Below are 115,343 nucleotides of genomic sequence, written 5' to 3' on the forward strand. Positions count from 1 at the left end.
ATTTATCATTAAACTTTAATTTCTTTTCTTTTTTTAATTCAAAAATAACATTTGAAGCTTCATACTCATCAATGATTGAAAATCCATTATTAATCTCAGGAATGTAGCTGGCATAAGGTTTGAGTATCCATTCCAAAGCAAAGGAATGAATAGTACCCGCCCATAAAGATTCTTCACCATTCGTGAGTAACTGGTCAATCCTTTTCTCTATCTCATCTGCAGCTCTATTAGTATACGTTAAAGCCAAAATTTTTTTTATAGGATGATTTTGACTAATTGTTGCAATGATCTTTGCAGTAAGTGCTCGTGTTTTACCACTTCCAGGGCATGCCGATACATATACATTTCCCGGATAGGATACTGCGGTCAACTGCTCATCACTCAGTTTCATGAGTTATATCCATCGAAATATTTAATAAGTTTACTGACATCATCGTCAGGAAGGGTGTTGATATAATAGTCTATGTAACTATTGTCATCAGTCTTAGTTTTGAAAAAATCTTTTGCTTTTCTTTGCTCCTGTTTATAGAAAGTATCGTTATTCAACCTGTAAACGCACATTTTTTTTAGCACAGAATCAGATAAGTCAGGATCAAGAGAATATGAAATTGCTTTAAGTATGTAATCTGGAATAAGTGTTAGAGCACTAACTTCCTCAGCTACAAGAATCGCTAACCATCCTTTCCCCTCTTTTTTTGCTAATCTTAATACTTCAACTGCAGCATTTTCATTTTCGTAGTCATCTAACAATACACTGCTTTTTTCTATGTCAGAAGACCGTTTGTAAATTTTATCTAGTGTATTTTTATATTCGTGAGCATTATTATTTTTCAAAAAATCGACTTCAAAAGTATGTTCTGCATAATGGGCAGAAATAAATTCATTATGGAGTATAGCTTCATCGAGGATTTGCTTTCGTTGAGCACCGGCAACCTCTGAGTTCCGGTATCCTTTCATTACATCATCGTCTTCAGTGCCGTCTACTGGTAATTGAACAAAAGACTTATCCAGATCAGTTATGATTGCGCACCGTTTACGAATCCTTAGTGCATGGAAAAGCTTGGAGATATGGTCAAAAAAAGCGCTATCCATGCTAATTAGACTAAGCCCCAATTCATCTAAAGACAAACCAAAAACTTTCTTAACCATCGCTGGAATTAGTATCAGTTCTGCATCGCCTTCAACCAGTATGACACCTTTTGCGAAAAGGAGTGTTGACCTTGTGGCGTTAAGGTACCGCTCAATACGATTGCACTCGTGTGGTTCTAATCCTTCATTCGGCTGGAAAACATCAGCGATACCCCTACGAAGTGATAAAATGTTCATATTCGATATTTTTGATACTGACGATATTTGTGCTGAATGTGTTGTCAAGAAAACCTGCGTTTTATCATCTGAATATTTTTCAAAAAGTGTTTTCTGGATATGTGTATGTATGTGCGCTTCTGGTTCTTCAATTAAAAGTATTTGAGCTGCTTTATCATAACTTTGCTTCACTTCATATTCATAAAGTTTTAATGCCATATAAATTAGATTAGCGCCACCTAAGCTCAGTTCATTGATGTCTCCTTTATAACCACCATTATAAGTATCTCCAACAACTAGAGATAGCTTTTGAACCAGTTCTTCAATATCCTCAGGTAGAGAAGATTCAATATCAATCAATGGAGAGAATGTGTAACCTATTGTTTTATTTAAAGTATTTTGAACACCGTTAGAGACGCGCTTTACCTCATCCAGTCCAGAAATTAAATTATTAAGCTCTGTCACTTTATTTACTATTTTATCCGAATCTTCAGAAGGCAGTTTTTCCCCTAAGTCTTTCAATAGCGCTAGCAGGGGACTAATTCTGTAGTTTTTAAGATCTGATACCACATCACGTAATGCTTTAATGAAAGTAAAGGAAATTTCATCATGAATTGGGTAGACTTTAGTCCCAAATGAATCATAATTTTCTTCATCGGGATCAGGAAATATATTTTCTTTAAAGTTTCCTACCAGATTCGAGTAAGTTTCATCTTCTAAAAAATCCGCCCTTGCTCTTCCAGTTAGAATTGTCTCATAATCTTCAATGGTTATCCTGCTTAGAACTTCTGATATAGCATTGGAATCACCGCTTTTGTCATATAATGCTTTTCTGAATTTATAGCTTGGTCTGAAAAATAAGCTCAACGTGCCTTCATTTTCCTCACTCATATGTCCGGTAAGATGTTTGAGTGTTCTAATACTTTCATGTGAGGATAAATCATTTAATTCAATCGAAATTATGATCCAATGGCCTTTCCATTTCGCTAGCTTTCGACAGAAATCACTATCTTTCAGTTTTGTTGAGTTTCTTGAAAGAGAATCATCCAACAAAAGCCTTAAGGCATGAAAAGCATTTGTCTTACCAGCCCCATTCTCACCAAGTAGCGTATTAACACCTTTATTAAAAATAAACTGTGACCTGTGAAAATTTCTAAAATTAGTAATACTCATTCGACTTATATACATCAGGATTCCTTTGCTTTAATAGTGGCGGCTTTAAACATGAAACTGACCAAGGTGTAAAAACGAGTCTCTTACTTATTGTATAAGCTGCTTTTTTATGCTAACGCATACCTTTTGTCAATTCAAATCACTCGCTATGCCTTTAAGATCACTTATATTATGTTTGTCTGAAACGGTTTCAGGCGACCATATGCTCTGTCAATGGAAACTGGTTACAGCCTCCACTCAAACCCTCCCAACCAACGCTAATCGTAGATTTTTTCTCGCTGGGCATTGAGAGAAGATCATCGCGAGCCAATCTGTCCCTTATTTTTGAAAACCATACGAGATGAGATTTCCAAGTTGACGAACGATTCCTCAGACTTATACGTCTTAGGTTAAGGGAAGTGGAAGGTGAAAAGGCGCCGGCAGGAAATGCGCTGCGTCTGGCAAAAACCTAACCTTGTGATCGAAGTCAATGCTCACGGAGTTTTCTTTGCTGGCTTCCCCTTTACAGCACGACTGATTCGGGTGCATTTCTGCAACTAATCCACCAAATCCATCGGACAATCAGCGGCGCTTACGACTCTAATAATTGCACTGAAGTCACCCAGACACGTAACCCTTCGGTCTTTATCGTCAGTGGTGACATCGCTTATCTTCCCCTTTTCGCTTACAAGAGGCTTTTCCCCTTACAAAAGCTAATCTGGATTTTTTCATACACGCCAGCCGATTGATTAGAAGCTCCGCTTCTCACGATAAGACCAAGCTAACCAACTAGTTGCCCAGCCGAACCAGTTTGCCGGCGAGTCGAAAATGGCTGATGTTTTGATGTATTTGTCAGATAATGACTTCGATGTATAGGTGAAACAGTGCTGGTTGCACCTGAGTTAGTATGGAAAAATCAATAACTAAAATTTATCTGAACCAAGGAAAGGATACTTATGTCGGATTTTCATAACTGGCTGCTTGAGAAAGCAGAATTAAACAATTTCATTTACGTAAAAAGGCTATCGGCCAATGACACAGGCGCAACTCGCAGCCATCAGGTCGGACTTTATATGCCCAGATCTATAATCGACAAGCTTTTTCCTTCAATTAATCATATAGATAAATCTAATCCTTCATTACTTTTCACCGCCCATGTTTCGTCGCATGACTGCCCGGATAGTCAGGTTCGTGTAACGTATTACAATAACCGCGCTACTGGTGGTACCCGTAATGAAAAAAGGATCACGCGCTGGGGGGGGAAAGCGAGCCCGCTACAGAATCCTGATAATACTGGGGCGTTGGCAATTCTTGCCTTTAGTTTCAAAGACCAGGCAGAAGACTGTTCAAACGTAGATATTTGGGTATGTGTTAACCCTGATGAAGAGGAAGTTATTGAGTCGGCAATGGGAGAAATCCTGCCTGGTACCTACTTATTCGGTCCGGCAAGTGAAATTGTGGGCGGCCTTTCGCTGCAGCATGAGTCGGTCCGTGGTAAATACACGCTGCCTGATGCCTGGAAGCAACAATTCCCGTCAGGTAGCGATATTATCCGGTATGCAACTGACCATTTTACAAAAGATTCTGACGACCCTGATGAGCAGCTTATAGACCGCCGCCGAGTAGAATACGATATTTTTCTGCTGGTTGAAGAGATGCACGTACTGGATGTTATTCTGAAAGGCTTTGGCTCTGTCGATGACTTTGTCGCGCTGGCCAACTCCGTCAGTAATCGCAGAAAATCAAGGGCGGGCAAGTCACTTGAGCTTCACCTCGAACATCTTTTTATTGAACATGGGCTGAGGCATTTCGCCACCCAGGCAGTGACTGAAGGAAATAAAAAACCTGACTTCCTGTTTCCGTCATCTGAAGCGTATCATAACGCCGCATATCCAGAGGAAAAACTGCGAATGCTAGCGGTCAAAACGACCTGTAAAGACCGCTGGCGCCAGATCCTGAACGAGGCTGATAAAATCAGGCAGGTTCACCTATTTACCCTTCAGGAAGGAGTCTCAGTAGCTCAGTACAAAGAAATGCAGGAGGCGGGTGTAAAACTGGTGGTGCCTTCGTCTTTACATAAAAAATACCCAGAGCCAGTGAGGAATGATCTAATGACACTAGGTGCATTTATTGCAGAAGTTACTGGCCTTTACGTAGATCTTCCGTGAAAGCCTCCCGGCTTAAATCTCTAGAGAAAACAGCCTTACGGATATATGGCTCCAGAAGTTTCGCCACTGCTTCAAAGACCGGAACGACGACAGAGTTACCAAATTGGCGGTAAGACTGCGTATCAGAAACCGGAATGCGGAATGGTTTTTCGCCTGGCTTTTCAAAGCCCATCAGGCGCGCGCATTCGCGTGGCGTAAGCCTTCTAGGGCGAAGAACCTGATTAGCCTCATCCGAAAAATCAGTTTCACCCGTGTCCATGTTCCATCCGCGATCTATGAGAATTTCCGATCCGTCTTTGTGATAACGAGCCGAAAGCGTTCGGGCTACGCTATCAGGATTTGTCGGATCAACTAAGCCAAAGCCAAAACCATTTCCTTTCGCAGCATGCTTTTTGGCGTAATTGTAGAGGTATTCCCAGAGCTTAGGCGTCAAAATATATTTGCTGTCCACTACGGGTTCCAGCAAATCGCCAAACGCAGGACGTCGCTCCGGATACAAACGGCTGATGTCACGCAGGGTGAAACCATGATGGATATTCAGGTCACGCCGAAACCCTACCAAAACGATACGCTCACGATGCTGAGGGAGGAAATTCTTTCCATCGATAACTTTAGGATCCCCCTTCCCCATATCTTCGGCATCGGCCACTTCATAACCCAGTTCATCAAGTGTCTCCATGATGACTTTGAAGGTCTTTCCTTTATCATGGCTTTTCAGGTTCTTGACGTTTTCGAGCACAAAAATGGCGGGCTTCTTGGCCTTGATAATACGGGCAACGTCAAAGAAAAGCGTGCCTTGCGCCTCACACTCGAAACCATGCGCACGACCCAGAGAGTTTTTTTTGCTTACGCCTGCAAGACTGAATGGCTGACAGGGGAAACCGGCCAGTAGCACGTCATGATCCGGCACATTATCATCAATATGCGCGTAAGCATCGCTCTCGGATACATCAGATTTGTCACTAAGGGTGACCTCCCGGATATCAAGATTGAACGTATGTGCCTTTTCGTCGTTATACCAGTTCGCTTTATACGTGCGTACAGCCTCTTTGTTCCATTCGCTGGTAAAGACGCACTGGCCGCCGATCCCTTCAAAGCCTTTACGAATACCGCCGATTCCCGCAAACAGATCGATAAAGCGGAACGCATAATTTGGGTGATGCGCAGATGGTTCTGGCAGCATTCTCTTGAGAAGAGAATCCTCTGAAGAGGTCAGTGACTTTGGTGCACATTTGCCATTTATCCAGCGGTTAAGCGTTTCCCTGCTCCATTCGTTTTTACCTACTTTTCTGAGCAGCTCAGCAACGTACTTCTGGTCATAAATTTCCAGAACCCGTTCAATCAGAACCTTGTCATTTTCCTGTTGCTGTTTTTCTTCTATCTCTGCTTTTTCCAGCAAGTCTTGCGCCAGCAATTCAAATTCAGACATAATGCCTCCTTGGGTCTTATTGGTGAAACCTTATCACTCATTTGACCCGGAGTGAACTCTTTTATCTGGATATTTAACCAGTGTAATTATCAAGCAATCAGTATTGAAAGTTAACTTCTGATAAATCCCATGGTATACAGGCAACAGACCAACATCATATTGAGCAGAATGTTCCCACCTTTTTCCCCGCTGTACTTATGTACTTACCGGAGATATAGCACCACTTAATCTGGGGAAGATTATGCCTTGGGGGAGGGGTTTTCATGTCACTCCGTATTGAACTTGTTCTTCTGGCTTCTCAGCCAGATGCCAACATCATGGCGCTTTGTCTGCGTTATAGTGTCGACTCTAATACGGCCCTATAGGAAAAAGGTCGTTTAGGCTCCTTGCTGTACACTCTCGTTGGCCTCACATCAGCAACATTACCTACAACTGGCGGTTACGCAGGTAAAGGCGATTATTGACCGACGATGGTATCTGACAGCATCAAGGTGATCACAATACGGCCAGCCAAAAAAAAGAAAAATTCTCCGATGCCTCAACGGCCTGCAGTTGTTTTCCGGATTACGTCATTTCAATGCTGTTGCAAGAACATTCACTCTCGATAATACTGTGTTTATATACAGCTTTATTGGAGCGATTTATGTATCTTGAACTATCACCATTAATGCCATTGCTGTTTCACGTCCAGGCCCCCCTAGTATGAAAAAACTTCCATACACTCAGGGGATTACGCTGTTATGGCCACCTATGTTTACGCCACAGGTCAGAATTCCGCTCTTTGCGGAATCCTGCGCTGCCGGTTTCCCTTCCCCTGCTCAGGACTACGTGGAGAAAGAACTTGACCTGAATGAGCTATGTATCCGCAGACGTGCCTCGACGTTCTTTGTGCGCGCCAGCGGCAGTAGTATGGAGGAACTCGGCCTTTTTGACGGGGATGTTATGGTTGTTGATCGCGCTGAGGAAGCTGCACATGGCGATATTGTCATCGCGGAAGTCGGCGGCGAATTCACAGTCAAGCGCCTGCAATTGCATCCTCGCGTCGCTCTACTGCCTATGAACGCGGCATACTCTGTGATTTATCCCGATGAACTGCAGCTACTTGGCGTCGTTACATGGTTTTTTAACAGTACCCGTGCACGTCGGAGGTGATCATGCCCATGTTTGGCTTGGCTGACGTCAACTCATTTTACGCGAGCTGTGAAGCACTTTTCCGCCCTGATCTGCGCGGTAAACCTATAGTGGTTCTCAGCAATAATGATGGCTGCGTCATCGCCCGTTCAGCTGGAGCTAAGGCGCTGGGTATTAAAATGGGTGTCCCTTGGTTTCAGGTCAAGATTCAGGACTATCCGGAAAAGGTATACGTGTTCAGTTCAAATTATGCTCTTTATCATAGCCTTAGCCAAAGAGTAATGTCTGCACTTGAGGAAATGACGCCAAAAGTTGAGCCATATTCAATTGACGAGATGTTTCTGGATCTCACTGGTATCGATGGGTGTGAGGACTTTGAGCACTTTGGCCGACGCCTGCGATCCCACGTGCTGGCCACAACAGGATTAATTGTGGGATGTGGCCTGGGCCCTACTAAAACCCTATCAAAATCAGCACAATGGGCAAGTAAAGAGTGGAAGCAATTCCACGGTGTACTCGCACTAACTCCACAAAATCCGAAGCGTACAGAAACTCTTTTGGCTAGTCAGCCCGTAGAAGAGATATGGGGTGTAGGTCGGCGCATTGGCAAGCGGCTGAATCTGATGGGCATCGAAACTGCTCTGCAACTGGCGCGCGTCAACCCTGCACTTATCCGTAAAAACTTCAGTGTTGTTCTTGAGCGAACTGTGCGCGAGTTGAACGGAGAATCGTGTATTCCACTTGAGGAGATGCCGCCAGCAAAACAACAGATCGTCTGCTCTCGTTCTTTTGGCGAGCGCATTACTTCAAAGGTGTCTATGCAACAAGCGCTGTGCCAGTACGCCACGCGTGCCGCAGAAAAACTCCGCGGAGAGAATCAGAACTGTCGCCATATTGGTGTCTTCATCAGGACTTCTCCGCACGCTCAGGGCGAGGTGTTTTACGGCAACAGCGCCGGTGAGAAACTTGCTATTCCCACCCAAGACACCCGAGACATCATTGAGGCCGCTATGCGATTACTTGACTGCATCTGGCTGGAAGGCCGCCGGTATATGAAAGCAGGTATCACGCTTGATGATTTCACTCCGAATGGCGTCAACCAGCTTAACCTTTTTGACGAGCGTCAACCCAGAAGAAATAGTGCGCAGTTGATGAAAATACTTGATGATATCAACCATTCAGGGCTGGGAAATGTATGGTTTGCGGGACAGGGTATCAATACAGAGTGGAAAATGAAACGTGATATGCTTTCTCCAGGGTGGACAACATGCTGGGCAGATATTCCTAAGGCACGTGTTCTCTGACGTAAATTGTGAACGGTGAAAATGTATCACTAGCTATGCCAACATGTGCAAGGCCAATTATACCTACACAGGATGCGCGCTATCATTCGTACGCAACGGAAGCGTTGGATCACATCTGGTTGGACGGTTAGTTAGAGCGATTAGCTGGCTCAGGCAAAAGCAACGAAAGTATTTTCTCCCGCAGATTACTGTTCTGCGTTTCACTAGTTTTTAGTTCGCGCTCAAGTAATACAATGGTCGTAATGAGAATTGTTTTACTTTTGCCAGCAAGCAGATAAGCCCGCCGTAGTTCTGACGCCGTTGGATCATCAAGCACAGCGCTCAAGGCGGAACGCTTTTTTTGATTATCTTTTTTCGGTACAGAACTTTTTTTGTATAGCCCATAGCATTGCTTATTCCGCAGTATGGTGGAGGCTGACACACCTTTCCCCGCAGGATCTATTTTCCTTGATGCCTGAACAATCGTTGTCAGGCTGACCCTCAGCTTTCCTACTAAGAGTTCATCAATAGCACGCTTGACTAGCGATACGCTATTTTCAACGCGCTTTCGTTGCCAAGTATAAATACCGCTCATGTTTTTCTTTGTCATACCGTCAACCTCTCGTGAGTCAGGATGAGGACTGCAGGTTACGCTTAATGATATCGACCTGCTCAATCAAATCCATTTCTTCCAGCATGTCGTCACAGCTGCCAATAATTTCGTGAGCTTTTCTCTTTTCTGCTGGCAAATTCTGCTGTCCGGCAAGCTCAGCCATCTTTACCCAAGCATCTCTGTACACTAGGACGTCACCGCGTCTTGCGGGATCGGGGGCATTCCCCGCACAACCAATACAGGCAAACTTGGCCGGGCACGCATTCGCAATTGTGCAACATCCACCCGTAACGGGTATCAGCGCTCCCACCTTACCGACAGCCTCTGTCAGTTGCTGGGCTATATCGACTTTCGTGCGGATATGATGTTTGGAAAAGTCATGCCGCTGAGTGAAAATTTGCTGCTGCAGCTCGACCAGTTGAGAGGGTGTATGCCTGGCATAATACTCCGTAACTTTGACATCTTTTTGCTTCATCAACAGAGCCAGCACATCTAGTGGTGTATTAAGCGTACGCATCTCTGTTGCAAAACTATGCCTGAGCAGATGGCTGGTGACTTTTACAGGCTGACCGGCAGGCGTTTTTAGGGAAAGTCCATGGAGCATAACGGAAAGTGCACCGTTGATGTCTTTCTGTGTAAAATGTTTTTCATCATTTTGCCAGAGGTAGCTTGCAGACTTTAATTTTGGTCCTAGGCATGCTGCTGCTTTAATTACGGGGAAAGTCTGCGATCTGCTTCTCTGATAACTCCACCATTCATAAAGACTTTCCATGCACTTATTATCAATATAAAAAGGTTCCTCTTTTAATCTCCCTTTGGGAACAGCGTTAAATAGGATGCACTCTTTATTTTCCGCCAGATTTATCCGGTAAAGATGTTCCGGAGTTAACCTTATCTGCAAAAATTCATGTGCCCGAGCCCCTGTCTTTGACATGATCTGTACAACAGAGTGCGCCAGCAGGGCATCGACCATCAAAATTTCAACAGGAATAAATATCAGCCCTAAATCTTTACTTAATAAGTGTTGCCACCGGCTGGTCGTATATCCGTGGGGCGTGGTAATAGGGCCCTGAAAAGTCGCTTTTGATATCCCGTATCGGGCAGTTATTTTATCCGAAGGAGAGCCCGTTAGCGCGGCAAGCGTGATCAGTTCAGTGAACCACAGTCCTTCAACGGGCTGGAGATGTTTATCGTAGCTTCCCTCATAAGTAGTGAATTTTGCATCAGTGTCGTGAATAGTGTGATGCGAATTAATATCACGGTAGCGATAAGTTCTTGCTTCAGCAACATGTTCATGTGCCTGCCTCAATAACCTCGCATCCCAGACTTTGAACCTGTGTGTATATGCCTGCTCGCCTCTGTTTTCCATGACAACAGATTCTGTATACTCAAAAATCAGCGGCGTCTTTTTTCCTGATTTTTCAAAGCGCTTAAACGCCTTTTGTATCTCCTGATGTAGCCTGTTAATCTGCAACTTTCTTCTTTCGACAAAATCGCGAAGAAAATAAAATTTCTGATGAAGGACAGCTGTTTTAGACTTTCTTTTATTTTTTTGATCCTGAGAGACTTCTCTGTGCAGGGTGGATTTTTTCCAAAATAAATCGTCGGACACGCGCGACAGCGCAAAGGGAGCAAATTTCTCTCGCTGGTCTGTGTTAAGTTTGCTGAAATAATCCCCTTGTTTGACGAGCAACCGAAAATATGTCTGAATTATTCTGGCTCGCTGACCTATGTTATCTTCCGGGATTAGATCGCCCTGATGGTACGCTTTGAAAAAGGTCTCACAGTCAAACTGATTTATGTCATCCAGGCCGATTGCGTTAAGAAATCGCGGCATGTAATAAAAAAAAGTAATGTCATTACTTCTGTTAGTGTAACAGGTCGCCATAATAAAAAAGGCCGTGTTCCTCAGTCCAGGTTGTTTAATCTCGTAAATCATACGTATCTGTGCATCGGTCATTGGTTTACCTGTTGCAGGCGAGTCCAGAAACGTCAGCGGTATAGTACGCAGAGCCGGGTCGAGTGTGGCGATCAACTCATCCAGCGAGATTGTCTTCCATGCATCTTTCTTTACCAATTTGGTATCCGTGCGTTTTTCCCATTGATCCACCGCTCTTTTAACCAATCGATGATCAAGGCAGACCAGAGTGGTTATTTCTGAATATGTCACTTCTCGTTTGTTCCTGCTTAAATATTCAATAGCAAGAGCCGCTTTTTTCTCACCGACTTCTTTTGCCCTTGCTGTATTTTGCAGTGAGTGCTTGAAGGTCGTTGCCGTTCTGTTCCATTCAAAGTAGGCCAAATCATCAGAAACATCTTCGTCAATGAGAAGAACAGCGAGTTCGCTAACGTAACTACACCCATACTTTGATATAATATGTAAATCTATACCGAAGCGCTCTGATATTTCTGAGGTTTTAAAAGGTTCAGCCAGCGTTTTATAAAAGTCGTAGAATTTATAGATGACATTTTTACGCTCATCCGACTGCAGGCGTAAAATGGAGCCAGAGAATACGCCAGGTTCAACAACAGGTTCCTTTAGTTTAATACTTTCAGCAAGTCTGGAAATATCTTTATCTGCAGCACAACACTGCTGTCTTATCTTTAGTATATAATTTTCACTGTTGTTTCTAAGTCCATCCTCAATGCAGTAAATGATGTATCGGTATTTAATCTCCAGTCCATATCTGCTGCATCGGATGAAAAAATCAAATGTCAGATATTGACGCTCCCATGCGAGAAACATCTGATTAGACACGGGTGTGGTACCCAGCAGTTGAGCCATAACATTATCGATGTAAGGCATCAACGCTCTTTTCAGTGCAGGCCGCCCGACGCGGGTAACCGGTAAGTCTTCAACCCTAAACCAATTTCCTCGTTCTTCGCGCTGAGTGAGTTCACAAAATAATGTATGACGCAGCCGTATAACCTGTTGAGTATCAGCGCTCATAGTTTCCACCAAACATTTCTTTTAGCATCAGCGAGCCCTGACTTTCCTCGGAATCTGGCACATCAGAAGCTGCCTGAGCCTCCAACTGCTTGTCTTCGATGTACGTGTGTATCGCACTCGCTAGCAAAGGCAAATCATGACGCTGTCGGGCTTGATCATAAGCTGGCAACATATTGGATCTCCATCCCATTAAAACCTGCAGGGCGGTGCGTTTCTGCAGAAGATCAGCCTCTGAAACGGCGTTACGGTGGATCTCGTTAAGTGCCATCGTGACAAACCAGTGTCGAACCTGGTGAGTGCGTATCTTAAGCCCGACTGCGGCCAGGACAGGCGTCCACCGGTAACGCCTAAAGTTGTCCGGTGTCAGTGGATGACCTCTTTTTGTACAAAAAAGAGGTAGCCGGTGAACATTTTCGGGAGGCAAAGCGCTGCGCCCGTTGAGATATGGCAGCAGTTCAGGCCTGTCATTTCTGATATAGCGCAGCAGCACCTTCAATGTTTTATCCGTGATGATGATATTCTTGACCCGCTTCCCACGACTGCCTTTACTCATAGACAAGAACATGTTGCGAAAACCGCTGACCTTCCAGTCATGCATGGTCAGCGCGCAGGCTTCGTGTATTCTGCAACCCGTATCGAAAAGTATTCTCACGAGCGCTATATCCTGTAGGTTCCAGCCGGCCTGTTCGCCCGAGGCCAGCACATGCCCCATCAGTTTCGGATCATCCAGATACTCAGGTATCCATTGATTATCTTTAATTCTGTAATACGAAGAGGTCAGCCTGAGAGGACGCCAGTGGTCAATGCCACTGTCTGATGGCATCGGCGGACGCTGATTTATTCTCACAAAGTCATCAAGATGCTGCAGCCGGATTTCGGCAATCATATTTTTGGCTTGGGGTAAATCAAGAGGGTGAAGATGGGAATACAGCTGCATTGAGATGAGCAACTGATAAAAAGATCGCAGCGCTGCTAACAGATGATTTATCCGGTGGGCTTTTCCCCAAGTAACCTGCACCTTGCGGATATCTTCTCCTGACAGATCGCGTGCGAAAAACAGGGTACAGTGCAGCTGGGTTGTCAGGAAATGTTCGAGCACAGCACGGACCTGACTACTGTTGCCCAGCAAATCCCAATGCTGGCGTTTGACTGTTTCATCCTGTCCAGCCCAGGAAAAAAATGCCAGAAGATGCCTGAGATAAGCTTTAACTGTGGCTGGTGAAAGGTACCTGTCGGCTCGGCACGCATAAACCGTCAACGGTAAATGTGGCAACCCCTGAGAATCTGTTACATGAAAGAGAAAATCACCGCTACCGCGACGTAACCGAAACATATATACCTCTCCTCTAATGCTGGCAGCATATGGCAGATGTACTGATGTAACTGGATTTTTAATTGAGTGTAGAACAGCAGTGTTACATAGCAAAACTAGCGAATTTTGCCGCCAAAAAGTGGACTAAAGCAGAGGGCGTGATAGACCTTTCACTGCCTGAGCGGCAACGCGGCCTGATGGCGCGGGTTGGAGTTGAAGAGGTGTGGGGCGTCGGGAGAAGGATCTCTAAAAAGTTGAACGCAATGGGGATAAAAACGGCGCTGGATCTCGCCGATGCTCCAACCAGCCTGATCCGCCAACATTTCAGCGTGGTACTCGAAAGAACCGTGCGTGAACTGCGCGGCGAACCTTGTCTTGAAATGGAGGACATTGCACCGACCAAACAGCAAATTGTCTGTTCGCGTTCATTTGGCGATCGTGTCACCCACTATGCGCTGATGCGAGAAGCGATTTGCAGCCATGCGTCTCGCGCCGCCGAAAAGCTCAGGAAAGAGGAGCAGTACTGCCGCCATATCTCCGCTTTTATCAAGACCAGCCCGTTCGCGCCGGGCGAGATTTACTACGGTAAGATAGCGTCCACGCGCATCGACATCCCGACGCAGGACACGCGCGACATTATCGCTGCCGCAACCCAATGCCTTGATTCAGTTTGGCAGGAGGGTCATCGTTTCCAAAAATGCGGCGTAATGCTCGGTGACTTTTATAACCAAGGCGTTGCCCAACTTGGCCTGTTTGACCAACACCCTCCGCGAGCCAACAGCACGCAGTTAATGGCGGCGCTGGACCATATCCACGAGAAAGGGACAGGCCGCGTCTGGTTTGCTGGCCAGGGTATGACCAAAAGCTGGGAGATGAAGCGCGACATGTTATCGCCCGCCTATACCACGCGATTTAGCGATTTGATGCGGGTGAAAATGTGCTAAACAAAAGCGCTAGATATCGCGCCCTGCATTACAGGGCGCGGAGTGGGGTTATTGCGGTTTTTGCGCTGAATAGTGTTTTACACCGTCCAAATCCATCGGTTTAGAGGTCACATCGGGTGCGCGAAGCTGTGCTCTGATCTTTTTCACCTCAGAGGCGCTGACCGCCGCTTGACTGTTGCCCCAACCGCTGCGGATGAAGGTCGCTAGGTCGGCAACTTGAGCATCCGTCAAACGCCATCCGAAATCAGGCATTGCCAGCTGCGTAGGTGCCTTTGGCGTAGTCGGCAAGCGAGAACCGTTGAGGATAATAGAAACCAATCCTGTGGGATTTTCAGCGCTGGCCAATGCATTTCCCGCCAACGGTGGGAATACACCCGAGGCCCCTTTGCCGGTCACAAAGTGGCACGCGGCGCAGTTATCCAGATAAACACGTTGCCCAGCAGTAAGGTCCGTGGCCTGAGTTAACTGATTTTCGGTTTTCGTACGCGCATCCTCAGAGAATGATTTACTTTCATTGGCTGAATACTTCTGCGGCAGAGTCTTCAAATATTCTGCGATAGCCTTAACGTCTGCATCGGTCATGTGGCTGGTGCTGTGCTGAATAACCGCCGTCATTTCCCCCCCTACTGCGGCGTGCTGATTACGACCTGTTTGCAGATAATCAACAATTTCCTGCACACTCCAACCGTCAATACCTTTACTTCCGTCACCTCCGGCACGCAGGCTTGGCACATTCCAACCGTTCAACTCGGTGCCTGCCAGAAACTGGTCGCTGCCATCGTCGTAAGCTTTTTCCTGCATGGAAATAGCGCGCGGCGTGTGGCAACTGCCGCAGTGCCCCGCAGCCTGCACTAAATAGGCTCCGCGATTAATTTCATCACTGCGGTTTGCGGTTGGCGTAAACGCGCCATCGCGGGTGAATAATTTATCCCAAAACATAATGCCCCAACGCTGATTGAAGGGAAAACTCAGGTCGGTTTGCTTAGGTTGCTCTGCTGCCGGTTGTACGCCGTGCATAAAATAAACATACAGAGCATGAATGTCTTGATCGGTCATTTTGGCGTAAGACGGGTATGGCATAGCGGGATAAAGATAAGAGCCGTCTTTGCGCACACCTTTGCGCACCGCGTCCGCAAACTGCTGCTCGGTATAATTACCGATGCCAAATTTAGGATCCGGTGAAATATTGGTAGAGTAAATAATCCCAAACGGACTCTTAATTCCGAGGCCGCCGCTGTAAGGTTTTGCATTACCCACGGTGTGGCACGCCATACAGTCACCTGTTCTGGCAACGTATTCACCTTGTTTAATTAACGCGCTGTTATTGCCAGTGTCAGCGAAAGCGGCATAACTCAAGACACTGGACGCCAGGGCGAAAAAGAGTGGAGCTGTGATTTTCTTCATGGCGTCTTCTCAAACTAATTCTACGAGCGGAGCATGGGATTTTAGGTATTGCTCACGAATCGCTTTTGCAGAATAAAGCGTGAGTGCACCTACAAGACCGGTTGGGTTGTACTGAATATTTTGCGGGAAGGCGCTGGCGCCAATGACAAAAAGGTTAGGCACGTCCCAGCTTTGCATATATTTATTGACGACGCTGTTAGACGGATGATCACCCATTACCGCGCCCCCGACCACGTGAGTAGTTTGATAGGGCCTGACGTCAAACTGCTCACCGACTTTCTTAAAGGAGGTTGTGACGCTGGAGGCATTCATTTTTCCGGCAATTTCTTCGACGCGTGCCTTCATGAAAGCCAGCATTTTCATATCGTTATCATGCCAATTAAAATTCATGCGCAATAACGCATTGCCATAGCGGTCTTTATACGTGGGATCGAGGTCAAGATAATTGTCTTTATAGGACATGTTGCTGCCGTGTACTTCAACGCTCATGGTGTGGCCATAATTATCCTTGACCGCCTTCTTCCAGGCCGAGCCCCATTTTGGCGTGCCTGCAGGAACCGGAGTGCCTTTAATCGGGCCACTCCCGCTTTGTGAGGACTTGATGATAGCTCCGCCAATAAATCCTTCTTTTTTGAAATCTATCTGGCTGGTGGCAAAGTCATCAATGCCGACCGAGTTAGCGCCAGCGCCGATGAAAGTATTGAAGTCTTTATCCGGGAAAGTCAGGGTTGCCGAGCCGGTACTCTGGTACGCAAAGTTACGCCCTACTACACCGCTCTTTTTGGCTGGATTATAAGGTTCCCCAATACCCGACAGGAGCAATAATCTGACATTGCTGAACGGGAATGCACCCAGGATAACCAAATCGGCGGGTTGTTCTACTTCATTGCCCTGCGTATCGATGTAAGTGACGCCAGTCGCTTTTTTACCGGTGCTGTCCAGGTTGACACGCGTCACCTCACAGCCGGTTTTATAATTAAAGTTTTTATGGCGCTTAAGCGCGTCCAGCACGCAGGTTTGCGGTGAAGCCTTGGAATAGTTTAAGCAGCCATAATGGTCGCAGAAACCGCAAAAATTACAGGGGCCGAGTTGCATGCCATAAGGGTTGGTATAGGCCTCGGAGGCAATGCCCGCAGGCGTTGGGTACGGATGATAACCCATTGAGCGAGCAGTCTGCTCAAACATGCTGACATTGTAGGTTTTCTTTAACGGTGGTAGCGGTAAAGGCGCCGAACGGTATCCTTCAAACGGATTACCACCGGCCAATTTCTGCCCATTCAGGTTTCCAGCCTGACCAGATACTCCCACTATCTGCTCAAAGCGGGTGAGATAGGGTTCGATTTCATCATAACCAACCGGAAAATCCTGAATGGTCATATCAGCAGGGATCGTCTCTTCGCCAAACGTCTCTTTAACGTAACTGCGCAACCTCAATTCTGCCGGCAGCGGGCGAAAGGTATAGGCTCCCCAGTGAATACCCGAACCGCCAACGCCGGTACCCGGCAGAAAAGCGCCCATTGACCGATAAGGCAGCGCAGTTTCTTGTTCGTTACGCCGCACGGTCACCGTGCCGCTGGAAAGATTCTGCATCAGTTTCAGACGAACCGCATAGCTCAACTCATCGGCCATCTTGGGGTAGGCGAAATCAGGTACGGTATCGCGATCCTCGCCGCGTTCTAACGCCAGCATCTCAAGTCCGGTTGAGGCTAATTCCATTGCCATGACTGAGCTGGTCCAGCCCAGGCCAACAAGAACGACGTCCACTTTTTTATGCGTTATTTTTGACATTAGCGTTCAGCCCCTTTCAGACTAACCGGTCCAACCGGATAGTGGACATTATATTTATCCACCCATTCGAGGTAGGAAGCTCGGGCACCCGGATAACCGATCATTTTCCAGGACTGCATATCTTTATTGCCACCGTGAATAGGATCGGCGAAATACCCCTCTTTCGTATTGTCTAACAAGAAAGAAAAGAAGATATCCAAAGGCAAACGGGAGGAGGTGATGTCATGTTTTTCCAGCCCTGCCAATACTGCGCATTTTTGTTCGGTACTCAACTCTGCAAATATTTTTTTATAGGTGTTCAGACAATAATGATTGGTTTCCTCAATCCCCAGTCGATAAAGCTGCTGGGGGGTGAGAGGTAGCTGGTAGCCACGGTCCGGCGCTGCAGAGGGGTCAAAAGGACCTTCCATATACCAGCTGGCAGCGTGGCCAAAGTAACCAAACATTTGTCGATCGATAAATATGGGGACGTCTGTTTCCAGAGCACCAGGTCCATTATCATCGTGAGGGATCAGACAATCGACGGCTGCCGAGATAAATAGCCACTCCTCTTTCTTAAAGTAAAGTGGCGTGTAGTTATCCGGGGTTGATAACTGCGTTGACGTAGCTTGTGACGCCACGGCATAGGGTGTTTGACTACCGAAAAGCGCGATAGCCGGGGCTGCAACAAAGACATTTTTTATAAAGTCGCGCCTGTTATTTACACTATTTTTAGACATGCTCTTGCGGTCCTGAATGAAAAAAAACAAATAACATACTAGATAAAGAGTCCAATGAATTTTATATGACACCGTTCATTACGAACCTTTTGATTCAATATTCCTACCAGGTTTAATTCATCATAATTTTTTGTTTCCCGGGTAAATAAAAAGTTAAGTAATGGCATTATTGAATGCTCAAATGCTCATTACTTATTTTTTTCATTAGGTTACAGTTTGTATTTATTATCAATCCTTAACATGACAATATTGGCAAAGACTCAGCAATATCTGACGTTAGTCAAATTAACCACGTCATCTCTTTTTTCCGCTATGTATTTAATTATACATTGGCTATGTTCTTCACCATGATCCCCATATATTTAACATCGCCGGACTTATATCGTTTAGTTAAAGTTGGGTCAAGTACCCAAAGTGTTAAACATATTTACGGATAATGTTTTGTTTTTATCCCGGCCCGGTGAGAGCAATAACCGTGGACTATTACGCTGGAAATTTAAGTAACGAATATTCCAACTTTACATTTAATTTCAGACATTAGCGCAAAATCTGCCAATATCATTACATTCTCAAGCAGGCATCTTTAAGGTGTGTCTCGTCCGCCAACCGCACAAAACATTCACAATAAATTTGTACAACGGCAAAATGTTGTATAACTTTAAAGGTAAGATGGAGAGAGGCGTATTAGCGCATCTCCCGGTGACAGCTTAAGTTAGCTTGAACTTACTGCGACAGGTCTGTAAACCTGCTACGACGGAACTTTTAATCTATTACGACGGAACAATGGAGACCGATAAAATGTTTGAAATTTCTTCTACCCAATTGAAGCTGGCAGACCACATACACGCCGTCGATCCTGAACTTCTGTCGGATAATGACGTTATCGCGTCTATTTGCCATGAACTCAAACAACATCAGGACGCAGTGAGCCATAAAGATATTCTGCTGTGCCTAATCAGGAAAATCGAAGCTGAGCAGGATATAGACCAACAGGATACTTACCTGCAAGCGCTGGAATATGCGGTATACAACGCATCTGACGATGAAGCATAAGATTAAACCGCGTTAACATCCTCGATGCGTTTGTACGTCATCGAGGAGTGTTTGCAATCCCGAGCGGCTAAACATCTGATCAAACGCGCGATTACACTGCACCGAGATGCGGCTTGAACGTTCGAGCATGGCTTCTTCAAAAGCGCGAACCGCCTTTCGCCAATCTGCCCCCTGCACCAGTGCTTCCGCAAGCTCTGCTGCATCAAGCATCGCAAGATTTACTCCTACTCCGAGCGGCGGCATAACGTGTGCTGCATCGCCAATCAGCGTTATGCCATCACGCTGATGCCAATTCTGAATCACAGGTAAAGTCACAATGGCTCGCACGGCGATTATTTTCTCTGCCGTTGTAATCAGAGACAAAAGTGAGGGTGCCCATCCTGAAAAACGCGAGAGTAGCTGCTGTTGAGTGATACTCGACAGCGTTTTATCAGGCCTGTTTGTTTCTGCAGCCAGTGTACGAAAAGCCGCATAAACCCGGATCGTGGCATTTCCATTGCGTTGGGCGATTATCCCCATTCCATCATGTAACGAAAATAGCGAACCATGCCCCACCAGCTCGGCCTGAACCGGGTATTGCCTGTCAACGTCATTCAGAAGCAATTCAACAAAGGTCACACCGGTATAGTCAGGGCGCACCTCAGTTAATGCCGCTCGCACTTTCGACCACGCGCCATCGGCCCCAATTACCAGATTGAAAACTCCTGCCGAACCGAGTTTAGTCACCAGCTCAACCCTGCCATCGGCGGTCAATTCAACTCTTTCTATAGGCGTGTTCCAGTGAATTGCGCTTTCACCTAAAGGCTGGAGCAGAAGGCGACGCAGGAGATATCGGTCAATCTCAGGCCTTTCGCCCATTCCCACCTCAGGGACCTCTTTGTAAACCAGATTTCCACTCGCATAGTCGACGATCCGCTGCTCCTGATCCTCATGGCGAGCAGCGGCAAGAAACGCATCGAGCAGCCCGGCTTTTTTCAGCCCCAACTGCCCTTCATTAGGATGGAGGTCCAGCGAACCTCCCTGCTCGCGTGAGGTGGCAGAAGCATCGGCTTCAAAGAGGCTACAGGCCCAACCGTGGCGGTGAAAAATATTGGCAGCGGTCAACCCTGCCGGGCCTGCTCCAACGATAGCAATAGAAGGTTGTTGCGGCATGACGCATGCTCCTTTATCTTGATGGACATAGATATATTAATAGGTACCTATATTTTATACATAGGCACCTATTTAAATGCAAACCCATCGGTTAAATGAAGCAAAGAGGGATCATGAATTCAGCTTCCGACTGGCACCCGCACAAAATGCCGACCCTGCTCATCAACAGAATTGCCCGCATCATGTCAAAACAGGTTGATGATGAACTTAAGATTTTGGGCATCACCGCGTCTCAGCTTCCGGTTTTGGTAGCCCTTAAGGACGGGGGGCAATTGACGCAAAAAGAGCTCGCTGAAGCCGCAAGCGTGGTGCAGCCCAGCATGGCTCAGCTGTTATCACGCATGGAGCGCGACGGGTTGATTAAGCGAGAACCCTCGCCAGTCGACAAACGCAGTAGCCTGATTTCACTAACCGAGCATGCACTGGGGTTGCTTGCACCAGGCCGCGCTATTCTTCGTCGAATGGATGATGAAACTTGTTCTGTATTGAGTGAGAGTGAACGCGAGACGTTGGTCAGCTTACTGTACAAAATCATGCTGGTGCTGCCGGAAGAAGGCACAGACTGACAATGTGTTAAGCGTAATATCGACACAAGGTGGGACTAAACGGCGAGCCGTGTTTGCGTGGCATAAAAAAGCCCTGCTCACCTAAGTGGCAGGGCTGAGTATCAAACTGATTAATCGAGGGATTAACGGTTGATCATCTGGTCACGCTCAGGACCGACAGAAACCATGCTGACGCGAACGCCCATCAGGTCTTCGATGCGCTCAACGTAACGCTGAGCGGCCACCGGCAGGCTTTCGAAAGTACGGCAGCCGGTGATGTCCTCTTCCCAAGACGCCATCTGCTCGTAAACCGGGGCCAATGCAGCAGTTTGCGGCCAGATTGGGTTTTCGGTGTGCTCACCGGCATAGGCGACGCAAATTTTCAGGTCAGCCAGGCCAGACAGGCAGTCAATTTTGGTCAGTGCGATTTCGGTAGCAGCCTGTAACTCAACGCCGTTGCGCGTTGCTACAGCATCGAAGTAACCCATGTCGCGCGGACGACCGGTGGTCGCACCAAATTCGTTGGCGTTTTCACGGAAGTTATCCTGCTCTTCCATCGCAGTCACCAGCGTACCCGTGCCAACAGAAGAACTGAACGCTTTCGCGACGGCAATCACGCGCTCAGGGCGCAGAGCCGGTAAACCACTGCCGATACCGGCGTAAGCGGCGGTCACGTTTGAAGACGTGGTCCACGGATATTCGCCATAAACCAGGTCACGACCAGCACCAAGCTGTGCTTCAAACAGCAGGTTAGCATCTTTTTTCTGCAATGCTTTTAGCGGCTCGGTTACGTTACAGATGAATTCGCGCCACGGTGCAGTCACCTCCAGCAGCCATGCGGTCATTTCTTCCGCGGTTTGGGTGAAGTCGAAGCTTGGATACAGCGCTTTTAGCTGTGGCAGTTTCCAGTCGAGCATGAACTGAATACGTTCCAGCAACACTTCAGGCTGGTTCAACCAACCGATCAGGATGCCTTTTTTCATTACGCGGTCGCCATAAGCGGGCGCAATACCCTGACGAGTAGAACCGTATGCAGCATCGCCAAGGCGTTGTTCTTCAAGAGTATCTTCAAGTGCATGCAGCGGCAAGCAAAGGGTTGCGCGGTCTGAGATGTGCAGTTTCACATCAACACCGGCGGCCTGAACTTCCGCAATTTCCTGAGTCAAAGCCGCAGGGCTGATAACCATGCCCGGACCGAGAACCGCAACGCAGTCTTTGTTGAAAATGCCGCTCGGTAATTGGTGCAGTTTGAAGGTACCGAAGTCGTTAACAACGGTGTGACCCGCGTTGTTACCGCCCTGAAAACGGACGCTTGCTGCGGCATCTGCTGCCAGTAAATCTACGATGCGGCCTTTGCCTTCATCGCCCCAGTTTGCACCTACAACCACAATCGACGGCATACTCAACTCTCCTCATTGATTAAGGCGCTATGCTATGCCTGTGAATTGAATATGAGAAATTAATTATAATTATCATCTCAATAAGAATCTCATATAATAGAGGCGAAATTTACCGAATTCGTCTGCGCAAGGTCAACAACATGCTAGATATCAACTGGTTAAATACCTTCGTCACGCTGGCAGAGCTGAAACATTTTGGCAAGGCCGCCGCCGCTTTACACATGACTCAGCCCAACGTCAGCTTGCATATCAAGCAGTTAGAGCAAAATACGCGGGTCAAACTGATAGAGCGAAATCCCTTCAGGCTAACCCAGGCGGGATTTCGTCTGCTGGATACCAGCAAGAGGACGCTGATGGAGTTGCAGGTTTGTCAGGCCGATCTTAATGCCATTAACGATCAGAGTCGTGGAACCCTGACCATTGCCGCCAGCGATATTATTTCGCGCCTTCTATTGATCAAGCCATTTCAGCTGTTTAAGAAAGCGTTCCCAGGCATTGACTTCACGCTGCTTAACACCACCTCGTCGCAGGCATCAGAGCTGGTCAAAAATGCTAAAGCAGATTTAGGTTTCGTTATCGAGCAGAAAGAGAGTCAACCGCTCTATTTCACCGAGCTGCAGCAAATAAAATGGTGCGCGTTGGGCAATAACCTTCAGGCCTGGCAGCAGGAACAGCAACCAGAAAATACAACGCACGCCAACCAGCCCACACTTATTCTGCTCGGCCACGATACTCGCACCCGTGACCTGCTCGATCAGGCACTGCCGTTACTTAAATTACCGCGCTACCGCGTGATGGAAGTGGGCAGCGTGGATGCACAAATCGACTGGGCTGAGGCCGGATTTGGCGTGGCGATTGTTCCTGAATTTTCACTGCGTACCAAAGCCAATCTCACGACCCAAGTCACGCCGCTGCCACAGTTCCCCGCCACCCGTCTTGGCTATATTTTGCGTCAGAATCAAGTCCTCTCCAAAGCAGTGAAACAGCTGCTTCAGTGGGTGGATCAGGAAATTGTCGACTTACAGCATTAAGTGACGCGGTAACTAATTAGCCACAACCCGTTTAGCACATAATGAACATGCCACCCCTCAAATCTTACTTGCAAGTAAGTTTACTAGTAAGTAAGATTTTAATTAGCACAGAAACCTATCCCGGTTTCACCACTATACGCGCTTCTCTACACACCATGATTATTACAAACTAACCAAAATTTTGAGGGTTGAAATTATGTCGTCCAAATGGCCACTGTTGGCGTTGGCACTGAGTGCTTTTGGGATCGGTACCACCGAGTTCGCGCCCATGGGTTTGCTGCCTACTATTGCCCAAGGCGTCGATGTTTCAATCCCGACGGCCGGTTTGCTGATTAGCGCCTATGCAATTGGCGTTATGGTCGGCGCACCGTTGATGACGCTGGTGCTGGGTCGTTTTCGCCGTAAGTCCTGTCTCCTGATGCTGATGGGCATCTTTATTGTCGGCAACCTTCTCTCTGCCGCCGCGCCAGATTATACGCTGCTGTTGCTTTCTCGTCTGGTAACCAGCATGGCACACGGCGCCTTCTTCGGATTTGGTGCGCTGGTCGCCATGAGTCTGGTGCCTGCCGATAAGCGCGGAAGCGCGGTCTCGCTGATGTTTATGGGGCTGACCATCGCAAATATTGGCGGCGTCCCGGTCGCGACTTGGATTGGTCAAACTATCGGCTGGCGCACCACGTTTGCGGCTACCGCCGTACTGGGGGTTATTGCCCTGTTTGCCTTGGCCAAAACATTGCCTAAAGGTGAAATCGGCAAAATGCCAGAAGTAAAAAAAGAGCTGTCGGTGCTGGTGCGTCCGGTCGTACTGCGCTCGCTGGCGACTACCGTATTGGGTGCAGGTTCAATGTTCACCCTTTATACCTACATTACGCCGATTTTAGAGCAACTCACCCACGCCTCCGGTGAATTTGTTACCGCGATGCTGATGCTGATTGGTGTCGGTTTCACTCTGGGTAACTACATCAGCGGCAAGCTGGTAGACCGCTCGGTTGACGGTACATTAGTCCTGTTTTTCAGCCTGTTGGCGATTTCGATGTTTGTCTTTTCGTTCTCTGCGACAAGTCACATCGGCGCGGCAATCTCTCTGGTACTGTGGGGAATGATGGCGTTCGGATTAATTTCACCACTGCAAATGCGCGTGATGGACGCGGCACACGAGGCCCCTGGCATGGCGTCATCGGTAAATATCGGTGCCTTTAATCTCGGCAATGCGTTGGGTGCAGCACTCGGTGGCGGTGTGATAAGCTCTGGACTGACCTATGCGTGGATCCCCCCTGCCGGTGCCGTATTGGCTCTGCTGGGCCTGGTTCTGGTGGTCGCCAGCCGCGCGGCAAACCGTGAATTAGCGACCGAAAACGCATAAATCTCCGCTCAAGGATCTATGAAAGTCGTGATGCAGAATAAATCGTCTTCTCTTTCTAAAGGTACTGTCCTTTCTAAAGGAGAAAGAACCCACGCCAATCTTCGCCGCCACGCGGCGGCGGAGTTTGCAAGGCTGGGTTTTCACAACACTAAAGTTAGCGATATCGTCAAAGCCACCGGTGTATCACAGCCCACCTTCTACTGCTATTTCGAAAGCAAAGAGATGGCCTATGATGACCTGATGACCGAATTTCGTTCGCGTCTTGAAGCACTGACGCTCACGTTTTTGATTGAAGGCGAAGCGCATGCCGATCAGGTATTTGAGCGTGTGGCGCTGAGTTTTCGCATGCTGCTCGACTTTTTGGCCGAAGACCCGGATTTGACCCAAATTGGCTTCTTCCAACCACCGGGCTGCACCGCAACCAAAGCGGGACTGGCCAGCTGGATCACTCAAAACATTGCCAAAGAGCAGAAAAACGGTCTTTACCGTCAAGATATTAGCGCCACGCAGGTTGGGCAATGTTTTGTCGGTATGCTCGACCAGATGGCGCGCATACCTGGCGATGCGCAAAAACGTGAAGAGCTCAGTTTGGGCTGTGCCAGATTGTTGTGTGAAGACATTCGCCAGGGCTGCGTTAAACGCTGAGTGCGCAGCCAGTTTTATTTATTCTGCCAAGCATCGCGGTCAATCTATCAGGCCGCGCCCTTTAGGCAACTGCTCGAAGAATTGCGCATAATTCGCGCCCTGCACCTCATTTAATACCTCCTGCATCGCCTCAAGTGGCCTGTCTGCCCAGTCAATACGCAGGTCGATGTCCGCATAGTCCCTGTCGTGCCACACCTTTAACGCCGCTGATTTCAGTCCGCGTCTGTCTCCGCCCTGCTCGGCGGCTGCCTGCATCGCGACCAACAAGCGCTGGGGAAAAGCCAGCGTTTTATTCTTAATATAAGACGAAATCAGACTGTCTAGGGTTTCTGGGCCGCCGAGAAAATTACCCGCCACCGCCGCATGATCTACCCCTCTGCTGCCGACCCATTCGTGACACTCACTGCCGCTGGCATGGGCTGTACTTCCTGATTTATCTACTATAATCAATTGCCTCCGCTGTCTTTCCGGGTCGTCTGCCAACAGCAGATCCAGCGTTTTCTGGGCGCTGTATCCGCGTTTAAGCAGCGCCAGCCCCTTGATACCGTACAGCGGATTGGTCATAGCCTGGGTAGCAATCGCCCCAACTTGGCTATGACCGTGAATAACTAATGCCCCAACGGCCGGTCCCGCAGTGGCCGTTATTGCCCCCAGCATGCCGGTTTCAGGGTCTCGAGCGATGAGAGAAAAGGTCATCATGGCGCTCCATTTATTAATTTGGAAATTGAAAAAATTCACTCAAAAGTTATTTATACGCATAAATTATTGCAATCTGATTAATTTATACCCATAAATATAAAAGAACAACTTTTGCCCAACGCTAACGCCACCTAATGAGGTTGAGATGAAATACGCGCTGCACAAATGGTTTGCCTTACTCTGGATGTGTGCCTGTTGTATGATGGTTACACCTCGTGTTCTTGCTGCTTCGCCGGCCAACGTCCTGCTGATTGGTCAGGTTGCCGAGCCGCAATCCCTCGACCCTCAGGTCGCCACCGCGGCCAACGACTCGCGAATTCTGGTCAATATTTATGACGGATTAGTGCGCAACGGTGCCGGGAAGCTTGATATTGAACCCTCGTTGGCCGAGCGTTGGGAAATTAGCACGGATGGTTTGACCTACACCTTCCACCTGCGCCCCAACGTGAAGTTTCAAGACGGCAGCCCGGTGAACGCCGAAGCAGTTAAATTCACCTTTGAACGCATGTTGGACAAGCAAAATCCCTATTACAATACCGGCCCTTTCCCGCTGTCTTTCTTCTTTTCAACGATTGACCATATCAGCACCCCAGACGCGTCAACAATTGTCTTTAGTCTTAAAGAGCCGTTTGCGCCCTTTCTCTCCAACCTTGCCACGCCGACCGGTTTAATCGTTTCCCCCGAGGCGGTGAAAAAATATGCTAAGGAGTTTGGACGCCATCCAGTGGGCAGCGGCGCGTTTAGCTTTAGCGAATGGCAGTCCAATCAGCGCGTAGTGCTGAATGCCAATGCCCACTACTGGGACGGCAAGCCTGAGCTGCAAACGCTGGTCTTTCGCCCAATAACCGACGGCAACACTCGCGTCGCCGAGATGCTTTCCGGCGGTATTGATACGCTGGTTGAAGTGCCGCCGGACAGCGTAAAACTGTTCGCCAATAATCCGAAGTTTGAGCTGCATCAGGCCGTGGGTCCGCACGTATGGTACGTGATGCTAAACACCCAGGTAGCGCCCTTTAACGACGTACGCGTCAGGCAGGCGGTGAACTACGCCATCAATAAGCAGTCGATGGTCGACAATATCTTGCAAGGTTCCGCTGCCGTGGCCGATGGCCCTATTCCTTCCGCCTTTGGCTGGGCACACAATAACGACGTGAAGCCCTATCCTTATGACCCGCAGAAGGCCCGCGAACTGCTTAAAGCCGCCGGTGCAGAAGGGGCGAAATTGACCTTTTATGTGACAGAAGGCGGCTCCGGCATGCTCGACCCCATTCCTATGGCGACCGCAATTCAGGCTGATTTGAAGGCGGTAGGGCTTGATGTGTCAATTCAGACTTACGAATGGAACACCTACCTGTCGAAGGTGAACGCGGGTTTAAACAAACAAACCAACATGGCGGAAATGGCGTGGATGACCAACGATCCCGATACTCTGCCTTTCTTGACGCTACGCACTCAGGCCTGGCCTGACAAAGGCGGCTTTAACTCCGGTTATTACAGCAATCCTGAGGTAGATACCCTGCTTGAAAAAGCCCGCACCAGCACCTCACAGGAGGAGCGCGGCAAACTTTATCAGCAGGTGCAGGCTCTGGTATATCAGGATGCGCCGTGGATTTTTGTCGCCAATTGGCAGCAAAACGCCGTGACCTCCTCGCGGGTGAAAAATTTTGCTCTGCAGCCGAACTTTACCCTGCTGCTCAATCACGTCAGCAAACAATAAGCGGGCGCAGTCTGCGCGCCAATGACGGAGAAACCTTATGTGGAGCTACGTAATCAAACGCCTGTTGGCGACGGTGCCAATATTTATCGGCCTGTCGCTGATTGTGTTCTTTATTATGTCAATGATCCCCGGCGACCCGGCACAGGCGCTGCTCGGAGCATGGGCGACGCCGGAAAACGTGGCGCGAATCAATCAGGAATTGGGCCTCAATAAGCCCGTTTGGCAACAGTACCTGATTTGGGTCAACAACATGCTGCACGGCGATTTCGGCCGTTCCTACGTGCTCAATCGTCCGGTGATAGACGAGGTCACACAGCGTTTTTCCGCCACCCTGCTCCTCGGCGGCACCGCGCTGTTGCTCAGCACAGTGCTGGGCCTGTTAGCCGGTATTTTCTCCGCAGTCCGACAGTTTGGATGGGGTGACCGACTGATTACGTTGTTGGTACTCATCGGTATTTCACTGCCTTCGTTCTGGATTGGCCTGCTGATGATTATGCTCTTTGCGGTTCAACTACCGTGGTTTCCGGCATCCGGCATGATCGAGGCTTGGGGCGGCGGCGGCTTTACTGACATAGCTCATCATCTGGTGATGCCCGCCGTCACCTTGTCGATTGTGGCAACCGGCGTTATTGCCCGCCTGACGCGCACCGCAATGCTTGAGGTGCTGCGCCAAGATTTTATTCGCACCGCCCGCGCCAAAGGATTAAGCGAGCGCAAAGTGATTTATCGCCACGCTTTTCGCATGGCGCTGGTCTCGGTTATTCCGGTGGTCGGTATTCAGGCCGGATTTGTGCTTGGCGGCGCCGTGTATATCGAAACCGTTTTTCAGTGGCCCGGTCTGGGCGCGATGCTGGTTAAAGCGGTCTCCACGCGCGATCTGCTGCTGGTGCAGGGCGGTGTGTTGGTAGCCGCCGCGGCCTATGTGTTGATCAATCTGTTCACCGATGTTCTACAGGCGCTCCTAGACCCGAGGTTAAAATCATGACTGACACTCTGGCCACCGCCGCGCACGCTGCTCGCCACCGCCCTTCTTCCTGGTCGCTGCTGCTGCACAACCGACTGGCTGCCTGCGGATTAGGCGTGCTGCTGATTATTGTATTGGCCGCGCTGCTGGCTCCGCTGCTGCCGATAGCTGACCCAGACGCGACCAATTTGCTCAATCGCCTCCAGCCTCCCCTGTCTAACGGGCACCCGCTGGGAACCGACGCACTGGGCCGCGATATGCTGTCGCGCCTGCTGTGGGGAACGCGCGTATCGCTGGTGGTCGGCATTAGCGCAACGCTTTTGGCGGCATTTTTGGGCACGCTGATTGGCCTTTTAGCCGGGTATGCCGGGGGCCGCACCGACAGTTTGTTGATGCGCTTTATCGACATGCTGATGGCGTTCCCCTATATCTTGCTGGCGTTGGCTATCGTCGCGGTGCTTGGCCCTGGGCTACTCAATGCGCTGTACGCCATCGCCATCGTCAATATTCCCTTCTTTGCGCGTAATATTCGCGGGCTGACACTGGGTCTGCGTCAGCGTGATTTTATTCAGGCAGCGCGGCTGTCGGGGAAAAATCACTGGCAGGTGCTGTTTAGCGAAGTATTGCCCAACGTGATGCCGATTGTTGTGGTCACGATGTCGACCACGCTGGGCTGGATGATCCTCGAGACGGCAGGTTTGTCATTTCTCGGGCTAGGCACCCAGCCACCGAATGCCGATCTGGGGTCGATGCTGGGTCAGGGCCGTGAACAAATGTTCAGCGCTCCCTTCGTGACGCTGGTGCCGGGCGTGATGATTTTCTTGCTGGTGATGAGCGTTAACCTGCTGGGTGACGGCGTGCGTGACGTGCTCGACCCGCGGCTGAAGTCTGGCGTGTTGCAGCGCGCCAAGGCCATCACCGACGTGCAGCGCAGCGTAATACCCGCACAAAACAAGCCAGACGCACTGCTAGAAGTGGTTGATTTAAAAGTTAACTTTGGCTCCGGCCAGCGGGCCACGACGGCGGTCAAAGGGGTGAGTTTTCAGGTAGCAAAAGGCGAATGTCTGGGGCTTATCGGCGAAAGTGGTTCAGGAAAAAGCGTGACGGCGCTTTCCATTATGGGGTTGGTGGCTTCTCCACCTGGCGTTATCACCGGCGGCGCAATCTATGTCGCGGGTGAAGAGATGCTTTCGCTGCCGCCACAGCGACTTCAACAGCAGCGCGGCGCTCGAGTGGCCTACATTTTTCAGGATCCGCTGACGACCCTGCATCCCCAGTTCAGCATTGGTTATCAGTTAGCGGAAGCCATTGTTGCCCACCAGCCGTTAAATAAACAGCAGGCAAAAATGCAGGCCGTTGCCCTGCTCGACCGCGTAGGTATTCAGGATGCTGAACAGCGCTACGCCGCCTTTCCCCACCAGCTTTCCGGCGGCCAGCGCCAGCGCGTGGGCATTGCCATGGCGCTGGCCAATGACCCTGACATAATCATCGCCGACGAGCCTACCACTGCGCTCGATGTCACCGTTCAAGCTCGCATACTGGAGCTGTTGCAGCAGTTACGCCGTGAACGCGGACTCACGCTGCTGTTTATCACCCATGATTTTGGCGTCGTCAGCCAGATTTGTGACCGCGTGGCGGTGATGCAGCGGGGAGAAATTGTTGAAACCGGTGAAACGCGGCAAGTGCTTAATCATCCGCAGCATCCTTACACCCAACGCCTGATTGCCAGCGTGCCGCATCTGGGGCAAGGCCGACAGTTTCTGCAGCGAGTCAGGCGACTTTACGCTTCAGCCGAGGAGAAAGCATGAAAACGGTGATTGAGGTACGTAATCTGGTTAAAACCTTTGGCGGCAGGAAAAGCTGGTTTTCGAGCGCCGAGCATCAGGTTAATGCGGTGAAAAATGTTTCTTTCGATCTCAACGCCGGTGAAACGTTGGCAATTGTGGGTGAAAGCGGATCGGGGAAAAGCACGCTGGCGAGAATGCTGGTCGGTCTGGATCATCCCACTTCCGGTACGATGATGCTGATGGGCCAGGATGCGGCCCAGTGGCGACAGCGTGGCGCAAAAGCCTTTGGCAAAACGGTGCAATATGTTTTTCAGGATCCGGTGGCTTCACTAAACCCGCGTAAAACCATTGCCGAGACCCTGAGAGTGCCGCTGACCCATCTTTGCGACTATGCCGAGGTGCAGCAAAAACAAAAAATGCAGCAGCTTATGCAGGCGGTCAATATGCCCCACGATGCCCTCGAGTGTTATCCGCACGAGTTCTCTGGTGGCCAAGCTCAGCGCCTCGCGATTGCCCGTGCGTTGGCGGCGGAAGCTAAAATTTTGGTGCTCGATGAACCGGTCAGTGCGCTGGATGTTTCGGTGCAGGCGCAAGTTTTATTACTTTTGGAACAACTAAAACAACAATTTAACCTATCCTACATATTCATCAGTCACGATTTGGCTGTGGTAGAGTCTATCGCTGACCGCGTGGCGGTGATGTATTTGGGAGAATGGGTTGAGTGTGAAGATAATAACACTCTGTTCTCTCGACCTGCCCACTCTTATACCCAAAGTCTGTTGGCAAGTGCACCGAGGCTGATTGCCGATACGCACTGAGGGTTACTGGCAACATTTTGATTACGGTAAGGAATTTATGACACATTATCCTACACCTAAAGAAAGCCTTCCTGTCGCGGATCCGGCTCGCCGAAAGCGCACCGATGAGATTGTCGATGAGATAAAAAGGACCATTATCAGTGACAATCTGGTTCCCGGCGATCGACTGCCCCAAGAGAAAGACCTGACCACGCGTTTTGCAGCCGGTAAAGGCACCGTACGTGAGGCGCTAAAATCACTTGAAGTTCAGGGGCTTATTCGCACTCGCACTGGTCCTGGCGGGGGTGCATTTATCGAGTCGATGAGCGAAACCCGCGCCATGAGCCTGCTGTCGAACTATCTGTTTACCCGCCAAATTTCAATCAGTGACATTTATGCCCTGCGAAAAGCGCTGGAACCTATTGTGGCGGTCAGCGCCATCAACAATATGGATCAAGCCGGTTTCGACAAGCTTCACGAACTGATTGGCGTTTACGACCATGAGCCTGCGGACGAGCAGGAACGCTGGGATCAGCGCATGGCCGAACTTGATTTCCACGGCGTGGTTGCCAGCTATTCCGATAACGTGCTGCTGGCGTTTATCTGCCATTTCCTACAGCGTTTATTGAAAGATTTGGCCGTGTGCAAGGATATTTATCAGCGCCCCGAGCCGGTTCAGCGCGGCGCCGGCATTGAATTTCAGTACAGCCTGATTGAGGCCATGCGCCGCAAGGACGCACTAAAGGTGGAACAGATCATGACCGAGCATATGGCACACGCCGAGAAGGCAATGGTGGCGCTTCAGGCCACGCTGGATGAACGTTTTTTAACTGATTAATCGCTTTTTAGATAATTAATGGCGAAACAACCGGCCAGTTTAATAAAACAGGCCGGTGACTGGAGGGGATTATTTAAACAGATTATCCAACCGGTCGTCGTCGATACCCGCCGGTTCAAGGTGCGCAGTCACGTCCGCCGCGCCAAACAGTAGCCTTACGGCGGCCTCTGCCGCATCGCCAATGTCATGACCCACGTCGACTGAAAGCTTACCGTCGACTTCAAGGTGAAATTCAACAAACACCCGGTCGCCGCCGTTGCGGGTGCGAATATCGTGCACGCCTTTTACCCCGTCACAGCTCATTACCGCCGCCCTGACCCGCTTACGATCTTCAACGTCAAGTTCACGATCCAGTAGCTGTTTCAGGGCATCTGCTGCCATGCCTTTGGCATTCCAGATCATATATAAGGAGATAAGCAGCGCGCCCACCGAGTCAGAGCGGGTCCAGCCGAGATAATGCTCCAGCACCAGCGCCAGTAGCACGGCAACGTTTACTGCCACGTCGGTGACATAGTGCGCGCGGTCAGCGGCAATGGCGGTTGAGCCGGTACGCTTAACCACGTAGTTCTGCATCAGGACCAGACCGACCGCCGCAATCGAACTGCCAATAATGACCCAGATGCCCAGCCCCAACGCCGCCAATGGCTGAGGATTAAGCAGGCGACCCAGCGATTCTCCACCGAGTACCAGACCTGCCGCGCCGAGCAACAGCGCCTGAACAAACGCCGCCACGGCTTCGGCTTTGCCATGCCCATAGCGATGACCTTTGTCGGCCGGACGCCCGGCATAGCGCACGCCGATTAGCGTGACCAGCGACGCAAGCACGTCAACCAGCCCGTCGGCCGCCGAAGTGAGTAATGACATGGAGCCGGTAGTCGCCCACGCCCAAACTTTTACGCTGACGAGAATTAACGCCACTATCAGGGAAACCATCGATGCAAATCGAGTGAGGCCTTTATAAGGTCCATCATGACTTGCAGGGGAAGTCGTTGAATCTGTCATACGGTTGTCCTGAAATGTACACGGTCTAAATAGAATGAAATGAAATTACTGTGCTGCAGAGGCGGGTACTTTGCCACTTTTCGAATCCGCTATAAAGAATTATCGACCGTTACTGTACAAAGGCCGACCGAACAGCCATAAGGTAAAGGCACTGACTTAAATTTACTTGCATTTACAACAATATCTTCTAGGGTAAAACGAGCTTCTTTTAAATCCTCGTCATGGCATCCCACATGCCGACTCTTCGATGAGCAACACAACCAGCGATCATAACAACATGACAGATAACAAAAAAGAGATGGAATCACGCGGCGCTGATGCACCAGAAGGCACCCAGTCAGAAATCAATTCAACTCAGGTTAAAGCGGGAGAAGGCCATACCCGCCCTGACGATAGCACGGACGGTCAAAAGGATAATGGCGATAAAAATGACGCCGAGAAGCGTAAAGGTCCGGGTAAAAAACCGCTGATCATTCTAGGCATTGTGGTGCTGGTTGTGGTGATAGCCGCGGCTATTTTTTGGTTTTTAAACCGTAATCTCGAAACCACCGATGACGCCTTTACTGAGGGCAACACGGTGACTGTTGCGCCCAAAATTGCCGGTTATGTGGTTAATTTGGCGGTTAAAGACAACGAATTTGTCAAAAAAGGCCAGTTGGTGGTGCAGATTGACCCACGCGACGCCACGGCGCAGCGCGATCAGGCTAATGCGCAGCTAGGTTTGGCGGTGTCACAGCTGCATCAGGCCCAAGTACAGTTTGATTTGGCTAAAGTGCAGTATCCCGCGCAGCTGGCTCAGGCCAAGGCGCAGGAAGCGCGTGCCGAAGCCAACTTGCTCAATGCAACCGCTGATTATCGCCGTCAGCGCGGCGTAGACCCCCGCGCAACCTCACAGCAAAACATAGATACCGCCAGCGCTCAGCTGCGTTCGGCCAATGCCGACTTGGCCAATGCCAAGGCGCAGGTTGACGTTGCAGCACAGGTTCAACTGCAAATCCGCAACGCCGAAACTAACGTAGAGGCGCGTCAGCAGCAGGTTGAACAGGCCAAGGCCCAGTTGGAAACGGCTAACCTCAACCTTTCCTATGCCGACGTTCGCGCGCCGTTTGATGGCTTCGTGACGATGCGTAATGTGCAGTTGGGTACGCTGGTGCAGGCGGGCTCTTCACTGTTCTCACTGGTTTCACCAGACATCTGGATAACCGCCAACTTTAAAGAGTCACAGCTTGAACGCATGAAACCGGGCGACAAAGTTGATGTCAAAATTGACGCCTATCCAAACATTAAACTGCACGGCCATGTAGACAGTATTCAGCAGGGTACCGGTTCGCGCTTCTCGGCCTTCCCGGCGGAAAACGCCACCGGTAACTATGTGAAAATCGTTCAACGCGTTCCGGTTAAAATTGTTATCGAAAGTGGACTCGACCCTAAAAAACCGTTGCCATTGGGACTGTCTGTTGACCCTACGGTAACCGTTGAATGAGTGCCGAACACAGCAGTTGGGTTCCCAAAAGTAATCCGTGGGCGGTGGCTATTGTGGTCACCATCGCGGTATTTATGGAAATTCTGGATACCACCATCGTCAACGTGGCGCTGCCGCACATCGCGGGGTCACTCTCCTCAAGCTACGATGAATCCACCTGGGTACTGACCTCATATCTGGTGGCCAACGGCATCGTGCTGCCGGTCTCGGCGTTCCTCAGTCGAACGTTTGGCCGCAAAAATTATTTCATGATTTGTATCCTGATGTTCACCGTCTGCTCCTTCCTGTGCGGTATTGCCACCGAACTGTGGCAGATGATCCTCTTCCGCCTGCTGCAAGGGTTCTTTGGCGGCGGTTTGCAACCGGTGCAACAGTCAGTGCTGCTGGACTATTTCAAAAAAGAAGACCGCGGCAAAGCGTTTGGCCTTTCTTCCATTGCGATTATCGTCGCGCCTATTCTTGGCCCTACACTTGGCGGTTTAATCACCGACAGCTACAGCTGGCGTTGGGTGTTTTTGATCAACATCCCTATCGGCGTCATTGCACTGATTGCCATTTATCAGTTGCTTGAAGATCCGCCGTGGGAGAAAAAATCGAAAGACAAGCTGAGCATCGACTACATCGGTATTGGCCTGATAACGCTGGGGCTCGGTTGCCTGCAAGTGATGATGGACCGCGGCGAAGACGAAGACTGGTTCCAATCCGGCTTTATCGTGACCTTTGCGGTGTTGGCGATTGTGGGCATTGTGGGGGCCGTTTACTGGCTGCTGTATGCCAAAAAGCCGGTCGTCGACTTACGCTGCCTGAAAGACCGCAACTTTGCCGTCTCGTGCCTGTTGATGGGCGGCATGGCGATGATCCTTTACGGCAGCTCAGTGGTTATTCCGCAGTTGGCTCAGCAGCAGTTGGGCTATACCGCCACCCTCTCCGGTCTGGTGATGTCGCCCGGGGCGCTACTTATCGTATTCAGCATTCCGCTGGTGCTTAAACTCATGCCCATGGTGCAAACGCGCTACCTGATTGCCTTTGGTTTCACCGTGATGATGCTGTCGTTTATCTATTCTATGACGCTGGTGCCAAATATCGATTTTGAAACGCTGGTGATGTTCCGCAGTGCGCAATCGCTGGGGCTAGGCTTCCTGTTTGTGCCGCTGACCACCATTGCCTTTGTGACGCTGCCGCAGCGCATGAACGCCGACGGCGCAGCGCTGTTTACCATGTTCCGCAACGTCGCGGGGTCGATTGGTATTTCGCTCTCCACGGCGGGGGTAACCGAACGTTCGCAGGCCAACAGTGCGCATATGGTGCACAACATGACGCCTTTGAATGAGCAATTTAATTTGGCGGTGCAGAAAGGTGCGGCGGCCATTCGCGACTTTACCAGCCTCACGGGCGATCCCACCGCGCTGGCGACCAGTCGAATGTATCAGGAGATGGTTTCCCAATCGCGGATCCTCGCCTATATCGACGTGTTCAGTTACTGCGCGATTGTTGCCTGTATTTTGATCCCATTTTGTTTCCTGCTTTCGCCAGTTAAGAGCGAAGGCAATGCCGGAGCCCATTAATATGTCGGCCTATGTATCACGCTTTACCCTTTCTGCTCTGGCACTGGCGCTGGTTGGCTGCTCGGTGGGGCCAGATTATCAGGCGCCGCAGGCGAAAACGCCCAGTGCTTACAATGATGTGAATCATCCGAAGAAAAATCCGGCCGACTCTATCGCCCTGTCGTCCCAGCCGAGTCCGCTGTGGTGGAAGTCGTTTAAAGACCCGCAGCTAGATAGCCTGATTGACCGCGCGATTGCCGGCAATATTTCACTCCAGCAGGCGGTGCTACGCATCGCTGGGGCGCGTGAACAGGTAACACAGGCCAAAGGAGCCTGGATGCCGTCCGTCAACGCCAGCGCCAAGGCCACGCGCCAACAGTTGGGCCTGCGAGGCGAGCTGGAATCAACCGGTGCACAGGGTAAGATTGACGCCCTGAGTCCCGAAGCGGCGAGCGCTATCGACACGGCAACCGACCCTATCAATATTTATCAGGGCAGCTTTGATGCCAGCTGGGAGCTTGACCTGTTTGGGGGCACCCGACGTTCGGTAGAGATGGCAAATGCGCAGACGCAATCTTCAGTCGAGAGCCGCAACGATGCGCTGGTTTCTCTTCAGGCCGAAGTGGCGCGCACCTATCTGCAACTTCGCGGCGCACAAACTGTCTTGGCCGCGATTCAGACCCAGATAGACGTCGCACAGCAAACGCTGGAACTGACACAGAGTCAGGCCCAGCACGGACTGGCACCGCAGCTCGACGTAGAAAACTCGCGCGCGCAGCTCGGGTCTTTACGCGCCCAGCTGCCGCAATATGAGTCCCAGCAGCGTCAGGCAATGAACGGCCTGGCGGTGTTGCTGGGGCAAATTCCTGGCGCACTGGACGGCGAGCTGACGCAGTTTAAACCGCTGCCGACTATTCCGGCCGTTGTGGCCGTGGGTGTGCCGTCGGAACTGGCACGCCGTCGTCCTGACGTGCGCAAGGCCGAGGCAGACCTTCACGCCGCCACCGCCAATATCGGCGTTTCGGTCGCTCAGCTGTTCCCGAGTATTTCGCTCACCGGACAGTTTGGGATGCGTAACAGCGACTCGGGTTATCTCACCGACTGGAGCAGCCATTTCTATTCGTTCGGGCCACAGGTTTCTATCCCTATTTTCCAGGGAGGACGTCTGGTCTCCAGCGTAAGACTTTCGCGCGCACAGCAGGCCAACGCCGTACTCAGCTACCGTCAAACGGTGCTCACGGCGCTGCAAGATGTCGATAATGCGCTGGTGAACTATCGCACCGATCAGGACCGAGTCAACGGTCTCGAAGAGTCGGCTAACGCGCTGCAAACCAGCTTTGAACTGGCCACCGATGGCTATAAAAAAGGGTTATCTTCATTTATAAATGTGCTTGATGCGCAGCGCCAGTTGGCCCAGGCGCGCCAACAGAGTGCCGAAGCCAAAGTCCAGACCAGCACCGATTTGGTCACCTTGTATAAATCGCTTGGCGGAGGCTGGGAGCCGTATCAGAACTATAAACTGCCGAGTTACAGCGTGTTTGGACCGGCAGAAACCGTTAAACCGTAATTATGCAGTCAGGAAGGCCGGAAATCTCCCGGCCTTTTCTTCTCCATTGACCTTCTCACAAACGGGTTACTCCGATGAACACCTCCACCAACGAAAAAAAATCGCAACCCGATTCCGTGATTTCCAGCGTTGCCTATCGCAATGGAAAAGTGATGCAACAGGTGACGATTGAAGACATCAGCGAAGTCATAAAAGAACCTGACACCTTTGTCTGGCTAGGCCTGGTGCAGCCAGACAATGACTACATGCGGCAAATTCAGGAAGAGTTTAGCCTGCATGATTTGGCCATTGAAGACGCGCTTACCGCCCATCAGCGGCCTAAAATCGAGCAGTACGGTGAGTCACTTTTTATCGTGGCTAAAACGGCGCAGCTGGTCGGTGACGTGATTAAATACGGCGAAACGCACCTGTTTGTGGGTAAGAATTTTTTAATTACCGTACGACACGGCGCGTCTTCCAGCTATGCGCAGGTACGAAAACACGCCGAGGAGTGCCCGGACCTGCTGGCTAAAGGCCCCGGCTATGCGCTCTACGCCGTGCTGGACGTAATTGTTGATAATTATCTCACCATTCTTCACGAATACACCCAGCAGTTTCAGCAGATTGAGTCGCGGATGTTCCAATCGGATTTCGACCAGAATGCGGTGCATGAAGTTTACCGCCTGCGTCGTGAATTGCTTTCTCTGCACAACGCCGCCTTGCCGATGGGCGATATTTGTAATCAGCTGATTCAACATCACGAAACACTGGTGCCAAAATCGCTGCGCGCCTATTTGCGGGACGTGCAGGACCATACACGCCAAGTGGTGACCACCACCGACGACATGCGCGAGATGCTGGCCAACGCGATGCACGTTAACCTGGCGCTGGTTTCAGTGCATCAAAACGAAGTGGTGCAGCGTCTGGCTGGCTGGGGGGCGATTCTGGCTATTCCGACGGTGATTTTCAGCCTTTACGGCATGAACTTCAAAGACATGCCAGAGCTCAATGACAGCTGGGGATATCCGCTTACGCTAGGGGTGACGATAGTCGGGTGCGTGGCGTTATATGTGAAATTGAAAAAGTCTGGATGGTTGTAGCTAGACTTGAACTAAAGCAGGGTTGAACTCCAACCCTGCTCTATTAGCCGCTTACTCCTCGGTTGGTGCAGTCAGCTTATCGGGATTAGCCAAAATCATCGTCTGCGTGCGGCCCAACGATACGCCTGCTTCACGCAGCTTCTTGAGGATTTCGTACAGCAGATCACTTTTAGTTCTGCTCACTACCCGCGGACTGCTGACGTAGCCGGTCACACTCAGCACGATACCGTCGGGCCCGAGCTGGCTAAAGGTGACCGACGGCTCTGGCGTGTCCTGAATTGACTCGTGCGCCTGATAGGCTTCAATCAGCATATTTCGCACCGCTTCTGGGTCAATATCCAACGGGAAGGTCAAGGCAATCGTCGCCACACCTTGCGCATTACCCATTGTGGCGTTGCGCACGTTTTGAGAAATGAACTGCGAATTGGGCACAATCACCGTTGAGCGATCGCTGAGTTGCAGCTCAGTAGCACGCACATTGATACGGCGAATATCCCCCTCTACCCCGCCAATACTCACTAAATCACCCACTTTAACCGGACGTTCGGTCAGCAAAATCAGGCCGGAGATAAAGTTTTTAACGATTTCCTGTAAGCCAAAACCGATACCTACCGACAGCGCACTGACAATCCACGCCAGCCTGTTCCACTCGATCCCCAGCACAGACAGCGTGATCAGAATAACCAGCACCAGTCCGATGTTAGAAAATAGCGTAACCAAAGAGGCCCGCATGCCGCGATCCATCTTGGTTTTAGGCAGGAAATCATTATCGAGCCAGCGTTTTGCGGAGCGCAAGACGTACCAACCCACAATCAGGAAGATGATCGCATTGACCGCGTGGGCAGGAATAATATTAAGGTGCTCAAGTCCCTTGCCGCCCCAAACGTCCACCACTTTGCTGAACAACTCCAGCGGCGTCGTGGTGCCAAAGTTACCGCCTAGCAACAGGGTAACCGCAATCAGCAACAGCATAGTTTTCGCCACCGCTGACAGCAGCGTAGCGGCGAGCGAAAGGTGACGATCGTCGAGGCTCAAGGAGTGTTTCAGCAATCTGCCGCTGGCCGTCGAGGGAGAAAACAGGCTTTCACTGAAGTCGATAGCCATGTGCATCAAAATATACAGACAGGCAATAACGGTGCCGACCCACAGCAGTTCGTAGGTCAGGAAGCGCGCCAGCGGAATATAGCCAATCAGCAGCGCAACAAAGATGGCAAACGCAATGACGCTGGTACCCAAGTGCAGCAGGCCGGCCAGCGTGGATCGCGCTTCGGGCTGCTCACCCTGCGCCAGCATTTTTCGGCGCTGGCGGTTAACGCGCATCGGGGCAAACGCGGCGCTTACCGCCACCAGCAGCGCCGACATGCCGTTGCCGAACAGCGTTACCGCCACGCTGGTTCCCACCAGGTTGTTAATGCCTTCAATCAGGCCAAAAATAAGAATAAAGGCCGACAGCATTTTGGGGAAGCTGTCGAGGGTTTTGGCCACCGGATCAGCAATACCCGGCAAACGCCAGGACGGGTGAGCAATAGAAAGCAGTGACCGCCCTAACCCGACAATCAGTGCCGAGAAAATAGAAAGCTTGAAGATTAAGTCACCGGTTTCCTGCACCCAGTCGCTCACGTCAGGCATGCGGGTGAAGGCCAGCGAAAACAGCTCTGCCGCACCGCCCAGAGTCATGATAGTGATCATCGCCGTGGCAAAGGCGAAGAAACTGCGACGCAGACGGCCCACGGGCAACCAGCGCGGCGTGAGCCAGGCCAGCGGAATATCCAGCACTCGACCGCCAAATATGCCAATCAACAGTGCCGCAATTAACAGCAGCCCGCTGCCAATACGCCATTCAGGCTGAAACGCGAGATGCCAGGCATCTTTCATCTGTTGGCGGTATTCACCAAAGCGCTCAGCGTCATCACTCGATGGTGAGGTTAGCGCCGACCAGAAATTACCGCCCAATATACTGCCGGTATTTAAGGCCAACTGCGTTTTAAGCGCGTCGCGACGCAGCCCGGCAATTTGTGCAGAAAGGTTATTGGCGCCGGTTTTTATCGCCCCAGCCTGCTCAATCTGATTATCCAACGCCGTTTTACTGGCATTAAGGTCTTTACGTTGCTTAATGACTTGGGGCGTTTCGGGTAACGCACCGGCCGCAGGCGCGGGTCCTAATACGTCCACTTTGGCCTGAACCTGCTGACGCAACGGCTGCAACGCCGTGCCTAAGGTATCGGCGTCCCCTGCCAGTTTGAGTGCCTCATCGCTAAGACCACTCAGCGATTTGTCATTTTTAGCGCTGGAAACTGCCTGTTTAATATTATCCAGTCGTTTCTGTAAAGCAGACAGCGCGGCAGGCGCATCAATCGGCTTAACCACGGGTGTATCGGTGCTAGATTGCTGTTGGTCGTTGGCATCGTCAGTCGCCGCGCTGGCCAGCAGAGGAGAAAACGTTAACGCTAATAACAGGGCGACGAGGAACGGTGCCCGGAAAAGCTTTTGCATGAGGTGAATTACCCAAAGTTTTATGTGTCGAAAACGAATTCAGATTTTCAGGAAAGAGAACTAATAGTTTGAGTAATTTTAAACTGTTCAGCGAAGGTATGCTATGTAAGCCAACTCTTAAAAATATAAAACGAAGAAAAAGAGATTAACGACAGCAGAAAGTGTGGGGACCGAAGCCCCCGCACCGGCAGAAAGCTAGTTTATAGCCGCAACGGCATCGCGCGATGCCTCGTCACGTTGGCTGCCCATCAGCTCGTGCAGCCGCCCCTGACGCATTTCGAGTAACCGGTCGGCGTGCGGGAAGTAGCGATCGTCATGACTGATGGCCAACACGGTTTTGCCCATTGCCGTAAGCTGTGGCAACAGATCGCGGTAAAAGACGCTGCGAAACTGTGGATCCTGATCTGCTGCCCATTCGTCAAGCAGAAGAAAATCTCGCCCTTCCGCCGCCGCCAGCAGCAGAGCAACGCGCTTACGCTGCCCTTGAGAAAGCTGAAGGTTGGCAATTTTATTGTTCTCGATCTCTAGCTTGGCGGTCATTTTTAACTGGTTCAGCCAGTTTTCGACAATTTTCGGGTCCGGCGGCTGGCCGTTTGGCCCCATCATTTGACCAAAAAGGTGGAAATCGGTAAATACCGCCGAGAAAAGCTGGCGATAGTCTCCGATATTTTTTGCCTCAATCACGACGTCATCGAGCAGAATCTGGCCCGACTGCGGGGTATAAAGCCCCGTCAGCAGCATGGCCAACGTCGATTTTCCACTGCCATTACCGCCAATCAAAAACACCATTTCACCGCGTTTGATCGTGAGGTTTAACGGACCCACGGCAAAACCCTGACCTTGATAAGTAAAGGTTAAATCACGCAGTTCGAGCCGCTGCCATTGTCTGTTTGGCAGCGCTTGGGCAAACGTCGGTTGATATTCGGCCAGACGCAGAGTTTTAAGCTTATTGAAGGCCACCTGAGCGGAGAGCAAAGTCGGCAACGCCCCCACAGCTTGCAGCAGTGGCGTGCGTAAAAACAGCAGCGTCAGTGAAAAAGTGGCAGCAACGGCATTGTCTGACCAACCCAGCGAGTTCGCCATGTAAAACACCATGCCGATAGCGCCGAGCATCATGATATTTGACCAGTTAACTGCACTCAGGTGGAAAGTGTCTGCGCCAATAACATGTTTGCGGTAGGTAGCCGCATCTTGCTGATATTCTTCCTGATAAATCTGCTGGGCGCGCTGACGATTAAGCGCCAACTCTTTGCGCCCCTGAATCACCGTTTCATAGTCTTTCTGTAAACGGTCTTCTGCCTCACGCACGTGGCCGAGGTGGCTATACACTTTCGCCACCAGTTTAAAACTGACCCAAATCGTTACCACCAACCAAACCACGGTCACTGCCAGCATTTTAGGCGATAGCCAAGCCAAGTAGGCAGCGCAACCAAGGGTAAGAATAATACCCTGCAGCAGCTCGGGAAGGCGTACAAACGCCAGCGTAATATTACGAATATCGCTGCTCAGGCTGGCGAGCAGCTGCGCACTGCCAATCTGCTCGATGCGTTCAATGTCGGTATCCATTATGCGTTTGATAAACTGACCGCGCAGCTTATAGACAAAATGGTGCCCGAGGGCGGTAAGTGCCAGCTGAGAGCCTAGCGTAATCACCATCAGCAGCAGTAACAGTGCCAAAAACTGCGGCAACACGGCCACAGAGGTGTGTGAGGTTTCAATAAGCTTGATATTAATGAAGGCAATGAGTCCGACTCCCAACGCCGCACTGGCCAGGCTTAACGCAATTACGCCGATGAACGGCCAGCGATATTGTTTAAAAACGACGCGCAAAAGCTCCATCTCTATTTAATCTCTATTAATTTTTTAACTGGACGCAGTGTAAAGGCCCGCGCAATGAGATCAAGACTAATTCTCATTTTCTCTCATACGCTTAAAGTCTGAAAGCGTGCGTAAAAAAGCTGACATACGGTGTCACATCGTCCTAAACTTCTGTAATGGACAAAGAAAATGAACTCAGAAGAAGTAAACGTAACGCGCTGCTGCTGCTGTTAACTGCCGCAGGGCTGTTTGCGATCACCCTTTTTTTACCGCCGAATTTTTGGGTCTCAGGCTTAAAAGCCATCAGCGAAGCAGCTATGGTGGGCGCCCTCGCCGATTGGTTTGCGGTGGTAGCACTGTTTAAACGCGTACCCATCCCTTTTATTGCCTCACATACCGCAATCATTCCTAAAAACAAACATAAGATTGCCGATAATTTGGCGATTTTCGTGCAGGAAAAATTCCTCGACCCTGGCTCGCTCGTACGATTGATTCGCCAGCATGATCCGGCGCAGGCCGTCGGCAACTGGCTGACGTCTGAGGAAAACGCCCGTCAATTTGGCGGATATCTGGTCAGCATTATCCGCAACTTTCTGGATATTACCGACGATCGGCGCATTCAGCAGCTGGTAAAAGACGCACTGTATGCGGCAATTGACAAGGTTGACCTGTCGAAGTCGGTCGCCACGCTTTTGGAAAGCCTGACCAAAGAGGGTCGCCATCAGGCGCTGCTGGACCAGGCGATGCAAAAACTTATTGCTCTGCTTGAGCAACCGGCCAGCCGAGAATTTATTGCCGCGCAGATAGTGCGCTGGGTAAAACGTGAACACCCGCTCAAGTCAAAAATGTTGCCAACGGAGTGGCTGGGTGAAAACGGTGCTTCGATGGTGTCAAATGCGATCAATTCGCTACTTGATGATATCGGTAACGATCGCGGCCACGCCCTGCGCCAGAGCTTTGACCATGTGGTGGGAAAATTTATTGTCCGTCTGCAAAACGACCCAAAAATGGCGGCTAAAGCGGAAGAAATTAAAGATTATCTGAAGAACGATCCGAAACTGAATCACTATGTTATTGGACTTTGGGGCGACCTGCGTCAGTGGATTAAGGACGATCTCGACCACCCGAACTCAATGCTGCATGCGCGGGTTACCGAATCAGGGCTGTGGCTTGGAAAGATGCTGAGTCGTGATCCTGCTCTGCGTGAATCGATGAATAAACAAATGGAAATATTGGCCGCAAAAATGGCGCCGGATTTCGCCCAGTTTCTGACACGCCATATTAGCGATACGGTTAAAAGTTGGGACGAGAAAGACATGTCCCGGCAGATTGAACTAAATATTGGTAAAGATCTGCAGTTTATTCGTATCAACGGCACGCTGGTCGGCGCAGGGATCGGACTGATACTTTACCTTATCTCACAACTTCCTCAGGTTGTTCCGATAGTATGGCAATACGTTCGTTAGCACGTTACTAACTGATAATAAAAAGTATATTTGCAAGCCGCCTGAGTAAAATATGAGTTTTCTCTGAGGCGGCTTGAGCATGGCACGTCCTGTTATTTCACCGTTTTACTAAAGGCGTCTACCGCTAGAATGGCGTTGGCGACGTCCTCCGGAGAAAGATTCGGATTAAGATTGCCCAGCGTATCTCCTTCGCCACCGGCCAATGCCCCCACCTTAACCAGATTTTCATAGCTCTCCTGGTCGAGGTGCATCTCTTTCAAGGTTGTTGGCATATTGATAGAACGGTAGAAACGCACGTATTTTGCTATCTCGTCATCGGGACGTTGTTCAAGCACCATCTGCGTCAGGGTGCCGTAGGCGACCTTTTCACCGTGCGTGAGATGATGCACGTCACCTTTAATGGCGGTAAAACCGTTGTGAATGGCATGCGCACCGGCAAGACCGGCATTTTCAAATCCCAAACCGGAAAGCAGCGTGTTTGCTTCAACCACCGCATCAACGGCTGGCGTGACCAGATTTTGTTCAACGGCGGTGTAGGCGCTGAAACCGTAAGTCAGCAGCGTTTTCTCGCAGGCTTCTGCAATCGCCATACCTGCGATAGTGGGCGCGCCCCCCACCATTGAAGAGGAGTGCGAGCGAAGCACTGCCTGAGCTTCAACGTAGGTTGCCAGACCATCGGCAATACCCGAGGCAAAGAGCCTCACCGGTGCCTGAGCGCAGACTTGAGTATCAATCAGCACCAGATCAGGATTCTTATTGTAAAAGCGGTAGGTATCAAACACGCCTTCATCGGTATAGATAACCGAGAGTGCGCTACAGGGTGCATCGGTTGACGCGACGGTGGGCACGATAGCGACACACTGCTGTAATTCGTCGGCAATCGCCTTTACGGTATCAAGCGTTTTACCGCCGCCAAGGCCCACTACAACGTTAGTGCCCTGCTTGCGCGCCAGGTTCACCAGTCGGGTTATCTCATTGCTTGAGGCTTCACCGTTAAACGGTTCATAGTGAAATTCAACATTGGATTTTTCCAGAGAGCACTTCACGCGCTCACCCACAATACTCCATACCATTTCGTCCGCGATCAGAAAGGATTTTCCACCTAGCGCGGGGAGGTATTCGCCGAGTTCGTCAATTACGCCACGACCTTGAACGTATTTCCGTGGGGAAGAAAAGATAAATTTACTCATAATTCACACCTCTGTATTGGAAGTTTTTATGATGGGTTTTCTGTGGTTGGTTTTTATGATTAGTCATGAGGCCTTACTGAATGTATTACGTTCAGCTTAGTCTCCAACACACCAAAACTCATTACCGATGGGTGAAATAATCGCTATTAAATAACTAAAATGTGACATTGAATCAATAAGTTAAAATAATTTTACTCAATATGTCATCTTCATGCCTCTCACAAAACAAATTTATAACATTTAGCTAACCTAATAATAATATTGAGTCAAAATGTTATTGATTTGATGCTATTCCTTAAAAACCACTTAGCTTTTGCTCAATTTTAACTATCAAATCTATCTATAAAAACGGTTTTACCTTACAGAGGCGATCCGCGAAAATATAACCATTAAGAGAGAGAGTAAGTTGCTAAAGCCAGGATGTTGTTGGCTATCGATTTTATTATTAATGATGATTAACAGGAATTTTATGTACAACTTTCAACGTTATCAGGCCAAAGAGTTAGCATTAGCTTACATGAGCAGCAAAGCGCACGATTTATCGCCTGAGGAGTTTTTGGAACAGCTGAAAAAAACGGAAGGGTCTTTTGATAATCTGCTTAAGCACGGCCACGATGTCAAAAGCGGTTTATTGGTGAAGGCTTTCTAATTCGTTCAGTCACAAAGTGAGTCTCACAAGCAAGAATTAAAGCGAACGCCGTTGAAAATACGGCATTCGCTTGCACTTCCTCTACCCACTATCTGAAATCAAAAACTCTTACGTTTAAGACATCTGTCGATCGTCTACGTACTTACGCTTGTCCGCTGCCGGTGGGAAATACTGATACAACCACGTTTCACTCAGCGCATGATCGTGGGAGCGCAGGAACATACGCAGCTCAACCGGCTCAGCCGAGTCGCTGGTCGGAGTCCAGTCGAACAGGATGCGATATCCGTCAAACGGCTGAACGTACAGAATCTCAATGCTGCTTATTTTGCCCGATGACACCGTGATGACAGGCTCGATACCCTTGTCGGCGTAGGCTTTGAGCTCTCCACCAATGAAGTCCACGCCAAAGCGACGTGCCCACACTGTTGGATAGTGCTCGCCCGGCGCCCAGCCTTCCGGGAATCCGCCCATGCCAGTACGGGTTGCCAATACTTTGGCCATTGGGCTGCGCACCGGGGGTTCGCCGCTCCAGTAAAGGCGATAGCTAAAGTCTACAGAGTCTCCCGCTTTAATCGGCTTTTCAGGCTGCCAGAAGCACACTACGTTATCGAGGGTTTCACCGGTAGTCGGGATCTCCATCAGATTAATCGACCCTTTGCCCCAGTTGCCTTTTGGCTCAACCCACAGGCTAGGTCGCTTGTTGTACCAGCCGATCACATCCTGATAATCATTGAAATCGTGATCCAGCTGCAGCAAACCAAAACCTTTTGGATTCTCATCTTCATAGGCGTTGAACTGAAGTTTCTGCGGATTGTTCAGCGGACGACAAACCCATTCGCCGTTCCCACGCCACATTGCCAAACGATCGGAGTCGTGGATCTGCGGATGAATAGTGTCACAGCGCATACGCTCGTTGGTGCCACAGCTGAACATGCTGGTCATCGGTGAAATGCCCAACTGCTTCACGTCTTTGCGGGCATGCACATGCTTGTCGATCTCCATGACTACGCGTGTTGGCTCGCAGTGAATGGTAAAGCGATAGGCACCGGTAACGCTTGGGCCATCAAGCAGCGCGTAAACGACAAAAGTGGTGGAATCAGCTTTTGGGGTTTCAAACCAGAACGACACAAAATCTGGGAACTCTTCAGGCTGATCCGTGAAGGTATCTATCGATACACCACGTGCAGACAAACCGTATTGATAGGTATCGTCAACGGCACGGAAATAGCTGGCGCCCAGGAAGGAGACCACGTCGCGCTGTGTCAGCTCAGGTGCCTTGTTCACTTTAAAACCGGCAAATCCAAGATTCGATTTACCTTCAAGCTGCTTGGTATCAACACCCGCATCGTGATAGTTAAACAACTCTGGGCGGAAGTGGATTTCACGCGCCTGATTCTTGTCACCGTCGAGTGCAAACATTTTCACTCTGCGTTTGAAGCCCATGCCGACGTGGAATAACTCAACGTCCAGCTGGCGGTTTGGAATATCGTGCCACAGTGAATGGGCGTGATCGTACTGAATGCTGTTGTAGGCCTGTGGGGTAAGGTTCGCCAGCGTATCTGGCAGTGCCTCAGGTGCGCCGCCATAGGGTTGTTTCGCTAAAGAAGCGGCCATTTTCTGCAAAACGGAGAAATCAAAGGCGGTCGCGCCGCCGTCGGCGACATTACCCTGCGCCGCTTCGGCAGAACCGGTGAACAGTGAGGCCATCGCAGGCACACCACAATAGGCAGCAAACGCCATTGAAGCTTTAATAAATGCTCTTCGTTCCATGCCGGAAAGGTTTCCTTTGGCTTAGCAAATGTATGATCCCGACAGCACTTTCTGGGATGTGAGCAAACTCAAACATCGTTAAACAGCGGTGCCATCGAGGTTAAAAATTACGACCCCAAGGCTAACTTAAAATTCACATCACGAGTACCATAAATTGAACTCATTCAGCTAATAAAGTGCTTGCAACATAATGCAGTTCCGGCGTGTCAAGGCTAGAGTATATGCGGGCTGAGCGTAAAATATGCATCACCTGTAAAACCGTTCATCTCTGCCATTACTGCCCACTTATACAATGATTTTTAAGACCATTCTGTTACACGCTGCAAACAAAAAACGCCCAATACTGTTATTGGTGGAGGCAATCACTAACCTTTCATGCTCCTCATTTTTACTGAATTCAACATGAAAATAAGTCGTTATTCAGCATCGAGTAAATAGGCTAGCGTAGATTTCATCACCGCTTTTCCTATTTTATTGCGACTTCAACAGGACGTTATTTATGCATACTCTTTTGCAACACGACTTGGACCACCTGCCCGAGATTCTAAAACAGGCCTGCGATACAGCGCTAGCACACCTTAGCGCTCTCCCTGAACGCCCCGTTTGTGCCCCCGAAGAACATCAACACTTAAAGCTCGGCGACGATCGGCTGCCGGAAACCGGCGTAGGGGCGCAGCTGGCAATTGCGCAATTCTGGCAAGATTATGCCCAAGGTTTCTCTGCCAGCGCGGGTCCTCGCTACTTCGCGTTTGTCACCGGGGGGGCAACGCCGGCAGCGCTGGCCGCAGATTGGCTAGTGAGCGCGATTGACCAGAATACTCAGCTGCATTTTGACTCTGTGGCGTCGGCTATCGAACTGGCAACCATTAGCCAGTTGAAACAGCTGCTGGGCCTACCAGAGAGCCAGTGTGGCTCTTTTGTCAGCGGTGCCACCATGGCTAACTTTGTTAGCATGGCGATTGCGCGGCAATGGCTGGGACAACAACGCGGCGTAGACGTAGCTCAACAGGGCCTGCACGCACTCGGTCCCATTCGAGTGATTTCCGCGGCTGCGCACTCAAGCAGCGTTAAGGCGTTAAGCATGCTCGGAATTGGCCGCGATGCGCTGGTCAACGTGGCGACACTGCCCAACAGTGAAGCCATTGATCCGCAAGCACTGGAACAGGCACTCATCGAAAGTGACGGCCTGCCAACCCTGGTTCTGGCCAGTGCTGGGACAGTAAACACTGTGGCCTTCGACAACCTGCCCGCCCTGCTGGCCCTGCGCGAACGTTTTGGCTTTTGGTTGCACGTTGACGCGGCGTTTGGCGGCGTGGCTGCTGCATCTTCGCTCTATGCGCCGCTGCTTGAAGGCTGGCAGCAGGCGGACTCCATTACCGTTGACGCTCATAAATGGTTGAATGTGCCGTATGACAGCGCGGTACAGTTTACCGCCGGGCAGCATCTCGCTCTGCAGGTTCAGGTATTTCAAAATCACTCTGCCTATCTCGAGCCGCCGAGTGTCAGGCCAGACAACTACCTGCACCTTACGCCCGAAAACTCGCGTCGCTTTCGCGCTTTGCCCGTTTGGATGGCGCTAAAGGCCTACGGTCGTGACGGCATCGCCGAGATTATCGATAGAAACGTCACGTTGGCTAAAAAATTGGCGAGTCAATTAGAACACACGCCGGGATTTAAGCTTTTGGCACCGGTTTTACTGAATGTGGTCTGTTTTGCCCTCGATTCCGCCGATGGCACGCCGGGTGAAGTCGCCAAACGTAATCAGTTTCTCAAACTTTTAGACAAAGCGGGCGTGGTTCGCTGCACGGCAACTACGCTAGCCGATAAACCCGGTATTCGCGCGGCGTTGGTAAACTGGATGACGGAAGAGGTTGATATCGATTTGGCACTTCAGTCTATGATTGAATGCAGAAATGCGGTGTGACGGGTTAATCTTTTAGTGACTCGAACGGGAGAGTTCGCCCACCTGCAAAGAGAATCGGACGCAGGTGGGAGATTCAAAATCAGCAATATGGGGGGCTAATGCACGTCACGCGGCTCAACGAAAGTTCCGTCTTTACTTTGTGTTTCGTTGAAGAACCAAATGCCTGCCGGATATTCATCTAGCGAGACTAAGTACATCACCCCTTCATAAAACGTTTCAACCGCTAGAACTTTACCCTCGCGACGCGGACCACCGTCAGTTTTTACCGTCACCAGATCGTTAACCTTCATTAGAGTGCCTCGTGAAATTGATTTGAGCCGCGATGGCGAGAAGTATGGATGTCTTCATCGTCAGTTTATTCTAGTACATTGCGCGAAGGAAATGACAAAGCGCAAGAAAAAGGTGAGGAGATACAGAGATTAAGAGGTTGGAGTCTGAACAGAAAATGATTCTTGGGGCCAAAAAATGGCAATAAAAAACCCGCATCAGCGGGTTTTTGTAATCTACTTTATGCGCTGTAAAACAGCGAATAAGCGAGATTAGATAGCGGTAACGTTAGCCGCTGACGGACCTTTAGCACCGTTCTCGATAGAGAACTGTACGTTCTGGCCTTCAGCCAGGGTCTTGAAACCTTGATCCTGGATTGCAGAGAAATGTACGAATACATCTTTGCTGCCGTCTGCAGGAGTGATGAAGCCAAAGCCTTTAGACTCGTTGAACCACTTAACTTGACCTTTCATCAAATTTGACATGCGAATTACCTTTTAAATATAAATTTTGCCGCCATGGGCATGTTATAGCCGGATTTCAGTCGTTACTTATGGAGGCACTAAGAAGGAAATTCGTCAGATCAGTGTTATCAAAGATAACTCATTAAATTGGAACAACTTTACTCAGGATGTCGTGCATAAATAGGTCTGTACCACAGGCCGAGAGCTATTTACTCATGACTGCCGATCAATAGCAACTCTTTTTAACACTTACTGTGAGTAATCACCCTAAACTGTCTGATTTACGCGCATAGCGATGGTTTAATCATCGTTTATGCTGCTGTTTTTAAATAAGTTGCTGTTAAAAAGGATGTGAGAGAAAGCGAAATAAAAAAACGCTGAAGGTTTTTACCCGAAATTGATGTCGGGAAAAACATTCAGCGTCAATGATTTGTGTTGAATGTGAAGACGTTACTCCATCATTTCTGACACGGCGTGGCGCACATAGGCCGTAATTTGCGCCAAATCCTCAGCTTTCGCACTGTCTCCGCCAATCGAACGCACTCGGTTCTCGAGGTGGCCGATGTCCTGCTCGACTTTATGAGCAATCTGTACTTTAACGATGGTATCAACAGAAGAAATAAAGGCCCGCATTACTGCTTTCAGCGCAAAAATTTCAGAGAACGAGTCGTAGGCCAGCTTTTCGGCAGGCGCACTCTGCGGGCTCGGTTTGTTGCGCGGTGGCAGGTTCTTCAGGTTGTCTACGTGTTCAATAATCAGATCTATATCTCTGATTAACTCATCAAAATTCTTAGCCACTGATTTTCCTTCGCTCGGCGAAAGCAGAAGAATACCACTGCGGCAACAGCGGGAGAAGTCGGCAGGGAAAGGAAAGGTGAAATTTAAACAAGAAGCGCCTGTCCACGGCAGTGAACAGGCGCCAGAAAGGTCTAAATAACTAAAAAGCGCGGTTAATTAGGCGTTTTTTAGTGAGTCCATGTCGATAACGAAGCGATATTTCACGTCGCTGTTCAACATGCGGGTATAGGCTTCGTTGATCTCATCCATTTTGATCATCTCAACGTCGCAGCCGATGTTGTGCTCAGCACAGAAATCCAGCATTTCCTGGGTTTCAGCAATACCGCCAATCAGTGAGCCAACCAGACTTTTACGGCCCATGATCAGTTTACCGGCGTGAACGGCAGGCTCTACTGGCTCAATCAGACCGACTAGAATATGTACACCATCACGTTTTAGCGTGTCGAGATACGGGTTCAGGTCGTGTTGGTGAGGCACGGTGTCAAGAATGAAGTCAAAGTGGCCTTTCACTTCCGCCATCTGTTTTTCATCGGTGGACAATACGACGTGGTTCGCGCCCAGGCGGCGAGCTTCCTGCTCTTTACCAGCCGAACGGGTGAACAGTGTCACGTCTGCGCCCATCGCGTGAGCAAATTTCAGGCCCATGTGACCCAAACCGCCCAGACCGACGATCGCGACTTTATGGCCCGCTTTCACGCCCCAGTGTTTCAACGGGGAGTAAGTGGTGATACCGGCACACAGCAGTGGTGCAGCCGCCTTAAAGTCGAGAGCTTCTGGTACACGCAGAACAAACTTCTCGGAAACCACGATCTGCTCAGAATAGCCGCCGTAGGTCATCATGTTGTCATGACGGTCAGGCGTGTTGTAAGTCATGGTCGCACCTTCGAGACAGTACTGCTCGAGGTCTGCTTCGCAATTCTCGCAGTGCTGACAGGAGTCAACCATGCAGCCAACGCCGACGGAATCGCCGACTTTAAACTGAGTGACTTTTGAGCCAACGTGCGTCACGTGACCAATGATTTCATGACCTGGAACCAGCGGATAAACGCTCTGGTGCCATTCGTTACGCGCCTGATGGATGTCGGAGTGACAAACGCCGCAGTATTTGATGTCGATAACCACATCGGTATCACGTGGGTCGCGGCGGATAAAGTTGTGGGGTGCCAGCTCGGTCTCTGCGGACTGCGCGGCAAAACCTCGGACGTTAAGAGTCATCTGTTTTCTCCTGAGGGATAACGAAAGAATTCAGGCGACGACCAGAGGGTCGCCGCCGGTATGGATTATGAAGACTTTAAAAGGAACATCGTTATAACGATCCTCTCTAGTACTTGCCTAAATCTGTTTTTTTCAAGATTTTTGGTTAAGCGCTGCACAGCGTACAGGCTTAACCAATATTTGATACGTCTTGCAGGGACGCAGGAGTAAGGGGGTTAAATCAGTCGTGCGGTTTTCAGCTCACTCTTGAGATAAGCATAGTAGATAGGTGCCGCAACGACACCCGGCAGGCCAAAGGCTGATTCAAATATCAGCATCGCCAGCAGTACTTCCCAGGATTTTGCATTGATGCGCGTACCTACGATCCTGGCGTTCAGGAAGTACTCAACCTTATGAATAATAATCAAATAGCCCAACACTATTGCGCCGACCCACAGTGAAATCGACAGACCCACAATGCAGATAACCGTATTGGAGATTAAATTACCCACCACCGGCAGCAGTCCGCAGACGAAGGTAAACACCACCAGCGTTTTCGACAGCGGAAGATGTATGCCAAACATCGGCAAAATGCCGAACAGGAACACGCCAGACAAAACGGTATTGATCAGTGAAATCTGAAATTGTGCAAAAACGACATTACGAAAGGACTGACTCAGCAAACGCATACGCTGCATCAGGTCATTCTTTAATGGCGCATGCTGTTCTTCGCCTACGCCCCTTTGCAGCGAAATAATCGCCCCCAGGATCATCCCCACCAACATGGTCACAAAGGTGTGCGCCGCGTTTTTACCTGCGGCTTGCAGCATCACAACGTGCTCACGCATCCACTGAATAAACTCGCGCTGAAGCTCTTCCAGGTTAGCCGGCAAATAGTGCAGCATCACCGGTGAAAGTCGACTTTGCGCATCGCTTAGCAGGTGACTTACCTTGTCATTAAAGGCCGCAGGATTGCGTACATCGTGCAGCAGGAAGGTCACAATACCCATCACGGCCAGAATCAGTGCGCTCACCACGACGGTGCTAATCAGCGCCACGACTAGCCATCGCGCACGTTCACCGCGAATGATTTTCTGAAAATGTGGGGTCAGTGCATTAACCAATTCATAAACGATAAAGCCCGAGATAAAACATCCCAGCAAATGCAGCGGAAGGATCAGAAACAGTCCACCCAGGATAATAAACAAACTCAGCCAACGGATATGATGGGGTCTCATTATTTGCATTTCTGCATCCTTACTAAACGTAATCACGGGTCACGCCCCGCCCTTTTAAACATCATAGCACCGAACTTTCTTCACCTTGAATCATAAGCCAGGTTCATCAAAATTTTGACATGAGAATTCAGTTCTCTATCATTCTCTTATTGAAAATAAACAAAGTAATGTGAACTGACAGGCCAAAACATGACCGATTTGATTCGTGACACTCTTTCTTTGCCGCAGGGTCATAACAAACTGCTGCTTCACTCCTGCTGCGCGCCCTGCTCCGGCGAGGTGATGGAGGCTATCCAGGCTTCAGGGATCGAGTACGCGATATTTTTCTACAATCCTAATATTCACCCACAAAAGGAGTACCTGTTGCGCAAGGAGGAGAACATCCGCTTTGCCGAACAGCACAACATTCCTTTTATCGATGCAGATTACGATACTGATAACTGGTTTGAACGCGCACGCGGCATGGAAAAAGAGCCCGAACGCGGCATTCGCTGCACCATGTGTTTTGACATGCGCTTCGAGCGAACCGCACTTTACGCGTTTGAACACGGCTATACAGCAATCTCCAGCTCTCTCGGCATCTCGCGCTGGAAGGACATGAAACAAATAAACGGCTGCGGTCATCGCTCGGCCGCGCCTTATCCAGGAATGGTCTACTGGGACTATAACTGGCGTAAAAAAGGCGGTGCCGCGCGAATGGTCGAGATAAGCAAACGTGAACACTTTTATCAGCAGGAGTATTGCGGCTGCGTCTATTCTCTGCGTGACACTAATTTGCACCGTAAATCTCAGGGACGCGAGCTGATTAAACTGGGCGTGAAGTTTTATGGAGACGATGACGACGAATAATACGCCGCGCATCCTGCCACTCAATAACCCGACTTTATGTCGGGTTATCCCCTACCTTCTCTGCCTGACCCCACACTATCGCAAAATCCTATGATGCCCTCGCCGATGAAACTTGCTTAACTTAGTGCTGCTTGTTACTTTCCGGTCTTGCCGTTTTTAATGCATTTTTGATTAATTAATTTAATAAAAAATATATACCTATAAATCAAGCTTATAAAGCTTGGTATCACGTTAAATCACGCGGTTATTTTTGTATAAAAAGTTTAACAACAGGGGTTAAAAAATGTGGGTTCTCATTGGTATTCCCATCGTCGTCCTTGGCTTCGCGCTGCGGTTTAATCCGCTGCTGGTTGTCACTATTGCCGGTATCTCGACCGGTCTCGCCGGCGGTATGCAGACCGTTGAAATCGTCAGCGCATTCGGTAAAGCATTTACCGACAACCGCTACATGGGCCTGGTTTGGCTCACCCTGCCGGTGATTGCCATTCTCGAGCGCAGCGGACTAAGAGAGCAGGCCAAACATCTAATATCTAAGATACATGCGGCTACCACGGGTCGCGTGCTGATGCTCTATTTTCTGATCCGTCAATTAACCGCCGCGCTAGGTTTGACCTCGCTGGGTGGCCACGCACAGATGGTTCGTCCACTGATTGCACCGATGGCTGAGGCCGCTGCGACCACCAAATATGGCGACTTGCCTAACGACGTACGCCAGAAAATTCGCGCCAATTCGGCTGCGGTGGATAACATCGCGGTATTCTTTGGTGAAGATATTTTTATCGCCGTGCAGTCCATCCTGCTGATTAAGGGCTTCCTCGACCAAAACGGCGTGTTTGTCGAACCCCTGCATCTTTCCGTATGGGCGATCCCGACGGCCATTGCCGCCCTGATTATCCACTTTATACGCCTTTGGCTGCTTGACCGCTCGCTTGCCAAACGCTTTGACGGCCAGCATGGGAGCCTCGGCAAATGATCACTTTAAATACCGTTTATATTATTGCCGGACTGCTGTTTGCCGCCTTTGCTATTTTTAACCTGCGTGATAACACCAATCCAAAACGTTTCATCAATGCGCTGTTTTGGGGAATTTATGCCATAACCTTCTTGGTCGGCACGGAGTTACCGCATTTTGTGACCGGCTGTATGGCCATTTTGCTGGCCGTTATTGCAGGAACCGGTCAGTTGGGGAAAGGCAAAAACGACACCAACCAGCCCGGCGTTCAGCTTAAGCGCGAAGCCAACGCCAAACGCTTCGGAAACAAGCTGTTTATCCCTGCTCTGCTTATTCCGCTGGTTACCTTGGTCGGCACCCTGACGCTTAAATATACGCCACTGGTCGAAACCAAAAACGTGACCTTGATTTCGTTGGTTCTCGGCACTTTGGTCGCGTTTTTAGTCGCATTATTGATGCTGCGCGACTCGCCCATAAAAGCAATTAAAGCCGCAGGACAGACGATGGATACCGTCGGCTGGGCGGCCATACTGCCCCAGATGCTCGCGGCACTGGGTGGCCTGTTTGCATTGGCTGGAGTGGGCGGCGTGGTGGCCAATCTGGTCAAAGACGTGATCCCGATGGGTTCACCGCTGGCAATTGTGATCGCCTACACCTTTGGCATGGCATTATTTACTATGATCATGGGTAACGGCTTTGCCGCATTCCCAGTGATGACCGCCGGTATCGGTTTACCGCTGATCGTTCATCAGTTGGGCGGTAATCCGGCTATTATGGGCGCAATAGGCATGCTTTCAGGCTTCTGCGGCACGTTGATGACCCCGATGGCCGCCAACTTCAACATTGTGCCCGCGGCGCTGCTGGAGTTACAGGACAAGTACGCGGTTATCAAGACCCAGGCCATGACGGGACTTTTACTGCTTCTGGCCAACACGGCGTTTTTGTATTTCTTCGTGTTCCGCTTCTAACTGAAGCGGCACATTTATGGAGGCGATTAATTGAATCAGCCGAATACTCTACAATTGACGCCAGAAATGGCGTCACGCTTTGCCTCACTGGCGTTAAATCATTTAACCCGTGAATATCCGAATAAACTGATGCACGCGCTTTCCGGCCCTGAAGACGCAAAAGGACCTCGCGCGCTGCACCCTATTTTCTATGGCAGTTATGATTGGCACTCCTGCGTTCACGGCTACTGGCTGCTGCTGCGACTGCTCGACCGGTACCCTGAGCTACCGGAGCGTGACAAAATCATCGCCGTAGTAGAGGCCCATTTCACCGCCGACAACGTGGCGGGCGAGATGCACTACCTGCAACAAAAACAGCATAACGGCTTCGAACGTCCTTACGGCTGGGCATGGTTTTTGGCGCTGGCTCAACAGCTTGATGCCATGACCTTACCGCAGGCGAAAGGCTGGGCAAAAACGCTGGCACCGATGACTGAATTTTTTGTCAAAAGCTTCTGCGATTTTCTGCCCAAAGCCACTTATCCCCTGCGCGTCGGCAGCCATTTCAACACCGCTTTCGCACTGGCATTGACGCTCGACTACGCCCGCAGTACGGCGCGTAAAAAGCTGGTATCAATGATTGAGGAGACTGCACTGCGCTGGCATTTGGAAGACGTGAACTGTCAGGCCTGGGAACCGGGAGGGGATGAGTTTCTTTCGCCGTCGCTGATGGAGGCAGAACTGATGCGCCGCGTATTGGCACCTCAGGCGTTTATTACCTGGTTCGGTCGATTCCTGCCACATCTGGCGCAGGGGCAGCCTGAGACGCTGTTTGTTCCCGCCACAGTCACTGACCGCACTGACGGGAAAATTGGGCATCTGGACGGATTAAACCTCAGCCGCGCCTGGTGTCAGCGTTCACTGGCCGCCGCGCTGCCCGCTGGGGACGCCCGCATCACCCTGCTGGCTCGCTCCGCTGATAAACATTTAAACAGTGCGCTGGGTCATCTTGACAGTGATTATGCCGGTGAACACTGGCTGGCAACCTTTGCTCTGCTGGCATTGGAAGCTTGATAACACAAGGCCTCTGCCATCACCGAGTTGGGCGAGAACAGAGGCTGTGCCAGCGCTTAGCGAATAACGCCGCGCTTTGAGCGGGCAAAGAAGTGTTCAAAACAGACCAGCATTGAGTATTCAGTCTGCTGGTATGCAATTTCCTCTCTCACGACCTCGATTGGCTCCGCACAGTGATACATACGCTGATAAAGCTGACGAATAATCAACCTTAAATGTGGGTCCTCGACCCAACGCAACAGCGCCGCTTCATTGACCTCAATCGGTCTGCATCTATTCCCCTCGGCGAGGACAAACGGCGGAACATCCTGAACCACGCATGAACCTGCCATCACTTCGCAGGCTTGCCCGAGAATACAAAACTGATGCACGGCGGCAAGCTTCCCGAGACACACATGGTCATCGACTTCAACGTGTCCGGCCAGTACGCCGCCGAGACCCATTTCAACCGCATTACCCACCACGCAGTCGTGTCCAATATGCACCTGATTAAGAAAAATATTATCATTGCCGATGGTCGTTACGCCCGCTCCCTGCACGGTACCGCGATGAAACGTCGCTTTCTGACCAATCTGATTACGATGGCCTATTTCCAGCCGAGTCGGCTCTCCCCGATACTTCAAGTCCTGATTAATCTCACCGAGTGAACAGAATCTATCGATAAAATTATCCCTGCCGATACGGGTGTGTCCGTTAATCACGCCGTGGGAAAGAACAATCGTTCCCTCACCTATCTCTACATTGCGTTGAATATGACAAAAAGGACCGATGCGAACGTGTGCACCGATAATCGCGCCCTTTTCAATAATACTGTTACCCGCGATAACGGCAGATGAGTGGATCACGTTAGAAATCTCCAGATGTTGTATCTTCCTGATAGCAGGAAAAAAAACACCGGCAATTAATTCGCACAGGGCAAAATTAAGGAGGGAATGAGCAGGAAAAGGAGGGTCAATACTCTTTGTCTGCGGTATTCAGGGGGCTAATGCGTTAAGAATGCCCAAACGTGACCTGACTCACATAGAGTAAAGAAAAAGGGCAGGCAACCCAGCATAGTTTAATTTATATATTTTTTGAACCTTGTCAGGGTTGCACGTTCATGAATTAATTATTAATGCTTTCTTAAGCTTAACGGTTCAGGATGTGCGATCGGCTCAACGCGGCATGCGTTAAAGCCAGTTTTTCTTGGGCATCTTTGCCAACCTGAGCCTATTGGAGCCAGCATTGCGAAATTTCATTCCTAAAATCAGCTATTTTTGGCTGACGATGTTGTTAAGCCTTTATTTCACGTGTGTTGTTAACCTTCCGGTCCTGCTGCATTTTTATCAAATCTTGCATGCTCTTTCGGCTTACAAAATTGGCTTTGCTTTATCTATTCCCGTGGTGCTTTTTGCCGCGTTGAACTTCGTGTTTACACCGTTTACCTTCAAACCCCTACTCAAGCCGTTCTTTATCGTCCTGCTGTTGATAAGCGCCATCGCCGCCTATGCACAGCTGGTGTTCCACGTGATTTTTGATCGTGGAATGATTGAAAACATCGCTGAAACTCAGCAAAGTGAAGCCTCCTCTTACTTAAATGCTTCAGTGGTGACTTGGTTTGTCCTCACTGGCCTGCTCCCTGCGCTGCTGCTGCTCAAAGTGCCGGTCGTTTATAATCAGACAGTGCTCAAACGGCTCGGCGTGCGCGTACTTTCAATGCTTGTCTCACTCGCGCTTATCGGTGGGGTAGCGACCCTTTATTACAAAGACTATGCCTCGGTGGGCCGCAATAACCGCACGCTAAACCTCGAAATATTGCCAACCAACTATCTTTACAGCGGTTTTCAGTACATTAATCACAAGTATTTGAGCACGCCGTTGCCGTATGAAAAAGTGGGTACCGATGCCAAACTGGTGCAAAAAGCAGGAGAAAAACCGACGCTGATGTTCCTGGTGATTGGCGAAACAGGCCGCGCCCAGAATCAGTCCTTTAACGGGTACGACAAGCCAACCAATAGCTTCACGCAAAAAACGCCGGACATGGTGTTCTTTAACCATGTCAGTTCGTGCGGCACTGCCACGGCAGTCTCCGTCCCCTGTATGTTTTCCGACATGAAACGAGTCGATTTCAACAACGAACGAGCGCATCGCAGCGACAGTTTTCTCGATATTTTGCAACGGGCTGGCGTAGCCGTATATTGGAAAGACAACGACGAAGGGTGTAAAGGCGTGTGCGATCGTGTGCCAAACGTCACCATTGATACCAAAAAGGACGGCAAATTCTGCGACGGTGAAACCTGCTACGACGCCGCGCTGCTCGAAAATCTTGACGACAAAATTGTCGATGACGGAAAGAACAAACTGATTGGTCTGCACCTGATAGGCAGCCACGGCCCGACCTATTATCAGCGCTATCCCGACAGTTTCCGCTTCTTTATGCCCGACTGTGAGAGAAGTGATATTGAAAACTGCAGTCACGAACAGCTGGTCAACACCTATGATAATACCGTGCGTTACACCGACTACGTGCTGACGCAGGTGATTGCCAAGGCTAAGCAGTACCAGGACAAATACAATGTCGTGATGATTTATCTGTCGGACCACGGAGAGTCACTCGGCGAAGACGGTCTCTATCTGCACGGCACGCCGTACAGCGTTGCGCCACCGCAGCAAACTCACGTGCCAATGATGTTCTGGCTTTCGCCGCAGTACGCGGCGGCACAGGGGATTTCGCTGAGCTGCTTACAGACTGAAGCAGCAAAGAATGACTATTCGCAGGATAACCTGTTCCATACCGTTCTTGATGCTATGGACGTTAAAACCACGGCTATCGATCCCACCCTGGATATCTTTAAGAGCTGTAGAACGGCCCAGTAAATCATGATGAAACCACCCGCCGCTCAATTTCTGCTACAAAGGCATTGAGCGTCGGGTCATAACTGTGTTTTTCACTGTTGTAACGCAGATACAGCGCCGTTTTACGCACCGCGCGTTTTCCCAACGGCAACATTATCAGCTCACCTTTCTGCAAACGCGCCATTACGCTATGCAATGGCACCCAGCCATAACCCACGCCGTGAGCAACCGCCTCAATAGCCGATTCAATGGTGGTAAAACTCCAGCTTACCGTCTCATAAGGCTTACGTTTTTCATCGCGCTGCGAGTCACGGTCTACCAAGGTTATCAACGGGTAACGCGCCAACTCGGTATTGCTAATCGGCCCAGTACTCAACAACAGAGGGTGGCCGCTTTTAACCACTGGCACAAACTCCACGTCAACCAACCAGCGGCTGTTAAGGGTATTTTCGACGGGCTGAGTCGTGATGTAGATATCGGCAGTGCGCGCCTGCAGCTGGCGGTCAGTTTCATTACGCAAAATTTCAGTTAACTGCAGCTGGGTGTCGGGAAATGTCTGTTGAAAAGCCTGCAGGGCCGAAAAAAAGCTCTCTTTAGGAAACACTGCATCCACCACCAAGCTTATCTGCGTGCGCGCGCCCTGACGCAATCCATGCGCTCGTGCCTCAAGCTGAGTGAAGGCTGCGATCAGCGGCTGTGCCTGAGACAGTAGCGCTCTGCCCTGCTCGGTTAGTTCAGCTTTGCGGCCAACAATTTTTAACAGCGGTAATCCAAGCCGCTCCTGCAGACTGGAAAGCGCATAACTTACCGATGACTGACTGCGAAACAGCACTGCCGCCGCTTGAGCATAGCTTCCTTCAGTGACCACCGTCTGTAATACAACCCACTGTTCCAGCGTGGTGTGTGGCAGTTCCATAGCTAACCCATCTAATTATTAGATATATATCATCGTATATCAGCGTTATTCAATCGAATTTGCAAGGAGTAAATTGGTTTTATCGCAACAAATTACGGCATTATAAGCCGTCGAGGAGATAACAATGAGCAGCTTTGATAAAACAGACTTAAGCGGTTTTTTGGGCAAACACCTAGTTTATACCTACGATAACGGCTGGAACTATGAGATCTACGTTAAAAATGCCACCACGCTCGACTACCGCATTCACAGCGGTATCGTAGGCAACCGTTGGGTAAAAGACCAGCATGCCTACATCGTCAGGGTGGCACAGCTTGTGTATAAAATTTCATGGACCGAGCCGACCGGGACTGACGTCAGCCTGATAGTCAACCTAGCCGACAAGGTGTTTCACGGCACAATATTCTTTCCGCGCTGGGTGATGAACAATCCGCAAAAAACCGTGTGTTTCCAAAACGAGCATATTGCAAAAATGGAAACTTACCGCGAGGCCGGTCCGGCTTATCCAACCGAAGTGATTGACGAATTCGCCACCATCACTTTTGTACGCGACTGCGGCACGGATAATGACGACGTGATTAACTGCGCGGCCAGTGAGTTACCTAAAGATTTCCCGAAAAATCTACGTTAATCACTTTTTCACTGTAGATTCGACACCCTTACGTCGCTAAAAAAGGGGATCCGTTTTCACAGGATCCCTTATTCATGGGCGCTGATCGCTGTATTTAGCGACAGCTCAGCGCAGCACGTTGAATAGAGCCTGATTGAACTTCTCGGGCTCTTCCATCTGCGGCGCATGCCCCAGTCCTTTAAATTCGATCAGTTTGGAGTGCGGAATAAGCTTCGCCGCCTGCTTGCCCAACACGTTGTAATGCCCCAGCTTTGCCTTGACCTCTGGTGAAGCAATGTCGCTGCCAATCGCAGTGGTATCGGAGGTACCAATCATCAGCGTGGTCGGTACGCGCAGATTTTTCAGCTCGTAAAACACCGGCTGGGTAAAAATCATGTCGTAAATCAGCGCCGAGTTCCACGCAACCAGCTTGTGCCCTGGGCCGCTGTTCAAACCTGCCAACATATCGACCCAGCGGTCATATTCCGGTTTCCATTTACCGACATAATACGTCTTCAACTCATAGTCGTGGATGCTTTGGGCCGACAGTTTCAATTCGCGGTCATACCATTGGTCCACCGTACGGTAAGGCACACCTTTGGCCTTCCAGTCTTCAAGACCGATAGGATTCACCAGCACCAGTTTTGATACCTGCTGCGGATACATCAGCGCATAGCGCGTAGCCAGCATCCCGCCGGTTGAATGCCCGATAATAACCGCTTTAGAAATTTTCAAACTTTTGAGCAAATCGTTGGTATTGGTCGCTAACTGCTGGAAAGTGTATTGATAATGCTCAGGTTTGGTTGAAGAGCAGAAACCTATCTGGTCAGGCGCAACCACGCGGTATCCCTTACCCAGTAACGCTTTAATGGTGTCGCCCCAGGTCGCGCCGCAGAAATTTTTGCCGTGCATCAGTACCACAGTTTGACCATTTTTCTTACCCACCGGCTGCACGTCCATATACCCCATTTGCAGCGGAACACCTTGAGAATTAAACGAAAAATGCTTAAGTGGATAAGGGTAATCAAACCCCTGTAGTTGAGGCCCGTAGGAGGGAGCCTCTGCGGCCACCGCGGCTGTCGAGGCTAATGCGATCGCCAGAAAAGAAACGGAAAGCGCTTTTTGAAAAGAACGGATCATTGAGTTTTCCTGATAAATTGCCAATACGCGGCTTATATAAGCCGAATTTTAAGGGGTTTAACTTCAGGAATGAATCAGAAATAGTGACAAATTATTTAAGCGTACTGCCCTATATACTCGATACAAACTGGCGCAGAGCGCTAAAATTGATTGAAACAGGCACGACGAAAACAATAACGTGAGCTACGTTTGATAAGATGAACACTCAAGTGGCATAAGTCGCCATTATTGGTACTATTCTTCGGGATTTGAGCCCTATTTTCTTATAACCTTTTGAATGTTCACACTTTGCGAGCAAAATCATGATCAAGTGGCCGTGGAAAAGTAATGAACTGAAAATTGACAAAAGCGAAGTTTGGCAGCTGGCGCTGGACATCCCCCTTTTTTCAGATTTAAACAGCCATGAACGACAGCGACTCATCCACGTCGCCGGCCAACTTTTGCAGCAAAAAAAGTTGCAGCTCCTGCAAGGGGTTGAACTTGAGGAAGCCATGCAGGCAAGAATTGCGCTGCTTTTCGCCCTACCGGTGATGGAACTGGGTGCCGAGTGGCTCGACGGCTTTCATGAAATTCTGCTTTATCCCTCACCCTTCATTGTGAGTACTCCTTGGCAAGACGAGAATGGCATTGTGCATTCCGGCACGCAAGTTCAATCCGGTCAAAGCTGGGATCAAGGTCCAATCGTCCTGAACTGGCTAGACGTGCAAGACTCTTTCGACACCTCAGGGTTTAATCTGGTGGTGCACGAGGCTGCCCACAAGCTTGATATCCGCAACGGGGGTGAAGCGACCGGTATTCCACCCATTCCGCTGCGCGAGGTGGTTGCTTGGGAGCATGACCTGCACGCCGCCATGGAAAACCTGCAGGACGAAATTGACATGGTTGGCGAAGAGGCCGCCAGCATGGACGCCTACGCCGCAACAGACCCCGCCGAATGTTTTGCGGTGCTTTCTGAATACTTTTTCAGCGCACCCGCTCTGCTTTCAGAACGCTTTCCGCTGGTTTATGGCCATTTCACCCGTTTTTATAAGCAAGATCCCCTGATACGCCAGGCACGTGGCCGAGTCTGCGACTGTTAGCATTCCACCACGTAAGCCAAAATATGCCGGTGAACGCTGATTTCTGGCTCACTTTGCTCAGTTGCTGAGCAGTCGAACGCCGTATCGTAATTTGGCGTTGACACACCCACGCCCTCTGGATATGATGCGCCCCGTTCACACGATTCCTCTGTAGTTCAGTCGGTAGAACGGCGGACTGTTAATCCGTATGTCACTGGTTCGAGTCCAGTCAGAGGAGCCAAATTTAGAAAAGCCCGCACAAGGAAACTTGCGCGGGCTTTTTGCTTTTTCAATTGTTACGCTGATCGCAAAGGATTGATGATCTAATTTTAGGGTCGATACTTAAGTGATCCACAACGTCTGTTAACCACACAAAAACCGCAGTCTCAAGCCCCGAGATATACCCTTTAAAATCTCTCGTTCCTAAGGTCTATATCTTTAAAAATAACTACGAATCCAGCCATGGTCAGCCATGACAGGTTCTTGCAGATCCATTGCATTACATCGTGCTTCATTAACGCATGTGTAAATAGTCCCTTTGTAACTCACTACATCACCCTTCTCAATTTGCCCTACTTTATCAGCACTCAATAAATAGTCATAAGCCATGATATCAGTTACAGCCGGCGAACGATTATCCACCCCACCGCAGTCGCCTTTATCCGCGCCCACAATGCATATTTCAACGTCTAACCGGCGTTCATCAGTAGGTACTGTGATAATCGTTGTAAACTTTGCCTTTTGGCTTTTACTGATACTTGGCGCCATAAATGAAAGCTTGTCATGGTTAATTTCAACCTTGGTATTTTTCAACAACTGCGTAGTCGCGTTGTCCATTTCCCATTTATAGGTGAATTTTTTATTTTGTTCCTCCTTGCCGTGGAGAATATCAAATGAGATCTCTGCTTTAGCCCCGGCGTTTACATAATCAGTAACTTTCACGCCATCACATTTAAAAAACGAACCATCCTGGCAAAATGTATGGGTGATGACATCATACTTACCATTATTGTCCACAACAGCTTGCAAGCGAGACTTACGTGGCAGGAACGAAGGAATACCCGTAGTTGCCGTTTTGCCAGAAGATTTAAATAATACAGCCTTAACTTGTTTAGCTGAGTATTCACCTAACTTTGTATAATTAATAAACCAACTGATGTCATTTTGATTCACATCGGAATTTTTAAGTTCAAAGCGCGCGTGTGTTGAGTCGCTGCTAATCGTAGTCGGGCCATCAATATATACATTGCTGAGATATTCAGTTGACGCAAAAGCAGTGGAAAAAGCCAGTCCTAGTGAGACACACAATGCAACTTGGGTTATACGTTTCATTCGTTCATCCTTTAACGTTATTATTTACTACTGGTATCAGCAGTGATTGCAATTATACTGATTAAATAAAATAGTGTAACCAAATGTAATTAAATTAGAAATGTCTGCACTTCAGATAGATATTTCTTCTAAAACGTTTCATCCCATTGAAAGCACGAATGCTCACGCAAGCGTTTTAAAAAAGTCTTGAGGGTATATAGGGGTAGTGCAGTAATATCAGTTTCGGATCTGTGAATACAGAAAAAGGGCGCATCATGCGCCCTTTTTCTGTATTTTTTATCGTCGTGAACTTTTAATAGCCAGGCACGTGGGCGGCTTTCATGATGAGATTTGCCACGGCCACAGGCTGAGATATTAATGATACGTGACTGGATTTTAACTCTATCGTTTGAGCGTGCATACGTTTAGCCATAAAGCGTTCAAGATCGGGGTTAATGGTGCGATCCTCAGTAGAAACCGCATAATATGTTGGCTTGAATTGCCATGCGGCCACTGTCGTTTTGGCCATGGTGATAGCCTTACCCATCGGCTGTTGTACGGCGTAGTAGGCTTTGGCCTCACTGACAGGCAAGTCCCCCGCAAAATCATGAATAAACGCCGATTCGCTCAAAGCCCCATAACCATCATTCCATGTTAAGCCTGCTGAAGCCGGAGCCGCTGGATATTTTTTTGTCAGGGCCGGGTAATCTTCTCCTGCGGCCGGTGCGCGGGCCGCAATATAGACCAGACCTTTCACTTCAGGCTCATTACCGGCTTGGGTGATCACCATTCCGCCATAGGAGTGTGCCACCAGAATAACCGGGCCATTTTGCAAGGCAAGCGCACGTTTAACCGCCGCGACATCATCATCAAGTGAAGTCGTTGGATTTTGTACTGCCGTCACATGGAGACCTTTTGCCTGAAGCAACGGGATAACCTTAGACCAACTGGATGCGTCAGCAAATAAACCGTGAACCAGTACGATATTGGTGACTTCCTGTGGAGACGTTGTTTTTGTGCTGGTTGCTGAATCAGCATGAACAACAGAGGCGCTCATTCCAGCAAGCACAAGGGAAGCGATTAAAGACAGATTGCGTAATTTCATAATGGATACTCAAGTGAAGGTGTGACTCACAATATACCCAGCGAGAACCAACAAAAGTCTGTCGAGAAAATGACAAAATAATGACGTACCAAAAAGCCTAGCTCTTGTGTATAGACTCAATTATTTCTTGAAAGGGTGAAAAGAGATAAATCCCCCTATGAGTCAAGCTCATAAGGGGATAATTAACGACGACGTTTATTGAGGTAACGCGTAGGCAATCACGAAGTTACCGCGTGGGGTATGCATGAAATGGTGACCTGTCGCGGTAATCACTACATACTCGCGCCCGCCCTGCTCGTAAACCATCGGTGTAGCCTGCGCACCAGCCGGTAACGCTATTGACCATACCGTTTTGCCGGTGGTGATATCGATGGCGCGGAAAAGGTTGTCCGTGGCGGCAGCAATAAAGATCAGACCTGACTGGGTCACCACTGAGCCACCGTTGTTCGGGGTACCAATGTTGATAGGCAACCCGGTCGGCAAGCCAAACGGACCATTCTCGCGCGCGGTGCCCAGCGGGCGATCCCAGACAGTTCGACCATCGCGAATATCAATTGCGCGGATCCCGCCGTACGGTGGCTCTTTGCAAAGCATGCCCGTGAACGGGAGCTGCCAGCCAGCATTAACATTTACCGCAACAGGGACGCCTTCTTGTGGATCCCCTGCACCTTCGGCACGCGCTTCGGCGACGGGGTCATTAAGAACATCACGCGCCTTCCAGCCCATAGCATCCGCATCTTTACGGCTGACCAGTTTGGTATAGTTGGGCATGTCATTGTAGTTAGCAATGATCAGGCCTCGGGCCGGATCGAACGCCACACCACCCCAGTCAACGCCCCCGTTGTAACCCGGGTAATCGATGATCGGTTTATCCAGACTCGGTGGCGTAAACCTACCGCGGTAATCCGCCTGAGCAAACTGGATACGGCACACCAATTGATCTATTGGCGTTAGACCCCACATATTCTCAGGTTTGAGATCAGGCTTAGCCAGCGAATTAAACAGTGAGAAAGGTTGAGTCTTGCTGCGTGCCTGCGGCTCAAGACCCCCCTGCGGTACGGCGCGTTCTTCAACACCGAACAATGATTTACCGGTCGCGCGATTGAGCACGTAGGTTTCACCGTTCTTCGTCGGGAAGATAATCGCCGGCACTTTAGAGCCATCTGCCTGAGGATAATCCACCAGCGTAGGTGAAGCACCCGGATCGTAATCCCAAACGTCATTATGCGTATTCTGGAACGACCAACGCGGCTTGCCGGTGTCAATATCCAACGCTGTCAGTGAAGGAGAATATTTGTTCTCGTTTGCCGTGCGGGTACTCGAGTAGTAATCTCCTGATGCGTTGGCAACAGGCAAATACACCAGGCCCAGCTTGTCGTCACCGGTGAATGGAGCCCATACGTCCGGTGAACCGCGCTTGTACTGATCGTCGCCAGTACGCGGTGCGGTGTTTTGTGGATCGGCGGCATCCCATACCCACTTCAATCGCCCCGTCTTGACGTCGTAAGCTTTGGTCACACCTGCCGGACCAAAAGCACGCTGCCCGTCAACCGTGGTGTGGCCAACCACCAACGTGTCGCGAATCACCGCAGGCGGTGAGGTTATCGAGACATAGCCGTGGTAAATCTTGCCCATATCGTCGGTAATGCTGACCTCGCCGTTCTTGCCGAAGTCCTGACAACGTTTGCCTGTCTGTGCATCCAGCTCAATCACGCGGGCATCGAGCGTGCCGACAATGACACGGCGTTCACAGGCCGCAGCGCCCGAACTGACTGCTGAGGTAGAGGAAACGCCAGGGTCCTGATAGTAAGCCATAGAGCGGCATGATGGAGTATAAGGCACCGACTCGGGCGTAATGCCCGGATCAAACTCCCACTGCTTCTTGCCTGTTGATGCATCCAGAGCCACCACTTTATTAAGATAGCCGCAGACATACAAAGTGTTGCCAATTTTCAAAGGCGTGTTCTGCACGCCCCAGCGCGTATCTTTAGGCACATCGCCCGCTTCGGACTGCCAGGCAACCTGAAGGTTCTTCACATTATCGGGCGTTATCTGCGTGGCTGAAGAGTAACGGTCTGTGGCCTGATTACCACCATAAGATGTCCAGTCAGTAGACGGAATAACGTGATTCACGCCGCTCCCTGTGTCAGCCTGGAATGTATTATCCGTTCCGGTAGGCACGTCCTTCGCTTGTGTAACATGGTACGGCACGAAAGCCAGTCCACCTGCCACGATGAAAGCCAGCACCAGAATGCCTGATACCGTACGAGATACGCGTCGCGCGAGTCCACGGTGTAAGGTAGGCAGTAAAAACGAGAAGGCGATGGCGAAAATCAGCATCAGGGCGAAACGCGGCACCCATCCCCAGTAATCGGTGCCGGACTCGACGATAGTCCAGATAAGGGTAAAGATGAACAGCACACCAAACCACCCGGTGGCTTTCGATGATCTGCGAGCAAGATATACTGCACTGATAACGCTAAGAATACCTGCAATCGCGTAGTACCAGTTACCGCCAAGCGCGATAAGCCACGCGCCTCCTATAATCATGGCTATGCCGAAAAAGCCCAATAAGAGTGCGAGTAACCATCGCCCCACCCTTCCAAAGGCACATTCTGTACTCTTCATGATAGATCCCTAATAGAAAATATAACTCTGTCAGGCAACTTTCGTAGCTTGCTTCGTGAATACTCCTGCCGGGGCTGCAATAAAACGCCCTGAGAATATACAGTGAAGGGGTAACCTGAAGCCGCCCTTTCCTTACGAATCTTGACTCAAGCTTACAATGCGTTTGTTACAATTTATGCTTATTTGTTATTAAAATGAAAATAGACACATTATTAAGGCTCATCATTAGAGAGCTTATTCAGTCATCGGAATTATCAAAAATAAGGCTTAAAATGCCACTCATTATTCTGTAGTAGATTGAGCATCCCCTCTTCATAGAGAATATGGCGCCAACGGGTAAAAAGTCGTAAAAATCGCAGATCAATGCCCTGCATCCGCATGCTGGATTCAATAAACCAGCATTGAGGCTGAATAAACGCCAACCGGTGTAAAATTTGTAGCATGAGCAGCGGTGCCAAAGATTCACTCTCTGACTGAAAAGCGGGGATGGCATTAATTTGACTGCTTCTCAACATAGTAGAGGCCATTGGCGATTAAATGATAGTGAAAATGATAATCATTTTCACTATCATATCAAGCCTGTTTTGCATCATTAAGTGACGATTGACGGTGTGAAAGCCCTCTATTCGTGGTGAGTAGAGGGCTTTTTCTCTGCTGTTTAAAGCTATTCGATACCCAGTTGCTGCATAACGCGTTCAATATCGAGGCGAATTTGCTGCTGCAAAGCGGGCTTCTGATGTTTCGCCTTGCGCATCAGCTCACTCTCCAGTCGCTGTTCAAGCTCGCAGAGTCGTGCCAACAGCAAATCTTCATTAGACATCGGCGCATCCGCCTTAATCAGGTGTGACGCTTGATAGCCAGGTTCGCAAGACGTCACGCCCTGCACGGTGGTTTTTCCACTGAGCAGTCCATAAACCGGCTCAAGCTGATGCCACTCTTCAAGCCTGTTCTCATGCACTAACCAAAAACGATTACAGCTGTTTTCAATCAGCGCCCTGTCGTGACTTACCAGCAGCACCGCGCCGGTGAACGCGCGCAGCGTTTCGGCCAGTTCCTCCTTGCCCTCCATGTCGAGGTGGTTGGTGGGTTCATCGAGCAACAGCAGCGAGTATTTTGCCAGCGTCAGCCCAACAAAAAGCAGGCGCGAGCGTTCACCACCGCTCAAAACGCCCACCCGCTGCTGATGACGCACATAAGGGAAACCGGCACCAATCAGTGCCCTCTTCCGCTGTTCTTCGGTTAACGGCGCAAAGGCGCTTAACGCCTCACTTAGGCTGTCGTCGTCGCGCAACTGATGCAGGCTCTGGTCGTAATAGCCCACCTGGGCGCGAGGATGCCAGTTTACGCCCTGTTCACCGTCACCAATTGAACGCCACAGCAGACGCAACATTGAGGATTTCCCACAGCCGTTGCGGCCCATAATCGCAATACGGTCGCCGCTTTTAATCTGCAAATTTTGCAGTGAAAACAGTGGTGCTGCCTCTTTAGCAGGGCTAACGTCCAGCTCGGTGAGCGCCAGCACGCGGTCGGCGTCAAGGCGCTCACCTAACAACTGTAGCCGCCACGCATTGGCGGTGGCCAACTGCGTTTGGTCATCCTTCATTCGGTCGACCTGCTTCTCCATCTGTTTAGCTTTGCGCGCAAGGCCTTCGTTGTCATACACCTTGCCCCAGATCGCCAGACGGTTTGCGCTCTTCTCCACTCTGTCTATTTCGCGCTGTTCGGCATTATGCCGTTCGGCATCAGTTTTATCACGATGCGCCAAGGCAGCTCTCGCCTCGCTGCAACTCAATCCAAAGTAGTGCAGCGTTTTATCACGCAGGATCCAGGTGCTATTAGTCAGACTGTCGAGCAAAACAGCATCGTGGGAGACCAAAATAAAGCTGCCGTTCCACTGCTGCAAAAAATCGCCGAGCCACAGCAGAGTGGGCAAATCCAGATGATTACCGGGTTCATCGAGCAGCAGCAGATCAGGTTCGAGGATCAGCGCGCGCGCCAGCATCAAACGCGTATGCTGTCCGCCACTCAGCGTTGATACCGCCTGTGACCAGCTTGAGGGCGCGAACTCCAGCGTAGCGAGCAGTCTTTCGGCACGCCAGCTTTCACTGAGACGCTGACTTTCAGGCAAGCGCTCAATAATGGCCTCAAGCAGCGGACTGGATTTTAAAGCTTCAGGCAGGTGCTGTTCAATGGTCGCCAGCAGGCAGTGACCTGCGCGCGTTACGCTGCCGGAAGTGGGGGATAAATTGCCGTTAAGAAGATTGAGAAAGGTACTTTTTCCACTGCCATTGTGGCCGATTAAGCCAACGCGATCGCCCTTTTTAAGAGTGAAAGAAACCTCAGTCAGCAGCGGACCGAACGGCGTCTCATAGGAGACAGATTGGGCTGATAGTAATGTGCTCATTGTGTATTCCAGAATTACAGGCAATAAAATGCCCGTCGTCAAAAAAGCTGACGACAACCCGGAATGCTGAAGGGAAGTGCGAGGTTAACTCTTGATGTCTTCGCTCAAGCAGGGTTATCGCAGCACGAGGCCGGAAACGCTTGAGCACAGGCGATCACCAAAGAAATGTGAGTGTTTAATCAAATCACATAAAATCATGGGGGTTCCTCCTTATTAGTATCTGGTTGATGAATGATTTCAGTGTATCTTTGATTAAGCGACAGTCAATACTGAAAAAAGGATAAGGCGACAGAGATGGAAAAAAAAACGATTGCTCAAGACCAAATCCGTGACCGTTTTTCCAAAGCCATGTCACGCATGTATCAGCAGGAAGTGCCTCAGTACGGCACGTTGCTGGAAATTGTTAAAGAAACCAACGCGCATTATTTGAGTCAAAACCCCGCTACTTTTGCCACCGAAGAGCAATCCTCGGCGCTAAACCGGCTCGACGTGGAAAGGCACGGTGCAATTCGCCTGGGCAGTGCTCGAGAACTGACCACCATGAAGGACTTGTTCGCAGTGATGGGCATGTCGGCGGTGGGTTATTACGATTTATCAGCAGCCGGCGTGCCGGTGCACTCCACGGCGTTTCGCCCGGTAAGCGACGCGGCGCTGCAGATAAATCCTTTTCGGGTATTCACCTCGCTGCTGCGTCTCGAACTTATTGATAATATTGAGCTTAGAGAAAAAGCGCGCCAGATATTGGCCACGCGAGAAATATTTTCCCCACGCGTACGCGAACTGATTGCGCTCAGCAAGAAGCAGGCTGGACTCGAGGACGCTGAGGCCAACGAGTTCGTCATCGAAGCACTGAAAACATTCCGCTGGCACAATGAGGCGTTGGTAGACCTCGAAACGTATACTGCGCTGCTCGAGCATCATCGCCTGATTGCCGACGTGGTCTGTTTCAAGGGGCCGCACATTAATCACCTCACGCCACGAACGCTGGATATCGATACGGTGCAGCATAAAATGCCCGACTACGGCATCACGCCAAAAGAGGTGATTGAAGGACCGCCCCGCCGCCGCGTGCCAATCCTGCTGCGTCAAACCAGCTTCAAGGCGCTCAGCGAAAAAATCACTTTTATCGACTCGGCGCAGGGCAAACATACTGCTCGGTTTGGCGAAATTGAACAGCGTGGGCTGGCACTGACGCCCAAGGGCCGCGCACTGTATGACAAGCTGCTGCTTGAGGCCTCCTCATCTAACACCGCGAAAGATAACGACAGTCATCAGCGACATTTCGACGCGATTTTTGCCGCCTTTCCTGACGAGATTGAGCCGCTGCGTCGCCAAGGGTTAGGCTATTTCCGCTATTCCTTAAGTGCTGATGCAGTCATTCCACAAGACCAACGCGCCAGTGAGCATCTTGACGCACTGATCGAACAGGGTATCGTTGTGGTTACACCGATTATTTATGAAGACTTTTTACCGGTCAGCGCCGCGGGCATTTTCCAGTCCAATCTCGGCACAGAAAAAGGCCACGTCAGCGCCGGAAATCCTAATAAAGCGGCGTTCGAGTCCGCACTAGGCGCTGCCGTTATCGATGAGTTTTCGCTGTATGAAATGATTCAAACGCAGTCAATAAACCAACTGTTTGAACACGACGTGCGGGCCTAAATTGTATTTCTGTGATAAAAACGGAATAATGTACTGCGGCTAACGGCCAGCAATACCCTACTTTTCAAATAGTTATATATTCATCAATCAGTTAAAACAGAAAAGGCTTTTCGTGACTCAACAAGTAGCGCTGATTACGGGGGCCAGTCGCGGCATTGGGCGACAGGTTGCCGAGCATTTTGCCCAACGGGGCTACAGCCTGATACTGTTGGCCCGTGACCCCCTTGGCCTTGAGGCCGCTGCTCGATCGCTGCCCCTTCAGGCTCAACAGCAGGTGCAAACCATTGCCACCGATATTGGCGATGTGCCGGCGGTGGCAGAAAAGATTGCCGCCGCGCTGAGTAATGTCTCTCGACTCGACGTTCTGGTTAATGCCGCAGGAATTTTTAGACCGGGATCCAGCCAGGCTACTTTAAGTGACTTTTGCGCCATGCTCGACACCAACGTCACGGCCGTTCACCATCTTTGCCAACTGTGCATTCCGGCGCTGGCCCGTTCTCCGAAGGCGCATATTTTTAACCTCTCTTCGGTGAGCGGCATTCAGGCGTTTGGCGGCATTGCAGGCTACGCTGCCAGCAAGCACGCACTGGTGGGTTACAGCCTGTCGTTGAGTCGTGAACTTGCCCCACAGGGTATTAAAGTGACCGTGTTTTGCCCCGATGTGGTCGATACCGACATGGCCAAGGACTCAGGCCTTGAGCCGCAGCAAATGATTGAAACCCAGGACATTTGTCGAGCTATAGAATTTGTTATGTCATTATCTGCGGCCGCTATGGTCGAACAGCTGACGATCGGCCGCGTAAGACGATAATGAACATCATTTGCCCCTCCCAATAATGAGTACCCCTTTTACATGTTGGAACTAAAACAAGTCTCGCACGCGTTCGGCGAGCGTCAGGTATTGAACAATATTAGCCTGCACCTCAATGAAAAACGCATTGGCGTCGTGGGGAGCAACGGCTGTGGCAAGAGCACATTTGCACGTCTTCTCAACGGGTTACTGATCCCGCAGCAGGGTGACGTTATTGTCGATGGCCTGAATACCCGCGACAACGGCAAAGCCGTCAGGCGCAAAGTGGGTTTTGTGTTCCAGAATCCTGATAACCAGATTGTTTTTCCTATCGTTGAAGAGGACCTGGCGTTTGGCATGAAAAACCTCGGTCTTTCGAAAGAAGTGATCCGCGAACGTATTGATGCCACGCTGGCGCGTTACGACATGGAGTCTTTCAGGCAGCATCCTTCACACTTGCTAAGCGGCGGGCAAAAGCAGTTGATGGCGATTTCCGGCGTATTGGTGATGCAGCCTGATTATATCGTTTTTGATGAACCGACTACGCTGCTGGACCTGCGAAATAAAAAGCGTATTGCGCAGGCGATTAATGAGATGGAACAAAAAACCGTCGTGGTTTCTCACGATCTAGAGTTTTTGCAGGACTTTGAACGCATCCTGGTATTCGAACAGGGAAAAATAGTCATTGATGATATCCCCGCCGTCGCATTACCGGCCTATATCAGGATGATGTCATGACAGTCAGCGAATACCTGCCTGGAAATTCGCTTATTCACCGAATACCGCCGGGGCTAAAAATTTTACTCTTAGCGCTGCTCGGCACGCTGCTGTTCGTATTTCCAAATTTGCTGTTTGCCTGCGCTACACTGGCGATTATTGTGCTGCTCTATCCGCTGGCCGGTATTTCATTTTGGATCATGCTCAGGCAAATCAGGCCGCTTATTGCTATTTTGGTGCTGCTTTTTTTGGTTCAGCTTTTCATGGTGAACTGGCAGTCCGGCACGCTGGTAGTGGTGCGCTTGTGCGCATTGATGCTAACCGCCTCACTGATCACGCTGACCACCCGCAGTTCAGACATGATAGACGCACTCGAAAAACGGCTGTCGTGGTTGTATTTCATCGGCGTTAATCCAGCAAAAATCAGTCTTGCACTCTCACTGGCACTGCGTTTTATTCCGGTTTTGGCGGCCATTACGCATGATGTGCGTGAGGCACAAAAGGCGCGAGGCTTAAATAACAGCGTGATTGCCGTGGCTATTCCGGTGATTGTTCGCACGCTCAAAATGGCGGATAGTATTGCCGCGGCGCTCGAGGCGCGGGCCTACGACCCACAGTCTCCTTATAAAACCAAAAAATCCTCAAAAAACGAGAAACAGAATGTCGACTAAAGATATTGTTTATATAGCCCTATTTGCAGCCATTACCGCTGCGATGGGTCTTTTCCCTGCCTTTACTCTGCCGATTATTGCCGTCCCCATTACTGCGCAGTCGATGGGGCCGATGCTGGCCGGTGCCATTGCCGGTGCCAAGCGCGGCGCGTTGGCGATGGTGCTTTTTGACCTACTGGTGATGATTGGCCTGCCGCTGTTGGCCGGTGGGCGCGGAGGTTTAGGCATCTTTCTCGGCCCGAGCGGTGGTTTTATTCTCGCCTGGCCGATTGCCGCCTGGATAATTGGCTATCTGTATGAAAAAAATATCCGCTCACTCTCAGTGATCAAGGAAGCGTTATTTATCACCCTCGGCGGCATTGTGATTATATACTCGTCGGGTATTCCGTGGATTGCTGCATTTGCTAAAATATCACTTTCTCAAGCAGCCCTCGGCGCAATGGGCTTTGTACCGGGCGACATTATTAAAGTTATTCTTGCGGTGCTTATCATCAGGCCCGTGAGAAAAGCCTACCCGACGTTAGAAAGCCGTTAAAAATAAAAATGCTGCGTAGACTATGACGCAGCGTTAATTTCCTCATCGAGGCTAATACCCTTTACAATCTAATCAAAATCTTGCCTTTGCTGGAATGCGTCAATGCCGCTTCAACGGCATCGGCAATATTCTCCAGACTATATTCTGTCGCGATTTCAGTATGTACCACGCCGCGCTGAATTAACCCCATCACCTGATCAATCTTATTCTGTACGGCCGATTTTTCCTGACTGTGCACCCACTGGCGCAAATGGAAGTTCATAAAGCGAATATCGGGTCGTGAACGCCAGAACTGCGGAGGAACCGGTTTTCCCGACAGCAGCCCATAGTGAATAAATTGTCCGCCAAAGTTCAGCATTTCGGCAAATACCAATGATTCGTCACCGCCAATACAGTCGAAAATAGCCTCCACGCCGCCGCTGCGCTTAACGGCAGCTAACGCTTGCGGAAAAGCGGGATCGCTGGAATTAAGCACCGACTCGAGCCGACAGTCGTCGAAAATATCAACGTTTTCAGGTTTGCGCACCACGGCTATCGGGGTTAATCCCATATTATTGGCCAGGCGAATAAGCATTTTACCGATCGCCGAGTTGGCAGCATTAATCAAAATCCGCTGTCCGGGTTTATTGTCCAGCGCCTCGGTGAGCATCAGCAGCGCGGTCATTGGGTTCACATAGCTGTTCACCGCCTGCCTGTCACTAATGAAATCCGGCAACGTGAAGCACCACTCGGGGCGCGTATCTTTATAAGTTTGCCAGTTACCCATGCTGCCAATTGGCAACACCCTTTGTCCGACCGGCAGTTGACTCCCCTGCGGTGAGTGTTCAATCACCCCAACACCTTCGAAACCTGGCACAAAAGGCACAGTGATTCGCGAACGGTAGGCACCAGAAATGGTAATAATGTCTGAAGGATTGATGGTGGCATAGACCATTTTGACGCGAGCATCGCCCTGCGCGAGCGCGTGCTGTGCCACATTTTCGAGCTGCAAAACGTCGCGGATATGACCGAACTCTCTGACTATTGCTCTGGTGACCACTTTATCTTTCATGTAAAATTTCTTAAGAGAAGCCGTTTTAGGGCAATAGTGTAATAGGTTTAAGGATAATTGAGAATGGGTGGTGTGAATATGGGTCGCGTCAATGAATAATGATAATCAGATCGACTCGTTTCGAGTGTCAATGCGAGATATTGATCTCAACGGGCACGTACACAATTCAGTCTATTTAGATTACTTCGAAGATGCCGTGGTTAATCAATTACGCGCCCACGGTATGATGCAATATTTCCGCCCCGCCACCTCTGGCGTCGCCTATCATGTCAAAAAATGTGAGGCTACATTCCTCTATCCCCTGTCGGTTGACGATATTATTACACCTGTGGTTTATATTGAAAAACTCGGCAACAGCAGTTTGATTTTTAATATCAAACTTGAAGTCAAAGACCCACAGGTAATTTGTGCCGAAGGAAAACTGATTTGGGTGTGTGTGAATATTGATGACAATACACCGCGTCCTATTCCCGAAGAGACGCGAACGCAGCTGATTAATAAATTTACCTTTATTGAGGCAGAAGATCAGCAGAATAAACCTCTCGGGGAAAATGCGCATCATGCCGGTTCACGATAAAGTTAAATATTACGCCTTAAATAAAGCAGCACACACGGCGGTTAATATCGAGGAGCAAACCCTGAGCTGGCAGCAGTTGTTCCAGCGAGCGCTGTCAATATTTGCCGCCATAGCGCAAAACCCGGCCAAAGAACAGACTATCGCGGTGGCGCTGGGTAATGATCTGGAATTTGCACCCGCCTGGCTTGCCGCCACTGCCAACAAAAACGTATGCGCGGTTATCGACCCCCAGTTACCTACCGAGCAACTGCGCGATGTGTTAAACCGACTTTCACCGCGTCTATTGCTACTGAGGCATTCGCAAACGGCAATTATTGCGCTAGCAAAAAGCCTGAACATAGACTGCCTCCCGATTGAGGACGTCGAAAACCTCGCCGACGAGCATCTTCACACTTATGAAGACGCCTTTGTGCAGGACGTAAACGCCACTACGCCTTTTCTGATTAACTTCACGTCGGGCACCACCAGCACGCCTAAAGCCTTTATGCGTTCTCGTCATTCATGGCGGGAGAGCTTTAGAAACGGTCAGCAGATTTTTGATTTACCCACCGCATCTTCTACGCTGTTCCCCGGCCCGCTGTTTCACGGCATTGGCCTTTATTGCCTGAATGAGTCACTGGATGCAGGTACCTCATTTTATTGTATGCAGAAATGGCAGGCGTCGAAGGCGCTTGAGATTATCCTGACATATCAGGTGCAGCGTCTGGTGCTGGTGCCGACCATGCTGACGGCTTTTGCACGCCTCGAGTCGTTCGATGCGCAGTATTTTTCCAGCATCACTCACCTGCTCAGCGCCGGTGCCAAACTGGAAATGAACCACTACCGTACTGCACGCCGGCTTTTTCCCCATGCGCGTATTCAAGAATATTATGGCGCGTCGGAACTGGGCTTTATTGCTGTTTCTACTCTGGATGATGAAAATGTCGAGCGCCAGTTGCCGACCGTCGGCCTGCCTTTTCCTGAGGTCAGTTGGTCAATTCGCGATGAGCACGGCCGTCCTTTGGCGCAAAACAAACCCGGATTTATTTATCTGACCAGTGCGCAAGTCTGCTCAGGGTATCTGTGGGGCGACGACGGTAACGCCTTTAAAACCGAATCCTGGGGTTCTACCGTGCGCGACATCGGCTATATTAACCCGCAGGGCCAGCTGCACGTCATCGGTCGCAGCGGTGACATGGTGATAAGCGGGGGCAATAATATCTATCTTTCAGAAATTGAATCGGTGCTCAAATCTTTGCCAGAGGTCATTGAAGCCGTCGTGCTGGCAGTAGATGATGAATATCTCGGCAAAAAGGCGATCGCCTTTTTCGAAAGTAATATTCTTGAAACCGATCAACTGCCTGCGCTTTGCCGGTCACAGTTGGCGAAATATAAAATCCCTGCCCAGTTCTGCAAGCTGGACCATTGGCCGCTGACGCCAAGCGGAAAAATCAAACGCAGCGTTCTGGAGAAAATGTACATCAATCATGAAATTAAATGACATCGCACTCAACTATCAGCCTGCGCCCGATTGTGAGCCGGTTATCGTTGAAGCCTACCGCACAGCGGTCGGTAAGGCCTACGGTATGTTTGCTACTCTACCGATGGAAGCGCTGCTTGCCCCGCTATTTCAAAAAATCCTCAGCCACTCAAAAATCGACGCGGCGCAAATAGATGAAGTCATTCTCGGCAATGCCACGGGTGGCGGCGGCAACATTGCAAGGCTGGCCGCCCTGCACGCCGGATTGCCACCGTCAGTTCCGGCAGTCACTGTAGACCGCCAGTGTGGTTCAGGACTTGAGGCGATTATTAACGCCTGTCGTCTCGTGCAGGCCGGTGCAGGTGAGTGTTTTATTGCCGGGGGCGTTGAGAGTGTCAGCACGGCGCCGTGGCGGGTAGAAAAGCCGACCAGCCTCAAGCAGATGCCGCGTTTTTATGCCCGAGCGCGATTCTCACCCGATGAAATCGGCGACCCAGAGATGGGCTTGGCGGCAGAAAACGTGGCGGTGAAATGTGCGATCAGTCGCCAGCGTCAGGACAATTTTGCACTGCGCAGCCACCAGCGCGCGGTCGAAGCGATTAAAAATGGCCTTTTTGCAGACGAAATTGTGCCGGTTGAGGTTGAGGGCAAACCGCTGAGCATGGATGAGTGCCCGCGCCACAATGCTTCACTCAGCGCTTTGGAAAAGCTGTCGCCGGTATTTATTGAAGGAGGAACGGTCACGGCGGGAAACTGCTGTCCTCTAAACGACGGCGCATCGTTAGTGCTGATAATGAGCCGTAAAAAGGCCATCGAAATGGGTTATACCCGCGGGCTAAGATTCGTCGATGCCTGTAGTGCAGGCGTTGATCCCAACCTTTTGGGGCTAGGCCCAGTGCCTGCAACGCAAAAGCTGCTCACCCGTCAATCGGCTTTGAATATAGAAAACATCAGCGTTATTGAGTTCAACGAGGCTTTTGCTGCTCAGGTTTTGGGATCGATTGATGCACTGAATATTGATGAAATCCGTATCAACTTACAGGGCGGCGCGATTGCGCTCGGACATCCTTATGGCGCGTCCGGGGGTATTATGGTGACGCGAATTTTCAGCCAACTGATACGCCAGAAGAGTGCCAAAGAAAATGCAGCAGATCCACAGTTTGCTATGGCAATGCTGGGCATCGCCGGGGGTCTCGGACTCAGTGCAATGTTTAAAACCGCTGAGTTTTGATGCTATTTCCCGCCCTGAGGCCAGGCTTAAGGGCGGGACTATTTACCCTTCCACAGTGGTTCACGCTTCTCGCTAAAGGCGCGTGCACTTTCTAAAAAATCATCGCTTTGCTGAACCTGCTTTAACTCATGCGCAATCTGCGCCTCCAGCGTGCTTCGATCGCCATAAAGACCTTGGTTTATCAGCGCATTACACGCCTGCACCGCCAACGGGGCGTTGCGGGCAATACGGTTCGCTAATTCCAGCGCCACCTCAAGCAGGCTTTCTCTGTCGGTAAGCCGATTAATGAGTCCCAGTTCGGCGGCGCGCGCCGCTTCCAGCGAGGTGCCGGCGAGGATCATCTCTTTGACCACCGCGGCGGGCAGTAAACGGGTAAGCTGAGATACGCCGCCGCCGACCGGCAGCAGGCTGTGGCGCGTTTCCGGCAGCGCCAGCCGAACGTTTTTCTCGGCTACCAGTAAATCGCACTGTAGCGCCAATTCCAAACCGCCACCAAAGGCATTGCCGTTGAGTGCGGCTATCCACACTTTGCGTCGTGGCATAAACTGTAGCGGATTATACCCTCCGCGAGCATTGCGTAGCGCGCTTGCGCCGTCAACAAAGGCTTCATGCAAGTCAGCACCGGCACAAAAAGTTTTTTCACCGCTGCCAGTAAGAATAACCACGTCAATGGTCGCGGTTGTTTCCGCATAGGCAACAACTTCGCCCAGCTCTCTCACCATTTGGCTGTTGTAGGCGTTGTGAGCCTGAGGACGATGTAAACTGACCACCACGACTCGGCCGGTAAGCCGTTGCAGAACGATGGTATCGAAAAGCCGTTTCTCAAAATCGGTATTATCAGTACTCATTGGAGGCCTAAACATTGCACAGTTGGTGTTATGAATAACACCGTCGTTAGAGACGGTAAATAGTACCTGCCAATTCTCCGCCTCGCCAGCTTAAGGCCCAATAAGGCTCCGTTTTTCAGGCGCGGTAAAACGCGATAGCAATCAAAATCAAGGTCACGCCCGCAATCACTGTGTAAATACTCTCCGCCCAAGCCGTTGCCAGTTGTCGAGTCTGCACACGCAGATTTCTGTTAATCCACGGCTGGGGACTGTATTTTTCATTAATCCACAGCAGTAACAGCAGCAGGGTCGCAGCACCGTTTGCGCGGTGGTTCAGCGCGGAAGCCAGCCCGTTTTGCACCCAACTTGCCAGGGCAAACAGCAGGCTCACCATCGCCAGCGTGGCCAATCCTAAAGATAATACGGCCATAAAACCGCGACCTTGGGTTTGCCGATTGTGTGGTTTAGTTTCTGTCTGTATTTCGCTGCTCATTATCTTCATCCTCTTTGCGCTTTCACGTCTGGTATAGATAAATTGATTTCATCTTTCCAACGTTGCAAAGCAAGCTTACATCCCTTACTTTGGGACAATCAAAGTCAAAGAATTCAGCCATGGATGAAAATACCTCATCATGAAAGAGAAACGCCTGCCGCCGCTGGGGTCACTTAACGCCTTCGATGCCGTCGCCCGCTGCGGCAGCTTTAAGCGCGCCGCCGATGAAATTGGCGTTACGCCCACCGCCATTAGTCATCAGATACGCGTGCTGGAAGAGTCTTTAAACGCCGTGGTCTTTGTGCGCAGCGCGCGTGAAGTTACGCTAACGACGGCCGGTTTACGACTACAACAGGCCACGGCGCGCGCCTTTGCCGAGTTGAAGGAGGCGGTTAACGACATTTATCGCGCCCAATTGCCACCCGCATTAACCTTGTCCACCACCTCAAACTTTCTCACCCATTGGCTAGTGCCGCGCCTTGCACAGCTCAAGGCCAGCGTTCCGTTGTTGGATTTACGGCTGCACACCAGCGTAGAGTTGGTTGACCTGGTTAAAGATTCGGTAGACGTTGCCATCCGTTACAGTATGCAGCCCGACGAAACGCTGGACTCAACCCTGCTGCACGAAGACAGCTTTGTGCTGGTCGCCAGCCCGAATTTGGGACTCACCCAACTCGATCAGTTGACACGGACCACGCTGTTTCACGTTGAGAATCGTCATATTCCCAATCCTTCTCCCGATTGGCAGCACTGGCATCGCCTTTACGGGCCAGAGTCGTTGAATATTGGTGCAGGACTGCGGTTTACCGACGAAACTCACGCCATTCAGGCGGCGATTGCCGGACAAGGTGTCGCTATCGTCAGCCGCCTGCTGGCAAACGATTTTATTGATAAAAACATTCTCACCGTGCCGTTTGAACATGCCCTTCCTGGCGGCAAATATTATTTTGTCACCAGTAAGGAGAAGGCCCAACGTGCCGACGTACAGGCGTTAAAAAACTGGATTATCGGCAGCATCAGTGCGTAGTGACGGCGGTATTCTCGGCAAACAGCCACGGCGCTCGCGCACGACGTTTTTGTTCCTGATACACCGGATCGGCTGCGGGAATACTGTCGATAAGCGAGCGGGTATAGTCGCTCGCCGGTCGTGAGAAAAGCTCGAACACCCTTCCCTGCTCCACCACTGCACCGTTTTTCAACACCAGCGCTGACTGACAAAGACTGCGCACCACCGCCAGGTCGTGGCTGATAAACAGGCAGGCAAATTGATATTCCTTTTGCAAATTCCGTAACAACGTGAGGATGCTTTCCTGGATTGACACATCCAGCGCGGAGGTCGGCTCGTCGGCAATCAGCAGTTGTGGATTAAGCGCAATCGCGCGCGCGATGGCAATCCGCTGACATTGGCCGCCGGAAAGCTCATAGGGATATTTTTGATGCCATTCTGCAGGCAGGCCCACTTGATCAATCAGTGACTTAACCCGCTGCAAAATTTGGCTGTCATTCATACCACGGTGAGTCTGCAAAGGCTCTGCTATCGACTGACCCAGTGTCATCCTCGGGTTTAATGAGCTTAGCGGGTTCTGAAAAATGGCCCCGATGCGCGATTTAATGCTTTTATTGCGCGGTAACCGCGGATGATAAATCGGTTCTCCCGCCAAAGTCAGGTTTCCACTGTCCGGTTTTATCACCCCCAGCAGGCTGCGCCCGAGCGTGGTTTTACCCGATCCGGACTCTCCCAACAGGCCAAGAAACTCGCCCTTGCCGACGCTGAAAGAGACACCATTGATAATCTTATGTTTCTTTCCAAAGCCTGATGAATAACTTATGTGCACATCATCGACCTGCAAAAGCGGCTCGAAACTTTCCTTTATCGACGTTAAAGCACCATGAGTAGACGGAATAGCCGCCAACAGCTGACGCGTATAGGCATGCTCTGGGGTGTGAAAAAGCGTTTTGGCCGTGCTGTTTTCGACGACTTTCCCCTGACGCATCACTATCACCCGCTGGGCAATATCGGCCACCACGCCCATATCGTGGGTGATGAGCAGCAGCGCCATGCCAAATTGCTGGTTAAGACTAAACAGCAGGTCGAGGATCTCTTGCTGTGTGGTCACATCGAGCGCGGTGGTAGGCTCATCGGCAATCAATATTTTCGGTCGTCCAGCCAGCGCCATGGCAATCATAATGCGCTGTATCTGCCCACCCGAGAACTGGTGGGGAAAATTCTTCAGACGTTTCTCCGGCTGTGCAATGCCTACCTGTGACAACAGTGCTACGGCGCGGGATTTGCGCTGCCTGGCGTTAAGGTGCGGCTCACTCAAGGCGATAGATTCATCCAACTGTTTGCCTACGCAAAAAACGGGGTCGAGTGAGGAACTGGGATCCTGAAATATCATGGCGATTTCCCGCCCTCGGAGGGCGGAAAGTTGAGCATGATTTAAATCGAGCAGATCGACCCCCTGAAAAAGGATCTTTCCGCTAATCTCGGCATTCGCTGGCAGCAGGCCCGGAATAGCCTGGGCGATGGCTGACTTTCCGGCACCCGATTCGCCAATCACCGCAACAATTTCACCGGCATCCAGTCTCAGGCTAACCTGATTAACCGCCGTCACCTCACCGCTGTATCCGCGATAGCGCACAGACAGCCCCTCAATACTCAACAGCGGTGCGTTAGCGGGCATGCGTGATAAGCCCCTGCTCCAGCCAGCTGTCTAATCGAGGAATAGCAATGGCGTAAACTTTAAACGCCCTTTTTAAATTCTCGATAGAAACAAACTCATCGGGGCCGTGCGGAGAACCGTGCCCCGCAGGGATAAAGTCTGGACGAACTGAAACACTTTCACCCTTAAACGACAGCGCGGGATTACGCCCAAAGCCGGGGCCAAAGGTGATGGAGTCCGGCAGCACGCGGGCGTGTGTGCCGCCACCCATCGTGTAAGGCTCCGTTTTTGTGTCGGCAATTGAGTCAAAAGTTTGCTGCAAGCGCTGCACCAGCAGGCTATTTTTATCGACGTGCATCGGCGAGTCATCGCGTAACACCGTTAAGTCACCCTTTATCGGTTCAATTGCCCGTTCCAGCGCGGCAAACAGCGCCGCCTTGTCGGTGGATATTGGATAGCGAATATCAAAATAGACCTCAACGCCATGCTCGCCAGGAATAATTAATCCCCCGTTCAACGTAAGCCTGCCGGTTTGCTGGTCCTCAAAGGCGATGCCTGCGCCCTCACCCCACGGGTCTTCAAGCAGTTGGGCAATCAGTTTAGCGGCCGCAAGGTCGGCATCGGCAAGCAAGCCTGCGGCAACCGCGGCGTTAAGCAGCAGCGGTATGGCGTTTTGGGTGTTTTCAGGGAAAGCCGCGTGCCCAGATTTACCGTGCGAGACCAGCAGAACATCGCGGCCATCACGGCTTACCGAAACTTTATCTCGCAACGCGACAGGGAGTCCCGCAACGGCGGTTTCAATTTTCGACAGCGCTGTGTCGGCAAAACGCAGCGTCGCGCTGGCCGGGACCGCATTTTCCGCCACGCCCGCTGAGAGTCGCGTTAACAGCGGACCGGTTGGAATATGCAGAATAAGATTCAGGCCACCTTTTTGCGCATAGTTGACCGGAAAACCGCCGTCGGTAATCACTGAAAAGCGCGGAACCGGTCCATTTTCGGCAATATATTTTATATCGCCCATGCCAATTTCTTCCGCCCCGCCATAAATAATGCGCAGTTTATGATGCAGTGAGACGCCCAAGTCACGAAAGGCGCGCAGCAGGTAGAGATCTAACAGCGCCGGGCCTTTGTTATCCGATGCGCCACGCCCAATCACGAACCCCTCTTTGTGAAAAGGCTCGAAGGGAGCAAAGGTCCAGTTGTCACCGGGCGGTACCACGTCGAGGTGTGAAATTAACCCAAGGTCTTGCGTATCGGTACGATTATCAGAAAGCACAGAAATGGCATATCCCTGATGGTCTTCGGTGGCAAAGCCGAGTTTTTCCGCTTGCGCTCTGACATGCTGAAAAACGTTGTGCACTTCTATGCCAAAAGGCTTGCCCTCCTGCGCTAATTTCTCGTCTGCAATGCTCGGATAAGCCACCCACTTAAGCAGGTCCTGAATAAACTCTTCACGATGTTGCTCAAACCAGTGCTCAATTTTTTCCGAAAAAATCTTTTCCTCTGCGGATAACTTTCCGGTAAAGCCGTCTTCCTGAAGTGATTGACTCATACGTCTCTCCTGTAGAGATAGTTTCAGCTAGGTAAGGTGGATATCTTTAATCGGCACTGCCGGTCGGGGGTTTAGCACTCTTGAAAGCCCCTCACCGATAAAATTGATGGCTAATACCATCAGCACAATCGTCAGTCCTGGCGGGACCCACAGCCACCATTCGTAGTCAATAACCCTGATACTCTGCGCCGCCGAAAGCATATTTCCCCACGAGGGTTGCGGCTGCTTAACGCCCAGTCCGATAAAACTCAGCGCGGCTTCGGCCAGAATGGCATTCGCGACCGCCAGCGTGAGATTAACGATAATCGGCGCATAGGCATTCCTTAGCAGATGCCGATAAATGACAGTGAAACTGTTAACCCCCATCGACTTGGCGGCCTGAACATAGCCACTTTCTCTCAGCGAAAGTAACTCTGCTCGCACCAGTCGGGCTATTCCGGTCCAGTGAAGCACACCAATGATTAAAATAACGTTCCATGAACTTGCGCCAAGGATAGCGGCGAGCGTAATCGCCATCGCGTAGAAGGGAAAACACATAATAATGTCGGTGACACGCATAATAAGCATATCGGCAATACCGCTTTTATAACCGGCAATACTGCCTAGCAATAGGCCGAGCACGGCCTGAAAAAAAACCGCCGCCAATGCCACCATAATCGAAACTCGTCCGCCATACAGCAGCCTTGCTAATACATCGCGGCCAATTTCATCCGTGCCCAACCAGTGTTCACTGTTTGGTGGTGCCTCAATGCCGTACAAATCCATTTCGTCTGGGCTGTGGGCGCTAAGCCACGGCGCAAATACCGCCAAGACGCCCAAAATAATCAGCAGGGTTATCCCACTCACAAAATACCTGTCTCTGAACAGCGGGTGTAATTGAGAATTCTGCCGACGGGCGGGGGTTTCATTTTCGAGCATCATGGTGTCAACCTCACGCGTGGGTCGGCGAGTGCATAAAGAATGTCAGCGATAATATTAATTGCCAGGGTAATAACAGCTAAAAACAGCACCACGCCCATCAGTAACGGGTAGTCACGCGCCTGAATAGCGTCAAAGCTCAAGCGCCCAATGCCCGGCCAATTAAAGATAATTTCAGTCAACAGCGTTGATGAGAGCAGCGCGGGGATCTCCATGCCGACCACCGTAATGAGTGGCTTGGCGGCATTTTTCAGCAAGTGAGGGAAAATCACGCCTGACCTTTTCATCCCTTTGGCAAACAGCGCCTTGATGAAATTTTGACGGGTTAACTCGCTAATACTGGAGCGCAAATAGCGGCTAAATATCGCGATATTGCCTACTGCCAGGGCCATTGCGGGCAAAACAAGATGTTTGGCAACGTCAATCAGTCTGTCGATACCGCTGTTATTACTGCCCAGTGTGGAAACCCCCGAGACAGGAAACCAGTGCAGATTCATGGCAAAGACCTTCACCAATAATATCGCGATGAAAAAGACCGGGATGGATACGATAATAAAAGACAACAGTGAGACGCTGATATCTGCGTAAGAACCCCGGCGCAGGCCGAGATAAATTCCGAGCGGCAAAGCAATCAGCAGAGTAATAAAAAGCGACGTTCCGGCCAGAAGCAGCGTATTTAACACTCTTTCATTGATAAGCGTTAATACCGGTGCACCACTGTGAAGTGAATAACCAAAGTCGCCAAATATCGCACGTGAAGCCCAGCGCAGATATTGAATCCCTACGGGGTCAAGATAACCCGCCTGACGCAGCATTTCCTGCTTTTGCTCGGGCGTAGTTTCGGGTGAAATCATGCCAACAAGCGGATCGCCGGGCTGCAATTTTATTAAGAAGAATACCACCAGCGAGATACCAATCAGCACCGGTATGGAAATAAGTATTCTGCGTAAAATAACCCTTATCATAAAATTCCCGAACTAGAGTGAGCGGGTTTAATAGCCGGCCTGCACTATAAAACCCTGTACTGTGCATGGGTTACTGTTTAACGGTCCAGTTAGCCACATCGGCGAAAGGTTCATACGGATAAGAGTGATAATGAGTCACCCTTTTGCTCAGCGCATATCCCTGATTGGGAATATAGAGCCAGACGTGAGGCACTTCTTCATTGACGGTCTTTAGCCAATTACCAATATGGGTCTTAAGCTTTTCAGCATCGATAGTGGCGTTGAACTGATTGGCATCGGCGTCTAACTGCGGCGTGGAAAATCTTTCCCACCAGAAGTTATTATCATATTGGCCGGGCCGGAAAGTTCCGCCCATCAATACGCCGTCATAGCGCTTATTCTTGTCCTGCAAAATGGAGAGCGTTGCATTAAAGTCGGCGACGTTAAGCACGACATTAATGCCTATTTTTTTCAGGTTTTGCTGAATAATAGGTGCCGTCAGTTCACGGGTTCTATTACCCGTCGGATAGTTAAGGGTAAAGATAAAATCCTTGCCGTCTTTATCAACAAAACCGTCACCGTGGGTGTCGGTCCACCCAGCTTCTTTTAATAACGCTTTGGCCTTTTCAGGATTGTAGGCGTAATTATTCAGGTCCTTAGGGTAGTAAGGGCTGTGCGGATTATCTTTAGTGTTAAACAGTTCGCCGTGTCCGTACAGGAGCTTATCGACAATCGCCTGACGGTCGATGCCATAAACCAACGCCTGTCTCACTCGGCGATCCGTCAGATTTTTATTGCGCGTATCGAGCGATAAATACTGCGCCCCGACGCCCGGTTGCTCGACGATTTGAATGCCGGCATTTTTATAAGTTTGCAAATCACGACTGTTCCAGGACGAAAGTTCGGCAATATCCACGTCGCCGTTAATCAATTCATTTTGTACCGTCTGGGCATTGGATATTTTGAAAATCAGCGTCTTGGTTTTAGGTTCACCGCCGAAGTAATCATCGTTTCGTTCTAGCTTAACGTACTGATCGGGTAAAAATTCCACAAACTTGTAAGGTCCAGTACCCACCGGTTTTCGCAAAAGCTCGGTCGCTTTGTTCCACTCTTTGACTGGCACCTTGCTCCAGATATGTTTGGCAAGCACAGGGCGGTCGGCAAAATGGGAAAATGCGGCGGCATACGGCGCATTAAAGGTGAAGCTGACAGTTTGCGGGTCGATGACCTTGATACCCGCCAGCGTTGATGTTTTACCGGCGTGATAATCTTCATAGCCCACTAGGTGCTTAACAAAATCAGGCGTGTCTTTGGGAAATCCGCTATCGGCTTCGGTAGCATAAGTGAAATAGACATCATCAGCAGTAAAGTCAGCGCCATCGTGCCATTTAACACCAGGCCTTAAATGCAGCGTCAGCGTTTTACCCTCATTGGAGTAATCATATTTTTCTGCCAGCGACGGTTTTGGATTTTGATTTTCGTCAAGGGTAAACAGGCGGCCAAAAACGGTAAATATGATGGCACGATCGTAATCAGTGAAATAGAGAGTAGGATGGAAATTTCCGCTTGGATTACTCCAGATAGCGTAGCGAATAATACTGTTATTGTTATTATTTTCTGCCGCCGTGACATTGAATACCGTCAGACTCATGGCTGCAAAAACGATTGCCTTTGATAATACTTTCATTACTACCCCAGATAAAGTTGCAATAATTCACTCCGCCAATAATATTTTCGGCGATAAAAGTAAAACGAAGAGTCGGTGACAACGCACTAATTTTTAACAAAATTAAGCGCTGACTGAGGGTTATGCAAATACTTTAAATGGTAATGCTTATCTAATAATCAAATCTACAGGGTACAAGGCTTATTGGCCGCGATGCCTTGCCCGAAAATAAGCAATCGGCTATCTGTACTGCAAAAAATAAAGGGATTCTGTACCTTAAAATCAGCCTGATGCCTCAAGTATGATGCTCCAACACTTCAAAAATGACTGGGATGATCATGACAGGCCTTTCCGCTTTTCTCGCCGGGATGCTGATATATATTGTTGGAACGGCAACACCAGGTCCGGGGAATCTTTCTATTGCCAATGCCGCAATGAACTATGGGCGAAGAGCAGGGTTTACTCTCGCTGCGGGGATTATTTCGGGTTCACTATGTTGGGGAATAATGACCGGCTTCGGCATGTCGGCGCTGCTGACGTCCTCGGGTCACTTTATTTTCTGGCTAAAAATCGTCGGCGCTTGTTATCTTTTGTGGCTTGGTTGCAAAGCCATCAGGAGCGCCGTGGTAAATAAGCCCGTGTCGGCAAGAAAGCAGCACACTTCGTCGACTTCAACGCTGGGATTTTATCTTCAAGGCTTGGGTATTCACCTGACCAATCCCAAAGCCGTACTGACCTGGTTTACGGTAACCAGCGTCGGCCTGAGCGCCACCACGCCTTCATGGGGAGTCTTCCTGCTGATTGGCAGCTGTGCGTTAACCGGCATGATGATTTTTTGCCTCTACGCATTGGCATTTTCAGCCCGTTCAGCCGAAGCCTTTTTCCTGCGCACGCGCCGCTACTTCGACCTTATTTGCGCCGGATTTTATCTGCTCTTCGCCGGAGGATTTATTATCTCACTGTATTAAGCCCGGCGGCTGTTAATTAATAAACCTAAGCCGGTCAATATTTGCCACAGGGTAATAGGATAAACCGAGGCGCGCTCTATAATGCCAATAGGAAAAATATTATAGGTAAGGGTGACCATACACAGAAGCCCGAGGCAGCCTAATATCAGGCTTAATGCGCCGTAACGGCGAAAGCCCGCGTTGAAACACATCACGCAGCCGACTGTTATCAAACACAAGTTTCCACCGGCGATGGCCATGACGGCCCCGACTTGATGCAGCGTGAGGCCGGTGGTTTCACCGCCGCTGTGAAACAGGGCAATCATCACGCCACCCACGGCGTGAATCAACCCAGTGGCGATAAACACAACACGCCCGATGCCGTTAAAATTATGACGCAGCAGCCAGCAGGCGATGAAAAACAGCACGCCTTCAATCGCAAATCCGCTGTTCATCAGGTTATGCAAAGGCGAACGAAAGGGGATCCCGAGGTCGCTGATGTAGTTTTGACTGTATGAATACCGCGGATTTACCCAGCTTAGGGCGCTGAGTTTTTCCGCCAGCAGATACTGTAATCCGCCAAGGCTGAAGCACAGTGCGCCCCATTTTTGCCAACCCGTGTGACTTCGCATAAGTTTCCTTATCAGGCGACGCTTTCAGCCCGCGGTGAATCATTTTGCAACTGCTGACGACGGCGTAGGCCCGGGAACCACTTCATCCACAGCGCTACCACCACCAGCGTACCGATCCCCCCAACGGCGGCGGCCGGAACGGCACCGAGCCACGCGGCCAGCATACCGGACTCAAATTCGCCAAGCTGGTTAGAAGTATTAATGAAGATTGAGTTTACCGCGCTCACGCGGCCGCGCATATCGTCAGGCGTATCAAGCTGCACCAGCGCACCGCGAATTACCATACTTATCATGTCAAATCCGCCAAGCGCAAACAGTGCCAGCATTGACAACCATAAAGTACTCGACAGCGCAAACACCAGCGTGGCGACGCCAAAACCGGCCACGGCGGCAAACATAATCATGCCGACATTGCGCGTCAGTGCGCGGCGACTGAGCCAGAATCCGACCAGCAGCGCGCCAACCGCAGGTGCCCCGCGCAGCAGGCCGAGGCCCCACGCGCCAGTATGAAGAATATCGTGAGCAAAAATCGGCAACAGCGCAGTCGCTCCACCAAGCAATACGGCAAACAAGTCGAGTGAGATAACCCCCAGCACGTCAGGGCGATTACGGATAAAGTGAATACCGGCAAACAGCGTTTTGAAGGTCGCGGGCACGCGGCGGGGCAGCGCTTGTTCATAGCGCAGGCGGCTGACCATAAACACCGAGATGAAATAAAGCACGGCGCAGACGCCATACACCACCTCAGCTCCGGCGATATACAGCACGCCGCCCAAGGCGGGACCTACCATGCCTGCCGCCTGACCGGCAATGCTGTTGGCCGCCATCGCGCGCGGTAATATTGCCGGTGGCACCAGCGCCGGAAGCATCGACAGTAAAGACGGCCCCTCCATGGCTTTAGCGGTTGAGTTGATAAACACCAACCCCAGCACGACCCATTCATCAACGTGATGAGTGAAGGTCAGTACGGCCAGGCCAATAATCGCCAAGCCCTGCACACACTGCGCCAACACCACCACCCGCCGCCTGTCGAACTGATCGGCAATATGTCCGGCAACCAGCGCCAAAGATACTGAGGGCAAAAACTGCACCAGACCAATCAGACCCAAGTCCAGAGCGCGGCCAGTCAAAGAGTAAATCTGCCAACTCACCACGATGGTCAGCATCTGAAAACCAAAGCTTGAAGAGGCGCGTGCTATCCAAAAGGCGACAAAGGAACGGTGCTGCAACAGCGAATCCGGGTTAGCGGAAGGAGGAGGCATGATGGATCCCTGAAAGAAAATAGTTCTATTGTTAATAATTATTAGACGATGCAATAAATCATTTTTACCATAAAAAATTAACAAAACTAAAAAATATCAATTCTGATGGATAAAAAAACCGCCGAGGCTAAAATTCGGCGGTTATCTTGGCGTGGTACGTGCTGATGAAAGGCTTCAGCTAACAGCGCTGAGCGCGTCTACCGCCCTGCCCCGGCCTGGAATATGGCTCAGCAGTTGGCGCGTGTAGTCAGTTTGCGGACTATCAAAAATTTGCCCCACGGCGGCCTGCTCGACCACCTTGCCGTGCTGCATGACCACTACATAGTCAGAAATTTGCTTCACCACCGCCAAATCATGAGAAATAAACAGGTAGCTCAGCCCAAGTTCGCGCTGCAAACGGTCAAGCAGGGTTAGAATTTGTGACTGCACGGCAGCGTCCAGCGCCGATACTGGCTCATCCAGCACCACCAGCTCCGGTGAAATCGCCAGTGCGCGGGCGATAGCCACTCGCTGACGCTGCCCACCCGAAAGCGCTGTCGGACGCACATCGAGCAAGCGTCGCGGTAATTCTACGCTGTCCATCAGCCATTCGGCCCGCTCTCTTCTGCTCGGCTTATCACCCATGCGAAAAGCACTCAACGGCTCGGTAATGATCTCTTCCAGCGACAGTTTGGGATTAAGCGAAGCATAGGGATTTTGATACACCACCTGCACCCGACGCCGAAACGCCTGCCGTTCGGCCTGACTCGGTGCGCTGAAATCACGCCCTTCAAACTCAATCTGACCGCTGTCTGGGGTCTCAAGGCCCAAAAGCATGCGTACCGTGGTCGATTTCCCCGAGCCAGACTCGCCGACAAGGCTGGTTGTTCCGCCACGCACTACCGGAAATGAAACACCATCGACCGCGGTAAAGCTGTCCTGCCCTCGGCTTGAACCGAAGCGTTTAACTAATTGATCGGCGCGAAGCAGCACCTCTGCATGGTGTAAAACTGGCCGACGAGGTACTTCAAAAAAGGCCGGTGAAGCCTGAAGCAACTGCCGCGTATAGGGATGACGTGGCTGATTAAACAGCACAGAGGCCGGGCCGGTTTCAACCACCTTACCGTGCTGCATCACTAGCACGCGGTCTGCCCGTTCAAGCGCGACCTGAAGGTCGTGAGTTATCAACAACAGCGCAATCCCTTTGCTGCGCACAATCCCCTCAAGGGAATCCAGCACCTGTTTTTGCACGCTGACGTCCAGCGCGCTGGTCGGTTCATCAGCAATAATCAGTTTCGGGTGATGACTCATCGCCATCGCCAACAGTACGCGCTGTCGCATTCCGCCAGAAAGCTGATGCGGATAACTGTGCAATATCCGCTGCGCGTCGTGCAAACCCACTTCGGCCAGCAGGCTTTCTACCCGCAGCGCCGCCTGTTTTTTACCGACACCGTGCAGCGTGAGTGCCTCAAGCATCTGTTTACCCACCGTTTGTATCGGGTTGAGCGACTGTGCGGGGTCCTGCGGAACAAAACCGATATCCAGGCCACGCAGCCTTTGCCACTGGCGCTGGCTGGCATTTTCCAGCCGCTGTCCGGCAAGCTCAATCGTGCCTGAAACGCGCCGCGCCTGCTTGCCCAACAGACCCACCAGCGCCGAGGCGGTGGTCGATTTTCCTGAACCGGAACCCCCGACAATGGCCAGCACTTCACCCTGAGCAATATGTAAGTCGAGACTGTCAACGGCGCGCAGCGTTTGCCCATCTTTCAAGGCATAGTCAACGCTGAGCTGCACAACCGACAGCAGCGTGGGCCGCGCTCCTTGCTGAGCGCTGTGCTGAATGCCTTGATCTACAGTATGGTTCATTGTTCCTCCGCTTTGTCTTGTATAAACCCGGCAACCCGATTCGTTGCCAACACGGCAAGCACAATCATCAATCCCGGCAGCGTGGTGTACCACCAGGCGGCGGCAATGTAATTACGGCCTTCGGAGACCAGAAGCCCCCACTCCGGTTGCGGCGGCGGTGCGCCAAATCCCAGAAAACTCAGTGCTGAAACAGAAAGCAGCGCAAACCCCAATTCAAGCGCCGCCAGCGAAAGCACCGGTGCCAGCGCGTGGGGAATAATATGACGACGAATAATCGTCAGATGGCTGACGCCCCCAGCGCGAGCGGCTTCAACAAAGAGATTTACTTTGCTGCGCAACACTTCACCGCGTGACAAACGGGCAAAGGTGGCAATCGATGACAGGCCGACGGCGATAGCAATATGCAGCGTCCCGAAACCCAATACTGTGACAATGGCCATTGCCAGCAGCAGGTTGGGAATGGCCATTAGCACGTCGATAACACGCATAAACAGCTGATCGGTACGTCCACCGACGTAGCCAGAAGCCACGCCAATTGTTGCCCCAACCACCAGCGCAATGGCCACAGAAAACAGCGTTGCCTTTAGCGTCAGCGCCGTGCCAAACACCGTGCGGCTGTAAATATCACGCCCCAGATGGTCAGTGCCAAACCAGTGCAGGCTCGAAGGCGGCTGAAGTGCAACCAGTGGATTACCGACCAGCGGGTCCTGATGGGCAAACAGACTCGGCGCAATGCCCCACAGCGCCACCAACAGCAAAATCGCCAGACTGAGCCACAGCGTATAGGCAAAACGCGTTGTTAAAGAAAGCCGCTGTTCGGCGGGAAGAATGAGGCTCATTTTCCGCCTCCTGAAGAAACATGGCTCAGACGCGGGTCAAGCAGCGGGTAAAGCAAGTCGACCACGAAGTTAACCACTACAAATACCCCCGCAGCCGTAAGCACTACGCCCTGTACCACTGGAATATCCTGCGTCGCGACAGCGCCCTGAGCCAGTCGCCCCAGCCCTTCGCGCGAGAAGATAGTTTCGGTAACCACAGCACCGGCCAGAAGATGGCCAAAAATCATGCCAGCCAACGTCAGCAGGGGAATAGCTGCGTTTGGCAACACGTGCCGCCACAGCAGATGTGCCGTACTCGCGCCTTTAAGCCGCAGTGCGTCGATAAACGGCCTGCGCCACACTTCAGCTAGAGAACGGCTCATCACTTGAGCCAGCGTTGCCGCCGTGGGCACCGCCAGCGTTAAAGTAGGCAGCACCAGCGACTGCCATCCCTGATTACCCATTGCCGGAAACCAGGCGTGGCTGAATGAAAAAGCCTGCAATAGCAGCAGGCCAAGCCAGAAGGTCGGCAGCGCCGCCCCCAGTGAAGGCAACGCCAGCAGCGCCGATTTTACTCTTCCCACAGGCAGTACGCTGACACCCGCCGCCAGCCCACCGCCAATCAGCACCGCCACCACCAGCGCACACAGCGCCAGCAGCAGCGTCGGTGGCAGCGCCTGCAACACGAGACGCGTTACTGGGTCACCACTCACGATCGAACGACCCAAATTAAGGTGCAACAGGTCCCACAGTGCCCAGGCGTACTGAATATAAAACGGCCTGTCGAGGTGGTACAGTGCCTTCAGCGCATTAACCTGCGCGACGTCTACCGTGCTCTGCTCACCCTGATTGAGCATGATGGTCACCGGGTCAGACGGCAAAATGTAGAGAATGAGAAACGTCAGCGAATACGCCGCCCACAGTACCGCTAAACTCATCAACACCCTCTTCAGCAGCCAATGCAGGCGCAGTCTGGGGACATTAATCTTGTCAATCGGGTTATCCGAGAGCCAGGCTTTGTCAGTCATGGCGTTTCCTCCCTCAATCAAGACTTCGGCGCAAGCCAGGTGTCATACAGTTGGAACCGTGACGACGCGTCATAGCGGAATCCGTGCACGTTGCTGCCTGTGGCAATAACGGTCGCCAACTCCACCAGTGGAATAGCATCGCCGTCGGCAATCAGACCCTTGGCGGCGTCGGTCACCAACTGCTGGCGTTTCACTGTGTCTAACGTCTGACTTGACTGTTGCAGCGAGGTGTCAATCTCGTTGGCCGTGCGTTTGTTGACATTGCGCCCGCCCGGACCGGCGTCAAACACCGTGCGTAAAACGTCGGGGTCGGAACGCGTCAGGTTATAGAACTCAGCTTCCTGCGTGCCGCTCGACTGACGAGCAATCACCTGCCCTATCGGCGCTTTTTCAAGCTGCATGTCGATGCCTACTTTCTTAAACTGCTGCTGGACCAGTTCAATAAACGGCGCTGACTGCCAGAAAGTCAGCGTAAAGCTCAACCGCTTGCCGTCTTTCACCCTAATTCCATCCGCACCCAGCACCCACCCGTCTTTTTGCAGCAAGTCTGCGGCCGCCCGCGGGTCATGTTTAAGCTCGCTGCTCACGTCCTGATACAGCGGCGTGGTTTTCGCTAATACCGAGCTAGCAGGGGCCTGATAACGCGACAAAATAGGCTGTAGCGCAGCTCTGTCGACGGCCAGATTCAGCGCCTGTCGGACGTTTTTATCCGCCATCAGTGCCATTGACTGATTAGGATAAAGGCTGTAAACCAGTCCTGGATTGGTACGGGCGATGATCGGTAAATTTTTAGCCAGGATCAGCGGTTCATCCTGCGGCGTAACGCCCGCATTGAGGTCTAGCTGGCCCGACACCAGACTGCCGAAGCGCACGCCCGATTCGGGAATAACACGGTACTCAATGCCGTCGAGATAGCTGTCGCCCTGATGCTGCGCGAGGGAAGACGGCCATTTGTAACCGCTGCGGCGGCTGATATCGACCTTCTGATTATGAACAAACGTCGTCAGCACAAACGGCCCGGTGCCGACCAACTCGCCCTGACAGCGCGCGTCAACCGTGGCTTGCACCGTTTTACTGGCAAAGAAACCTAAACTCATGGTCGAGGTTGCCTGCAGGAACTGCGCATTCGGCTGGGCGAAAACGACAGTGACATGCTGCGCGTCAGGCGTGTCCACTTCGGTGAGGCCTTTCAGGTAGGTGGAAGCCAGCGAGGCGCGTGCGCCCATTGCAACAATCGCCTGCAGATTCTCCTTTACCGATTGCGAGGTAAACGCCGTACCGTCGCTGAAGGTTACGCCGTCGCGCAGAGTAAAGGTAAAGCGACGGTTATCGTCACTGACCTGCCAATCGGTGGCCAGCCACGGCACAATTTTACCGGTCGCCGGATCCTGATCCGTTAATGAATCGGTTAACTGGCGGCCAATATTGAGCGAATTGTTATTTCCGACCTGCTGCGGGTCGAGGCAGTTGGGATCGGTATCAATCCCTATTACCAATTTTCCACCGGCGTGCGGCGCTTCGGGAGCCGCTTTATTGTCAGCGGTAGAGGACTCTGCGGGTTTGTCACAGGCCGAGAGCGCCGTGGCGATCATCAGAGGTAAAATAAGCCGGCGCAGTCGCGCGCCGGTCATCAAAGAAGTGGTAAAAGGTCCCTGTTGCACGTGCCTATCCTTTTATTTATTTGGCCGCGACGCTGGCGTTAGACTCACGCACTTTGTTTTTGTTAGCGTAACGGTTGGTTTTAAACGGAATATCCAAACGCTGGCGCAGGGTTTGCACTTCGCTCGTGGGATGCCAGTAACCGCGCTCAGCGAGGATCGGCAGAACCAGGCGCGTCACGTCGTCCAGCGCTTCGGTCAACACCGGGCCGCTGATAATAAATCCGCTGGCACCGCCCGCTTCAACCCAGCGAATAAAGGTGTCGGCAACCTGCTCAGGCGTGCCAAAGAACTCGCCTTTCGGCAACGTGGTCTGGAAAGCAATATCGCGCAGCGACAGATTTTCTTCTTTTGCACGACGTTTAATTTGGTCAGTGGTGGAACGGAAAGTGTTTTGCCCCAAATCGCCGACGTCAGGGAAAGGTCCGTCGAGTGGATACTGCGAGAAGTCGTGATGGTCAAAGAAGCGACCCAGATAGGCCAGCGCGTCCTCCACCGACAGCAGCGAAAGCAAGTGCTGATATTTGGCCTCGGCCTCTTCTTCGGTTCGACCAACAATGGGGCTGATCCCCGGGAAAATACCCACCGGATGACGGTTGTTTTTCGCCACTTCTTTCTGCAGCTTGGTGGCGTATGCCTGTGCCTCTTCCAGCGTGCGCGCATTGGTAAATACCGCGTCGGCCGACTTGCCTGCTAAACCAATACCGGTATCAGACGCGCCCGCTTGGAAGATAACCGGCTGTCCCTGTGGAGAACGTTGAATATTCAACGGACCTTCAACTGAGAAAAAACGTCCTTCATGATTAAGCTTGTGCAGTTTTGACGCATCAAAAAATACGCCGCTTTCACGGTCACGCGTAAAGGCATCGTCTTCCCACGAGTCCCAGAGTCCCTGCACTACGTTGATATACTCTTCAGCAATCTGATAACGCAATGAGTGCTCGGGATGGTCCTTGCCAAAGTTTTTGGCCGACCCAGCCAGAGGAGACGTCACCACGTTCCAACCCGCTCGGCCCTGACTGATGTTATCGACCGACGCCAACTGGCGCGCAACGGTGAACGGATCGCTATAAGAGGTAGAAATTGTGCCCGCCAGGCCAATGCGCTGAGTGGCTGATGCCAGCGCAGAAAGCAGTGCGATCGGCTCAAAACGATTCAGGAAATGCGGCAATGATTTTTCATTAATATGCAGGCCATCGGCGACGAACAGAAAGTCGAAGTTTGCCGCTTCGGCGCGCAGGGCCAAATCGCGGAAATAGGGGAAATTAACGCTGGCATCTGCGGGTGCTTTTTCATGACGCCAGGAGTTCATATGTCCACCTGCACCGTGGAGCATAAGGCCTAATTTAATACTTTTCTTGGAAAGACTCATTGTAAGCATCCTTATTACAGATAGGTTTTAATTGATATTTCCATAAAACCTACAGAGTGCTAAATACAAAAACCTTCCATCCTATGCCAGTAATTAGATAACCTCCCACTTAGGGCCGTAGAACAGTTTTAACCCATTTTCAATTAATCAATTTGGATAGATAATTTTGTTGTTTTACTTCAACTCGGCGCTCGGGAATAGTGAATTCAACAGCCCAACGAATTAAAATTACAGGATAAATAATAACAATGATGCACAGCGCAAAATTAACGGCCATTGCCGCGTTACTGAGTATTTCATCGCTGGCAAACGCCGCGAGTTCCGGTATCGATTTAGTGGCCAACGAAACGCCAATCAACACACCGGCAAGTCCCGAAGCCGTGGCAAAAATTCCAGCCAATTTCAAATTCGTTAATCCTGGTTATTTAACCGTCGCTGTAGCGGTATTGGGCAGCGCGCCGCCGTTTGGCCTGTTTGCCCGCGACAACAAAACCGTCATCGGCAGTGAGTCAGATATTGCCCGCCTGGTGGCCGACGGCCTCGGTTTAAAACTTAAACTGGTTCCGGCTTCGTGGGAAGACTGGCCACTGGGTGTGACCTCAGGCAAATACGACGCCGCGACCTACAACATTACGGTGACCAAGGATCGTAAAACCAAATTCGACTTCGCCACCTATCGTCAGGACACGCTGGGCTTTTATGTGAAATCTACCAGCAGCATTACCTCCATTAAATCGGCACCCGATATTGCGGGGAAACGCATCATTGTAGGCTCGGGCACTAATCAGGAAGCCGTACTTTTAGCCTGGGACAAAGAGAATCAGGCCAACGGTCTGAAAGCTTTTACGCCAATTTATGTGACTGATGACGCAGCCTCAACGTTGGCGCTACAGTCAGGACGCGCTGACGCCACCTTCGGACCTAACGTCTCGGCGGCCTATAAAGCTAAGCTGACTGGCACCACCAAGTTGGTCGGCATCGTTCCGGGCGGCTGGCCAAAAACCGCCAACATCGCCGTGACATTGAAAAAGGGTAATGGACTGGTCGATGCGGTTCAGGCTTCGCTTAACAGCGCAATCGCCAACGGCAGCTATCTGAAAGTGTTGGACCGCTGGGGCGAGAGCGTCGAGAAGATTGACCATTCAGAGATTAACCCGCCGGGCCTCGGCGACTGATTGCAGGAAAGAACCTATGAGCCAGGATAAATTCATACACACGCAGCCTGAGGACCCGCTTATTGTGCCGGTCATTGAAGGTCTGTTTGGCGAATACCGCGCCCGCTACGGCAACATTTTTGGTAATCGCAAAGAGGCGGACGCGATAGGAGCCTACGGTCCACCGGACGGCGTGTTTATTGTCCTGCTTCGCGAGGGGCGCCCAATTGCCATGGGCGCTTATAAACGCTACGACGACAGCACGGCCGAGTTCAAACGCATCTGGACAGACTCTGCGCTGCGTCGTCAGGGATTGGCGCAGAAAGTGGTGCTGGAACTTGAGCGCTTGGCACAGGCGCAGGGCTATACGCGGGTATTTCTGACTACCGGATTCCGTCAACCAGAGGCCGTCAATCTTTATCTGTCGTTAGGGTATGAACCGCAGTTTGATACCACCGTCGATAGAGAAACGCTGCTTCAACCTCCTTACAACGGCAGTTTGCCGTTTATTAAACCTCTGATCCCGGCGGTTGCCGCCGTTGTTGCAAGCGTCAGCAGTGAAAATCTGACGGAGAAAGCCTATGACTGACCTAAGTAGTCGACCGACCCCTTCTGCCCCGCTAAAGGTCGTACCTGCCCGTTATCCGCTGCGCCTGTTGGGCGCAGTTTTCGCCATTTTTATCCTGTTGGGACTGGTGGAATCCATTGCCACTAACCCGCGTTGGGACTGGGGCGTGTTTCGTCAATACTTCTTTGAACCGGTGATCCTTTCCGGATTAGCCAGAACTTTGCTGCTTACCCTATTGGGGACCGTATTTGGTATCATTTTCGGCACCCTATTGGCGCTGGCCCGTTTATCAAAATCCTATTTATTGAATTCACTGGCGTGGGGCTACATCTGGCTATTCCGCTCGCTTCCTCTGCTGCTGGTGTTAATAGTTCTTTATAACTTTTCTTACCTGTACGACAACCTGTCAATTGGCATTCCGTTTACTCATATTGAGTTCTTTAAACACCCGACCGTTGACCTTCTCGACCAGTTTACCGTGGCCGTGCTCGGCCTTTCACTGGTGCAGTCTGCCTACACCGCCGAAATTATTCGCGGTGGCATTGTCGGCGTAGAACAAGGGCAACACGAAGCCGCCGCCGCGCTGGGATTACCCGCGTACCGTCGCACTTTCCGCATTATTTTGCCACAGGCGCTGCGGGCGATTATTCCCACTGGATTTAATGAGGTGATCGGTCTCACGAAGGGCACGGCGATTGTTTACGTCATCTCGATGCCAGAACTGTTTTATACCGTACAAATCCTTTACAACCGCACTCAGCAGGTGATCCCACTGCTGATGGTGGCCACCGTTTGGTATCTGGTCATCACCACCGTACTCTCTGTTTTTCAATATTATGTTGAGCGCTATTTCGCGCGTGGTACCACACGTCAGGTTGCCCTGACTCCTCTGCAACGCCTGCTGCAATGGCGCGTATCACGACCTTAAACAGGAGCAAGAATTATGTCAGAAGCTTTTGATCTCTTTGTTAATCGTCCGGCTCCCGTTGCGCCACAGCCTGTTAATTCTCTTGGCCGCCGGGCGCAAAATGCCGGACGCATTGAAATAAGCAATCTCAGTAAATCTTACGGCATTTTCAAGGCGCTAAATGATGTCAGCCTGACTATCGAACCCGGCACCGTGACGGTAATTTTAGGGCCCTCGGGTTCCGGTAAATCCACCCTTTTGCGCACCATCAATCATCTTGAACGCGTTGACGAAGGCTTTATTCAAATTGACGGCGAATACGTAGGCTATCGTCGTAAGGGCCATAAACTTTACGAACTTAAAGAAAAGGCCATTCTGAAACAGCGTATTAACTGCGGTTATGTTTTCCAAAACTTTAACCTGTTTCCGCACATGACCGTGCTGGACAACATAATTGAAGCCCCTATTGTTCACGGGCTACTTAACCGCAAACAGGCCATCGAACGCGCCTATGAGCTGCTTGATACCGTAGGTTTGCGCGAGAAAGCCAATGCCTGGCCGCGCCACCTCTCCGGCGGACAGCAGCAGCGTATTGCCATCGCCCGCGCGCTGGCACTTAATCCAAAAGTAATGCTATTTGACGAGCCGACCTCTGCACTTGACCCCGAACTGGTGGGTGAAGTGTTGGACGTGATTAAAAAGCTGGCAGAATCCGGCGTCACGCTGGTAGTGGTCACGCATGAAATTGGCTTTGCGCGACAGGTTGCCGACCGCGTGGTGTTTATGGTTGAAGGTGCTATCGTTGAAACCGGCAGCGCGGCTCAGGTGCTTGACAATCCTCGCCACCACCGCACACGTCGCTTTTTGGAAAAAGTGTTGTAACCGCACAATACATTTTAGTCACGCGGCTGTTTATTAAAAATTAAAAGGGGCAGATGCTGATATCCGCCCCTTAATTCATTTACCTGAGTAATGCCTTACTTAATTTACCGCCAATGAATTACCTTTCGGTAAAAATATACCAGGCTTAATATCTGAAGATAAAGAAAAAACAACGTAATTAAAAATAAATAAAAATAATTTGCAAAGACATACTGTGTATCTGTAGGAATAAAAACATACGGCAGATGGTCTCAAGTCAAACAGCGGCTTCGGTTGATAGCCGCCCTTCTCTTTCCTGTACTCCCTATTCCGGAAACACGCCCTTGAAGCTGGTTTTTTTCCTCGGCTCGGTCATTAACGCCTCGAGGGCTTCAACGCAGGCCAGATAATGGGGCGTTTGTTTGTGGGCGTTGACTGCCTCGAGATCGCGATAGGCCTCATAAATATAGAAGCGCGTGGCGATCTCACTGTCTTGTAAAACGTCGAAACGCAAATTTCCCGGCTCCCCCAGCGCACCAAGATGGTTAAGCTTAAATACCCGCAAAAACTCATCCACGCTGTCGGCCTTAACGTTGATTTCAACCATCGTGACTTCCATTTTTACTCCTGATTTATTTATCTGCTTATCGGCACCTTACGAGTTTAGCCAATACACTTCCTGCTAAGAGGTGTTGTTAAAGGAAATGCAAGATACATCACAATTACCAAACTTAGCCGCTTAGATATTTGTTATCACAGCGAAATAGCGCCCACTATTGATCTATCACCTTTGCCGTCGAATATTAAGATAAAGAGAAAGAGAAGATGACTATGCGTTCCCCCACAGCCTCATCCACTACTGCGTCTTATCTTATGGCTCTTGATGCCGGAACCGGCAGCATTCGCGCCGTCATTTTCTCTTTGGAAGGGCAGCAAATCGCCGTAGGTCAGGCCGAATGGCAGCACAACCCAGTTTCAGACGTGCCGGGTTCAATGGAGTTTGACCTGCATAAAAACTGGCAACTGACCTGCCAATGTATTCGTCAGGCGCTGGCGCTAGCTCAGCTTCCCGCTTCGTCCATTGCCGCCGTGGCGGCCTGCTCAATGCGTGAAGGCATCGTGCTTTATGATAAAAGCGGAGAACCAATTTGGGCCTGCGCCAACGTTGACTCTCGCGCCAGCCGTGAAGTGAGTGAACTAAAAGAGATCCATCAGGGAGAGTTCGAACGCGAAGCGTATCTGCATTCTGGGCAAACGCTGGCGCTGGGTGCCATGCCGCGCCTGCTGTGGTTAGCACATCATCGCCCGGAGATTTATCGCCAGGCGGCCACGTTGACCATGATAAGTGACTGGCTGGCCTACAGGCTAACCGGTGAACTGGCGGTTGACCCATCGAATGCGGGCACTACCGGCATGCTGAGTCTCGAAACGCGTCGCTGGCACCCTGAACTGCTTGAACTCGCGGGGCTTCGTGCGGATATTTTGTCGCCGGTACTTGAAACCGGCACTCGGCTTGGCAGTATCAGCGCACGCAGTGCTGAAGAGTGTGGACTGAAAGCCGGAACGCCGGTGGGCATGGGCGGTGGCGACGTGCAGCTTGGGTCACTCGGGTTAGGGCTAGTTCACCCGGGGCAAACGGCGGTGTTGGGCGGCACTTTCTGGCAGCAGGTGGTAAATTTGCCCCGTCCGATCACTGACCCCGAGATGAATATTCGCATTAACCCGCACGTGATCCCCGGCATGGCACAGGCAGAATGTATTAGTTTCTTCACCGGACTGACTATGCGCTGGTTCCGCGACGCCTTTTGTTCAGAGGAAAAATTGCTGGCCGAACGGCTGGGCGTTGACACTTACAGCCTGCTGGAAGATATGGCCGCGCGCGTGCCGGTCGGCTCATGGGGAGTGATGCCGATTTTTTCCGACGCTATGCACTTTAAAAGCTGGTACCACGCCGCACCGTCGTTTATTAACCTGTCGATCGACCCATTGAAGTGCAATAAACAGACTTTGTTTCGGGCACTCGAGGAGAATGCGGCCATCGTATCGGCCTGCAATTTGGAACTTATTGCGGGGTTTTCTGGGGTAAATGCGCCGTCGCTGGTGTTTGCGGGCGGCGGTTCCAAGGGGAAGCTGTGGAGTCAGATACTGAGCGATGTCACCGGCAAGCCGGTTAAGGTGCCCCAGGTTAAAGAGGCTACGGCGCTGGGATGTGCCATTGCGGCGGGAGTTGCCGCCGGATTGTATCAATCACTGGCTGAAACGGGTGAGGCACTTGTACGTTGGGAGCGGGAATATCAGCCCAATGTCGAAAATCATCAGCAATATATCAGCCAAAAAACCAACTGGCAGGCGGTTTACGCCGACCAGTTAACGCTGGTAGACAGTGGCTTGACTACCTCAATGTGGAAGGCTCCGGGTCTTTGAATTACCCTACGGCCAGCAACGGACGCACCTCTTCACGTACGCGGCTCTCTGCCACCAGCGACAGCAGAATTTTTTGTACCGCCTGCGCGGGTTGTGACAGCGGCAGATGGTCTGAAATGCACAGTGAAAGCGGCGCCTGAATAGACGGACTGCTGATGCATGACATCCAGGCATTGGCTGGCCCCACAATTGCGCGGGCGGCAGATTCTGGCAAAATCGTGGCACCGAGGCCGCTGGCAATGGCCGCCGTTAAGGTTCCGGCAGATTCAATTTCACCAATCACTTTTGCTGAAAGCCTTCTCAAGGTCATGGCATCGTCCACCAGCTTGCGCAGCACGTCATGGGTGCGCGGCAGGAAGAGATTAAGCTTAGCTACGTCTGAAAGCTCAATGTACTTACCCGGATTGGGCACGCTGTTGGTGGCCACCAGATAAAGATCTTCTTTCATTAATGGCACAAACGACAGGCCCTGAATCGCCTTATTGCCGTAAAGCACGGCCATGTCCATTCGCCCGTTGACCGTCTGATCGGTCAGTTCACTGCCAAAATTCTCGTTGAGGTATAGCAAGATACCCGGATGCTGTTCACGCACTGCCTGTAACAGCGGCAGTGCCAGCAGTGAGGCCGCTGTTCCTGGTGCCATGCCTACCGAAACCTGACCATTTAACGCCAAGCCTGCGCAGTTAACCGCACTGTGGGCCTGTTCACACTGGCGTAATATCGTCTGCGCATGGGCATAAAGAATATTTCCCGCTTCAGTCGGCGTAACCCCGCGCTTGGTTCGAATCAAAAGCTGCTGCTTTAATTCACCCTCTAGCGTAGCCAACTGCTGACTCAGGGCCGGTTGAGCGATATGCAACACATCTGCAGCCTGCGTGAGACTGCCGATATCGACGATTTTCACGAAGTACTTTAAGCGTCTGAGATTCATCTCTGTCTCCATCGAACCTGGTGGTGGTGTTAACCGAATGAAATAGGGTCGCCCCTAACTAAAGCAAAATGTCTTTATCATAATTTCTGCGAATGAGTTATTCGTCGAAACCTGAGGTGTTACAAAGCAAGATCAAGGCCAATCAGGCAGTTAGGAAATAAACTCAGCCAAAAAATCAGGCTAATCATCTATAAAATAAGAAAAAACGATTAGTAATTTGTGAGAAAAGGAATAGCGAGGAAAGAATTGTTAAGAAAACAGCCCAGGGCTGTGCACCAACATAATGCAAACTTATGTTTCGGGACGAAGAAAAGCGGCCGCAGGCAGAAAGCCTCCGGCCACTGAGTCAAAGGTTAAAATCAAATAGAAGGGATCATGCCGCCGTCAACGCGAATAACCGATCCAGTCATATAAGAAGCCTGTCGGCTAGCGAGAAACGCCGCCACTGCGCCGTACTCTTCGGGTTCGCCATAGCGGCCCAGCGGGATCGTAGCTGCACTTTTGCGCGCCACGTCTTCGACTGAAATACCTTCACGCCCTGCCCGCGCTTCATCAAGCTGGCCTAAACGCTTGGTCGAAATGCGCCCCGGCAGAATAACGTTAACCGTGATGCCTTCACTGGCCACTTCGCCAGCCAAGGTTTTCGACCAGCCAACCAGTGCCATACGCAGGGTATTCGACATGCCGAGATTAGCGATGGGGGTCACTACGCCGGAAGACGTGCTGGTGATAATCCGGCCCCAGCCCAGACTGCGCATATCAGGCAATACTTTGTCAGTTAACAGAATCAGCGAACTGACCATGGTGGCAAACTGCGTGGCCCAGGTTTCTGGCGCGACGCCGCTAGCCTTTGACGGAGGCGGCCCACCGGAATTATTTACCAGAATCCCCACTGGGCCAAGATACTGATGAATACCTGCTAGCACCTGGTCAAATTTTTCGGGCTGCGTTAAATCCAATACAAAAGCCATGGCACGACCGCCCTCGGCTTTGATGGTATCTACGGTTTCATTCAAAGCCGCTTCGGTGCGGCCACACACTGCCACCACCGCGCCTTCTGCGGCCAATGACAGCGCCATTGCTCGGCCCAGTCCACCGCCTGCGCCGCTTACCAGCGCAACGCGACCTCTTATTCCAAAATCCATCACAAGCCTCTTTCGTTAGATTTACTGACTTTATTCAAAACCATCTGATAAGCGGACTGCAGGTGTTGACGCATCATTTCGGCCGCGTCGGCCTGCCTTTCTTCAAGCACCGCATCAATGATGGCAACGTGTTCCTGACACCACTCGCGTACGCGCTGTTTGTTGTTATAGCTGCCAAACTCCAACAAGCGGCGCAGGCGGTTCTGCTGCTGAATAGCCTGTAAAACAAAGATATTCCCGCTGAATTCGGCCAGCAGTTCGTGAAAATTTGCGTCAGTTTCAAAAATTTGCCGACCGTCAACGTTAAGAATATCAGGATGATCAATCAGATAGATATGCTGTAAACGCAGTCGCTTAAGCGCACTTTTGTCCGCGCGAAAACTGGGAGAAATCAGGCCGCCGGGTTCTATCATCAGCCGAAATCCATAACCGTTGCTGAGTGCAACATCACTGTTTAGCGTGGGTAAAAACGACCAGCCGTGACCTTTGTTGCGGGCAATCAATCCGTCTTCAGACAGGCGCAGCAGCGTTCGCGACATCACGCCACGGTCGGCGTCATAGCGCTGGGCAATTTCGATTTGGGTCAGTGAATCGGGGAGCTTACCGGCAATGCGGTCTTTAACCAGCTGCTCATATAACCCCTGATCGCTGCTTGCCGGTACATCGATGCTGATGCGCTGTAGTTCGTCATAGGCCTTTAGCAGAAAAAATCCCTGATTACGGCGTGCTTCGATAATCTCTAGTTCACAGAGGAGCTTGAGCGCAGCACGCACCGGCGTTCGAGAAACGCCGGCCATATCGGCTAATTGTTGCTCACGTAAATGGTGGCCTGGCTCAAATTTTGCTTCTCGTATCAGGTCAAGGATTTGGTTAGCCAAACGCCTTCCGCTGGCGGTTACTGTTTGTGTCATGAAAGCAGGCACCTAAAGTATTTATTGCAATGAATATACAATATCACAGCATTCTTACTTGGTGAAGTCTGAGCGAAAATCCCTCAAATCGTGCATTGACGCACCATAAAAGAGCCTTGACTCACGAATTTAATTGTATTTAATGATACACAAAGAGCAATCCTGCTCATGAGAAAATGGAGTCTGTCATGCTGAAAAAAACTTTCTTGCGTCGATATGCCACCCTGTCTCTGGCTGCCCTTTGCCTGAGTTTTCCGTTAGTCAGCCAGGCGGCATCGCCGTCGTTAGTCACCTCGGGTGAGCTAACTTACGGTACCGCCGCGACCTTCATGCCGTTTGAATTTATCAAAGACGGTAAACTGAGCGGATTTGATATCGATTTAATTACTGCCCTCTCAAAAAAGCTTTCGCTCAAACCTGCGCCGATGTCAATGGAGTTTAAGGGATTGATCCCCGCCCTGCAGGGTAAGCGCCTCGATATTATTAACTCAGCGATGTACATCAATCCCGCTCGCGCCGAGCAGGTTGATTTTGTGCCTTACCTCAAAATCGGCAGCCGCGTCATTGTTTCCAAGGGAAACCCCGAAAAGATCACCGGCCGTGACCTGTCTCTGTGTGGCAAAAATATCGCCGTCACCCTCGGCGGCATTGAAGAGAGTCAGGCACGCACCGACAATCAAAAATGTCTTGATGCCAAAAAACCGACCATCACCGTACTGACTTTCCCGTCCGCGACTGATTCAGCCGTTGCCGTTGCGCAAAAACGTGCCGACGCAGAATACCTTTCCACTCCCGGTGCCGTTGCGCTGTTGAGTGAAAAAGGCGACACCTTTGAAACTACCGGCCCCGAGTTTGAAGCCGAGACTCACATCGGCTTTGCCGTACGCAAAGGCGATACCGAGATGAAATCACTGTTGGAAAACGGACTTAAAGACCTCGTCGCCGACGGCAGCTACCAGAAGTTGATTCAAAAATGGCAGTTCCCGACTTCGGTGTCGATTTTCTAATGTTTGATGTTGCCGCTTTTGTACGTTTCGCTCCCTGACATCGAGGAAAAATCATGTCTCTTGATCTGGTCTGGCAATACCTATTGTCACCGGCGTTCTTTCAGGGCGCAGTAATGACCCTGCTAATCACAGTCTGTTCGCTGTTTTTTGGCATCGTCACTGGCTTGATACTGGCTTTACTTCAGGAGTCCCGCTTCAAGGCGGGCCCTGTTTTAGCCTTCTTCTATTTATGGTTATTTCGCGGCACGCCCGTGCTGTTTCAAATCATCTTTGTTTATAACGTACTGCCGAGCTTTGGCCTGCGCTTTTCAGCCTTTACCTGTGCGGTGATGGCACTTTCACTTAATGAAGGTGCTTACATGGCCGAAATTCTGCGCTCCGGACTGCAGGCAGTGAGAAGCGGACAGCGCACGGCAGGCATGGCTCTGGGCATGACCCAAGGTCAGATTATGCGCAAAATTGTCTTGCCCCAGGCGGCGCGTATTATTCTGCCTCCGATGGGTAACCAAATGATAAGCATGCTCAAATCCAGCGCACTGGTGTCAGTGATTGCCGTTCAGGAACTGTTATTGATAGCCAACCAGACGGCCAGCGCCAGCTTTCGCTATTTTGAAGCGCTGTGTGCTGCCGGCATCTATTACCTCGCACTGACCACCCTTTTCATGATTGGACAGGCCTGGCTCGAACGCGCACTGGACCCTAAAAAACGCAAGAAACCTGCGCTCTCATTGACCGAACGCCTGCTGCGCAGCAGCTCGTCTCACTAACTCGCCAACCCCTAGGGAAAACAGATGAAAACTGAAAAGCCCCTGCTGGAAATCATCGGTGTCGATAAACACTTCGGTAGCCAGCACGTGTTGAAGAACTGCACGCTGAGCGTGGCGCAGGGTGAAACGGTCGTGTTGATTGGGCCATCCGGCTCGGGAAAATCTACCCTACTGCGTTGCGTTAACCTGCTTGAGACCATTGAAGGCGGCAGCATCTTTTTCCGCCAGAACGACATCACCAAGGCCGGTGTCGAGCCGCACCGTTTGCGTCAGGATATTGGCATGGTGTTTCAGAGTTACGAGCTTTTCTCCCACCTCACAGCGGCGGAAAACATCATGCTCGCGCCCATGACGGTGCTCGGCGTGAGTCGCGCCGACGCAGAAACCCAGGCCCTTGAATTGCTCGGCAAGGTGCGAATTCCCGACAAGGCGGACAGTTTCCCTGATGAACTGTCAGGCGGCCAGCAGCAGCGTGTGGCAATCGCGCGCGCGCTGGCAATGAAGCCAAAACTGATGCTGTTTGACGAGCCCACTTCGGCGCTTGACCCCGAAATGATCCGCGAAGTTATTGACGTCATGGCCGACCTCAGTGCAGAAGGCATGACCAGCATTGTGGTCACCCATGAAATGGGCTTTGCCCGCCGCGCCGCCAACCACATCGTATTTATGGAAAACGGCGAAATTATTGAATACGCAACCAGCGATAAATTCTTCGGGGGAGACGTGAGCCAAAGAGCACAACGCTTCCTCGACCAGATTTTGCACTGAGTTATTTTTTCTATGCGCCTCACCAGGGCCATTTTCAGGAGAAATTGATGAACCTTCAATCACCCGATATCAACAGAATGAAGCAAGACCTCGCGGCACTCGTGGCTATTAATACCGAGAACCCACCCGGCCGCGAGCGCGAAGCCGCAGAACTTATCAGTGTTTGGCTAAAAGAGGCCGGTTTTGATTTAACGCTCAGTGAATATGAACCGGGACGCACCAACGTTATTGCGCGCCTGGAAAACGGCGTGGGTCCGTGCTTTGCTTTCAACACGCACATTGACGTCGTGCCAGCGGGTAGTGGCTGGAGCCAGGACCCATTCACGCTTACCGAGCGCGACGGCAAACTGTTTGGCCGCGGCTCTTGCGATGCAAAGGGACCGCTGGTGGCAATGATTGAAGCCATGCGCATGCTCGCCGCAGACAGTGATAGCTGGTCTGGCACGCTGATGGGCATCTTCGTTGCCGATGAAGAAGTGGCCAGCGAAGGCGCCAAGTTCTACGTGCGCGAAGCACCGGCCAAAATTGACTATGCGGTGATCGGCGAACCCACGTCAAACACCACCTATTCGGCACACAAAGGCAGCCTTCGCCCGCTGGTTCGCGTGCATGGCGTTACCGCGCACTCTGGCACCCCTGAGCTAGGTGAAAACGCCATTTTCCGTGCGGCACAGCTTTTAGGGCTGGTAGAACAACAGCACGAACACAGTGTGCGTTGCCGTTGCCATCCGCTGGTCGGTTCAGCCAGTCTGACCGTCACGCGCATCTCGGGGGGGCATGCCGACAACGTGCTGCCCGACAGCTGCGATTTACTGCTCGACCGCCGTATGGTGCCGGGAGAAGACGAAGAACAGGTCAAACAGGAACTGCGAGATTTGCTGGCACTGGCGCATGAAAAATTCGGCGTACGCAGTGAAATCATCACCTTTAAACCCACCACCGGCGGCGCGACGGAAACGGCTGTTGATGAAGCCATTGTCCAGGCCGGTCTTGAAGCCTGCCGCGCTCAGGGCCTTGAAGAACCCGGTCCCTTCGGGTTCCAGGGCGGCTGTGATCTGGTGCATTTTCGCAGCCTTGGCACCAAGGGCATTGTTATCGGCCCAGGCTCGCTTTCGGTCGCGCACAAGCCCGATGAATTTGTCCCGCTGGACGAGTTCATTGCCGCCGGTGATATCTACCGAACTGTCGCCCTAAAAATGATGACGCGAGGATAATCAGGTGAAAGCCACTGTCTATCGCGCTGACCTGCGCTATCCGCATCTGCAACTTTATACTGCATCTTCTGGCAGCATTGCCGGTTTAGACGAGCTGTATCTGCTGCTTGAGGAGAAATCCTTCAGCGGGCTAGGTGAGGTGCGCATTAACATTGCCTATCTCAACGGTTACAGCGCCGACGTCGTGCTCTGCGACGTGATGCGCACTCTGCGTACGCTCGATTTACAACAGTCGTCGAGCCATTTACTGCTCACGCTTGAGACACAGCTTGCCTCGAGCCTTGCTCCCACCCGCATGCTGTTTGATATGGCACTGCATGACCTGATTGCCCGTCAAAACGGCAGCAGCGTGGCGCGATTGGTCGGCTCTGATTTTCCCGGGCCGGTCTGTTACGCCACCAACCAGACGCTGTTTTGGAGTTCACAAGAGCAGATGCTGAGTCAGGCCAGCGCCTACATGGAGCGTGGCTTTACCCATCTTAAACTTCGAGTGGGGATAGGCTCGCTGGCGGAAGATATTGATCGTATGACGGCCCTTCGCCGCCGCTTTGGCCATGAGGTACACCTCTCGGCCGATGCCAACGGCCAGTGGCAGCCGGAGCAGGCGCGCAGCAACTTGCTGGCGCTGCAAAAATTTGAGTTGAGCTATCTAGAACAACCTATTTCGGACGCCAATGCGCACCTCTACCCCACGCTTGCTGCTGCCAGCCCGATACCGCTGATGCTTGATGAAAGCATGAGCTCCGAGGCCGATCTCGAGCGTATTTTGGCGATGGGAGGCACTGTCTGGGCACACCTCAAGTTGGTGAAGATGGGCGGGATTGCTCCTACAGTCCGCGCAGCACGGCGGCTTATTGCCGCCGGTATTCCTTTTATGATTGGGCAAATGAACGAAGGTGCAGCGGCCACGGCAGCGGCACTGCACGTTGCCCACGCCTGCCAGCCTGCCCATGCCGAACTTTATGGTGCCGATGGCCTCGCCAACGACCCAGTATTGGGGCTGACCTACAGCCAGGGGCTGGTGAACTGCGTTGACGCATGTGGGCTTGGGATCGCCTTCGACCCAACACAGGCCGAACTTATTCAAACATTTTCTTCTTAAAAACCTGATTTAAACCTGAGAGCGAGAGCGAATCATGCATAAAACAGAATTACCTGACCTTGGACGAGTGGTCCCAGGTGCAGAGTCCGCATTTGCAGAGGCCGAATATTCGCTGCGTATTGCGCGGGCTCGCCAATTGCTGACCGAGGCGGGTCTGGACCTGATGGTTATCACCGGCCCCGAAAACATCTTTTACCTGACCGGACAACAAACGCCAGGTTATTACACCTTTCAAACGCTGGTGCTGCCGGTTGAAGGTGAACCGGTGTTTGTTATTCGCCAGCTCGAATACTTCAACTTTATTTCCAACACTTTTATACGCAATGCGGCTATCTATACCGATGGTGATAATCCGGTCAACTTCCTGCTCGATGTATTAAAAACCCGTGGCTGGACCCAGAAGCGTATCGGCATCGACAAGCGCGGCTGGTTCTTGCCGATTGCAGTATACGAGGCGCTGCAGACCGAGCTGGGCACCCTTCACGACGCTGCCGGCGTCATTGAACGACTGCGCGCCGTGAAGTCAACCGCCGAGTTGGAGAAAATGGCCTTCGCTGCTCGCTACGTTGATGCAGGCATGCTCGCCGGTCGCAATGCCATCGCCGCGGGTGTCAGCGAGAATGATCTGGTTTCCGCCATGATGGGCGCGGCGATCGCCGCGGGCTCAGAATATATGGGTATGGAACCGCTGGTCTCGAGTGGTCCGCGAACCGGTGTACCGCACGGTACTTGGCGCCGCCGCCGCATTCTTGACGGTGACCCCATTTTCCTTGAAATGGCCGCGACCCATGACCGCTATCACGCCGCACTCATGCGCTCAGCCTGGCTGGGTAAACCACCCGCCGTGGCGCTAGAAATGGAAAAAACCTGTCAGGAGGCATTGCAGGCGGCTCTCGATGCGATTCGCCCCGGCGCTACTTGTGAAGCCCCGCATCTCGCCTGCCAGAAAGTGATCGACAAAGCGGGTTTTACCGATAACTTTAAAAAACGCACCGGCTACTCGATTGGTATCTCTTTCGCTCCCGACTGGGGCGAAGGCGCGATCCTCAGCCTCTACAGCGGCATTACCACCGAGCTACAGCCGGGTATGACCTTTCACATTCCTCCGGCGCTGCGCATTTATGGCGAGTTCACCGTGGGCGTGAGTGAAACCATCGTGGTGACCGAAACTGGCTATCGAATTTTAGGCTCTGTCGAACGCCCGCTCTCTTTACTCGAGTAAAGAATACGTTAGGTAAAAACAGACTTCGTTTAGAAAGGAAATATTTATGAAAGATATCAGTGAAAGTCAGGCGCGATTGCACGGGATTTTTAATATAACCGTGACCCCTTTTACCGCCAACGGCGAGTTCGACTTTGCCGGTTTGGCCCGCAACGTTGAACGGGTAATTGAGTTAGGCTACGACGGCATTCTGATTGGCGGTACCTACGGCGAGTTTCCCACTATGACCACCGAAGAGCGCGCCGTGCTGTTTCGCAAAGTGATGGCCGTCGTTGGCAACCGCGTTCCCGTCATGCTGTGCAGCGCAGGCTCCGACACCCGCGTAGTCAGCGAGTTAACCTCGCTGGCGGGCGAACTCGGTGGCCTGCCTATGGTCACGCCGCCGTTCGTTTCGGAAGTCACTAACGCGCAAATTGTCAGCTTCTTCAAGAAGATGGCACCGCTTTCTCGCACCGGCATTCTGGTTTATAACGCGCCCGGCATTGGCATTACATTGCCGCCGGCAGTGCTTGAGGAGCTGGCCGACATTGAAGGCGTAGTCGGTATTAAACAAGGCGACCTGAATCCTACGGCTATCGATCAGATTGCCAATCGCCTTGGCGGTCGTCTGCGTCTGTTTTGCGCCTCGGACCTTGCCTTCCTTGGCCCCATGATGTGCGGTTTTGACGGCATTAGCACCACCAACAGCGGCGCCCTGCCCGAGCTGATCCTTGCCACATATCGGGCATTGGAAAACGGCGATGCCAATACCGCACGCGAACTGCACCAGCTGTGGTATCCATATCGCGCACTGGCACGCCGCCACGGCCAGCCACAGGTGGTGAAAGCCGCCATGAACCTGCGCGGTTTCGACGGCCATCACGTGCGTTCGCCGTTGACTGATCTTCAAGGCGACGTTGTCGAAGAAATAAAAACCGAGCTACTGAGGTTGGCGGCCGATAGCCGTTCCGGCGTTACGCTGAAATAACGGGCACGCTGTAGAGTCGTCTGAAAGGCCCTCCTTTAATAAAGAGGGCTTTTTTATTTACTTTTTTACGGCGGCTTTCAGAAACGCACTGATCAGAGGATGTGGCCGCTCAGGAG

99 protein-coding genes, 1 tRNA gene and 1 pseudogene (1 of these 101 running past the window's edge) are annotated in these 115,343 nt (G+C 51.0%); 51 read left to right on the top strand and 50 right to left on the bottom strand.

All coding sequences use genetic code 11. From position 1 onward, the window contains the following. A partial coding sequence (locus BS639_RS01860) for a UvrD-helicase domain-containing protein (protein ID WP_158086915.1) occupies positions 1 to 391 on the bottom strand: 391 nt, incomplete at its 3' end. Beyond that, positions 388 to 2,493: an ATP-dependent nuclease gene (locus BS639_RS01865; protein ID WP_084982105.1), complete on the bottom strand. Its 2,106-nt coding sequence runs from the start codon at positions 2,491 to 2,493 to the stop codon at positions 388 to 390. The genes BS639_RS01860 and BS639_RS01865, both read right to left, overlap by 4 nt. Positions 2,494 to 3,413: 920 nt before the next feature. On the opposite strand from BS639_RS01865, the gene BS639_RS01870 reads away from it, so the two are divergent. Further along, on the top strand, positions 3,414 to 4,625 hold the full coding sequence (locus tag BS639_RS01870) for a type II restriction endonuclease (RefSeq protein WP_084982106.1): 1,212 nt from the start codon (positions 3,414 to 3,416) through the stop codon (positions 4,623 to 4,625). On the opposite strand, the gene BS639_RS01875 is transcribed toward BS639_RS01870, so the two are convergent. Continuing rightward, entirely contained in the window at positions 4,597 to 6,054 is a 1,458-nt protein-coding gene (locus BS639_RS01875; protein ID WP_084982107.1) for a DNA cytosine methyltransferase, read from the bottom strand. The two genes, BS639_RS01870 and BS639_RS01875, sit on opposite strands and share 29 nt — an antisense overlap. Positions 6,055 to 6,804: 750 nt before the next feature. Between BS639_RS01875 and umuD the strand changes: the two genes are divergently transcribed. After that, the gene (gene umuD / locus BS639_RS01880) at positions 6,805 to 7,206 is read left to right on the top strand and encodes a translesion error-prone DNA polymerase V autoproteolytic subunit (protein WP_173882061.1); all 402 of its coding nucleotides are present in this window, start codon (positions 6,805 to 6,807) and stop codon (positions 7,204 to 7,206) included. Positions 7,207 to 7,214: 8 nt separating this feature from the next. Then, complete coding sequence (gene umuC, locus BS639_RS01885) at positions 7,215 to 8,489, top strand: translesion error-prone DNA polymerase V subunit UmuC (protein WP_084982181.1); 1,275 nt, start codon at positions 7,215 to 7,217, stop codon at positions 8,487 to 8,489. 127 nt (positions 8,490 to 8,616) lie between these two features. Here umuC (BS639_RS01885) and BS639_RS01890 read toward each other — a convergent pair whose 3' ends face one another. From BS639_RS01890 to BS639_RS01900, 3 genes are read right to left on the bottom strand one after another with little or no spacing between them, the layout of a single operon-like run. Next, positions 8,617 to 9,078, bottom strand: coding sequence for a hypothetical protein (locus BS639_RS01890; protein WP_084982109.1), 462 nt, complete (start codon positions 9,076 to 9,078; stop codon positions 8,617 to 8,619). A gap of 19 nt (positions 9,079 to 9,097) precedes the next feature. After that, positions 9,098 to 12,031: a site-specific integrase gene (locus tag BS639_RS01895; protein ID WP_084982110.1), complete on the bottom strand. Its 2,934-nt coding sequence runs from the start codon at positions 12,029 to 12,031 to the stop codon at positions 9,098 to 9,100. Continuing rightward, entirely contained in the window at positions 12,021 to 13,364 is a 1,344-nt protein-coding gene (locus BS639_RS01900) for a tyrosine-type recombinase/integrase (RefSeq protein ID WP_084982111.1), read from the bottom strand. The genes BS639_RS01895 and BS639_RS01900 overlap by 11 nt, the downstream gene beginning before the upstream one ends. Before the next feature lie 86 nt (positions 13,365 to 13,450). Here BS639_RS01900 and umuC (BS639_RS01905) point away from each other — a divergent pair. Further along, positions 13,451 to 14,287, top strand: a pseudogene (gene umuC, locus BS639_RS01905) (translesion error-prone DNA polymerase V subunit UmuC); the annotation flags it as partial. Between the two features lie 48 nt (positions 14,288 to 14,335). Here the strand turns inward: umuC (BS639_RS01905) and BS639_RS01910 are convergent. Genes BS639_RS01910 through BS639_RS01920 form a run of 3 tightly spaced genes read right to left on the bottom strand, consistent with a single transcriptional unit; the run spans position 14,336 to position 18,198 of the window. After that, positions 14,336 to 15,691, bottom strand: coding sequence for a cytochrome c (locus BS639_RS01910; RefSeq protein WP_084982113.1), 1,356 nt, complete (start codon positions 15,689 to 15,691; stop codon positions 14,336 to 14,338). A gap of 9 nt (positions 15,692 to 15,700) precedes the next feature. After that, positions 15,701 to 17,479 (bottom strand): GMC family oxidoreductase, encoded by a 1,779-nt coding sequence (locus BS639_RS01915; protein WP_055773655.1) that lies wholly within the window; start codon positions 17,477 to 17,479, stop codon positions 15,701 to 15,703. Next, a complete protein-coding gene (locus tag BS639_RS01920; RefSeq protein WP_084982114.1) occupies positions 17,479 to 18,198 on the bottom strand; it encodes a gluconate 2-dehydrogenase subunit 3 family protein in 720 nt (239 codons plus the stop codon). The genes BS639_RS01915 and BS639_RS01920 overlap by 1 nt, the downstream gene beginning before the upstream one ends. Positions 18,199 to 18,996: 798 nt before the next feature. Here BS639_RS01920 and BS639_RS01925 point away from each other — a divergent pair. Then, the gene (locus BS639_RS01925) at positions 18,997 to 19,251 is read left to right on the top strand and encodes a biofilm development regulator YmgB/AriR family protein (protein ID WP_055773657.1); all 255 of its coding nucleotides are present in this window, start codon (positions 18,997 to 18,999) and stop codon (positions 19,249 to 19,251) included. 12 nt (positions 19,252 to 19,263) lie between these two features. On the opposite strand, the gene BS639_RS01930 is transcribed toward BS639_RS01925, so the two are convergent. Beyond that, positions 19,264 to 20,403, bottom strand: coding sequence for an FAD-dependent oxidoreductase (locus tag BS639_RS01930; RefSeq protein ID WP_084982115.1), 1,140 nt, complete (start codon positions 20,401 to 20,403; stop codon positions 19,264 to 19,266). A 113-nt stretch (positions 20,404 to 20,516) separates the two neighbouring features. On the opposite strand from BS639_RS01930, the gene BS639_RS01935 reads away from it, so the two are divergent. Then, a complete protein-coding gene (locus BS639_RS01935; RefSeq protein ID WP_206601144.1) occupies positions 20,517 to 20,969 on the top strand; it encodes a MarR family winged helix-turn-helix transcriptional regulator in 453 nt (150 codons plus the stop codon). A 122-nt stretch (positions 20,970 to 21,091) separates the two neighbouring features. Here BS639_RS01935 and BS639_RS01940 read toward each other — a convergent pair whose 3' ends face one another. Then, entirely contained in the window at positions 21,092 to 22,348 is a 1,257-nt protein-coding gene (locus BS639_RS01940) for an adenylosuccinate synthase (RefSeq protein ID WP_055773660.1), read from the bottom strand. Positions 22,349 to 22,488: 140 nt separating this feature from the next. Between BS639_RS01940 and BS639_RS01945 the strand changes: the two genes are divergently transcribed. The 3 genes from BS639_RS01945 (at position 22,489) to BS639_RS01955 (ending at position 25,387) form a co-directional block, all read left to right on the top strand. Next, positions 22,489 to 23,379: a LysR family transcriptional regulator gene (locus BS639_RS01945; protein WP_055773661.1), complete on the top strand. Its 891-nt coding sequence runs from the start codon at positions 22,489 to 22,491 to the stop codon at positions 23,377 to 23,379. A 196-nt stretch (positions 23,380 to 23,575) separates the two neighbouring features. Then, entirely contained in the window at positions 23,576 to 24,742 is a 1,167-nt protein-coding gene (locus tag BS639_RS01950; protein ID WP_084982116.1) for an MFS transporter, read from the top strand. 30 nt (positions 24,743 to 24,772) lie between these two features. Further along, positions 24,773 to 25,387, top strand: coding sequence for a TetR/AcrR family transcriptional regulator (locus BS639_RS01955; RefSeq protein WP_055773722.1), 615 nt, complete (start codon positions 24,773 to 24,775; stop codon positions 25,385 to 25,387). 39 nt (positions 25,388 to 25,426) lie between these two features. Here BS639_RS01955 and BS639_RS01960 read toward each other — a convergent pair whose 3' ends face one another. Beyond that, positions 25,427 to 26,086 carry a DUF1028 domain-containing protein gene (locus BS639_RS01960; protein ID WP_324187996.1) on the bottom strand — a complete coding sequence of 220 codons (660 nt, stop codon included), beginning with the start codon at positions 26,084 to 26,086 and terminating at the stop codon, positions 25,427 to 25,429. Between the two features lie 199 nt (positions 26,087 to 26,285). Here BS639_RS01960 and BS639_RS01965 point away from each other — a divergent pair, with 199 nt between their 5' ends. From BS639_RS01965 to BS639_RS01985, 5 genes are read left to right on the top strand one after another with little or no spacing between them, the layout of a single operon-like run. Further along, positions 26,286 to 27,803, top strand: a complete 1,518-nt coding sequence (locus BS639_RS01965) for an ABC transporter substrate-binding protein (RefSeq protein ID WP_233427611.1) — start codon at positions 26,286 to 26,288, stop codon at positions 27,801 to 27,803. A 37-nt stretch (positions 27,804 to 27,840) separates the two neighbouring features. Further along, complete coding sequence (locus BS639_RS01970) at positions 27,841 to 28,788, top strand: ABC transporter permease (protein WP_084982118.1); 948 nt, start codon at positions 27,841 to 27,843, stop codon at positions 28,786 to 28,788. Next, the gene (locus BS639_RS01975; protein WP_084982119.1) at positions 28,785 to 30,575 is read left to right on the top strand and encodes a dipeptide/oligopeptide/nickel ABC transporter permease/ATP-binding protein; all 1,791 of its coding nucleotides are present in this window, start codon (positions 28,785 to 28,787) and stop codon (positions 30,573 to 30,575) included. The genes BS639_RS01970 and BS639_RS01975 overlap by 4 nt, the downstream gene beginning before the upstream one ends. Continuing rightward, entirely contained in the window at positions 30,572 to 31,372 is an 801-nt protein-coding gene (locus BS639_RS01980; RefSeq protein ID WP_055773666.1) for an ATP-binding cassette domain-containing protein, read from the top strand. The genes BS639_RS01975 and BS639_RS01980 overlap by 4 nt, the downstream gene beginning before the upstream one ends. 37 nt (positions 31,373 to 31,409) lie before the next feature. Next, positions 31,410 to 32,189: a FadR/GntR family transcriptional regulator gene (locus tag BS639_RS01985; RefSeq protein WP_084982120.1), complete on the top strand. Its 780-nt coding sequence runs from the start codon at positions 31,410 to 31,412 to the stop codon at positions 32,187 to 32,189. Positions 32,190 to 32,258: 69 nt separating this feature from the next. On the opposite strand, the gene BS639_RS01990 is transcribed toward BS639_RS01985, so the two are convergent. Continuing rightward, positions 32,259 to 33,191, bottom strand: a complete 933-nt coding sequence (locus tag BS639_RS01990; RefSeq protein WP_084982121.1) for a cation diffusion facilitator family transporter — start codon at positions 33,189 to 33,191, stop codon at positions 32,259 to 32,261. Positions 33,192 to 33,438: 247 nt separating this feature from the next. Between BS639_RS01990 and BS639_RS01995 the strand changes: the two genes are divergently transcribed. The 4 genes from BS639_RS01995 to corA all read left to right on the top strand — a co-directional run bounded on the left by BS639_RS01995 (position 33,439) and on the right by corA (position 38,864). Next, positions 33,439 to 34,674 carry an HlyD family secretion protein gene (locus tag BS639_RS01995; RefSeq protein WP_055773669.1) on the top strand — a complete coding sequence of 412 codons (1,236 nt, stop codon included), beginning with the start codon at positions 33,439 to 33,441 and terminating at the stop codon, positions 34,672 to 34,674. Then, positions 34,671 to 36,239 carry a DHA2 family efflux MFS transporter permease subunit gene (locus BS639_RS02000; RefSeq protein WP_055773670.1) on the top strand — a complete coding sequence of 523 codons (1,569 nt, stop codon included), beginning with the start codon at positions 34,671 to 34,673 and terminating at the stop codon, positions 36,237 to 36,239. The genes BS639_RS01995 and BS639_RS02000 overlap by 4 nt, the downstream gene beginning before the upstream one ends. A gap of 1 nt (position 36,240) precedes the next feature. Then, positions 36,241 to 37,785, top strand: coding sequence for an efflux transporter outer membrane subunit (locus BS639_RS02005; protein WP_055773671.1), 1,545 nt, complete (start codon positions 36,241 to 36,243; stop codon positions 37,783 to 37,785). A 74-nt stretch (positions 37,786 to 37,859) separates the two neighbouring features. After that, on the top strand, positions 37,860 to 38,864 hold the full coding sequence (corA, locus tag BS639_RS02010; RefSeq protein WP_055773672.1) for a magnesium/cobalt transporter CorA: 1,005 nt from the start codon (positions 37,860 to 37,862) through the stop codon (positions 38,862 to 38,864). Between the two features lie 51 nt (positions 38,865 to 38,915). Here corA and BS639_RS02015 read toward each other — a convergent pair whose 3' ends face one another. Continuing rightward, on the bottom strand, positions 38,916 to 41,357 hold the full coding sequence (locus BS639_RS02015) for a DUF3772 domain-containing protein (protein WP_084982122.1): 2,442 nt from the start codon (positions 41,355 to 41,357) through the stop codon (positions 38,916 to 38,918). Positions 41,358 to 41,552: 195 nt separating this feature from the next. After that, positions 41,553 to 43,196, bottom strand: a complete 1,644-nt coding sequence (locus BS639_RS02020; RefSeq protein ID WP_084982123.1) for a multidrug ABC transporter permease/ATP-binding protein — start codon at positions 43,194 to 43,196, stop codon at positions 41,553 to 41,555. Positions 43,197 to 43,351: 155 nt separating this feature from the next. On the opposite strand from BS639_RS02020, the gene BS639_RS02025 reads away from it, so the two are divergent. Next, on the top strand, positions 43,352 to 44,641 hold the full coding sequence (locus BS639_RS02025) for a DUF445 domain-containing protein (RefSeq protein WP_084982124.1): 1,290 nt from the start codon (positions 43,352 to 43,354) through the stop codon (positions 44,639 to 44,641). A gap of 92 nt (positions 44,642 to 44,733) precedes the next feature. Here BS639_RS02025 and BS639_RS02030 read toward each other — a convergent pair whose 3' ends face one another. Continuing rightward, positions 44,734 to 45,831 (bottom strand): glycerol dehydrogenase, encoded by a 1,098-nt coding sequence (locus tag BS639_RS02030; RefSeq protein WP_084982125.1) that lies wholly within the window; start codon positions 45,829 to 45,831, stop codon positions 44,734 to 44,736. Between the two features lie 469 nt (positions 45,832 to 46,300). Between BS639_RS02030 and BS639_RS02035 the strand changes: the two genes are divergently transcribed. Further along, on the top strand, positions 46,301 to 46,480 hold the full coding sequence (locus BS639_RS02035) for a hypothetical protein (protein ID WP_055773677.1): 180 nt from the start codon (positions 46,301 to 46,303) through the stop codon (positions 46,478 to 46,480). Between the two features lie 114 nt (positions 46,481 to 46,594). On the opposite strand, the gene BS639_RS02040 is transcribed toward BS639_RS02035, so the two are convergent. Beyond that, positions 46,595 to 48,250: a glucan biosynthesis protein D gene (locus BS639_RS02040; RefSeq protein WP_055773678.1), complete on the bottom strand. Its 1,656-nt coding sequence runs from the start codon at positions 48,248 to 48,250 to the stop codon at positions 46,595 to 46,597. Between the two features lie 499 nt (positions 48,251 to 48,749). Between BS639_RS02040 and BS639_RS02045 the strand changes: the two genes are divergently transcribed. Continuing rightward, positions 48,750 to 50,174 (top strand): pyridoxal phosphate-dependent decarboxylase family protein, encoded by a 1,425-nt coding sequence (locus tag BS639_RS02045; protein ID WP_084982126.1) that lies wholly within the window; start codon positions 48,750 to 48,752, stop codon positions 50,172 to 50,174. Between the two features lie 95 nt (positions 50,175 to 50,269). On the opposite strand, the gene dsrB is transcribed toward BS639_RS02045, so the two are convergent. The 5 genes from dsrB to BS639_RS02070 form a co-directional block, all read right to left on the bottom strand. Continuing rightward, the gene (dsrB, locus tag BS639_RS02050; protein ID WP_139804028.1) at positions 50,270 to 50,464 is read right to left on the bottom strand and encodes a protein DsrB; all 195 of its coding nucleotides are present in this window, start codon (positions 50,462 to 50,464) and stop codon (positions 50,270 to 50,272) included. A gap of 249 nt (positions 50,465 to 50,713) precedes the next feature. Further along, the gene (cspE, locus tag BS639_RS02055; protein WP_009635141.1) at positions 50,714 to 50,926 is read right to left on the bottom strand and encodes a transcription antiterminator/RNA stability regulator CspE; all 213 of its coding nucleotides are present in this window, start codon (positions 50,924 to 50,926) and stop codon (positions 50,714 to 50,716) included. Between the two features lie 429 nt (positions 50,927 to 51,355). Continuing rightward, positions 51,356 to 51,703, bottom strand: coding sequence for a hypothetical protein (locus BS639_RS02060; protein WP_055773681.1), 348 nt, complete (start codon positions 51,701 to 51,703; stop codon positions 51,356 to 51,358). 156 nt (positions 51,704 to 51,859) lie between these two features. Continuing rightward, on the bottom strand, positions 51,860 to 52,918 hold the full coding sequence (locus BS639_RS02065) for an NAD(P)-dependent alcohol dehydrogenase (protein WP_055773682.1): 1,059 nt from the start codon (positions 52,916 to 52,918) through the stop codon (positions 51,860 to 51,862). A 215-nt stretch (positions 52,919 to 53,133) separates the two neighbouring features. Next, positions 53,134 to 54,144 carry an AI-2E family transporter gene (locus BS639_RS02070; protein WP_055773683.1) on the bottom strand — a complete coding sequence of 337 codons (1,011 nt, stop codon included), beginning with the start codon at positions 54,142 to 54,144 and terminating at the stop codon, positions 53,134 to 53,136. A gap of 180 nt (positions 54,145 to 54,324) precedes the next feature. On the opposite strand from BS639_RS02070, the gene BS639_RS02075 reads away from it, so the two are divergent. The 4 genes from BS639_RS02075 to BS639_RS02090 all read left to right on the top strand — a co-directional run bounded on the left by BS639_RS02075 (position 54,325) and on the right by BS639_RS02090 (position 57,957). Continuing rightward, on the top strand, positions 54,325 to 54,984 hold the full coding sequence (locus BS639_RS02075) for an epoxyqueuosine reductase QueH (RefSeq protein ID WP_055773684.1): 660 nt from the start codon (positions 54,325 to 54,327) through the stop codon (positions 54,982 to 54,984). Positions 54,985 to 55,267: 283 nt separating this feature from the next. Continuing rightward, positions 55,268 to 55,957 carry a DUF969 domain-containing protein gene (locus BS639_RS02080; RefSeq protein WP_055773685.1) on the top strand — a complete coding sequence of 230 codons (690 nt, stop codon included), beginning with the start codon at positions 55,268 to 55,270 and terminating at the stop codon, positions 55,955 to 55,957. Continuing rightward, positions 55,954 to 56,904, top strand: a complete 951-nt coding sequence (locus BS639_RS02085) for a DUF979 domain-containing protein (RefSeq protein ID WP_084982128.1) — start codon at positions 55,954 to 55,956, stop codon at positions 56,902 to 56,904. Before BS639_RS02080 ends, BS639_RS02085 begins: the two co-directional genes overlap by 4 nt. A 66-nt stretch (positions 56,905 to 56,970) precedes the next feature. Further along, positions 56,971 to 57,957, top strand: a complete 987-nt coding sequence (locus BS639_RS02090) for a DUF2891 domain-containing protein (RefSeq protein ID WP_084982183.1) — start codon at positions 56,971 to 56,973, stop codon at positions 57,955 to 57,957. Between the two features lie 56 nt (positions 57,958 to 58,013). Here BS639_RS02090 and lpxA read toward each other — a convergent pair whose 3' ends face one another. Beyond that, the gene (gene lpxA, locus BS639_RS02095) at positions 58,014 to 58,802 is read right to left on the bottom strand and encodes an acyl-ACP--UDP-N-acetylglucosamine O-acyltransferase (RefSeq protein WP_084982129.1); all 789 of its coding nucleotides are present in this window, start codon (positions 58,800 to 58,802) and stop codon (positions 58,014 to 58,016) included. Positions 58,803 to 59,181: 379 nt separating this feature from the next. Here lpxA and BS639_RS02100 point away from each other — a divergent pair, with 379 nt between their 5' ends. Beyond that, positions 59,182 to 60,813, top strand: a complete 1,632-nt coding sequence (locus BS639_RS02100) for a phosphoethanolamine transferase (protein ID WP_084982130.1) — start codon at positions 59,182 to 59,184, stop codon at positions 60,811 to 60,813. Between the two features lies 1 nt (position 60,814). On the opposite strand, the gene BS639_RS02105 is transcribed toward BS639_RS02100, so the two are convergent. After that, complete coding sequence (locus tag BS639_RS02105) at positions 60,815 to 61,708, bottom strand: LysR family transcriptional regulator (RefSeq protein ID WP_084982131.1); 894 nt, start codon at positions 61,706 to 61,708, stop codon at positions 60,815 to 60,817. 124 nt (positions 61,709 to 61,832) lie between these two features. On the opposite strand from BS639_RS02105, the gene BS639_RS02110 reads away from it, so the two are divergent. Further along, positions 61,833 to 62,339 carry a phenolic acid decarboxylase gene (locus BS639_RS02110; RefSeq protein ID WP_055773690.1) on the top strand — a complete coding sequence of 169 codons (507 nt, stop codon included), beginning with the start codon at positions 61,833 to 61,835 and terminating at the stop codon, positions 62,337 to 62,339. 105 nt (positions 62,340 to 62,444) lie between these two features. On the opposite strand, the gene BS639_RS02115 is transcribed toward BS639_RS02110, so the two are convergent. Continuing rightward, on the bottom strand, positions 62,445 to 63,458 hold the full coding sequence (locus BS639_RS02115) for an alpha/beta fold hydrolase (RefSeq protein WP_084982132.1): 1,014 nt from the start codon (positions 63,456 to 63,458) through the stop codon (positions 62,445 to 62,447). Positions 63,459 to 63,760: 302 nt separating this feature from the next. Here BS639_RS02115 and mtfA point away from each other — a divergent pair, with 302 nt between their 5' ends. Both mtfA and BS639_RS02125 read left to right on the top strand, forming a co-directional pair. Next, positions 63,761 to 64,537 carry a DgsA anti-repressor MtfA gene (gene mtfA / locus BS639_RS02120; RefSeq protein WP_084982133.1) on the top strand — a complete coding sequence of 259 codons (777 nt, stop codon included), beginning with the start codon at positions 63,761 to 63,763 and terminating at the stop codon, positions 64,535 to 64,537. Positions 64,538 to 64,681: 144 nt separating this feature from the next. Beyond that, positions 64,682 to 64,757 (top strand) — tRNA-Asn (locus tag BS639_RS02125). A gap of 197 nt (positions 64,758 to 64,954) precedes the next feature. Here BS639_RS02125 and BS639_RS02130 read toward each other — a convergent pair. The 5 genes from BS639_RS02130 to BS639_RS02150 form a co-directional block, all read right to left on the bottom strand. Further along, positions 64,955 to 65,848: a hypothetical protein gene (locus BS639_RS02130; RefSeq protein WP_084982134.1), complete on the bottom strand. Its 894-nt coding sequence runs from the start codon at positions 65,846 to 65,848 to the stop codon at positions 64,955 to 64,957. Positions 65,849 to 66,140: 292 nt separating this feature from the next. Continuing rightward, entirely contained in the window at positions 66,141 to 66,932 is a 792-nt protein-coding gene (locus tag BS639_RS02135) for an alpha/beta fold hydrolase (RefSeq protein ID WP_055783752.1), read from the bottom strand. A 195-nt stretch (positions 66,933 to 67,127) separates the two neighbouring features. Beyond that, positions 67,128 to 69,560 (bottom strand): membrane-bound PQQ-dependent dehydrogenase, glucose/quinate/shikimate family, encoded by a 2,433-nt coding sequence (locus tag BS639_RS02140; RefSeq protein WP_084982135.1) that lies wholly within the window; start codon positions 69,558 to 69,560, stop codon positions 67,128 to 67,130. Between the two features lie 254 nt (positions 69,561 to 69,814). Further along, positions 69,815 to 70,075 carry a hypothetical protein gene (locus BS639_RS02145; RefSeq protein ID WP_055783750.1) on the bottom strand — a complete coding sequence of 87 codons (261 nt, stop codon included), beginning with the start codon at positions 70,073 to 70,075 and terminating at the stop codon, positions 69,815 to 69,817. Between the two features lie 149 nt (positions 70,076 to 70,224). Then, positions 70,225 to 71,964, bottom strand: a complete 1,740-nt coding sequence (locus BS639_RS02150) for an ABC-F family ATP-binding cassette domain-containing protein (protein WP_084982136.1) — start codon at positions 71,962 to 71,964, stop codon at positions 70,225 to 70,227. 294 nt (positions 71,965 to 72,258) lie between these two features. Here BS639_RS02150 and hglS point away from each other — a divergent pair, with 294 nt between their 5' ends. The 5 genes from hglS (at position 72,259) to BS639_RS02175 (ending at position 76,336) form a co-directional block, all read left to right on the top strand. After that, positions 72,259 to 73,623, top strand: coding sequence for a 2-oxoadipate dioxygenase/decarboxylase HglS (gene hglS / locus BS639_RS02155; RefSeq protein ID WP_055783748.1), 1,365 nt, complete (start codon positions 72,259 to 72,261; stop codon positions 73,621 to 73,623). 112 nt (positions 73,624 to 73,735) lie between these two features. Continuing rightward, positions 73,736 to 74,434, top strand: a complete 699-nt coding sequence (locus BS639_RS02160; RefSeq protein WP_084982137.1) for an SDR family NAD(P)-dependent oxidoreductase — start codon at positions 73,736 to 73,738, stop codon at positions 74,432 to 74,434. A gap of 42 nt (positions 74,435 to 74,476) precedes the next feature. Continuing rightward, a complete protein-coding gene (locus tag BS639_RS02165; RefSeq protein ID WP_055783746.1) occupies positions 74,477 to 75,151 on the top strand; it encodes an energy-coupling factor ABC transporter ATP-binding protein in 675 nt (224 codons plus the stop codon). After that, complete coding sequence (locus BS639_RS02170; protein WP_055783745.1) at positions 75,148 to 75,801, top strand: energy-coupling factor transporter transmembrane component T family protein; 654 nt, start codon at positions 75,148 to 75,150, stop codon at positions 75,799 to 75,801. The genes BS639_RS02165 and BS639_RS02170 overlap by 4 nt, the downstream gene beginning before the upstream one ends. Next, on the top strand, positions 75,791 to 76,336 hold the full coding sequence (locus BS639_RS02175) for a biotin transporter BioY (RefSeq protein ID WP_084982138.1): 546 nt from the start codon (positions 75,791 to 75,793) through the stop codon (positions 76,334 to 76,336). Before BS639_RS02170 ends, BS639_RS02175 begins: the two co-directional genes overlap by 11 nt. A gap of 61 nt (positions 76,337 to 76,397) precedes the next feature. Here the strand turns inward: BS639_RS02175 and BS639_RS02180 are convergent, their stop codons facing one another. After that, complete coding sequence (locus BS639_RS02180; RefSeq protein WP_084982139.1) at positions 76,398 to 77,387, bottom strand: zinc-dependent alcohol dehydrogenase family protein; 990 nt, start codon at positions 77,385 to 77,387, stop codon at positions 76,398 to 76,400. 91 nt (positions 77,388 to 77,478) lie between these two features. On the opposite strand from BS639_RS02180, the gene BS639_RS02185 reads away from it, so the two are divergent. Genes BS639_RS02185 through BS639_RS02195 form a run of 3 tightly spaced genes read left to right on the top strand, consistent with a single transcriptional unit; the run spans position 77,479 to position 80,654 of the window. After that, complete coding sequence (locus tag BS639_RS02185) at positions 77,479 to 77,964, top strand: acyl-CoA thioesterase (protein ID WP_055783742.1); 486 nt, start codon at positions 77,479 to 77,481, stop codon at positions 77,962 to 77,964. Beyond that, positions 77,948 to 79,444, top strand: a complete 1,497-nt coding sequence (locus tag BS639_RS02190) for a class I adenylate-forming enzyme family protein (RefSeq protein WP_084982140.1) — start codon at positions 77,948 to 77,950, stop codon at positions 79,442 to 79,444. Before BS639_RS02185 ends, BS639_RS02190 begins: the two co-directional genes overlap by 17 nt. Continuing rightward, on the top strand, positions 79,431 to 80,654 hold the full coding sequence (locus tag BS639_RS02195) for a thiolase family protein (protein WP_084982141.1): 1,224 nt from the start codon (positions 79,431 to 79,433) through the stop codon (positions 80,652 to 80,654). The genes BS639_RS02190 and BS639_RS02195 overlap by 14 nt, the downstream gene beginning before the upstream one ends. 38 nt (positions 80,655 to 80,692) lie before the next feature. Here the strand turns inward: BS639_RS02195 and BS639_RS02200 are convergent, their stop codons facing one another. Both BS639_RS02200 and BS639_RS02205 read right to left on the bottom strand, forming a co-directional pair. Continuing rightward, positions 80,693 to 81,502: an enoyl-CoA hydratase/isomerase family protein gene (locus tag BS639_RS02200; RefSeq protein WP_084982142.1), complete on the bottom strand. Its 810-nt coding sequence runs from the start codon at positions 81,500 to 81,502 to the stop codon at positions 80,693 to 80,695. 115 nt (positions 81,503 to 81,617) lie between these two features. Then, on the bottom strand, positions 81,618 to 81,974 hold the full coding sequence (locus BS639_RS02205) for a hypothetical protein (RefSeq protein WP_055783739.1): 357 nt from the start codon (positions 81,972 to 81,974) through the stop codon (positions 81,618 to 81,620). A 139-nt stretch (positions 81,975 to 82,113) separates the two neighbouring features. Here BS639_RS02205 and BS639_RS02210 point away from each other — a divergent pair, with 139 nt between their 5' ends. Continuing rightward, complete coding sequence (locus BS639_RS02210) at positions 82,114 to 83,001, top strand: LysR substrate-binding domain-containing protein (protein WP_084982143.1); 888 nt, start codon at positions 82,114 to 82,116, stop codon at positions 82,999 to 83,001. On the opposite strand, the gene BS639_RS02215 is transcribed toward BS639_RS02210, so the two are convergent. The 5 genes from BS639_RS02215 to BS639_RS02235 form a co-directional block, all read right to left on the bottom strand. Continuing rightward, positions 82,991 to 84,658 (bottom strand): dipeptide ABC transporter ATP-binding protein, encoded by a 1,668-nt coding sequence (locus BS639_RS02215; RefSeq protein ID WP_084982144.1) that lies wholly within the window; start codon positions 84,656 to 84,658, stop codon positions 82,991 to 82,993. The two genes, BS639_RS02210 and BS639_RS02215, sit on opposite strands and share 11 nt — an antisense overlap. Then, positions 84,648 to 86,189, bottom strand: a complete 1,542-nt coding sequence (locus BS639_RS02220; RefSeq protein ID WP_084982145.1) for a Sapep family Mn(2+)-dependent dipeptidase — start codon at positions 86,187 to 86,189, stop codon at positions 84,648 to 84,650. Before BS639_RS02220 ends, BS639_RS02215 begins: the two co-directional genes overlap by 11 nt. 27 nt (positions 86,190 to 86,216) lie before the next feature. Next, entirely contained in the window at positions 86,217 to 87,110 is an 894-nt protein-coding gene (gene opp4C / locus BS639_RS02225) for an oligopeptide ABC transporter permease (protein WP_084982146.1), read from the bottom strand. Next, positions 87,107 to 88,072, bottom strand: coding sequence for an ABC transporter permease (locus BS639_RS02230; RefSeq protein WP_084982147.1), 966 nt, complete (start codon positions 88,070 to 88,072; stop codon positions 87,107 to 87,109). The genes opp4C and BS639_RS02230 overlap by 4 nt, the downstream gene beginning before the upstream one ends. Before the next feature lie 70 nt (positions 88,073 to 88,142). Next, positions 88,143 to 89,738, bottom strand: a complete 1,596-nt coding sequence (locus BS639_RS02235) for an ABC transporter substrate-binding protein (protein WP_084982148.1) — start codon at positions 89,736 to 89,738, stop codon at positions 88,143 to 88,145. A 317-nt stretch (positions 89,739 to 90,055) separates the two neighbouring features. Between BS639_RS02235 and BS639_RS02240 the strand changes: the two genes are divergently transcribed. Further along, the gene (locus BS639_RS02240; RefSeq protein WP_084982149.1) at positions 90,056 to 90,685 is read left to right on the top strand and encodes a LysE family translocator; all 630 of its coding nucleotides are present in this window, start codon (positions 90,056 to 90,058) and stop codon (positions 90,683 to 90,685) included. Here the strand turns inward: BS639_RS02240 and BS639_RS02245 are convergent. From BS639_RS02245 to BS639_RS02275, 7 genes are all read right to left on the bottom strand, one after another. After that, positions 90,682 to 91,296: a DUF998 domain-containing protein gene (locus tag BS639_RS02245; protein WP_055783731.1), complete on the bottom strand. Its 615-nt coding sequence runs from the start codon at positions 91,294 to 91,296 to the stop codon at positions 90,682 to 90,684. The two genes, BS639_RS02240 and BS639_RS02245, sit on opposite strands and share 4 nt — an antisense overlap. Positions 91,297 to 91,307: 11 nt before the next feature. Then, positions 91,308 to 92,558, bottom strand: coding sequence for an MFS transporter (locus tag BS639_RS02250; RefSeq protein WP_084982150.1), 1,251 nt, complete (start codon positions 92,556 to 92,558; stop codon positions 91,308 to 91,310). Between the two features lie 174 nt (positions 92,559 to 92,732). Continuing rightward, positions 92,733 to 94,403, bottom strand: coding sequence for a dipeptide ABC transporter ATP-binding protein (locus BS639_RS02255; protein WP_084982151.1), 1,671 nt, complete (start codon positions 94,401 to 94,403; stop codon positions 92,733 to 92,735). Then, positions 94,400 to 95,242: an ABC transporter permease gene (locus BS639_RS02260; protein ID WP_084982152.1), complete on the bottom strand. Its 843-nt coding sequence runs from the start codon at positions 95,240 to 95,242 to the stop codon at positions 94,400 to 94,402. Before BS639_RS02260 ends, BS639_RS02255 begins: the two co-directional genes overlap by 4 nt. Further along, positions 95,239 to 96,249: an ABC transporter permease gene (locus tag BS639_RS02265; protein ID WP_084982153.1), complete on the bottom strand. Its 1,011-nt coding sequence runs from the start codon at positions 96,247 to 96,249 to the stop codon at positions 95,239 to 95,241. Before BS639_RS02265 ends, BS639_RS02260 begins: the two co-directional genes overlap by 4 nt. Before the next feature lie 17 nt (positions 96,250 to 96,266). Then, positions 96,267 to 97,910 (bottom strand): ABC transporter substrate-binding protein, encoded by a 1,644-nt coding sequence (locus BS639_RS02270; protein ID WP_233427612.1) that lies wholly within the window; start codon positions 97,908 to 97,910, stop codon positions 96,267 to 96,269. Positions 97,911 to 97,926: 16 nt separating this feature from the next. After that, positions 97,927 to 99,279: an LLM class flavin-dependent oxidoreductase gene (locus tag BS639_RS02275; protein WP_084982154.1), complete on the bottom strand. Its 1,353-nt coding sequence runs from the start codon at positions 99,277 to 99,279 to the stop codon at positions 97,927 to 97,929. A gap of 248 nt (positions 99,280 to 99,527) precedes the next feature. Between BS639_RS02275 and BS639_RS02280 the strand changes: the two genes are divergently transcribed. From BS639_RS02280 to BS639_RS02295, 4 genes are read left to right on the top strand one after another with little or no spacing between them, the layout of a single operon-like run. Beyond that, positions 99,528 to 100,454: a transporter substrate-binding domain-containing protein gene (locus BS639_RS02280; RefSeq protein WP_084982155.1), complete on the top strand. Its 927-nt coding sequence runs from the start codon at positions 99,528 to 99,530 to the stop codon at positions 100,452 to 100,454. A 16-nt stretch (positions 100,455 to 100,470) separates the two neighbouring features. Further along, positions 100,471 to 101,022: a GNAT family N-acetyltransferase gene (locus BS639_RS02285; protein WP_055783724.1), complete on the top strand. Its 552-nt coding sequence runs from the start codon at positions 100,471 to 100,473 to the stop codon at positions 101,020 to 101,022. After that, positions 101,015 to 101,929, top strand: coding sequence for an amino acid ABC transporter permease (locus BS639_RS02290; protein ID WP_084982156.1), 915 nt, complete (start codon positions 101,015 to 101,017; stop codon positions 101,927 to 101,929). Before BS639_RS02285 ends, BS639_RS02290 begins: the two co-directional genes overlap by 8 nt. 15 nt (positions 101,930 to 101,944) lie before the next feature. Further along, the gene (locus BS639_RS02295) at positions 101,945 to 102,790 is read left to right on the top strand and encodes an amino acid ABC transporter ATP-binding protein (RefSeq protein WP_084982157.1); all 846 of its coding nucleotides are present in this window, start codon (positions 101,945 to 101,947) and stop codon (positions 102,788 to 102,790) included. A 304-nt stretch (positions 102,791 to 103,094) separates the two neighbouring features. Here BS639_RS02295 and lsrG read toward each other — a convergent pair whose 3' ends face one another. Further along, entirely contained in the window at positions 103,095 to 103,388 is a 294-nt protein-coding gene (gene lsrG, locus BS639_RS02300) for a (4S)-4-hydroxy-5-phosphonooxypentane-2,3-dione isomerase (RefSeq protein ID WP_055783721.1), read from the bottom strand. 212 nt (positions 103,389 to 103,600) lie between these two features. On the opposite strand from lsrG, the gene lsrK reads away from it, so the two are divergent. After that, entirely contained in the window at positions 103,601 to 105,193 is a 1,593-nt protein-coding gene (gene lsrK, locus BS639_RS02305) for an autoinducer-2 kinase (RefSeq protein ID WP_084982185.1), read from the top strand. Position 105,194: 1 nt separating this feature from the next. Here lsrK and nac read toward each other — a convergent pair whose 3' ends face one another. The 3 genes from nac to BS639_RS02320 form a co-directional block, all read right to left on the bottom strand. Then, positions 105,195 to 106,124: a nitrogen assimilation transcriptional regulator NAC gene (gene nac / locus BS639_RS02310; protein ID WP_055783720.1), complete on the bottom strand. Its 930-nt coding sequence runs from the start codon at positions 106,122 to 106,124 to the stop codon at positions 105,195 to 105,197. Between the two features lie 359 nt (positions 106,125 to 106,483). Further along, entirely contained in the window at positions 106,484 to 107,269 is a 786-nt protein-coding gene (locus BS639_RS02315) for an SDR family oxidoreductase (RefSeq protein WP_084982158.1), read from the bottom strand. Next, positions 107,269 to 108,180 (bottom strand): GntR family transcriptional regulator, encoded by a 912-nt coding sequence (locus BS639_RS02320; RefSeq protein WP_055783718.1) that lies wholly within the window; start codon positions 108,178 to 108,180, stop codon positions 107,269 to 107,271. Before BS639_RS02320 ends, BS639_RS02315 begins: the two co-directional genes overlap by 1 nt. A 188-nt stretch (positions 108,181 to 108,368) precedes the next feature. On the opposite strand from BS639_RS02320, the gene BS639_RS02325 reads away from it, so the two are divergent. Genes BS639_RS02325 through BS639_RS02355 form a run of 7 tightly spaced genes read left to right on the top strand, consistent with a single transcriptional unit; the run spans position 108,369 to position 115,227 of the window. Next, a complete protein-coding gene (locus tag BS639_RS02325; protein WP_084982159.1) occupies positions 108,369 to 109,187 on the top strand; it encodes an ABC transporter substrate-binding protein in 819 nt (272 codons plus the stop codon). A gap of 53 nt (positions 109,188 to 109,240) precedes the next feature. After that, the gene (locus BS639_RS02330) at positions 109,241 to 109,954 is read left to right on the top strand and encodes an amino acid ABC transporter permease (protein ID WP_055783716.1); all 714 of its coding nucleotides are present in this window, start codon (positions 109,241 to 109,243) and stop codon (positions 109,952 to 109,954) included. 24 nt (positions 109,955 to 109,978) lie between these two features. After that, positions 109,979 to 110,722, top strand: a complete 744-nt coding sequence (locus tag BS639_RS02335; RefSeq protein ID WP_055783715.1) for an amino acid ABC transporter ATP-binding protein — start codon at positions 109,979 to 109,981, stop codon at positions 110,720 to 110,722. Positions 110,723 to 110,769: 47 nt separating this feature from the next. Beyond that, positions 110,770 to 111,936: a M20 family metallopeptidase gene (locus BS639_RS02340; protein WP_084982160.1), complete on the top strand. Its 1,167-nt coding sequence runs from the start codon at positions 110,770 to 110,772 to the stop codon at positions 111,934 to 111,936. A 4-nt stretch (positions 111,937 to 111,940) separates the two neighbouring features. Continuing rightward, positions 111,941 to 113,038: a mandelate racemase/muconate lactonizing enzyme family protein gene (locus BS639_RS02345; RefSeq protein ID WP_084982161.1), complete on the top strand. Its 1,098-nt coding sequence runs from the start codon at positions 111,941 to 111,943 to the stop codon at positions 113,036 to 113,038. A gap of 34 nt (positions 113,039 to 113,072) precedes the next feature. Beyond that, a complete protein-coding gene (locus BS639_RS02350; protein ID WP_084982162.1) occupies positions 113,073 to 114,260 on the top strand; it encodes a M24 family metallopeptidase in 1,188 nt (395 codons plus the stop codon). A 46-nt stretch (positions 114,261 to 114,306) separates the two neighbouring features. Further along, positions 114,307 to 115,227: a dihydrodipicolinate synthase family protein gene (locus BS639_RS02355; protein WP_084982163.1), complete on the top strand. Its 921-nt coding sequence runs from the start codon at positions 114,307 to 114,309 to the stop codon at positions 115,225 to 115,227. Between the two features lie 57 nt (positions 115,228 to 115,284). Here BS639_RS02355 and BS639_RS02360 read toward each other — a convergent pair whose 3' ends face one another. After that, on the bottom strand, positions 115,285 to 115,343 hold the 3' portion of the coding sequence (locus tag BS639_RS02360) for a glutamine amidotransferase-related protein (RefSeq protein WP_173882060.1). The gene runs 1,144 nt beyond the window's last position; the window shows 59 of its 1,203 coding nt (coding positions 1,145–1,203); its start codon lies off the right edge, out of view; its stop codon occupies positions 115,285 to 115,287.

Source organism: Rouxiella silvae, from assembly GCF_002093625.1.
Lineage (GTDB): Bacteria > Pseudomonadota > Gammaproteobacteria > Enterobacterales > Enterobacteriaceae > Rouxiella > Rouxiella silvae.

Excerpts from the sequence above, each read along its gene's own strand:
- BS639_RS01865 (WP_084982105.1), bottom strand. The coding sequence starts at position 2,493 with ATGTATATAAGTCGAATGAGTATTACTAATTTTAGAAATTTTCACAGG.
- BS639_RS01870 (WP_084982106.1), top strand. The coding sequence starts at position 3,414 with ATGTCGGATTTTCATAACTGGCTGCTTGAGAAAGCAGAATTAAACAAT.
- BS639_RS01875 (WP_084982107.1), bottom strand. The coding sequence starts at position 6,054 with ATGTCTGAATTTGAATTGCTGGCGCAAGACTTGCTGGAAAAAGCAGAG.
- umuD (WP_173882061.1), top strand. The coding sequence starts at position 6,805 with ATGTTTACGCCACAGGTCAGAATTCCGCTCTTTGCGGAATCCTGCGCT.
- umuC (WP_084982181.1), top strand. The coding sequence starts at position 7,215 with ATGTTTGGCTTGGCTGACGTCAACTCATTTTACGCGAGCTGTGAAGCA.
- BS639_RS01890 (WP_084982109.1), bottom strand. The coding sequence starts at position 9,078 with ATGACAAAGAAAAACATGAGCGGTATTTATACTTGGCAACGAAAGCGC.
- BS639_RS01895 (WP_084982110.1), bottom strand. The coding sequence starts at position 12,031 with ATGAGCGCTGATACTCAACAGGTTATACGGCTGCGTCATACATTATTT.
- BS639_RS01900 (WP_084982111.1), bottom strand. The coding sequence starts at position 13,364 with ATGTTTCGGTTACGTCGCGGTAGCGGTGATTTTCTCTTTCATGTAACA.
- BS639_RS01910 (WP_084982113.1), bottom strand. The coding sequence starts at position 15,691 with ATGAAGAAAATCACAGCTCCACTCTTTTTCGCCCTGGCGTCCAGTGTC.
- BS639_RS01915 (WP_055773655.1), bottom strand. The coding sequence starts at position 17,479 with ATGTCAAAAATAACGCATAAAAAAGTGGACGTCGTTCTTGTTGGCCTG.
- BS639_RS01920 (WP_084982114.1), bottom strand. The coding sequence starts at position 18,198 with ATGTCTAAAAATAGTGTAAATAACAGGCGCGACTTTATAAAAAATGTC.
- BS639_RS01925 (WP_055773657.1), top strand. The coding sequence starts at position 18,997 with ATGTTTGAAATTTCTTCTACCCAATTGAAGCTGGCAGACCACATACAC.
- BS639_RS01930 (WP_084982115.1), bottom strand. The coding sequence starts at position 20,403 with ATGCCGCAACAACCTTCTATTGCTATCGTTGGAGCAGGCCCGGCAGGG.
- BS639_RS01935 (WP_206601144.1), top strand. The coding sequence starts at position 20,517 with ATGAATTCAGCTTCCGACTGGCACCCGCACAAAATGCCGACCCTGCTC.
- BS639_RS01940 (WP_055773660.1), bottom strand. The coding sequence starts at position 22,348 with ATGCCGTCGATTGTGGTTGTAGGTGCAAACTGGGGCGATGAAGGCAAA.
- BS639_RS01945 (WP_055773661.1), top strand. The coding sequence starts at position 22,489 with ATGCTAGATATCAACTGGTTAAATACCTTCGTCACGCTGGCAGAGCTG.
- BS639_RS01950 (WP_084982116.1), top strand. The coding sequence starts at position 23,576 with ATGTCGTCCAAATGGCCACTGTTGGCGTTGGCACTGAGTGCTTTTGGG.
- BS639_RS01955 (WP_055773722.1), top strand. The coding sequence starts at position 24,773 with ATGCAGAATAAATCGTCTTCTCTTTCTAAAGGTACTGTCCTTTCTAAA.
- BS639_RS01960 (WP_324187996.1), bottom strand. The coding sequence starts at position 26,086 with ATGATGACCTTTTCTCTCATCGCTCGAGACCCTGAAACCGGCATGCTG.
- BS639_RS01965 (WP_233427611.1), top strand. The coding sequence starts at position 26,286 with ATGATGGTTACACCTCGTGTTCTTGCTGCTTCGCCGGCCAACGTCCTG.
- BS639_RS01970 (WP_084982118.1), top strand. The coding sequence starts at position 27,841 with ATGTGGAGCTACGTAATCAAACGCCTGTTGGCGACGGTGCCAATATTT.
- BS639_RS01975 (WP_084982119.1), top strand. The coding sequence starts at position 28,785 with ATGACTGACACTCTGGCCACCGCCGCGCACGCTGCTCGCCACCGCCCT.
- BS639_RS01980 (WP_055773666.1), top strand. The coding sequence starts at position 30,572 with ATGAAAACGGTGATTGAGGTACGTAATCTGGTTAAAACCTTTGGCGGC.
- BS639_RS01985 (WP_084982120.1), top strand. The coding sequence starts at position 31,410 with ATGACACATTATCCTACACCTAAAGAAAGCCTTCCTGTCGCGGATCCG.
- BS639_RS01990 (WP_084982121.1), bottom strand. The coding sequence starts at position 33,191 with ATGACAGATTCAACGACTTCCCCTGCAAGTCATGATGGACCTTATAAA.
- BS639_RS01995 (WP_055773669.1), top strand. The coding sequence starts at position 33,439 with ATGAGCAACACAACCAGCGATCATAACAACATGACAGATAACAAAAAA.
- BS639_RS02000 (WP_055773670.1), top strand. The coding sequence starts at position 34,671 with ATGAGTGCCGAACACAGCAGTTGGGTTCCCAAAAGTAATCCGTGGGCG.
- BS639_RS02005 (WP_055773671.1), top strand. The coding sequence starts at position 36,241 with ATGTCGGCCTATGTATCACGCTTTACCCTTTCTGCTCTGGCACTGGCG.
- corA (WP_055773672.1), top strand. The coding sequence starts at position 37,860 with ATGAACACCTCCACCAACGAAAAAAAATCGCAACCCGATTCCGTGATT.
- BS639_RS02015 (WP_084982122.1), bottom strand. The coding sequence starts at position 41,357 with ATGCAAAAGCTTTTCCGGGCACCGTTCCTCGTCGCCCTGTTATTAGCG.
- BS639_RS02020 (WP_084982123.1), bottom strand. The coding sequence starts at position 43,196 with ATGGAGCTTTTGCGCGTCGTTTTTAAACAATATCGCTGGCCGTTCATC.
- BS639_RS02025 (WP_084982124.1), top strand. The coding sequence starts at position 43,352 with ATGGACAAAGAAAATGAACTCAGAAGAAGTAAACGTAACGCGCTGCTG.
- BS639_RS02030 (WP_084982125.1), bottom strand. The coding sequence starts at position 45,831 with ATGAGTAAATTTATCTTTTCTTCCCCACGGAAATACGTTCAAGGTCGT.
- BS639_RS02035 (WP_055773677.1), top strand. The coding sequence starts at position 46,301 with ATGTACAACTTTCAACGTTATCAGGCCAAAGAGTTAGCATTAGCTTAC.
- BS639_RS02040 (WP_055773678.1), bottom strand. The coding sequence starts at position 48,250 with ATGGAACGAAGAGCATTTATTAAAGCTTCAATGGCGTTTGCTGCCTAT.
- BS639_RS02045 (WP_084982126.1), top strand. The coding sequence starts at position 48,750 with ATGCATACTCTTTTGCAACACGACTTGGACCACCTGCCCGAGATTCTA.
- dsrB (WP_139804028.1), bottom strand. The coding sequence starts at position 50,464 with ATGAAGGTTAACGATCTGGTGACGGTAAAAACTGACGGTGGTCCGCGT.
- cspE (WP_009635141.1), bottom strand. The coding sequence starts at position 50,926 with ATGTCAAATTTGATGAAAGGTCAAGTTAAGTGGTTCAACGAGTCTAAA.
- BS639_RS02065 (WP_055773682.1), bottom strand. The coding sequence starts at position 52,918 with ATGACTCTTAACGTCCGAGGTTTTGCCGCGCAGTCCGCAGAGACCGAG.
- BS639_RS02070 (WP_055773683.1), bottom strand. The coding sequence starts at position 54,144 with ATGCAAATAATGAGACCCCATCATATCCGTTGGCTGAGTTTGTTTATT.
- BS639_RS02075 (WP_055773684.1), top strand. The coding sequence starts at position 54,325 with ATGACCGATTTGATTCGTGACACTCTTTCTTTGCCGCAGGGTCATAAC.
- BS639_RS02080 (WP_055773685.1), top strand. The coding sequence starts at position 55,268 with ATGTGGGTTCTCATTGGTATTCCCATCGTCGTCCTTGGCTTCGCGCTG.
- BS639_RS02085 (WP_084982128.1), top strand. The coding sequence starts at position 55,954 with ATGATCACTTTAAATACCGTTTATATTATTGCCGGACTGCTGTTTGCC.
- BS639_RS02090 (WP_084982183.1), top strand. The coding sequence starts at position 56,971 with ATGGCGTCACGCTTTGCCTCACTGGCGTTAAATCATTTAACCCGTGAA.
- BS639_RS02105 (WP_084982131.1), bottom strand. The coding sequence starts at position 61,708 with ATGGAACTGCCACACACCACGCTGGAACAGTGGGTTGTATTACAGACG.
- BS639_RS02110 (WP_055773690.1), top strand. The coding sequence starts at position 61,833 with ATGAGCAGCTTTGATAAAACAGACTTAAGCGGTTTTTTGGGCAAACAC.
- BS639_RS02115 (WP_084982132.1), bottom strand. The coding sequence starts at position 63,458 with ATGATCCGTTCTTTTCAAAAAGCGCTTTCCGTTTCTTTTCTGGCGATC.
- mtfA (WP_084982133.1), top strand. The coding sequence starts at position 63,761 with ATGATCAAGTGGCCGTGGAAAAGTAATGAACTGAAAATTGACAAAAGC.
- BS639_RS02130 (WP_084982134.1), bottom strand. The coding sequence starts at position 65,848 with ATGAAACGTATAACCCAAGTTGCATTGTGTGTCTCACTAGGACTGGCT.
- BS639_RS02135 (WP_055783752.1), bottom strand. The coding sequence starts at position 66,932 with ATGAAATTACGCAATCTGTCTTTAATCGCTTCCCTTGTGCTTGCTGGA.
- BS639_RS02140 (WP_084982135.1), bottom strand. The coding sequence starts at position 69,560 with ATGAAGAGTACAGAATGTGCCTTTGGAAGGGTGGGGCGATGGTTACTC.
- BS639_RS02145 (WP_055783750.1), bottom strand. The coding sequence starts at position 70,075 with ATGTTGAGAAGCAGTCAAATTAATGCCATCCCCGCTTTTCAGTCAGAG.
- BS639_RS02150 (WP_084982136.1), bottom strand. The coding sequence starts at position 71,964 with ATGAGCACATTACTATCAGCCCAATCTGTCTCCTATGAGACGCCGTTC.
- hglS (WP_055783748.1), top strand. The coding sequence starts at position 72,259 with ATGGAAAAAAAAACGATTGCTCAAGACCAAATCCGTGACCGTTTTTCC.
- BS639_RS02165 (WP_055783746.1), top strand. The coding sequence starts at position 74,477 with ATGTTGGAACTAAAACAAGTCTCGCACGCGTTCGGCGAGCGTCAGGTA.
- BS639_RS02170 (WP_055783745.1), top strand. The coding sequence starts at position 75,148 with ATGACAGTCAGCGAATACCTGCCTGGAAATTCGCTTATTCACCGAATA.
- BS639_RS02175 (WP_084982138.1), top strand. The coding sequence starts at position 75,791 with ATGTCGACTAAAGATATTGTTTATATAGCCCTATTTGCAGCCATTACC.
- BS639_RS02180 (WP_084982139.1), bottom strand. The coding sequence starts at position 77,387 with ATGAAAGATAAAGTGGTCACCAGAGCAATAGTCAGAGAGTTCGGTCAT.
- BS639_RS02185 (WP_055783742.1), top strand. The coding sequence starts at position 77,479 with ATGAATAATGATAATCAGATCGACTCGTTTCGAGTGTCAATGCGAGAT.
- BS639_RS02190 (WP_084982140.1), top strand. The coding sequence starts at position 77,948 with ATGCCGGTTCACGATAAAGTTAAATATTACGCCTTAAATAAAGCAGCA.
- BS639_RS02195 (WP_084982141.1), top strand. The coding sequence starts at position 79,431 with ATGAAATTAAATGACATCGCACTCAACTATCAGCCTGCGCCCGATTGT.
- BS639_RS02200 (WP_084982142.1), bottom strand. The coding sequence starts at position 81,502 with ATGAGTACTGATAATACCGATTTTGAGAAACGGCTTTTCGATACCATC.
- BS639_RS02205 (WP_055783739.1), bottom strand. The coding sequence starts at position 81,974 with ATGAGCAGCGAAATACAGACAGAAACTAAACCACACAATCGGCAAACC.
- BS639_RS02210 (WP_084982143.1), top strand. The coding sequence starts at position 82,114 with ATGAAAGAGAAACGCCTGCCGCCGCTGGGGTCACTTAACGCCTTCGAT.
- BS639_RS02215 (WP_084982144.1), bottom strand. The coding sequence starts at position 84,658 with ATGCCCGCTAACGCACCGCTGTTGAGTATTGAGGGGCTGTCTGTGCGC.
- BS639_RS02220 (WP_084982145.1), bottom strand. The coding sequence starts at position 86,189 with ATGAGTCAATCACTTCAGGAAGACGGCTTTACCGGAAAGTTATCCGCA.
- opp4C (WP_084982146.1), bottom strand. The coding sequence starts at position 87,110 with ATGATGCTCGAAAATGAAACCCCCGCCCGTCGGCAGAATTCTCAATTA.
- BS639_RS02230 (WP_084982147.1), bottom strand. The coding sequence starts at position 88,072 with ATGATAAGGGTTATTTTACGCAGAATACTTATTTCCATACCGGTGCTG.
- BS639_RS02235 (WP_084982148.1), bottom strand. The coding sequence starts at position 89,738 with ATGAAAGTATTATCAAAGGCAATCGTTTTTGCAGCCATGAGTCTGACG.
- BS639_RS02240 (WP_084982149.1), top strand. The coding sequence starts at position 90,056 with ATGACAGGCCTTTCCGCTTTTCTCGCCGGGATGCTGATATATATTGTT.
- BS639_RS02245 (WP_055783731.1), bottom strand. The coding sequence starts at position 91,296 with ATGCGAAGTCACACGGGTTGGCAAAAATGGGGCGCACTGTGCTTCAGC.
- BS639_RS02250 (WP_084982150.1), bottom strand. The coding sequence starts at position 92,558 with ATGCCTCCTCCTTCCGCTAACCCGGATTCGCTGTTGCAGCACCGTTCC.
- BS639_RS02255 (WP_084982151.1), bottom strand. The coding sequence starts at position 94,403 with ATGAACCATACTGTAGATCAAGGCATTCAGCACAGCGCTCAGCAAGGA.
- BS639_RS02260 (WP_084982152.1), bottom strand. The coding sequence starts at position 95,242 with ATGAGCCTCATTCTTCCCGCCGAACAGCGGCTTTCTTTAACAACGCGT.
- BS639_RS02265 (WP_084982153.1), bottom strand. The coding sequence starts at position 96,249 with ATGACTGACAAAGCCTGGCTCTCGGATAACCCGATTGACAAGATTAAT.
- BS639_RS02275 (WP_084982154.1), bottom strand. The coding sequence starts at position 99,279 with ATGAGTCTTTCCAAGAAAAGTATTAAATTAGGCCTTATGCTCCACGGT.
- BS639_RS02280 (WP_084982155.1), top strand. The coding sequence starts at position 99,528 with ATGATGCACAGCGCAAAATTAACGGCCATTGCCGCGTTACTGAGTATT.
- BS639_RS02285 (WP_055783724.1), top strand. The coding sequence starts at position 100,471 with ATGAGCCAGGATAAATTCATACACACGCAGCCTGAGGACCCGCTTATT.
- BS639_RS02290 (WP_084982156.1), top strand. The coding sequence starts at position 101,015 with ATGACTGACCTAAGTAGTCGACCGACCCCTTCTGCCCCGCTAAAGGTC.
- BS639_RS02295 (WP_084982157.1), top strand. The coding sequence starts at position 101,945 with ATGTCAGAAGCTTTTGATCTCTTTGTTAATCGTCCGGCTCCCGTTGCG.
- lsrG (WP_055783721.1), bottom strand. The coding sequence starts at position 103,388 with ATGGAAGTCACGATGGTTGAAATCAACGTTAAGGCCGACAGCGTGGAT.
- lsrK (WP_084982185.1), top strand. The coding sequence starts at position 103,601 with ATGCGTTCCCCCACAGCCTCATCCACTACTGCGTCTTATCTTATGGCT.
- nac (WP_055783720.1), bottom strand. The coding sequence starts at position 106,124 with ATGAATCTCAGACGCTTAAAGTACTTCGTGAAAATCGTCGATATCGGC.
- BS639_RS02315 (WP_084982158.1), bottom strand. The coding sequence starts at position 107,269 with ATGGATTTTGGAATAAGAGGTCGCGTTGCGCTGGTAAGCGGCGCAGGC.
- BS639_RS02320 (WP_055783718.1), bottom strand. The coding sequence starts at position 108,180 with ATGACACAAACAGTAACCGCCAGCGGAAGGCGTTTGGCTAACCAAATC.
- BS639_RS02325 (WP_084982159.1), top strand. The coding sequence starts at position 108,369 with ATGCTGAAAAAAACTTTCTTGCGTCGATATGCCACCCTGTCTCTGGCT.
- BS639_RS02330 (WP_055783716.1), top strand. The coding sequence starts at position 109,241 with ATGTCTCTTGATCTGGTCTGGCAATACCTATTGTCACCGGCGTTCTTT.
- BS639_RS02335 (WP_055783715.1), top strand. The coding sequence starts at position 109,979 with ATGAAAACTGAAAAGCCCCTGCTGGAAATCATCGGTGTCGATAAACAC.
- BS639_RS02340 (WP_084982160.1), top strand. The coding sequence starts at position 110,770 with ATGAACCTTCAATCACCCGATATCAACAGAATGAAGCAAGACCTCGCG.
- BS639_RS02350 (WP_084982162.1), top strand. The coding sequence starts at position 113,073 with ATGCATAAAACAGAATTACCTGACCTTGGACGAGTGGTCCCAGGTGCA.
- BS639_RS02355 (WP_084982163.1), top strand. The coding sequence starts at position 114,307 with ATGAAAGATATCAGTGAAAGTCAGGCGCGATTGCACGGGATTTTTAAT.